General features: G+C 68.1%; 114 protein-coding genes (1 of these 114 cut by a window edge). 72 read left to right on the top strand and 42 right to left on the bottom strand.

Going from position 1 to position 110458, the window contains the following annotated elements; genetic code table 11:
- The 4 genes from ccsA to SYV04_RS30315 form a co-directional block, all read right to left on the bottom strand.
- Nucleotides 1-436 carry the 5' portion of a cytochrome c biogenesis protein CcsA gene (gene ccsA / locus SYV04_RS30330; RefSeq protein WP_321549445.1) on the bottom strand. 272 nt of this gene lie to the left of the window's left edge, so the window shows 436 of its 708 coding nt (coding positions 1-436); it begins with the start codon at nt 434-436; its stop codon lies off the left edge, out of view.
- A 5-nt stretch (nt 437-441) separates the two neighbouring features.
- The gene (locus tag SYV04_RS30325; protein ID WP_321549444.1) at nt 442-1137 is read right to left on the bottom strand and encodes a heme exporter protein CcmB; all 696 of its coding nucleotides are present in this window, start codon (nt 1135-1137) and stop codon (nt 442-444) included.
- Nucleotides 1134-1799, bottom strand: a complete 666-nt coding sequence (ccmA, locus tag SYV04_RS30320) for a heme ABC exporter ATP-binding protein CcmA (RefSeq protein ID WP_321549443.1) — start codon at nt 1797-1799, stop codon at nt 1134-1136. Before ccmA ends, SYV04_RS30325 begins: the two co-directional genes overlap by 4 nt.
- Before the next feature lie 63 nt (nt 1800-1862).
- Nucleotides 1863-2951 (bottom strand): hypothetical protein, encoded by a 1089-nt coding sequence (locus SYV04_RS30315; protein WP_321549442.1) that lies wholly within the window; start codon nt 2949-2951, stop codon nt 1863-1865.
- Between the two features lie 296 nt (nt 2952-3247).
- Between SYV04_RS30315 and SYV04_RS30310 the strand changes: the two genes are divergently transcribed.
- The 5 genes from SYV04_RS30310 to exoP all read left to right on the top strand — a co-directional run bounded on the left by SYV04_RS30310 (nt 3248) and on the right by exoP (nt 8768).
- A complete protein-coding gene (locus SYV04_RS30310) occupies nt 3248-4354 on the top strand; it encodes a polysaccharide deacetylase family protein (protein ID WP_321549644.1) in 1107 nt (368 codons plus the stop codon).
- Nucleotides 4351-5868 (top strand): lipopolysaccharide biosynthesis protein, encoded by a 1518-nt coding sequence (locus SYV04_RS30305; protein WP_321549441.1) that lies wholly within the window; start codon nt 4351-4353, stop codon nt 5866-5868. Before SYV04_RS30310 ends, SYV04_RS30305 begins: the two co-directional genes overlap by 4 nt.
- A gap of 93 nt (nt 5869-5961) precedes the next feature.
- Nucleotides 5962-6474, top strand: coding sequence for a serine O-acetyltransferase (locus tag SYV04_RS30300; protein ID WP_321549440.1), 513 nt, complete (start codon nt 5962-5964; stop codon nt 6472-6474).
- Nucleotides 6475-6490: 16 nt separating this feature from the next.
- Nucleotides 6491-7579 carry a glycosyltransferase family 4 protein gene (locus tag SYV04_RS30295; RefSeq protein ID WP_321549439.1) on the top strand — a complete coding sequence of 363 codons (1089 nt, stop codon included), beginning with the start codon at nt 6491-6493 and terminating at the stop codon, nt 7577-7579.
- Complete coding sequence (gene exoP, locus SYV04_RS30290; RefSeq protein WP_321549438.1) at nt 7566-8768, top strand: spore coat polysaccharide biosynthesis glycosyltransferase ExoP; 1203 nt, start codon at nt 7566-7568, stop codon at nt 8766-8768. Before SYV04_RS30295 ends, exoP begins: the two co-directional genes overlap by 14 nt.
- Nucleotides 8769-8789: 21 nt before the next feature.
- Here the strand turns inward: exoP and SYV04_RS30285 are convergent, their stop codons facing one another.
- From SYV04_RS30285 to thiS, 6 genes are all read right to left on the bottom strand, one after another.
- Entirely contained in the window at nt 8790-9974 is a 1185-nt protein-coding gene (locus SYV04_RS30285; RefSeq protein WP_321549437.1) for a DUF4350 domain-containing protein, read from the bottom strand.
- The gene (locus SYV04_RS30280; RefSeq protein ID WP_422723985.1) at nt 9971-10852 is read right to left on the bottom strand and encodes a DUF4129 domain-containing protein; all 882 of its coding nucleotides are present in this window, start codon (nt 10850-10852) and stop codon (nt 9971-9973) included. The genes SYV04_RS30285 and SYV04_RS30280 overlap by 4 nt, the downstream gene beginning before the upstream one ends.
- A gap of 7 nt (nt 10853-10859) precedes the next feature.
- On the bottom strand, nt 10860-11903 hold the full coding sequence (locus tag SYV04_RS30275; protein WP_321549436.1) for a hypothetical protein: 1044 nt from the start codon (nt 11901-11903) through the stop codon (nt 10860-10862).
- Nucleotides 11904-11925: 22 nt separating this feature from the next.
- Nucleotides 11926-12525 carry a thiamine phosphate synthase gene (locus tag SYV04_RS30270; protein ID WP_321549435.1) on the bottom strand — a complete coding sequence of 200 codons (600 nt, stop codon included), beginning with the start codon at nt 12523-12525 and terminating at the stop codon, nt 11926-11928.
- A complete protein-coding gene (locus SYV04_RS30265) occupies nt 12525-13307 on the bottom strand; it encodes a thiazole synthase (RefSeq protein WP_422723984.1) in 783 nt (260 codons plus the stop codon). Before SYV04_RS30265 ends, SYV04_RS30270 begins: the two co-directional genes overlap by 1 nt.
- A 96-nt stretch (nt 13308-13403) precedes the next feature.
- Nucleotides 13404-13604, bottom strand: a complete 201-nt coding sequence (thiS, locus tag SYV04_RS30260; RefSeq protein ID WP_321549434.1) for a sulfur carrier protein ThiS — start codon at nt 13602-13604, stop codon at nt 13404-13406.
- A 107-nt stretch (nt 13605-13711) separates the two neighbouring features.
- Here thiS and SYV04_RS30255 point away from each other — a divergent pair, with 107 nt between their 5' ends.
- From SYV04_RS30255 to SYV04_RS30220, 8 genes are all read left to right on the top strand, one after another.
- The gene (locus SYV04_RS30255; RefSeq protein ID WP_321549433.1) at nt 13712-14260 is read left to right on the top strand and encodes a hypothetical protein; all 549 of its coding nucleotides are present in this window, start codon (nt 13712-13714) and stop codon (nt 14258-14260) included.
- Between the two features lie 8 nt (nt 14261-14268).
- A complete protein-coding gene (locus SYV04_RS30250; RefSeq protein ID WP_321549432.1) occupies nt 14269-14820 on the top strand; it encodes a hypothetical protein in 552 nt (183 codons plus the stop codon).
- 6 nt (nt 14821-14826) lie between these two features.
- Nucleotides 14827-15363 carry a hypothetical protein gene (locus SYV04_RS30245; protein WP_321549431.1) on the top strand — a complete coding sequence of 179 codons (537 nt, stop codon included), beginning with the start codon at nt 14827-14829 and terminating at the stop codon, nt 15361-15363.
- Between the two features lie 182 nt (nt 15364-15545).
- Complete coding sequence (locus SYV04_RS30240; RefSeq protein ID WP_321549430.1) at nt 15546-16088, top strand: hypothetical protein; 543 nt, start codon at nt 15546-15548, stop codon at nt 16086-16088.
- Nucleotides 16089-16355: 267 nt separating this feature from the next.
- Nucleotides 16356-17486: a serine/threonine-protein kinase gene (locus SYV04_RS30235; RefSeq protein WP_321549429.1), complete on the top strand. Its 1131-nt coding sequence runs from the start codon at nt 16356-16358 to the stop codon at nt 17484-17486.
- 45 nt (nt 17487-17531) lie between these two features.
- Complete coding sequence (locus SYV04_RS30230; protein WP_321549428.1) at nt 17532-18536, top strand: dipeptidase; 1005 nt, start codon at nt 17532-17534, stop codon at nt 18534-18536.
- Nucleotides 18537-18571: 35 nt separating this feature from the next.
- Nucleotides 18572-18949: a hypothetical protein gene (locus SYV04_RS30225; protein WP_321549427.1), complete on the top strand. Its 378-nt coding sequence runs from the start codon at nt 18572-18574 to the stop codon at nt 18947-18949.
- Between the two features lie 204 nt (nt 18950-19153).
- Nucleotides 19154-19576 (top strand): N,N-dimethylformamidase beta subunit family domain-containing protein, encoded by a 423-nt coding sequence (locus tag SYV04_RS30220; protein ID WP_321549426.1) that lies wholly within the window; start codon nt 19154-19156, stop codon nt 19574-19576.
- A gap of 2 nt (nt 19577-19578) precedes the next feature.
- Here SYV04_RS30220 and SYV04_RS30215 read toward each other — a convergent pair whose 3' ends face one another.
- The gene (locus SYV04_RS30215; protein ID WP_321549425.1) at nt 19579-20367 is read right to left on the bottom strand and encodes an alpha/beta fold hydrolase; all 789 of its coding nucleotides are present in this window, start codon (nt 20365-20367) and stop codon (nt 19579-19581) included.
- Nucleotides 20368-20383: 16 nt separating this feature from the next.
- The gene (corA, locus tag SYV04_RS30210) at nt 20384-21328 is read right to left on the bottom strand and encodes a magnesium/cobalt transporter CorA (protein WP_321549424.1); all 945 of its coding nucleotides are present in this window, start codon (nt 21326-21328) and stop codon (nt 20384-20386) included.
- 104 nt (nt 21329-21432) lie between these two features.
- Between corA and SYV04_RS30205 the strand changes: the two genes are divergently transcribed.
- The 3 genes from SYV04_RS30205 to SYV04_RS30195 are packed head-to-tail and all read left to right on the top strand — an operon-like array spanning nt 21433 to nt 24627.
- The gene (locus tag SYV04_RS30205) at nt 21433-22608 is read left to right on the top strand and encodes a hypothetical protein (protein ID WP_321549423.1); all 1176 of its coding nucleotides are present in this window, start codon (nt 21433-21435) and stop codon (nt 22606-22608) included.
- On the top strand, nt 22605-23408 hold the full coding sequence (locus SYV04_RS30200) for an HAD-IIB family hydrolase (protein ID WP_321549422.1): 804 nt from the start codon (nt 22605-22607) through the stop codon (nt 23406-23408). The genes SYV04_RS30205 and SYV04_RS30200 overlap by 4 nt, the downstream gene beginning before the upstream one ends.
- A gap of 22 nt (nt 23409-23430) precedes the next feature.
- Nucleotides 23431-24627, top strand: coding sequence for a class I SAM-dependent rRNA methyltransferase (locus SYV04_RS30195; RefSeq protein ID WP_321549421.1), 1197 nt, complete (start codon nt 23431-23433; stop codon nt 24625-24627).
- Nucleotides 24628-24636: 9 nt separating this feature from the next.
- On the opposite strand, the gene SYV04_RS30190 is transcribed toward SYV04_RS30195, so the two are convergent.
- The 3 genes from SYV04_RS30190 to SYV04_RS30180 all read right to left on the bottom strand — a co-directional run bounded on the left by SYV04_RS30190 (nt 24637) and on the right by SYV04_RS30180 (nt 26660).
- Entirely contained in the window at nt 24637-25164 is a 528-nt protein-coding gene (locus SYV04_RS30190; RefSeq protein WP_321549420.1) for a hypothetical protein, read from the bottom strand.
- 1 nt (nt 25165) lies between these two features.
- Nucleotides 25166-26131, bottom strand: a complete 966-nt coding sequence (locus tag SYV04_RS30185; RefSeq protein ID WP_321549419.1) for a hypothetical protein — start codon at nt 26129-26131, stop codon at nt 25166-25168.
- Between the two features lie 106 nt (nt 26132-26237).
- Nucleotides 26238-26660 carry a type III secretion system chaperone gene (locus SYV04_RS30180; protein WP_321549418.1) on the bottom strand — a complete coding sequence of 141 codons (423 nt, stop codon included), beginning with the start codon at nt 26658-26660 and terminating at the stop codon, nt 26238-26240.
- Between the two features lie 249 nt (nt 26661-26909).
- Between SYV04_RS30180 and SYV04_RS30175 the strand changes: the two genes are divergently transcribed.
- The 3 genes from SYV04_RS30175 to SYV04_RS30165 all read left to right on the top strand — a co-directional run bounded on the left by SYV04_RS30175 (nt 26910) and on the right by SYV04_RS30165 (nt 29715).
- Nucleotides 26910-27545 carry an alpha/beta hydrolase gene (locus SYV04_RS30175; RefSeq protein WP_321549417.1) on the top strand — a complete coding sequence of 212 codons (636 nt, stop codon included), beginning with the start codon at nt 26910-26912 and terminating at the stop codon, nt 27543-27545.
- 161 nt (nt 27546-27706) lie between these two features.
- Nucleotides 27707-29503 (top strand): S8 family serine peptidase, encoded by a 1797-nt coding sequence (locus SYV04_RS30170; protein WP_321549416.1) that lies wholly within the window; start codon nt 27707-27709, stop codon nt 29501-29503.
- Nucleotides 29500-29715: a DUF5818 domain-containing protein gene (locus SYV04_RS30165; protein WP_321549415.1), complete on the top strand. Its 216-nt coding sequence runs from the start codon at nt 29500-29502 to the stop codon at nt 29713-29715. The genes SYV04_RS30170 and SYV04_RS30165 overlap by 4 nt, the downstream gene beginning before the upstream one ends.
- Before the next feature lie 4 nt (nt 29716-29719).
- Here SYV04_RS30165 and SYV04_RS30160 read toward each other — a convergent pair whose 3' ends face one another.
- From SYV04_RS30160 to SYV04_RS30150, 3 genes are read right to left on the bottom strand one after another with little or no spacing between them, the layout of a single operon-like run.
- A complete protein-coding gene (locus SYV04_RS30160) occupies nt 29720-30814 on the bottom strand; it encodes a WD40/YVTN/BNR-like repeat-containing protein (protein WP_321549414.1) in 1095 nt (364 codons plus the stop codon).
- Between the two features lie 6 nt (nt 30815-30820).
- The gene (locus SYV04_RS30155) at nt 30821-31090 is read right to left on the bottom strand and encodes a MoaD/ThiS family protein (protein ID WP_321549413.1); all 270 of its coding nucleotides are present in this window, start codon (nt 31088-31090) and stop codon (nt 30821-30823) included.
- Nucleotides 31091-31127: 37 nt separating this feature from the next.
- Nucleotides 31128-32252 (bottom strand): CPBP family glutamic-type intramembrane protease, encoded by a 1125-nt coding sequence (locus tag SYV04_RS30150; protein ID WP_422723983.1) that lies wholly within the window; start codon nt 32250-32252, stop codon nt 31128-31130.
- A gap of 108 nt (nt 32253-32360) precedes the next feature.
- Between SYV04_RS30150 and SYV04_RS30145 the strand changes: the two genes are divergently transcribed.
- The 3 genes from SYV04_RS30145 to SYV04_RS30135 are packed head-to-tail and all read left to right on the top strand — an operon-like array spanning nt 32361 to nt 35374.
- Nucleotides 32361-33758, top strand: coding sequence for a hypothetical protein (locus SYV04_RS30145; protein ID WP_321549412.1), 1398 nt, complete (start codon nt 32361-32363; stop codon nt 33756-33758).
- Nucleotides 33759-34934, top strand: a complete 1176-nt coding sequence (locus SYV04_RS30140; RefSeq protein WP_321549411.1) for a cytochrome c3 family protein — start codon at nt 33759-33761, stop codon at nt 34932-34934.
- Nucleotides 34934-35374 carry an Ig-like domain-containing domain gene (locus SYV04_RS30135; RefSeq protein WP_321549410.1) on the top strand — a complete coding sequence of 147 codons (441 nt, stop codon included), beginning with the start codon at nt 34934-34936 and terminating at the stop codon, nt 35372-35374. Before SYV04_RS30140 ends, SYV04_RS30135 begins: the two co-directional genes overlap by 1 nt.
- 16 nt (nt 35375-35390) lie before the next feature.
- Here SYV04_RS30135 and SYV04_RS30130 read toward each other — a convergent pair whose 3' ends face one another.
- The 5 genes from SYV04_RS30130 to dnaJ all read right to left on the bottom strand — a co-directional run bounded on the left by SYV04_RS30130 (nt 35391) and on the right by dnaJ (nt 43575).
- Nucleotides 35391-37865: a 1-acyl-sn-glycerol-3-phosphate acyltransferase gene (locus SYV04_RS30130; protein WP_422723989.1), complete on the bottom strand. Its 2475-nt coding sequence runs from the start codon at nt 37863-37865 to the stop codon at nt 35391-35393.
- Between the two features lie 106 nt (nt 37866-37971).
- Entirely contained in the window at nt 37972-39690 is a 1719-nt protein-coding gene (gene argS, locus SYV04_RS30125; RefSeq protein ID WP_321549408.1) for an arginine--tRNA ligase, read from the bottom strand.
- Between the two features lie 68 nt (nt 39691-39758).
- Nucleotides 39759-41315 carry a hybrid sensor histidine kinase/response regulator gene (locus SYV04_RS30120; protein WP_321549640.1) on the bottom strand — a complete coding sequence of 519 codons (1557 nt, stop codon included), beginning with the start codon at nt 41313-41315 and terminating at the stop codon, nt 39759-39761.
- A gap of 251 nt (nt 41316-41566) precedes the next feature.
- Nucleotides 41567-42295 (bottom strand): HEAT repeat domain-containing protein, encoded by a 729-nt coding sequence (locus SYV04_RS30115; RefSeq protein ID WP_321549407.1) that lies wholly within the window; start codon nt 42293-42295, stop codon nt 41567-41569.
- A gap of 107 nt (nt 42296-42402) precedes the next feature.
- A complete protein-coding gene (dnaJ, locus tag SYV04_RS30110) occupies nt 42403-43575 on the bottom strand; it encodes a molecular chaperone DnaJ (RefSeq protein WP_321549406.1) in 1173 nt (390 codons plus the stop codon).
- A gap of 116 nt (nt 43576-43691) precedes the next feature.
- On the opposite strand from dnaJ, the gene SYV04_RS30105 reads away from it, so the two are divergent.
- The 36 genes from SYV04_RS30105 (at nt 43692) to rplQ (ending at nt 66347) form a co-directional block, all read left to right on the top strand.
- A complete protein-coding gene (locus SYV04_RS30105) occupies nt 43692-44411 on the top strand; it encodes a hypothetical protein (protein WP_321549405.1) in 720 nt (239 codons plus the stop codon).
- Nucleotides 44408-44902, top strand: coding sequence for a ribosomal protein S18-alanine N-acetyltransferase (gene rimI / locus SYV04_RS30100; RefSeq protein ID WP_321549404.1), 495 nt, complete (start codon nt 44408-44410; stop codon nt 44900-44902). Before SYV04_RS30105 ends, rimI begins: the two co-directional genes overlap by 4 nt.
- Before the next feature lie 201 nt (nt 44903-45103).
- Entirely contained in the window at nt 45104-45475 is a 372-nt protein-coding gene (gene rpsL / locus SYV04_RS30095; RefSeq protein WP_321549403.1) for a 30S ribosomal protein S12, read from the top strand.
- A 134-nt stretch (nt 45476-45609) separates the two neighbouring features.
- Nucleotides 45610-46080 (top strand): 30S ribosomal protein S7, encoded by a 471-nt coding sequence (gene rpsG / locus SYV04_RS30090; RefSeq protein WP_321549402.1) that lies wholly within the window; start codon nt 45610-45612, stop codon nt 46078-46080.
- Between the two features lie 96 nt (nt 46081-46176).
- Nucleotides 46177-48252, top strand: a complete 2076-nt coding sequence (fusA, locus tag SYV04_RS30085) for an elongation factor G (protein WP_321549401.1) — start codon at nt 46177-46179, stop codon at nt 48250-48252.
- 126 nt (nt 48253-48378) lie between these two features.
- Nucleotides 48379-49569 (top strand): elongation factor Tu, encoded by a 1191-nt coding sequence (gene tuf, locus SYV04_RS30080; protein WP_321549400.1) that lies wholly within the window; start codon nt 48379-48381, stop codon nt 49567-49569.
- A gap of 182 nt (nt 49570-49751) precedes the next feature.
- Complete coding sequence (gene rpsJ / locus SYV04_RS30075) at nt 49752-50060, top strand: 30S ribosomal protein S10 (protein ID WP_002614753.1); 309 nt, start codon at nt 49752-49754, stop codon at nt 50058-50060.
- A gap of 51 nt (nt 50061-50111) precedes the next feature.
- Complete coding sequence (rplD, locus tag SYV04_RS30070; RefSeq protein ID WP_321549399.1) at nt 50112-50735, top strand: 50S ribosomal protein L4; 624 nt, start codon at nt 50112-50114, stop codon at nt 50733-50735.
- Nucleotides 50732-51025, top strand: a complete 294-nt coding sequence (locus tag SYV04_RS30065) for a 50S ribosomal protein L23 (RefSeq protein WP_321549398.1) — start codon at nt 50732-50734, stop codon at nt 51023-51025. Before rplD ends, SYV04_RS30065 begins: the two co-directional genes overlap by 4 nt.
- Before the next feature lie 37 nt (nt 51026-51062).
- Nucleotides 51063-51908: a 50S ribosomal protein L2 gene (gene rplB / locus SYV04_RS30060; protein ID WP_321549397.1), complete on the top strand. Its 846-nt coding sequence runs from the start codon at nt 51063-51065 to the stop codon at nt 51906-51908.
- Nucleotides 51909-51932: 24 nt separating this feature from the next.
- Nucleotides 51933-52220, top strand: coding sequence for a 30S ribosomal protein S19 (rpsS, locus tag SYV04_RS30055; protein ID WP_224362278.1), 288 nt, complete (start codon nt 51933-51935; stop codon nt 52218-52220).
- A 23-nt stretch (nt 52221-52243) separates the two neighbouring features.
- Complete coding sequence (rplV, locus tag SYV04_RS30050; protein ID WP_321549396.1) at nt 52244-52588, top strand: 50S ribosomal protein L22; 345 nt, start codon at nt 52244-52246, stop codon at nt 52586-52588.
- A gap of 36 nt (nt 52589-52624) precedes the next feature.
- Complete coding sequence (gene rpsC, locus SYV04_RS30045; RefSeq protein WP_224248879.1) at nt 52625-53287, top strand: 30S ribosomal protein S3; 663 nt, start codon at nt 52625-52627, stop codon at nt 53285-53287.
- A gap of 57 nt (nt 53288-53344) precedes the next feature.
- Entirely contained in the window at nt 53345-53764 is a 420-nt protein-coding gene (rplP, locus tag SYV04_RS30040; protein WP_321549395.1) for a 50S ribosomal protein L16, read from the top strand.
- Between the two features lie 22 nt (nt 53765-53786).
- On the top strand, nt 53787-53996 hold the full coding sequence (gene rpmC, locus SYV04_RS30035; RefSeq protein ID WP_321549394.1) for a 50S ribosomal protein L29: 210 nt from the start codon (nt 53787-53789) through the stop codon (nt 53994-53996).
- 80 nt (nt 53997-54076) lie between these two features.
- On the top strand, nt 54077-54397 hold the full coding sequence (gene rpsQ / locus SYV04_RS30030; protein WP_321549393.1) for a 30S ribosomal protein S17: 321 nt from the start codon (nt 54077-54079) through the stop codon (nt 54395-54397).
- A gap of 95 nt (nt 54398-54492) precedes the next feature.
- Nucleotides 54493-54861 (top strand): 50S ribosomal protein L14, encoded by a 369-nt coding sequence (rplN, locus tag SYV04_RS30025; RefSeq protein ID WP_321549392.1) that lies wholly within the window; start codon nt 54493-54495, stop codon nt 54859-54861.
- 45 nt (nt 54862-54906) lie between these two features.
- Complete coding sequence (gene rplX, locus SYV04_RS30020; RefSeq protein WP_321549391.1) at nt 54907-55236, top strand: 50S ribosomal protein L24; 330 nt, start codon at nt 54907-54909, stop codon at nt 55234-55236.
- A 174-nt stretch (nt 55237-55410) separates the two neighbouring features.
- Nucleotides 55411-56067: a 50S ribosomal protein L5 gene (rplE, locus tag SYV04_RS30015; protein ID WP_321549390.1), complete on the top strand. Its 657-nt coding sequence runs from the start codon at nt 55411-55413 to the stop codon at nt 56065-56067.
- 21 nt (nt 56068-56088) lie between these two features.
- The gene (locus SYV04_RS30010; RefSeq protein ID WP_002614761.1) at nt 56089-56274 is read left to right on the top strand and encodes a type Z 30S ribosomal protein S14; all 186 of its coding nucleotides are present in this window, start codon (nt 56089-56091) and stop codon (nt 56272-56274) included.
- 169 nt (nt 56275-56443) lie between these two features.
- Nucleotides 56444-56842 (top strand): 30S ribosomal protein S8, encoded by a 399-nt coding sequence (rpsH, locus tag SYV04_RS30005; RefSeq protein WP_321549389.1) that lies wholly within the window; start codon nt 56444-56446, stop codon nt 56840-56842.
- A gap of 64 nt (nt 56843-56906) precedes the next feature.
- Nucleotides 56907-57473 (top strand): 50S ribosomal protein L6, encoded by a 567-nt coding sequence (rplF, locus tag SYV04_RS30000; protein ID WP_321549388.1) that lies wholly within the window; start codon nt 56907-56909, stop codon nt 57471-57473.
- A gap of 104 nt (nt 57474-57577) precedes the next feature.
- Nucleotides 57578-57931 carry a 50S ribosomal protein L18 gene (gene rplR / locus SYV04_RS29995; RefSeq protein ID WP_321549387.1) on the top strand — a complete coding sequence of 118 codons (354 nt, stop codon included), beginning with the start codon at nt 57578-57580 and terminating at the stop codon, nt 57929-57931.
- A 23-nt stretch (nt 57932-57954) separates the two neighbouring features.
- The gene (gene rpsE / locus SYV04_RS29990) at nt 57955-58476 is read left to right on the top strand and encodes a 30S ribosomal protein S5 (protein WP_321549386.1); all 522 of its coding nucleotides are present in this window, start codon (nt 57955-57957) and stop codon (nt 58474-58476) included.
- A 2-nt stretch (nt 58477-58478) separates the two neighbouring features.
- The gene (rpmD, locus tag SYV04_RS29985; RefSeq protein WP_321549385.1) at nt 58479-58739 is read left to right on the top strand and encodes a 50S ribosomal protein L30; all 261 of its coding nucleotides are present in this window, start codon (nt 58479-58481) and stop codon (nt 58737-58739) included.
- Nucleotides 58740-58790: 51 nt separating this feature from the next.
- Nucleotides 58791-59315, top strand: coding sequence for a 50S ribosomal protein L15 (rplO, locus tag SYV04_RS29980; protein WP_321549384.1), 525 nt, complete (start codon nt 58791-58793; stop codon nt 59313-59315).
- A 130-nt stretch (nt 59316-59445) separates the two neighbouring features.
- Nucleotides 59446-60792: a preprotein translocase subunit SecY gene (secY, locus tag SYV04_RS29975; protein ID WP_321549383.1), complete on the top strand. Its 1347-nt coding sequence runs from the start codon at nt 59446-59448 to the stop codon at nt 60790-60792.
- 87 nt (nt 60793-60879) lie between these two features.
- Nucleotides 60880-61527: an adenylate kinase gene (locus tag SYV04_RS29970; protein ID WP_321549382.1), complete on the top strand. Its 648-nt coding sequence runs from the start codon at nt 60880-60882 to the stop codon at nt 61525-61527.
- An 89-nt stretch (nt 61528-61616) separates the two neighbouring features.
- On the top strand, nt 61617-62375 hold the full coding sequence (gene map / locus SYV04_RS29965; protein ID WP_321549381.1) for a type I methionyl aminopeptidase: 759 nt from the start codon (nt 61617-61619) through the stop codon (nt 62373-62375).
- A 151-nt stretch (nt 62376-62526) separates the two neighbouring features.
- Nucleotides 62527-62745 (top strand): translation initiation factor IF-1, encoded by a 219-nt coding sequence (gene infA / locus SYV04_RS29960; protein ID WP_002614803.1) that lies wholly within the window; start codon nt 62527-62529, stop codon nt 62743-62745.
- Between the two features lie 30 nt (nt 62746-62775).
- Complete coding sequence (gene rpmJ, locus SYV04_RS29955; protein ID WP_002614755.1) at nt 62776-62892, top strand: 50S ribosomal protein L36; 117 nt, start codon at nt 62776-62778, stop codon at nt 62890-62892.
- 51 nt (nt 62893-62943) lie between these two features.
- Complete coding sequence (gene rpsM, locus SYV04_RS29950; RefSeq protein WP_321549380.1) at nt 62944-63330, top strand: 30S ribosomal protein S13; 387 nt, start codon at nt 62944-62946, stop codon at nt 63328-63330.
- A 76-nt stretch (nt 63331-63406) separates the two neighbouring features.
- Entirely contained in the window at nt 63407-63847 is a 441-nt protein-coding gene (gene rpsK, locus SYV04_RS29945; protein ID WP_321549379.1) for a 30S ribosomal protein S11, read from the top strand.
- Nucleotides 63848-63907: 60 nt separating this feature from the next.
- Nucleotides 63908-64534: a 30S ribosomal protein S4 gene (rpsD, locus tag SYV04_RS29940; protein ID WP_321549378.1), complete on the top strand. Its 627-nt coding sequence runs from the start codon at nt 63908-63910 to the stop codon at nt 64532-64534.
- Nucleotides 64535-64715: 181 nt separating this feature from the next.
- Nucleotides 64716-65756 (top strand): DNA-directed RNA polymerase subunit alpha, encoded by a 1041-nt coding sequence (locus tag SYV04_RS29935; RefSeq protein WP_321549377.1) that lies wholly within the window; start codon nt 64716-64718, stop codon nt 65754-65756.
- Between the two features lie 168 nt (nt 65757-65924).
- A complete protein-coding gene (gene rplQ, locus SYV04_RS29930) occupies nt 65925-66347 on the top strand; it encodes a 50S ribosomal protein L17 (protein ID WP_321549376.1) in 423 nt (140 codons plus the stop codon).
- Nucleotides 66348-66430: 83 nt separating this feature from the next.
- Here the strand turns inward: rplQ and SYV04_RS29925 are convergent, their stop codons facing one another.
- The 3 genes from SYV04_RS29925 to SYV04_RS29915 form a co-directional block, all read right to left on the bottom strand.
- Nucleotides 66431-67069, bottom strand: coding sequence for a hypothetical protein (locus SYV04_RS29925; RefSeq protein WP_321549375.1), 639 nt, complete (start codon nt 67067-67069; stop codon nt 66431-66433).
- 37 nt (nt 67070-67106) lie between these two features.
- A complete protein-coding gene (locus SYV04_RS29920; protein ID WP_321549639.1) occupies nt 67107-68435 on the bottom strand; it encodes a tetratricopeptide repeat protein in 1329 nt (442 codons plus the stop codon).
- 62 nt (nt 68436-68497) lie between these two features.
- On the bottom strand, nt 68498-69292 hold the full coding sequence (locus SYV04_RS29915) for a lysophospholipid acyltransferase family protein (RefSeq protein WP_321549374.1): 795 nt from the start codon (nt 69290-69292) through the stop codon (nt 68498-68500).
- A gap of 139 nt (nt 69293-69431) precedes the next feature.
- Between SYV04_RS29915 and SYV04_RS29910 the strand changes: the two genes are divergently transcribed.
- From SYV04_RS29910 to SYV04_RS29900, 3 genes are read left to right on the top strand one after another with little or no spacing between them, the layout of a single operon-like run.
- Complete coding sequence (locus SYV04_RS29910) at nt 69432-70046, top strand: deoxynucleoside kinase (RefSeq protein ID WP_321549373.1); 615 nt, start codon at nt 69432-69434, stop codon at nt 70044-70046.
- Complete coding sequence (locus SYV04_RS29905) at nt 70043-71218, top strand: hypothetical protein (protein WP_321549372.1); 1176 nt, start codon at nt 70043-70045, stop codon at nt 71216-71218. The genes SYV04_RS29910 and SYV04_RS29905 overlap by 4 nt, the downstream gene beginning before the upstream one ends.
- 42 nt (nt 71219-71260) lie before the next feature.
- Complete coding sequence (locus tag SYV04_RS29900; protein WP_321549371.1) at nt 71261-72973, top strand: sigma 54-interacting transcriptional regulator; 1713 nt, start codon at nt 71261-71263, stop codon at nt 72971-72973.
- 22 nt (nt 72974-72995) lie between these two features.
- Here SYV04_RS29900 and SYV04_RS29895 read toward each other — a convergent pair whose 3' ends face one another.
- Nucleotides 72996-73901 carry a DMT family transporter gene (locus SYV04_RS29895; protein WP_321549370.1) on the bottom strand — a complete coding sequence of 302 codons (906 nt, stop codon included), beginning with the start codon at nt 73899-73901 and terminating at the stop codon, nt 72996-72998.
- A 150-nt stretch (nt 73902-74051) separates the two neighbouring features.
- Here SYV04_RS29895 and SYV04_RS29890 point away from each other — a divergent pair, with 150 nt between their 5' ends.
- From SYV04_RS29890 to SYV04_RS29875, 4 genes are all read left to right on the top strand, one after another.
- Nucleotides 74052-74393: a PilZ domain-containing protein gene (locus SYV04_RS29890; RefSeq protein ID WP_321549369.1), complete on the top strand. Its 342-nt coding sequence runs from the start codon at nt 74052-74054 to the stop codon at nt 74391-74393.
- 484 nt (nt 74394-74877) lie between these two features.
- Nucleotides 74878-76695: a tryptophan dimethylallyltransferase family protein gene (locus tag SYV04_RS29885; RefSeq protein ID WP_321549368.1), complete on the top strand. Its 1818-nt coding sequence runs from the start codon at nt 74878-74880 to the stop codon at nt 76693-76695.
- A 43-nt stretch (nt 76696-76738) separates the two neighbouring features.
- Nucleotides 76739-77647, top strand: coding sequence for a pseudouridine-5'-phosphate glycosidase (locus SYV04_RS29880; protein ID WP_321549367.1), 909 nt, complete (start codon nt 76739-76741; stop codon nt 77645-77647).
- Nucleotides 77648-77807: 160 nt separating this feature from the next.
- Nucleotides 77808-80114 carry a hypothetical protein gene (locus tag SYV04_RS29875; protein WP_321549366.1) on the top strand — a complete coding sequence of 769 codons (2307 nt, stop codon included), beginning with the start codon at nt 77808-77810 and terminating at the stop codon, nt 80112-80114.
- Here the strand turns inward: SYV04_RS29875 and SYV04_RS29870 are convergent.
- The 4 genes from SYV04_RS29870 to SYV04_RS29855 form a co-directional block, all read right to left on the bottom strand.
- A complete protein-coding gene (locus tag SYV04_RS29870) occupies nt 80111-80602 on the bottom strand; it encodes a GAF domain-containing protein (RefSeq protein WP_321549365.1) in 492 nt (163 codons plus the stop codon). The genes SYV04_RS29875 and SYV04_RS29870 overlap by 4 nt on opposite strands.
- Nucleotides 80603-80661: 59 nt before the next feature.
- Nucleotides 80662-81726 carry a D-alanine--D-alanine ligase family protein gene (locus SYV04_RS29865; protein WP_321549364.1) on the bottom strand — a complete coding sequence of 355 codons (1065 nt, stop codon included), beginning with the start codon at nt 81724-81726 and terminating at the stop codon, nt 80662-80664.
- Nucleotides 81727-81789: 63 nt separating this feature from the next.
- A complete protein-coding gene (locus tag SYV04_RS29860) occupies nt 81790-82857 on the bottom strand; it encodes a putative zinc-binding metallopeptidase (protein ID WP_321549363.1) in 1068 nt (355 codons plus the stop codon).
- A 162-nt stretch (nt 82858-83019) separates the two neighbouring features.
- Nucleotides 83020-84744 carry a serine/threonine protein kinase gene (locus SYV04_RS29855; protein WP_321549362.1) on the bottom strand — a complete coding sequence of 575 codons (1725 nt, stop codon included), beginning with the start codon at nt 84742-84744 and terminating at the stop codon, nt 83020-83022.
- Nucleotides 84745-84866: 122 nt separating this feature from the next.
- Here SYV04_RS29855 and SYV04_RS29850 point away from each other — a divergent pair, with 122 nt between their 5' ends.
- Entirely contained in the window at nt 84867-86843 is a 1977-nt protein-coding gene (locus SYV04_RS29850; RefSeq protein ID WP_321549361.1) for an ABC-F family ATP-binding cassette domain-containing protein, read from the top strand.
- A 75-nt stretch (nt 86844-86918) separates the two neighbouring features.
- On the opposite strand, the gene SYV04_RS29845 is transcribed toward SYV04_RS29850, so the two are convergent.
- Nucleotides 86919-91877 (bottom strand): PKD domain-containing protein, encoded by a 4959-nt coding sequence (locus SYV04_RS29845; RefSeq protein WP_321549360.1) that lies wholly within the window; start codon nt 91875-91877, stop codon nt 86919-86921.
- Nucleotides 91878-92108: 231 nt separating this feature from the next.
- Between SYV04_RS29845 and SYV04_RS29840 the strand changes: the two genes are divergently transcribed.
- The gene (locus tag SYV04_RS29840) at nt 92109-92855 is read left to right on the top strand and encodes a class I SAM-dependent methyltransferase (protein ID WP_321549359.1); all 747 of its coding nucleotides are present in this window, start codon (nt 92109-92111) and stop codon (nt 92853-92855) included.
- On the opposite strand, the gene SYV04_RS29835 is transcribed toward SYV04_RS29840, so the two are convergent.
- The 8 genes from SYV04_RS29835 to SYV04_RS29800 all read right to left on the bottom strand — a co-directional run bounded on the left by SYV04_RS29835 (nt 92746) and on the right by SYV04_RS29800 (nt 103013).
- Nucleotides 92746-93351: a methylated-DNA--[protein]-cysteine S-methyltransferase gene (locus SYV04_RS29835; RefSeq protein ID WP_321549358.1), complete on the bottom strand. Its 606-nt coding sequence runs from the start codon at nt 93349-93351 to the stop codon at nt 92746-92748. The two genes, SYV04_RS29840 and SYV04_RS29835, sit on opposite strands and share 110 nt — an antisense overlap.
- A gap of 18 nt (nt 93352-93369) precedes the next feature.
- The gene (locus tag SYV04_RS29830; protein ID WP_321549357.1) at nt 93370-94854 is read right to left on the bottom strand and encodes an AlkA N-terminal domain-containing protein; all 1485 of its coding nucleotides are present in this window, start codon (nt 94852-94854) and stop codon (nt 93370-93372) included.
- Between the two features lie 67 nt (nt 94855-94921).
- Nucleotides 94922-96307 (bottom strand): serine/threonine-protein kinase, encoded by a 1386-nt coding sequence (locus SYV04_RS29825; RefSeq protein ID WP_321549356.1) that lies wholly within the window; start codon nt 96305-96307, stop codon nt 94922-94924.
- 277 nt (nt 96308-96584) lie between these two features.
- Nucleotides 96585-97259, bottom strand: coding sequence for a TFIIB-type zinc ribbon-containing protein (locus SYV04_RS29820; RefSeq protein ID WP_321549355.1), 675 nt, complete (start codon nt 97257-97259; stop codon nt 96585-96587).
- Nucleotides 97260-97322: 63 nt separating this feature from the next.
- Entirely contained in the window at nt 97323-98363 is a 1041-nt protein-coding gene (locus SYV04_RS29815; RefSeq protein ID WP_321549354.1) for a chemotaxis protein CheB, read from the bottom strand.
- Nucleotides 98364-98541: 178 nt separating this feature from the next.
- Complete coding sequence (locus SYV04_RS29810) at nt 98542-99582, bottom strand: chemotaxis protein CheB (protein ID WP_321549353.1); 1041 nt, start codon at nt 99580-99582, stop codon at nt 98542-98544.
- A 66-nt stretch (nt 99583-99648) separates the two neighbouring features.
- A complete protein-coding gene (locus SYV04_RS29805) occupies nt 99649-100689 on the bottom strand; it encodes a chemotaxis protein CheB (protein ID WP_321549352.1) in 1041 nt (346 codons plus the stop codon).
- A 77-nt stretch (nt 100690-100766) separates the two neighbouring features.
- Entirely contained in the window at nt 100767-103013 is a 2247-nt protein-coding gene (locus SYV04_RS29800; protein WP_321549351.1) for an ATP-binding protein, read from the bottom strand.
- Nucleotides 103014-103121: 108 nt separating this feature from the next.
- Between SYV04_RS29800 and SYV04_RS29795 the strand changes: the two genes are divergently transcribed.
- Nucleotides 103122-105527, top strand: coding sequence for a transglycosylase SLT domain-containing protein (locus SYV04_RS29795; protein ID WP_321549350.1), 2406 nt, complete (start codon nt 103122-103124; stop codon nt 105525-105527).
- On the opposite strand, the gene SYV04_RS29790 is transcribed toward SYV04_RS29795, so the two are convergent.
- The gene (locus SYV04_RS29790; protein WP_321549349.1) at nt 105524-105922 is read right to left on the bottom strand and encodes a hypothetical protein; all 399 of its coding nucleotides are present in this window, start codon (nt 105920-105922) and stop codon (nt 105524-105526) included. The genes SYV04_RS29795 and SYV04_RS29790 overlap by 4 nt on opposite strands.
- 33 nt (nt 105923-105955) lie before the next feature.
- Nucleotides 105956-106270 carry a hypothetical protein gene (locus SYV04_RS29785; protein ID WP_321549348.1) on the bottom strand — a complete coding sequence of 105 codons (315 nt, stop codon included), beginning with the start codon at nt 106268-106270 and terminating at the stop codon, nt 105956-105958.
- Nucleotides 106271-106496: 226 nt separating this feature from the next.
- On the opposite strand from SYV04_RS29785, the gene SYV04_RS29780 reads away from it, so the two are divergent.
- The 4 genes from SYV04_RS29780 to SYV04_RS43805 all read left to right on the top strand — a co-directional run.
- Nucleotides 106497-107420, top strand: coding sequence for a DUF2381 family protein (locus SYV04_RS29780; RefSeq protein WP_321549347.1), 924 nt, complete (start codon nt 106497-106499; stop codon nt 107418-107420).
- A complete protein-coding gene (locus tag SYV04_RS29775) occupies nt 107417-109141 on the top strand; it encodes a serine/threonine protein kinase (protein ID WP_321549346.1) in 1725 nt (574 codons plus the stop codon). The genes SYV04_RS29780 and SYV04_RS29775 overlap by 4 nt, the downstream gene beginning before the upstream one ends.
- A gap of 162 nt (nt 109142-109303) precedes the next feature.
- A complete protein-coding gene (locus tag SYV04_RS29770) occupies nt 109304-110074 on the top strand; it encodes a serine/threonine protein kinase (RefSeq protein WP_321549345.1) in 771 nt (256 codons plus the stop codon).
- A gap of 9 nt (nt 110075-110083) precedes the next feature.
- Nucleotides 110084-110458: helix-turn-helix domain-containing protein (locus SYV04_RS43805; protein WP_422723982.1), on the top strand; the 375-nt coding region annotated here is incomplete at its 3' end.

Genomic DNA, 110458 nt, shown 5'->3' with positions numbered 1-110458 from the left:
CCACGGCGCTCCACACCGCGCGCTTCTCCGGGTCCTCCACGAAGCGGCGCAGCGCCATGTAGCCCATGTAGGCCACCAGCATGATGGCCGCCGTGGTGAGGCGCGGATCCCACGTCCAGTACACGCCCCAGGTGGGCCGGCCCCAGATGGCGCCCAGCAGCACGCCCACGGCGCCGAACAGCAGGCCCACCTCGGCGGTGGCCTCGGCCAGCGAGTCCGTCTTCCAGCTCGGCTTGAAGAGGTACGTCACCGAGCAGATGAAGTTGAGCGTGAGCGCCACCAGCGCCACCCACACCGCGGGGACGTGGACGTACATGATGCGCTGCACTTCACCCATCTCGCGGTCCGGCGGAGCCACGGCCAGGCCCACGTAGTGGCCCCAGGCCAGCAGGCCCAGCGCGATGGGAGGCAGCGCCATTCGGAAGAACTTGCCCATACGTTTCAGTCCTCGACCACCCGGGGGAACAGGAGGAACCCTAGCCCCCAATAGATCAGGTTGAACCCGCCCAGCAGGCCGAACCATGAGTTGAGCTGATTCATCGGGTCACCCTGGAGCACCAGCGTCATCCCCTTGGCCGAGGCCAGGAGGGCGGGAACAATCAGCGGGAACAATAGCAGAGGTAGGAGCACGTCCCTCGCTCGGGCGTTGCTGGCGATGGCTGCATACACGGTCCCCGGGGCGGCGAGCGCCATGCATCCCAGCACCAACGTCGCCAGGAGCGAGCCGATTCCCAAGGTCACCTTCACCCCGTAGATCGCGACCATGACGGGGATGAGCAGGCCGCCCAGGACGACGAGCAGCAGGGTGTTGCCCACCGCCTTGGACAGGAAGATGGCCCGAGCGTCGGCCGGGGCCAGTCGCAGGCCATCCAGGCAGGCGTTCTCCTGCTCCACCCGGAAGGACTCCCCCAGCGACAGGGTGCTGGCGAAGAGGATGGCCAGCCACAGGTAGCCCCCGGCGTTGCGCTCGAGCAGCTTGGTGTCCGGCCCCAGGGCGAAGGAGAACAGGAGCAGGGTGGAGAGGGCGAAGAAGACCAGGGCGTTGAGGCGCGCCCGGGTGCGCCACTCGATGAGCAGATCCTTGGCCAGCAGGACGAAGGAGGCCCGCAGCAGGCCGATGGGCTTGGAGGGCTTCACGCGGGCACCGCCCGTCCGTCCTGGAGGTGGAGGCGCTCCTCGCACAAGGACAGCCCCTGCTCGATGAGGTGGGTGGCGAGCACCACGGTGACGCCCGAGGCCTTCAGCTCGGAGATGATCTTCTCCATGGCCTCGATGCCGGAGGGGTCCAGCTCGCCGAAGGGCTCGTCCAGCAGCGCCAGGGTGGGCGCCTTCAGGAGCAGCCGCGCGATGGCCAGGCGCTTGCGCATGCCGGCGCTGAACTGGCGCACCGGGCTCTGGGTGCGGCGGGTGAGGCCCACCCGGGTCAGCAGGAGACCGGCGGCGTCCGACGGAGAGGGGATGCCCAGCAGCCGGGCGAGGACCACGAGGTTCTGGTGGGCCGTCAGGTCCTCATAGAGGAAGCTGGCGTGGGACAGGAGCGCCACGTTCTGACGCACCGTGTCGCGGTCGTTGACGGCATCCCGCCCCAGGACTTCCACCCGGCCGGCGGTGGGGGAGAGGGCGGTGGCCACCAGACGCAGCAGGGTGGTCTTGCCCGAGCCGTTGTGGCCGGTAAGGAGGAGGGAGCGGCCGGCGGGCAGCGCGTAGGTGAGGCGCGCCAGAGCCCAATAACGCCCGTAGCGCTTGCTCACGTCATGCAGGGCGAGCGCGGGAGGCGCGGCGGTGGAGAGGGCGTCCATCGAGGGCTGCGTTCGTAACTGGAAACCGCTCCGTTCTCCAGTGAAAGCCGGCCGAGGCGGCGCCTAGAAGCGCCCGCCGAGTACCAGCCCCGCGCCCTCCCGCCCCATCAGGGTGGGGGCGAAGGACACCTGGGGGGCCGCCGAGTCGGGCGCGTCGAAGTCGCGCGTGAGCCAGGTGGTGAACCCCAGCCCCGCGAGGGCGCCGACTCCCGCGCCGAACAGGATGGGGTCTCCGTCCTCGGTCACGAGGGCCACGGCGGCCGCGCCCAGCAGGCCGCCCAGAATTCCACCCGAGTCGATGAGCAGCACCCGGCCTCGGGAGATGGGCACCGACTGGGAGAGCAGGGCGAAGGAGAGCAGGCCCACGCTGGTGACGGCCGACTCGATGGCGAAGAAGGTCTTCATGTCCCCCGAGTCCGCCGTGGCCAGGAACAGCGCCATCACTCCGCCGGCCCACAGGCCGCCCGAGTTGGTCAGGGAGACCTGCCCCGCGGTGGGCGAGGTGAGCATGGCCAGGGCCACGCCCGCGCCGGTGAGGCTCGCCATGCTGAACATCACCGTGCCGATCTCGGCGTCCGAGTCATTCATGTCGAGGAGCGAGATGGCGGTGATGCCGTACCACACGCCCCACGTCGTGCCGGAGTTGATCACCGCCGACTGGCCCGGGGTGACGCCATTCGGAGTCAGGAGCAGCGAGGCGGTGGCGCCCACGCCCGCGCCGAGCAGCGCGGCGCCGAGGCCACCTCGCGCGTCACAGTCGGCGATGACGCACAGGAGGATGCCTTGGGAAGCGCCGTGCATCGTCTGCCACACCACCAGCCCTCCGCGCGCGAAGCCCGTGGGCTTCTCCCCGCTGGTGAGCGCCGCCTCGGCGAGCTCCGCCCCGGGGCCCAGCCGGCTGCGGGCGAACCGGGCGAACTCGCCCGCATACGGGTGGGTGGGGCAGGTGGCGAGCACCCGCTCCAGCGCTCCGAGCGCCTCCTCGTCTCGCCCCTTCAGCAGGGCGTTGAAGGCCGAGGTGTAGTCCTCCTCGGCCGAGGAGCAAGGGTCCGAGGCGGACGGCAGCGGGGGCGCGGACATGGGGGCGTCCGACTCCTGGGCGACGGCGACCGTGGCCAAGAGGCTGAGCAGGCTCGCGAGGGGCAGGGTCATGAGTTGGGCACTTTATGCGCCTCTTCTTCCGATCCCTCACGGTTCGCTTCCGTGAGATCTGGAAAGTTTTTCAACCCCTGGGGCACATTGTTCCCGGGACGGAAGAGAACCATCCTTTCAGTGCCAATGGCAGCGAGGGAAACCCGCTCGTGGACCTTGGCACTCCGCATGCAAAGGAAACGGGCCAAGGTGTTTCTCTGCGCAGGGGAGAGGTCATGGGCGCGGGTAGGTTGGTGCGGAGGGTAGTGAAGTCGGCGACTGCGGGGGTGCTCCATTACAGCGGGCTACGCAAGGCGATGGCGGCGTACCGCCGGAGCCAGTCCGGTGGGCGGCGCATCCTGATCGTCAGCTATCACCGGGTGGTGGGGGATTTCACAGGGGAGCTGCAGCGGTCCATTCCGGGGCTGCTCATCTCGGAGGAGACATTTCGCGGGCATCTGGAGGAAGCCGCCGCGGCGGACTACGAGTTCGCCTCGATCGGCGATGCGGTGGATGTGATGGCCGGGCGCAGGGTGGCGAAGAAGGATCTGTGCGTCGTCACCTTCGATGATGGGTACCGGGACGTGTACCGGTACGCGTATCCCATCCTGAAGCAGATGGGGATACCGGCCATTGTCTACCTGCCGACGGACTTCATCGGCACGAACCGGCGCTTCAACCACGACCGGCTCTTCCACCTGGTGTGTCAGGCCAAGGCGCGGCGGCTGAGTCCGTACTTCAACACGCTGCCCCGGCTGACGATGGAGCTGCTGCGGCCGGTGCTGACCGGACAGAAGACGCCCTCGGCGGCGCTGGATGACTTCATCGGCGAGCACTCGGCTCGCGAGCTGGTGGAGATCATCGGCACCCTGGAGCGGGAGCTGGGCGGCGAGCTGTTGCCCGAGCAGGGCGACATCATGGATTGGGACGAGGTGCGCCGCATGGCGAGCGACGGCTTCGACTTCGGCGCGCACACGCTGGGGCACACGGTGCTGACGCTGGAGCCTCCCAATGTGGTGGAGCGGGAGATTCTCGAGTCCAAGCTGGCCATCGAGCGCGAGGTGCCCATCACGGTGCGGGACTTCGCGTACTGCAACGGGTGGTACTCGGACGAGATCATCAACGTGCTGAAGGCGCACGGGTTCCGCTCGGGTGTCACCACCGAGGATCTGCCCAACCGGATCTCCGGCGATCCGTTCACCCTCAAGCGCAAGGTGCTGTGGGAGAACTTCAGCCTGGGGATGCTCGGCGACTACTCGTCGGCGCTGACGGGTTGCCAGCTCGATGACTGCTTCGGCGTGCTGGGCATGAGCCACCCTGTGCCGGGGCGGCGCCCGCACTTATCTTCGGCCGCCATGGCAGCCAACGCGGTGCGCATCGAGCAGCCCCTCATCCAACCCATTCTCCAAGGGGAGTCTCCGTGAGTTCATCCTCGGCGCCGGCCGCGCCCGGGTCCTTCCTGGGCAAGGCCGGTCCCCTGGTGCTGGCCCGGCTGTTCACCGCCGGGCTCACGCTGTGCATTCCGCTCGTGCTCGCGCGGGTGCTCAGCCTCGAGGAGTACGGGACGTACTACCAGCTCTTCCTGATCGCGATGACGCTCTACTACGTCCTGCCGATGGGCGTGGTGCAGAGCCTCTACTACTTCCTGCCCCGCGCGGAGCAGAAGCGGCCCTACCTGGGGCAGGCGCTCCTGTTCGTGTCGGGGGCGGGGGTGGTGGGAGCGGGGCTGGTGTTGGGGTTGCTGGAGCCCGTGTCGCGGTTGTTCTCCAACCCGGCGCTCGTGGAGTACCGCTGGCCACTGGCGATCTACACCGCGCTGCTGATGGGCTCGTACCCGCTGGAGGTGTCGCTGACCAGCCAGGGGCGTACCCGGCAGTCGGCGGTGGTGTACCTCGTGTCGGACACCCTGCGCTCGGCGGCCATGGTGGTGCCGTGTCTGCTGGGCACCTCACTGCACGGGATGATGCTGGCGGTGGTGGGGTTCGCCGGCGTGCGGTACGTGGCCACCTGGTTCGTCGCGCTGAGGGGCGCGAGCGGGCCGCTGGTGAGCGGGCCGTTGCTGCGCGAGCAACTGGTGTACGCGGCGCCCTTCGGGGCGGCCATGGCGCTGTCCATTCCGCAGCAGAACGCGCACCTCTATGTGGTGGCGGGCGCGGTGACGCCGGCGCTGTATGCGCTCTATCGGGTGGGCTGCTTCCAGCTCCCGGTGGTGGACCTCCTTTATACGCCCACCAGCGAGGTGCTGATGGTGCGCCTGGGCGAGCTGGAGAAGGCGGGCCGGCTGGAGGAGGCGGTGGGGGCCTTCCGAGAGGCGGCGGGCAAGCTGGCCTTCGTGTTCCTGCCGTTCGCGGCGTTCCTGTTCGCGGCGGCCCCCGAGTTCATCTCCGCGCTGTTCGGGGCGAAGTTCCTGCCCGCGGTGCCCATCTTCCGGGTGAGCGTGCTGGGCGTGGTGCTGGCCATCCTGCCCATGGACGGGGTGCTGCGCGCCCGGGGGTATACGCGCGCCATCTTCGTCTCGTACCTGGTGAAGGCGCTGGTGACGGTGCCGCTCGTGTGGCTGGGGGTGCGCCACTTCGGGATGCAGGGCGGCATCGCCTCGTGGGCCCTGGCGGAGCTGGTGGGCAAGGCGACGCTGCTGTCGCGGGTGCCGGCGGCGCTGTCCACCCCGGAGCAGCGGCTGCGCATCCGGGATGTCATCCCCTGGTCCGAGCTGGGCAAGGCCTCGATGGCGGCCCTGGCCGCCGGGCTGGGCGTCTTCATCCTGCGCGCGAGCCTGTCGGGCGCGTGGGTGGGGCTGCCCGAGGGCTTCGTCTGGCGCGTGCTGCCGCTGGTGGTCGCCGGGGTGCTCTTCACCCTGGGCTACGTGGGTGTGCTGTGCGCCACGGGCATCCGGCCGCTGCGGGTGCTGGCGAGCCTGCGCCCCCGTGGAGCGGGGTGAACATCGGCGAGCGGTGGACACCTGGGGAGGACTTCCCTCCCCAGGGGGGTGTACCTAGGTTGCGGTCCACTGGATGGGGTTGGGGAGGGAGTCATGGGCGTGGATGCGATGACGTTGTACCGGCTCGCGCGCAAGCTGCACCTGCGCGGGGTGCCGCTGGTGCCGAACCTGTTGCGCAAGGCCATCTACTATCTGCACAGCTCGTACATTCCGTACGAGGCGGAGATCGGTGAGGGCACCCAGGTTGGCTATGGCGGCATTGGCGTCGTCGTCCACAAGGCCACGCGGATGGGCCGCCACTGCCTCATCTCCCAGCAGGTGACGATCGGCGGGCGCTCGGGCCTCGAAGGAGCTCCGATCATCGGCGACTACGTGCGCATCGGCGCGGGGGCGAAGATCCTCGGCAACATCCGGATCGGCGACTTCGCGGTGATCGGCGCCAATGCGGTGGTGCTCAAGGACGTGCCGCCGGCCACGGTGGTCGCCGGGGTGCCGGCCCGCGAGCTGCGCAAGGATCCGGATCCGCTCACCACCTATCAGCGCGAGATGGGGCTGCTGCCCCGCCCGGAGGCGTCGATTCAGCCTTCGGGTGCCACGCTCCAATAGCGGGAGGCCGAGCGTCATGCGCGTACTCCTGGTTGGCGACTATCCGCCGCCCTACGGCGGCGTAGCGATCCACGTTCAACAACTGCATCGATTTCTTCGCGGGCGCGGCGTCGAAGCGAAGGTGCTGGACATCGGGAAAGGCGGCCGGCCGGCTCCGGACGTACACCCTGTCCGCTCCCTCGCCGGGTTCGGGCTGAAGCTCGCGGGATTCTTGAGCGCTGGGTGGACGGTGCATGTCCACACCAGCGGCAACAACCCGAAGTCGTGGATGCTGGCCGCCGCGGCCAGTGTCCCCGCGCCTCGGGCGCCACGCATCATCACCCTGCACTCGGGGCTGCTGCCGGACTTCCTGGCGGCCTCCGCCGCTCGGCGGGCCCTGGCGCGCACCGCGCTGGCGGGCTACTCGCGTGTGGTGGCGGTGTCGGAGGCGGTGAAGGAGGCGCTCGTCGGCTGCGGGGTGTCGGCGGAGAAGATCCTCGTACAGCCAGCCTTCTGCGCCTCGCAAGTGAGCCCGGGGCCGGTGACTCCGGCGGTGGAGTTGGCCCGCGCGCGGCGCAAGCCTTTGCTGGCGATGGCGCACCACCCGTCGCCCGTCTACGGGCGGATGCTGATGTTCCGCGCGCTGCGGATGATCGCGGAGGAGGTGCCCGAGGTGGGGCTCGCGGTCTTCGGGCCGGGCACGCGGACGCCCGAGTTCGCGCGGGACGCCCGCGAGACGCACGTGGCGCCGTACCTGGAGGACCTGGGCGAGCTGGACCACGAAGAGGTGCTCGGGCTCATGTCGCGGTGCGATGCGTTCATCCGCCCCACGACGCATGACGGGGATGCCATCTCGGTGCGCGAGGCACTGACGCTCGGGGTGCCGTGCGTGGCCAGTGACGTGTGTACTCGGCCCGAGGGCACCTACCTGTTCCGGGCGGACCATGCGCCGGACCTCGCGCTGCGGGTGCGGCAGGCCATCGCCGAGGGGCCCGCGCACGTGGCCTCTCCGGACGCGGGGCCGGTGATGCTCCGGCTGTACTCGGAACTGGCGGCCACGCGGCAGCTCGGCAGCGCTTCTTCTCAGTGGATTTCGATACAGGAGACGAGACATGCGGCGCAGTGAAGACATGGATCTGACTCGCCGGGCTCTGCGCGGCAGGGACCTGGTGGTCTTCTCCAACGACTGGGACGGCGATCCGCTGTCGAAGGTCCACATCATGCGGATCCTCTCTCGGGACAACCGTGTGCTGTGGGTCAACAGCATCGGCAACCGGGCGCCCAAGGCGAACACGCACGATCTGCAGCGCATCTGGAAGAAGCTGTCCACCTTCACCGAAGGCATTCGTGAGGTGGAGCCGAACCTCTTCGTGCTGGCTCCGCTGGCCATCCCGTTCTACGGCTCGGAGGCGGTGCGTGCCGCCAACCGGGAGCTGCTGCGGCTGCAGGTGCGCCGGGCGATGAAGAAGCTGCACTTCAAGCGGCCCATCTCCTGGTCCTTCCTGCCCGCCTCGGCGCCCGTGTCGGGCACGCTGGGCGAGGAGTTCGTCGTCTACCACTGCGTGGACGAGTTCTCGGCGTTCAGCGACACCAACGGGCGCCACATCGCGGAGCTGGAGGATCGGCTGCTGCGCAAGGCGGACGTGGTCATCACCTCCGCCGAGCGCCTGCGCGAGAACAAGGCGAAGGTGAACCCGCGCACGGTGCTGGTGCGGCACGGCGTGGATTTCCAGCACTTCGTGAAGGCGTGTGATCCGGCCACGGCGATTCCCGAGGACATCGCGAACCTGCCCAAGCCCATCATCGGCTTCTTCGGGCTGATGGCGGACTGGGTGGACCAGGAGGCAATCATCGCCACGGCCAAGGCGCACCCGGAGGGCTCGGTCGTCATCATCGGCAAGGTGGCGCCGGACTGCGATGTGACGGCGATGAAGGCGGTGCCGAACATCCACTTCCTGGGGCGCAAGCCGTACACGAGCCTGCCGGGCTACAGCCGCGCGTTCGATGTGGCGCTGATGCCCTTCACGGTGAACGAGCTGACGCTGAACGCCAACCCGCTGAAGGTGCGCGAGTACCTGGCCGCGGGCCTGCCGGTGGTGTCCACGGACATCCCCGAGGTGCGCAAGGTGGGGCTGTGCAAGGTGGCCACCTCGACCGAGGACTTCGTGCGCAAGGTGGACGAGTGCCTCGCGGAAGGGGCGGGCCCGAGCCGTGAGCGCGCCGAGCGCATCTTCCACGAGAGCTGGGACGCGCGCGTCGAGGAGATCCGCACCCACGTGGGCGAAGCCATGCTCAAGGCGGGTCGAGGGCTGTAGCGCGGGTCCGAGGGCGCCGGCTCAGACGGCGTCCGCGGCGGCGCGGCCGGTGATGACGGACTCGAGCCGCGCATACCGGGTGGCGACCCGGGCGTAGTCCCTGGGGGAGAGCGAGCGCTGGTCCAGCGCCCGCGCCAGCTCGGCGCGTGCCTCCAAGTAGTGCGAGAAGGGGATGCCGCAGCGCTGCTCCAGCATGCGCGCGGCCTCCTCTTCGGAGAGGGCGAGGGGGATTCCGAGCCTGTCCTGCATGAGCTGGCGCAGGTGACGGGCCATCTCCGGCAGCAGCTCGCGCTCCACCTTGGCCCGGCGCGCGAGCCAGCCCATCGACTGCACGTACTCGAGCGCTGAGCGGTGTCGCTCCGGCAGTTGGGGCCTGGGCGCGCCGAAGCGGGTGCCGCGCGCCACCACATAGAGCAGCCCCACGGCGAGACACTGGAGCGCGAACACCCAGATGCCGCGTGACATGGGTGGAGGTGGGGCCGCCGCGTGGTGGAACTCATCGAAGAGCAGGGGGCCTCGGGCGGCGAGGGCCTCCCAGAAGCGCAGGTTGTCGAGCAGTTCCAGCCGGCGATTCTCCGCGAGGTCCGGCCCCGCGGCGACGTACACCTCGCCCTTGCCCATGCCCAGGCGCCACAGGGCGGCGGTGCCCTCCAGGCCCGCGAGCGGGACGGCCTCCGCCATGCCCAGGGTGATGCCCCGGTCACGAGACACCCGGAAGCGGCTGAGTCCTCGCGCCGCGCCCGCCGGCAGCCAGAGTTCCACGGTGGTGCCGCCGATGTCCTGTTCGCCCTCGGGCAAGCCTTTGGCGTTCGTGCCCAGCAGGGAGTCCTGCTTCAGCTCCAGCCACTGCTCCAGCGCGGGCTGTCCCTTGTCCTTCTCCCGAGAGGTGAGGAAGACGAGCGTGCCCCCTCCTTGAATGAAGCGCTCCAGCGCCTCCACCTCCGCCGATGACACGGGCCGGGCCTGAGGCGCGGCGATGACGACGGTGCGCGCGGAGGGGGGCAGGTTCTCCAGGGAGTCACGGTGCGCGTCCACCGTGGCGCCGCCTTCCTGGAGATAGAGGTAGAGCGCGCGCAAGCCCAGCGCGCCGGGGTTCTCCACGGAAGGAACGGTAGACTCGGGCGGAGTCTGCCCCGCCGCCAGTCCCAGGGCCGCCGCCACGGCGATGAGGACTCCAAAGAAGAGGAAGGCGCGCAGGTTCTTCATGCCGCCACCCCTGGGACAGAGGCATGCAGGCGCTCCACGTCCTCCACGAAGCGCGAGGCCTCCTCGGGCGGCACGGGGCTCAACGAATAGAAGGTGCGGTCGTACCAGCGCACCAACCGCTCCACCTCCTGGACGAGCGGGGCGGGGGCGCCACGTCCGGGCAGCTCGGCGGCGAGCTCCCGGTTCGTCTTCACCCGGTCAGGCCGGGCGAGCTGTCGCTCTTCCAGGGTGGACAGCAGGGCCAGCAGCCCCTGGCGGATGGCTTCGCGTGTGTCCTGGGAGAGGGACTCTCGGGCCCGCCGCAGGTGCTCGCCGGGAGAATCCAGCGCGAGGGCGGTGGAAGTCCCGACGGCTCCGGGAGCCTGGGCGAGGGAGGGCCTGCGCCAGCGCCGCAGCCGCAGCGCCACCCAGAGCACCACCGCCAGGGCAAGCCCCAGCACCACCGCGCGCGTGGCGACGGCGAAGCTCTGGGCGCCTCGGGATTGGAAGAAGCCGTCCAGCCAGGCATCGAGCTGACGCATCAAGCGCTGGAGTAGATCGGTGTTTCGCTTGCGGGCCTGGGCGAACTCAGGGCGATCGAGGATGGCGCGGAGGCGGGCGGGCTCGCTTTCGGGCAGTGCCGCCTGTTCGCGCGCGGCGGCTTCCTGGAGCGAGCAGGCCTCCCGCAACCGGGCCGAGACATCCGATGCGAGCTTCTCGACGGAGACGTCCCCGGGCGGACGCAGCGGCATTCCCCCCGCGCGGGTCTCTAGGCCGTCCACGATGGTGGGAAGCTCGGCGGGACGGGTCTGCGCGGTCTGTTCGAGGAGCTGGCGGTCCGACTCCACGTCCGCGCAAGGCACGGCGGCGAGCAGCAGGGGAAGGGCGAGGGGCAGCACGCGGCGCTCAGGCGGAGGTGGGGGGGCGGTTGTCGAGGCGACGCTCGAGATCCAGCCCTTCGCGGCGCATGCGCATGTCCAGGTAGAACATGGCGGAGAAGACGAGCGCCAGCGGAGTGAAGAAGGACTGCCCGACGACCTGGAGCAGCTCCACGGGGACGAGGAGGGTCTGGGGGATGGGGTTGGCGGCGGCTGCCGCGGCATCGAACGGATTGCCGTAGGCGAAGCGGACGATCCACGCGGGCAGGCCGGAGACGAAGCTGACGGCGATGAGGATGCCGGCCACGACGGTGAACAGGATCATCGCCCGTACCTTCACGCGGCCCATGAAGCCGGGCGCCACGCGGCCGGAGATGAGGTCCCCCGAGCGCCGGAAGGAGCCGAGGGTGGACAGGTCCTCCATGGCGAAGACGGGGGCGAGGAGGGAGAAGCGCAGGAAGTACCAGAAGAGGGCGGCCAGGCCTCCCAGCATGGCGAGCAGGGCGCCGCCTGCGATGAGCAGGAGACCGGCGATGGTGGCGGGGCGCGAGTTGGAGCCCGTCTGGCTGAGGAGGGCCCCCAGCAGGATCAGGGCTCCGCCGGGGAGCATCATCAGCAGGCTGATGCCGAGCCCCCACAGCTGGGTGAGCACATAGGCGCCGGTGAAGGAGCCCAGGCGGTGCAAGCCCCGGCGCAGCCCGTCGGCCGGGAGCGCGCTCTCACCCAGCTGGACGGGGACGACGTAGCGAGCGACGACGAGGGTCGAGAGCCAGTAGCTCCAGATGAGCACCACCCAGAGCACGCTGGTGGCCCCCATCATCGTTCCGAGGTCTCCGAACAGGCTCGTCGGGTCGTTCTCCATCCGGGATTGGAGCTCGGGGCCTCCCTTGAAGAAGAGGTTGCCGCGCTCGAGGGCGACCACGACGCTCTTGCTGAGGATGTAGTTGATGAGCTCGAAGCCGAAGCACAGGAGGAACAGCGGCTTGATGTGGGCGCGCCAGAAGGTGGCGGAGCGGTCGATGAGCTCGCCAAGGGCGAGGGGGCGCAGGTCCTTGATGCCGGGGGCGTTCACGAGGAGGGCAGCATACCGCGACTCAGCGCAGCAGGGCCCGCGCCACGGCGGCGGGATCCTCGGCCTCCAGGACGGAGGAGATGACGGCGAACCCATGCGCCCCGGGGACGCGAGCCGCCCGCTCGGGAGTGATTCCCCCAAGCGCCAGGGCGGGGCAGGGCAGGGCGGCCGCCAGGGCTTGGAAGCCTTCCGGCCCGAGCGCAGGGCGGGTGTCTCCCGGTTTCGAGCCCGGAGCGTAGACCGGGCTCACCAGCGCCAGATCCGCGCCCTGGGCGAGCCGGGCCTCGGCCGCGTCATGAACGGCGACGCTCACCAGTCGCCCGGGAGGCAGGAGCGGCCGGACGTCCTCCACCCTGAAGCTGTTCACGGGCAGGTGCAGGTGCGCGTCCACCAGGAGCGCGACATCCAGCCTCCCGTTGACGAAGAGGGAGTTGCCCCGGGCCCGACACAGCGCCGCCAGCAGCCGCGCCTCTTCGAGGAAGGTGCGCACGGGAGCGTCCGGGTGGCGGTGCTGGACCGCCACCTCGGGGCCCGCTGCCAGCGCCTGATCGAGGGCAGCGAGCAGCCGCTGCCGGGGAAGCCGCCAGTCGGTGATGACGACCAGGCGGGGCGGCGTGGGCACTACTCGACGAGTCCCTGGAGGGGGCTGGAGGCGGAGCCGTACGCCTTGCGCGGGATGCGGCCGGCGAGGAAGGCCTCCCGGCCCGCTTCCACGGCCTTGCGCATGGCCACGGCCATCCGCACCGGCTCCTTCGCGCCGGCGATGGCGGTGTTCATCAGCACCGCGTCGATGCCCAGCTCCATGGCGATGGCGGCGTCGGAGGCCGTGCCCACGCCCGCGTCCACGATGACGGGCACCTTCACGGTCTCGCGGATGAGGCGGATGTTGTGCGGGTTGCGGATGCCAAGCCCCGAGCCAATGGGGGCCGCCAGCGGCATGACCGCGGCGCAGCCGATGTCCTCCAGCTTGCGCGCGGTGATGGGGTCATCGGTGGTGTAGGGCAGCACGGTGAAGCCCTCCTTCACCAGGATGCGGGCCGCCTTCAGCGTCTCCTCGACGTCCGGGTAGAGGGTCTTCTCGTCGCCGAGCACCTCGAGCTTCACCCACTTGCTCATGCCCAGCTCCTCGGCGAGCCGGCAGGTGCGCACTGCGTCCTCGGCCGTGTAGCAGAGGGCCGTGTTGGGCAGCAGGCGCATGCGCGAGGTGTCGATCCAGTTCATCAGCGACGCCTCGCCGCGCGCCTTCAGGTCCAGCCGGCGCACGGCCACGGTGACCATCTCCGCGCCGGAGGCCTCGTGGCACTGCTTCATCACCTCGTGGCTGGGGTACTTGCCCGTGCCGACGATGAGCCGTGACTGGAAGGTGACGCCCGCGAGGGTGAAGGGGGTGTCCTGGATGCTCATGTGCTCTCCTTAACCGCCGCCCACGAAGGTGACGATCTCCACGCGATCCTCGGGCTGGAGGGTGAAGGGGGTGTCCTGGGTGCTCATGTGCTCTCCTTAACCGCCGCCCACGAAGGTGACGATCTCCACGCGATCCTCGGGCTGGAGGCGGTGCTCGGCGTGGAGGGCCTTGCGGACCACCTCCGCGTTCACTTCGACCGCCACGCCCTTGCCCCCGACTCGCAGCAGCTCGAGGAGGGCAGAGAGGGTCGTGCCCTCGGGCAGCTCACGCGCTTCTCCGTTCACCCACACCTGCACGGCGGACCGCTCCTTGCCTGGAACGCCGACGCACTACAGGCACCTTCCCGCCCTGTCAACGCACACGGACTGCTGCGGTACGTGGCGCCCCCGCTATACTCGCCGCCATGTTCACCGCTCCCCGCCAGCTCACCGCCTCCGTTTTGGCGTTGACGCTTGCCCTGCCCGCGGCCGCCGCCGAAAAGAAGGCTCGTCCCGCGGACGAGGCCCCCCTGGCTCCGGCCGCCAAGCTCACCGCGGAGCCAGAGCCTTCCTCGCCTCCGGCCAAGACTTCGACTCCGGCCCAGGCTCCTTCCAAGGCCTCGGCTCCGGTCCAGGCTCCTTCCAAGGCCTCGGCTCCGGCGGTCCCCACGCTGGATGCGCCCGCGCGTGAGCCCGAGCCCTTCATCCGAGGACACCGGTACGCCTACGTCGCTGGCGGCGCCCTGTTGCTCGGGGGCGTGGGGTTTGGCTACTTCTCCCGGGGCGAGGCGAAGCGGGCGCAGAGCCTCGAGTCAGCCCGAGAGGCGCGCGCCGCGCTGGATCGCGCGCGTACCGCCTCAGCCACCGCGAATGTGATGTACGGGGTGGCGGGCCTCACGCTCGCTTACGGGTTGTTGCTGGAGTTGCTTCCGGAGCCTGCCGCGGATGCGGCGAGCCTCACCTACCACTTCTAAGAGGACGCGTGGACGCAAGGCAGACAGGTGGTTTTCTCGCGCTCGCGGCCGTGCTGACGGCGGCGGGCTGTATCATTTCCCAGGATGAGCAGGCGGGGCGGGAGTGCGCGTTCGACGCGGACTGCCCCGAGTCCTATACCTGCGCGGGGCCGGAGGGGCAGCGCTTCTGCGAGGTCATCTACCCACCTCGCCCTGGCACCCCCGATGGGGGGTCGACCGATGGGGGCCCGACCGACGGAGGCACCGTGGTGCCCACGTACTGCGCGGAGATCCAGCCCATCCTCGCCGCCAACTGCGTCTCGACCTGCCACGGGGCGCTGACCGAGGGCAGCAACCGGAGCGACTTCCGGCTGGACTATTACGAGTCGGCCGACACGAGCCAGCCCAAGGGCGCCAAGGCCATGGCCACCCGGATCAAGGTGCGCGCCTTCGACTTCCAGACCATGCCCCCCTCGGACCCGAAGCCCTCTGACGCGGAGCGCGCGCTGCTGGCCCGCTGGGCGGTGGGAGGAGCACCCTTCTGCAGCGACGGGGGAACCCCGGACGCAGGGGGGAACTGAGCCACCATGACAAGAGCCGTCTCGACTGTGTGCCTCCTTGCCGTCATGGCCGTGGTCGGCTGTGTCGTGTCGGTGAGTGACTTCGCCGGGAAGAGCTGTGAGATCGCCGAGGACTGCCCGGAACCCTACGTGTGCGTCGCGGCACGCGCGGGGGCAGGCCGGACCTGCGAGGCGCTGGCCATGCCCGAAGTCACGGACGGGGGAAGGGACGACGGGCCGATCCCCACCTACTGCGCGGAGATCCAGCCCATCCTCGCCGCCAACTGCATCTCGAGCTGCCACGGAGCGGATACCTCGGGCAGCAATCGGATCGACTTCCGGCTGGACTACTACGAGCCCGACGCGGGGCAGCCCAAGGGGGCGAAGAACATGGCCCCTCGTATCAAGCAGCGCGCCCTGGACTTCCAGGACATGCCGCCGCCGGGCAACCCGGAGCCCTCGGCCGCCGAGCGCGTGCTGCTGGGCCGGTGGGCGACGGGCGGCGCGCCCTTCTGTGACGACGGGGGAGTCTCCCTGGACGGTGGCACCGACGGAGGGCCGTAACCCCGCGAACACTCGGGCTCGCGAGGCGAGCAGCTCACGGAGTGCCTGCTCGCCCGCTCGCTGCCCCTAGGGCGCCTCACGTCCCTGGCAAGTGCTGTTCAAGGACTGAGCCAGCACCCACTTTCTGCCCAATCCCGCTGGGGAGCCTTGCTCCCTGGCCAGGCAAGAAAAGGAGAGGGTGTATGCGAAAGCTCATGATGACGGTGGCGGCGGTGGCGGGGCTTGCTCTGACGGCGGGCTGCAAGCGCGATGAGGTCCAGAAGGAGCGGCAGGATCTGGCCGAGGCGCAGCAGGAGGCCCAGAAGGAGATCACGGACATTCGTCAGAACGCGGCCGAGAAGGGGACCGGCCTGAGAGCCGAGGATCAGGAAGAGATCGCCGAAGCCCAGCAGGATGTGGCCGAGGAGCAGGCGGAGCTGTCCCAGGCCGAGCACGAGCGCCTCGCGGAGCAGCGCAAGGACAGCGCTGGCACCGTGGCGGCCAACGCCACCGTCCAGGGCCGCGTGCAGTCCACCATGGGTGATTCGCTGGTGATCCTCGTTCCTGGCAGCAACGCCGAGATGAAGCTGAAGACCGACGACCAGACCCGCGTGACGCAGAACAACCTGGCGGTGGAGCTGGATGACTTCGAGGAGGGCACCGAGGTGCGCGCCTCCTTCGTGACGAAGGGGGACGACAAGGTCGCCCGCGATGTCGTCATCATCGCTCCCGTGATGGAGAAGTAACAGCTCGCTTCAACGTGTACTCCAGGGACGGCTCCCGCTTGGGCGGGAGCCGTTTCTCTTTATGGGACGCGGAGTTCGGCTTCGGAGCGGTTGGGTAGGGCCGTGGATGTCTGCCCCCCTTGGTAGGGTGCTGACCCGTGAGGTTCTTCCTATCATTCCTACCTGCGATTTCTGGTAGGATGCCGGCGGCCATACCTGTAAGGTTGGCTTGCTCTCCCCGCCGTTCCACACGCGGCCATTCGCGTGCCTACCCAAGGAGTGCATGAGATGTCTTCAACCCCTGAGCAGCCCACCTCCAAGCCCGTCATCCTCTTCTCGTCCGGTGCCACCTCCTACGAGCTGCTCCGGTACCTGGGAGCCAGCAGCAATGGAGAGGTGCTGCTGGCGCGCCGAAGGTACGCCGATACCCTGGGAAGCTCCGTGCTCATCAAGCGCCTGCAAGAGCCCTCCAGCGGCGTCGAGCGGGCGCGGCTCCTGGACGAATTCAAGCTCATCCTCCAGCTCAGCCACCCGTGCATCGCCCAGGCGTACCTGGTGCGTATGCATGAGGGCTCGCCCCACGTCGTCATGGAGCACGTGGATGGCTACTCCCTGGAGTCCCTGCTCAGCTTCGCCGCCATGCGCGGGCAGCCCATGCCCGAGCCGTTCGCGGCCTATCTCGTGGGTGAAGTGGCGGATGCCCTCCAATACGCGCACACGCTGCGGGATGCGCGGGGCCGGCCGCTGGGCATCGTCCACCGGGACGTCAGTCCGCGAAACATCCGGTTTGGCTTCCATGGGCGCGTCAAGCTCACGGACTTCGCCTCCGCCTATTCGAAGATGGAGGGCCGCATGGAGACAGTGGGCCCGCTCCTCAAGGGCGATATCGCCTACTCCTCCCCCGAGTACCTCATGCTCCAGCCGCTGGATGCCCGTTCCGATCTCTTCTCGTTGGGGGTGGTGCTCCTCGAGCTGGTGACGGGCAAGCACCTGTTGGATCTGGAAGAGGTGCAGCAGGCCATGCGAATGGCGGGGCCGCCCACCACCGTGCAGGCCTCACTGCAGAGCGAGCTTCAGAGCTGGGCCACCGCGCCCGAGATGTCCATGCGCATGGAGCGCTTTCGTCCAGAGCACGTGGAGCGCGCCACGCGGGGGCTGTCGGCGCCCATGAGGGCCATCGTTCTGAAAGCGCTCCGGCGCGACCCGGGCGAGCGGTTCCAGTCCGGGCAGGAACTGAGAGATGAGCTCTGGGCCTTCATGGGCGGCACCGGGCGCTGCTACGGCCCTCAGGATGCGGAGCGTGAGGCAGCCCGTGTTCGCAGTGATGCCACCCGGCGTCATGGCGGCGCCCAGCTTCCGGAGAGCGAGGAGTTCTCTCCCAGGCCGCCTGGGTTGGTCCCCCGCAGGCACGACCCCTGAGCCTTGGGCTTGTTCTCCGCGAGGCGAGGTCCGAGACTGCCGGGCATGAGCGACGTGAACGAACTCCACCGGCGCTGGTGTATCGCTGACGGCCACGCGGATTCGCTCATGTGGAACCGCGACCTGTGCGTTCGCTCCGATGAGGGGCACGTGGACTTCCCGCGCCTGCGCGAGGCGGGCGTGAAGCTGCAGTGCTTCACCCTCGTCACCCGGGGCTTCCCGTTCGTCGGGGGCTTCCCGCTGTTCGCCACCTGGAGGGGGTGGCCGCGCGAGGCGCGCTCCAGCGAGTGGGCGCGGGCGGTGTGGCAGATTGACCGGCTCGCGGAGTTCTGCCAGCGCTCCGAGGGTCAGGCGCGCATCACCACCAGCGCGGCCATGCTGGAGGACAACCTCGCCCACGGCCGGTTGTCCGCCATCCTCGGCGTGGAGGGAGGGCATGCCATCGAAGGTCAGGTGGCGCGGCTGGCGGAGCTGCACCAGCGGGGTGTGCGCTTCATGGGGCTGACCCACCTGTCCAACAATGACTTGGGGGGCTCTTCCTTCCCGATGATGGGCAACCGGGGCCTTACGCCGCTGGGGCACGCGGTGGTGGAGGAGATGGCCCGCGTGGGCCTGAGCGTGGATGTGGCGCATGCCTCCGAGCGCACCCTGGAGGAACTCTTCGCGTTGCCCTCCGTCCGGTTCTTCTCCTCGCACACCGGTGTGCGCGCGGCGGGAGGAGGGTGGCGTAACCTCTCGGATGAGTCGCTGCGGCGAATCGCCGAGCGGGGTGGGGTGGTGGGCATCATCCTCGCGCCCGTCTACCTGGGCGGCGACACGTTCGATGACGTCGTCCGGCATATCGAACACGCCGTGAATGTCATGGGCGAGGAGGGGGTGGGGATTGGCTCGGACTATGATGGGATGGTGGCGCTGCCCAAGGGCATGCGCGATGTGACGGATCTTCCCCGCCTGACCGAGCTGCTCCTGCGCCGCCACCCCGAGCCGTGGGTGGAGCGGATCCTCGGGGGGAACTTCCGCCGCTTCTTCCGAGAGACGCTCGGCGGTTGACCCGCCGCGCGAGGCCCGTGATAGTCGGCGCCCGCATGAATCGCATCCTGGCGCTCCTTCCGCTCGTTGGCTTTCTCTTCCTCTCTGGGTGTGGAGGGCCGGACGTCGGCGACTCCTGCTCGAGCAGTGGCTACATCTGCAGCAGCGAGACCGAGGCCCTGGAGTGCCGTGGGAGCCAGTGGCGCGCTCTGCCCTGCCGGGGGGGGCTCGGTTGTCAGGAGGCGGACGGTTCCATCCGCTGTGACACCTCCGCCAACGTGGCCGGCGACAACTGCGCCCTGAGCGCCGAGGGCCGCGGCCTGTGCCGCGCCGACGGTCTGGCCGTGCTCGAGTGCCGCATGGGGGTCCTCGTGGAGACCGAAGCCTGCAACACCTGCTCCCAGAACGGCTCTCAGATCGTCTGCGAGCAGTAGCCCGTTCGCGCCGAGAGGCCGTCCCCGTGCCCATGGCCCGTGGATTGGCAGGCTTGCCGCCCGTGCCTACCTTCTCTTCGGTTGTGGGGGAGGTCGGGGATGGCGGGGATGGGGGGAGGCCCTTGGGCTCTGGGGCTCGCGGTATGGGTGTGGCTGGGGTGTCAACAAGCGAACGCCAATCCTCCGCATGAGGAGAAGGTGGCCGTGGCGCGGCGCTCGGTGCGGGAAGTCCCGCCCCTGGAAGCGCCGGGAGAGTCAGCTCCGCGAGGAGATCCGTCCTGGCGCAAGGGCAAGCCCGCGAGTCCTGCGGAGCTCGAGGTGCTCACCTCTGCGCAGGCGGCCCTGGCGGGCGAGCAGGTCTTGGTGGAGGTCTCTTCCCTGGGGGCTCCGGCGGTACGCGCAGAGGTCTTCCGCCTGGGAGTCTACGGAGGGGCTGGGGCCCTCAAGGTGTGGAGCAGCAAACTCTACGCGAGCGCTTCTCCTTCTGGTCGGATGACGTTCTCCTTCGAGATCGCCGAGGACTGGGAGCCGGGGCTCTACCTGGTGAAGGTGACGCGCTCGGACGGGCTCCGAAGCTTCACCTCGCTGGTGGTCAAGGAGCGCAAGGGTGAGGCGCCCCCCACCTGAACTCAGGTTGGCAGGGACGCCAGGAAGCGATCGAGCACCGCGTTGAAGCGCTCGGGTTGCTCTTGGTTGGGCAGGTGCGCCGCGCCTGGGATGACCTCCAGGTGTGCCCCGGAGATGAGATCGGCCATCTGCCGGGCCTTCTCCAGCGGAGTCACCGTGTCGTGTTCGCCTACGACGATCAGCGCAGGGCCCGCATAGCGCGCCAGGATGTCCTTGCTGTCCGCCCGCAGGGCCATGCCGCGCTGCGCGGCCGCCACCGCCGCGGGAGAAGCCGTGCGCATCATCGCCGCCACCTCGCGGCCCACGGGGGAGTCCGGGCCCGCCGCCACCAGCTTGGGCAGCAGCGTCTGGACGAGTGGCTCCACGCCTTTCTCCAGCGCCTCTTTCGCCGAGGCCTCGCGCCGGGCCCGGCCCGCCTCATCATCCGCGGTGGCCTGGGTGTCCACCAGCACCAGCCCTCGCACGCGCCCCGCGTCCTCGCGCAGCAGCGCCATGGCCGCGTACCCGCCCATGGACACGCCTCCCACCACCACCGAGTCGAGCTTCAGCGAGTCCAGCAGCGCCAGCGAGTCCTGGGCGAGCCGGGTCATCTCCGTGGGCCCCTGGCCCAGCTCGCTCTCTCCGAAGCCTCGATGATCCGGAACGATGAAGCGGTAGCGGCCCGACAGCGCCGCCACCTGCTTGTCGAACGCCTCGCCATGGAGCGGGAAGGCGTGCAACAGCAGCACGGGCAGGCCCTGGCCCACGTCGCGGTAGTGCAGCGGGGTGCCCTCGACGGTGATGGTCAGCACGGTTCCTCCAGGAAGCTCAGATCCAGTGCTTGTGCCTGAACCAGAAGATGAGCGCGATGGGGAACCCGATGATCATCGCCCACATGGCGTAATAGAAGCCCGTACCGGACAGCATGTCGAAGTTCTGTCCGAAGAACCCCACGATGAAGGACAGCGGCAGGAAGATGGTGGCGAAGATGGTGAGCTGCTTGGTGATGTCGTTCGTCTTGTTGGCCACCATGGACAGGTAGCCGTCCATCACGTTGCCCAGCAGATCGCGCCCCGCGTCGATCTGCTCGTACAGCCGGACGAGGTGATCGTACACGTCTCGGAAGTACAGGTTGGTGCGCTCGTTGACATGGGGGATGCCCCGGCGGGCCATCAGCCCCACCACGTCGCGCTGGGGCGAGAGCACGCGCCGCAGCGTTACCAGCATCCGCTTCATCTCGAAGATGCGCTGCAGGTGCTCCTTCTCCGCCTGCTCGAAGATGGCCACCTCCAGGTCCTCGAGCTCGTCGCTGAAGGTGTCCAGGATGGGGAACTGGCGATCGATCAGTGCATCCGCCAACAGGTAGAGGATGAAGTCCGCGCCCCGCTCGAGTGTCGCGCGAGGATCATTCACCACCCGGCGGCGCACCTCGTCGTGCGCGTCGAACGGGAGCTGGTGGACGCTGATCAGCCAGTCCGGTCCGAGGAAGAAGTGGTGCTCGTGTAAGGTCAGGTCGCAGACGTTCTTGCCGGCGGTGAAGCCCTGCAGAACGATGAACTGGTGCTCGGGGTACTCCTCCAGCTTGGGGCGCTGATCCAGGTGGAGGCAGTCCTCGACGGCCAGCTTGTGCAGGGTGAACCGCTCGGCCAGCCGCTGCATGCCCTCCTCGTTGGGGTCCTGCACGTCGATCCACTTGAGCCCGGGGCGTTCAATCAGCTCCTGACCGCCCGAGAGGATGCGACCTTCGTGGAGGACACAGACCTGTATCTGCATGATGCGGGACTCCAGTTCCAGGCTGGAATTGTCGACTGGAGCGCGATTGCTAGAACCAACGGCGAGAGAAGTCGAGGACCCAGCGGCGCCGGACTCGGTCTAGAGTGCGCCCCGTGTCCGCTGAAACCACTCCGGCTCCCCTCGCTCCGAGGCTCGAGCAGATCGTCCAGACGCTTCCCGACCCGGCCTTCGCCGCGCGCCTGAGGAAGGTATACGCCGCCGCCGCTCAGGCCATCACCCGGCTGAGCGACATGGACCTGGTGAAGTACGAAACGGACTCCACCGACACCGGAGCGGACCTGTCGCTCTGGGAGGAGATGGCCCCGGTCATCCGGGACACGGTGATGGACGTCAACACGCTGCTCAACGTCATCCGCGAGCAGTTCCCCGCGCCGCCCGGGGGCATCGCCGACACGGTGAGCCACGCGGCGGAGCAGGGCACGCTCCAGGGCCGGAGCCGGGCTGCGGCCGCGTCGCTGCAGGACGCGATGATGCAGATGGCCCAGAACATCACTCAGCTCGGCGAGGCCATGCGCAACCCCGCCGTGGTGTCGGACCGGTGGACGCTGCTGGCGGAGATCCAGCGCCTGCGGTCCACCTTCCGCGAGCAGATCAGCGACCTGGTCTACACGTCCATCAACGCCTTCGTGGACGTGGCCCGCAAAGAGGTGGTGCCGGGCTACGAGGAAGAGGTGAAGGCGGCGATGACCGTGCGCGCCATCGTGGCGGACCTGGCGCGCATCCTCAGCGCGCGCCTGGTGAAGGTGCGCGAGGCCGAGCCCGCGACCGTGCAGTGGAACGCGCAGCAGCTCCAGGGCGAGCTGGATGTGTTCGGTCGGACGGCCGCCTACCGGGGCCTGCGCGCCCAGGACAAGCGGCACATCATCGAGATGCGCGGCAGGGTGGGGCGGATCGCGACGATGGCCGCCCCGTCGAAGGACGAACTGCTCCAGGTCGTGGAGGAGCTGGACGTCCTGGTGCGCTCGCTGTCCGCGGTGAACCAGCGGCAGGTGCTCGTCATCAATGACCGCGAGGTGTGGGCCGCCTGTGGGGTGCGGTTGGAGCGCGCCCATGGCGTGCTGGCCACGGATGCCACGCTGGCGGCGCGCCTGCTGGCGGATGCCGCCACGATCGCGCAGTCGCTCTATGGGCGCGAGCCGAACATGGACGTCTTCCTGCGCCGGGCGCGCAAGGTGCCCCTGGCCAGTCTCACGGGCCCGGAGCTGCGTGCCACCCTCGAGAACTTCCAGGGCCTGCTGGCCACCCTGGGGGTGACGTGAGGCGGCAGGCGGGGCCTCGGCCGCTCCGAGCAGCGGATCTGTCCCAGGTGCGGAGTGTCTTCACGGACGTGGATGGCACGCTCACCACGGGCCACCGGCTGCGCAGCCAGACGATCCGCGCGATCGAGCGTCTGTCCGAGGCAGGGCTGAAGGTGGTGCTTGTCAGCGGCCGGCCGGCAGGGTGGGGTGAGGCCTGGGCGCGCACGCTCCCGGTGGATGGCGTCATCGTGGAGAACGGAGGGCTCTTCTTCGTCCGGGGGGCCCACGGGGCGCTGCGCCGGGTGTACGCCGAGGCGCCAGCCGAGCGCGCCGCGAACCGCAAGCGCCTGCGTGCGGAGGTCTCCCGGGTCCTCAAGCAGGTGCCAGGGGCCAGATTGTCCTCGGACAGCGTGTACACCGAGGTGGATCTGGCCATCGACTACAACGAGGAGGCGCGGCTGGGCGACGCGGCCGCGGGCCGCATCGAGGCCCTGCTGCACGCGAGGGGCGTGACGGCGGTGCGCTCCTCGGTACACGTCAACTGCTGGCTGGGTCGCTTCGACAAGCTCACCACGTCGCGGCGCTATGCCCGCGAGGCCTGGGGTGAGCGGCTGGCGCCCGAGGACGGCCGCTCCGTCTACGCCGGGGATTCTTTCAACGATGCCCCGATGTTCCAGGCATTTGCCCTCAGTGTGGGCGTGGCCAACGTGCGGGCCGTGCTGGACCGCATCGACGCGCCCCCTGCTTTCGTGACCCGCGCCGCCGAAGGGCGGGGGTTCGAGGAACTGGCCCGCGCCATCCTCGCCCAGCGGGGCCGTTGACCGGCCCCTCAGGAGTGACACCGTGAACGTCGTCAAACTCGAACTGGCCCGTGGACTCGGCCGCCACCTGCGCGCGGGACACCCCTGGGTGTTCCGCAAGGCCCTGGACCAGGTGCCGAGGCTCCCCGCCGGCAGCGTGGTGGACCTCACCGAGAACGGGAAGTTCGTCGCGCGCGGCTACTACGATCCGCACTCGGCCATCGCCGTGCGAGTGCTCACGCGAGATCCCCGCGAGAACATCGACGCGGGCTTCATCACGCGGCGGGTGCGGCAGGCGCTCGCCGAGCGGCGCTCCCTCATCGATCTCACCGACACGGACAGCTTCCGCCTCCTCCATGGAGAGGGGGACGGCCTGCCGGGCGTGGTGGTGGACCTCTACGCGGGCTACGCGGTGCTCAAGCTGTACTCCGCCGGCCTCACACCCTACCGCCACCTCATCGTGGAGGCGCTCAAGGGCGCGCTGCCCGAGCTGAAGGGCATTCTGGGCCGTGACGAGCTGGCGCGGGACGACGTGGAGGAGGACGAGGGGCGCGGCTCCGGGAAGATGCTCTACGGAACTCAAGCGCCGGACCTCATCCCCATCCGCGAGCGCGGGGCCACCTTCCTGGTGGACGCATGGCGCGGACAGAAGACGGGCTTCTTCCTGGATCAGCGGGAGAATCGCTTCCTCATCCGCCGGCTGGCGAAGGACCGGGACGTGCTCAACTGCTTCAGCTTCAGCGGGGGCTTCTCGGTCAACGCGGCGCTGGGCGGTGCCAAGAGCGTCTTCTCGGTGGACCTGGATCCGGACGCCATCGCCCTGGCGCGGGAGAACTTCACGCGCAACGGGCTGCCGGCGGAGAAGCACGACTTCCTGGCTGCGGACGTCTTCAAGATCATCCAGTCCTTCAAGGACGAAGGCCGGACGTTCGATCTGATCATCCTGGACCCGCCCGCCTTCGCCAAGAGCCAGCGGGCGGTGCAGGCGGCGATCGACGGCTACGCCTCGCTCAACCGCCAGGCGCTGGGAATCCTCCGGCCGGGCGGGTTGCTGGCGACGGCCTCATGCTCGGCGCGCGTCAGCCCGGATGACTTCATGGGCGCGGTGCGCGAGGCGGGCTTCAAGGCGGGGGTGGACCTGGCGCTGGTCGAAGAACGTTACCAGCCGCCAGACCATCCCGTGCGCCTGCAGTTCCCCGAGGGCAAGTACCTCAAGTTCTACGTCCTTGCCTCGGTGTAGGGCAGGCGCTCAGCGCTTCTCCAGCTCCTCGGGGTGGAACACCCGCGAAGCCACGCGGTCCAGCACCTCGTGGCCCCACTTGAGGCTGGCCTTCATCAGCTTCTTCATGTCCTTGGCGAAGGCGCGCTCATCCGGGACCTGGGTATAGGTCCGGCTGAGGTACAGGCCACGGTTCTCCGGCTCGTAGTCCACCGTGCCGCCGCCGGAGTCCGTGCCCTCCTTCTCCTCCGCCTTGAAGCCGTCAATCACTCCCGGCTTGGGCGGCTCGTGGAACTTGTACACGAGGGCGCTGCACTCCAGCGCCTTCGTGTCCTCGTGCCACTCGAAGTAGAGCTGGGCCCCGCCCATCGTGATGCCGCCGAAGCCCTCCGCGTTGAGCCCGGGGCTCTGCATCGCGCCCTCGGGCCTCACGAAGGACTGCACCAGCCGCTGCGCCCCCTCGCGCGTCATGGGGGCACCCGCGGGAGTTGCCGGCGACAGGCCGGCCACCCACGACATCAGGAGGCCCGCCAGGCCGTTGCGAGGGGCGGTCGCCATCTTACTTGTTGAAGTTGCCCTGGCGCGCCTGCTCGAACGGCACGCGGTGCTGCAGGTAGATGGACTCGAAGCCGTGCGCCGCGATGGGGTTCAGCTTGAAGTCGTTGAAGTGGTGAACCACCGAGCCCTTGCCGCCGTCCACCAGCGGGTTCCACTTGTCCGAGGCGGGGCCCAGGCCGAAGAGGCCCGGCACCGGATCGCCGCGGTTCACGTAATGCACGTACTGCGGGCCGTCCGGGTAGTGCATGGCGGCGGCGCCGAAGGTCTCCACGTTGAGCTTGCTCATCGCCTGCTGAGCCTGCTCCTTGGACATCCCGTCTTCGATGCGCAGCCGGTTGTACACGTCGTTCAGCGCGCGGCTGGAGATGAGGCCACCCTGGCTGTGCGCCATCAGGTGCACCGAGCGGCCGGCCTTGAGCTCCGTGTAGAGGGTGTCGGCCAGCGTGTCCACGGCCGGGTTGGTGCCCTTGTCCAGCTTGTCCTTCACGCACTGGGCCAGATCCGAGACGAAGCCCTCGGTGGCGTTGTGGATGCCGATCACCTTGGCGCCCGTGGTGTCCGCGATCGCCTGGAGGCTGTTGGACTGGCCCGCCTTGTCGGTCTGGATGCCGTTGACGTACAGCACGGTCGTCGACGGGTTCGGGTTGTTGCGCGGGGTGACGCCGGCGATGTCGGTCAGCGCGGTGCCGGGGGGGTAGGTCTGCCCGCCAGCGCCCAGGAGCTTGCCGTCATGGACGCTATCCGGCTTGTTGCCACCGCCGAACAGGCTCTGGATGCCACGGGCGCCCGCGGCGGCCTTGGTCTCGAAGCCGTCGACGACCTGGTTCAGCTGCCGGCCGCCCGCGGCGGCGACGTCCTTCGTCTTGTCGACGACGTTGCCAACCGCCTGCTGCGTCTTGTCGACGGCCTTCTCGGTGCCGGTGCGCACAGTGTTGAGGAGGTTCCGGCCGCGCTCGATGGGGTTCATGGGGACTCCGTGAATTCGTAAGGGGGGTTACAGCTCTTGTGGGAATTATCGCACCCCGGGTTGAAAAGTTGCGAGACCCCGGATGATGCGGTGCGTCAAGGATGTTTCAGCGCTTGAAGGCGCGCGAGGCGACCCGGTCCAGCACCTCGTTGCTCCAGGTGAGGCTGGCCTTCATCAGCTTCTTCATGTCGTCGACGAAGGCGGGCTGCGCGGGCGCCTGGGTATAGGTGCGGCTGAGGAAGAGCGACTTGTTCTCCGGCTCGAAGTCCAGGGTGCCACCGCCGGTGTCCGTGCCCGCCTTCTGCTCGGCCTGGAAGCCCTCGAGGACGCCGGGCTTGGGGTTTTCGCGGAACTTGTGGATCAGCGCGCTGCACTCCAGCGCCTGCTCCTTGTCGTGCCACTCGAAGTAGAGCTGCGCGTTGCTGACGGACACGCCGCCGAAGCCCTGGGGGTTGAGGCCGACGCTGTTGGGCTCGCCCGCTGCGGCCAGGAACGCCTGTGCCAGGCGCTGCGCTTCATCTCGAGTCATGGGATCTGGATCTCCGGGAAGGGAAGGCCTGGGCAGGCAGCCTAGCAGACCTTTCCGGCCAGAGGCCCTCGTGTCGCGAGAGGCACCGCCGGGCCTCGGGGCCATGCCGTTGGATCACGCCAGGATCATTCTCGGATCAGAAATGGCGTTTTTGCTGAACCGATGTTCAGCGCGTGCGCCACCGTGCCCGTCCGGACACATGCTTGAAAAACGGGCGAGCAGGCTCGAGCGATGGCCTAAGTTGCCGCGATGGTTCTGAAAGGTCAGTTCCTGGAGCGCTCCACGCTCATCCCGGTGGGGCGCGAGGTGATGGAGGGCACGGCGCACCGGGGCGAGAAGAAGCCGCCGCTGCTCGTCATTCCTCCCCGTCCCGAGGAGGGAGGGGGCATGGATCACGTCATCGCGGCGGAGCTGGTCTGGGCAGCGGCCACCGCGGGCTTTCCGACGCTGCGCTTCAACCACCGGGGTGTCGGCGCGAGCCAGGGCAGCCGGGGCACGGGCGAGGCGCTCGTGGAGGATGCCGAGGCCGCCATGCGCGTGCTGCTGGAGAATGCCCAGAGCCCCAGCATCGCGGTGGTCTCGCTCTATGGCGGCGCCCAGGTGGCTCTGGCGCTGCAGGCCCGACACCTGTCGATCGGAGGGGTGTGCCTGGTGGCACCGGCGGACGTGGACCTGACGGCGCTGTCGCGGGTGGATCGCTCCCTGCTCGTGGTGGTGGGCGAGGAGGACCGGCGCCTGCCCCGGGCGGCCCTGTCGGCGGCGGTAGGGGAGGCGTCTCGGGGCGAGCTGGAGCTGGTGGAGGACGCGGGTCCGACGTTCAACCGCAACCTGCCCCAGGTGGGCAAGTTCGTGTCCGGTTGGCTGAGGCGGCTGTCGGGCGAGTGACCGATGCCGCGTAAACCTTCGGACTTCTTAAGAATTCTCAATCTTCCGGAACTTGCCGGCAAGCCTGCCTGTCGAACAGACTGTGGAGCAGACCCAATCGTTTCTCCGTACGTTCGTAGGAGTCTGACGAAGGCGTGCCCCGCTTTTGAAGGAGTACCCCGATGATGCGAAGGACCCTGGCGAACGCGGTACTGGCCCTGGTCGTGGTAGCGACCGCGGCCTGTTCTTCCCGGAGCGAGGAGCCGGCAGCCACCGAGCAGCCGACCGCGACGCTGGACCTCGCCGAGGCGGAGGTGGTGCCCGGCGGCATCGTGGTGGACTTCAAGGACGGCACCAGCAAGGCGGAGTTCGACGCCTGGGAGGCCGAGTGGGGCGTGGACCTCGAGTTCAACTCGGTGGAGAGCTCGGACGACGGCCTGACGGTGGCGGTGGGCGTGGATGACGTGGAGAGCGCGCTGGCGCGCATCCGTCAGAACCCGAGCGTCGAGTCCGCAGAGCCGCTGCTGCAGTTCCGGGCCAGCTACACGCCGAACGATCCGGACTACGCCCGGCAGTGGAACCTGAAGATGATCGACATGCCCAAGGCGTGGGACACCACCAAGGGCAAGGGCGTGGTGGTGGCGGTGCTGGACACGGGCATCGCCTACGAGGATTACGACGACTTCAAGCAGGTGCCGGACCTCAAGGGCGTGAAGTTCGTGAAGGGCTACGACTTCGTGAACGACGACGAGCACGCCAATGATGACCACGGGCACGGCACGCACGTGGCGGGCACCATCGCCCAGGCGACGAACAACGCCGAGGGCGTGGCGGGCGTGGCCTTCGAGGCGACGCTGATGCCGGTGAAGGTGCTCAACCACTTCGGCAGCGGCACCTCGGCGGACATCGTGGACGCCATCCGCTTCGCGGCGGACAAGGGCGCCAAGGTCATCAACATGTCGCTGGGCGGTGGTGGCCACTCGGCGGCCATGGCCTCGGCGGTGGAGTACGCGCGCAAGAAGGGCGTCACCGTGGTGGCCGCGGCGGGCAACGCGGGCCGCGCTCGCGTCGAGTACCCGGCGGCCTACCCGGGCGCGGTGGCGGTGGCGGCGGTGGGCCCCAGTGGCACGCGCGCGCCGTACTCCTCCTATGGCAAGGAGCTGGATATCGCGGCGCCGGGCGGTGACAAGCGCCAGGGCGACCAGGGCGGCATCCTCCAGAACACCATTGATCCTCGCAACCCGGCGCGCTCCGTGTACGCCGCCTTCCAGGGCACGAGCATGGCCACCCCGCACGTGGCGGCCGTGGCGGCGCTCCTGTACGCCTCGGGCGCCAGTGGCCCGGACGAGGTGGAGCAGGCGCTGTACGCCGGCGCCAAGCGGGTGAACGAGCAGGATCGGACCGATGAGTACGGCCACGGGCTGCTCAACGCCCAGGCCTCGCTGGAGGCGCTCGGCGCCGGTGGCGGCGCGCAGTGGCCGTCGCTCTGGTGGGCGCTGGGCCTGCTGGCCGTGCTGCTGCTGACCCTGCGCAAGGGCGAGCGGCCGGGCTACCTCAACATGCTCTTCACCCCGAGCTTCCTGGTGCCGCTGGTGCTGGCCACCGTGGGCGTGTTCTTCGCGCGCTCGCTGTTCGGTGGGGCCGACGGCGCGGCCGGGGACGTGGTGAACGCGGTGTCGCTGCCCATCCCCGACTGGCAGAAGATCATCTTCGGTCGCGGCAAGGTGGCCAACCCGCTCTTCTACAGCGCGATCATCCCGCTGGTGCTCTCGGTGTTCGCCATCCGGTTCCGCGCGATCCGCCCGGCGCTGGGCGGTCTGGCGCTCGGCTTCGCGGGCTTCCTGGCCTACGGGGCGTGGGCCAAGGCGCCGGCGCTGGCGTACATGCCCTTCACCTTCCTGGCGATGCCGTGGCTCGTGGTGAACGCGATCGTCTGCCTCTTCATCGCCCGCGCCATGCTCAAGAAGGAGACGGTATGAAGCTGACCGGCAAGGTCGTCTACCGAGACCTCGAGGGCGGCGTCTGGGTGCTGGAGGGTGATGACGGCCGCACCTACCAGCTCGCCGGCGGCGATCGGAAGATCAAGCAGGACGGTCAGCGCATCGAGATCGATGGGCAGGTGGACAACGACGCGATGACCATCCACATGGTGGGCCCGGTCCTCAACGTGTCCACCTACCGCTTCATCTAGCGCTTCAGGCGAAGCGGACCGCGTAGATGGGGGGCAGGTGCGCGGACACGTGCCCCCAGGAGTCCCCGCCGTTCTCGGACGTCCACAGCGAGCCGGTCGTGCTTCCGAACGCGAGCCGCTCGCCCGTGGCGTCCACGTCGAGCGCGTGCCGGAGGGTGAGATCGTAGGCATGCTCCTGCGGCAGTCCCTCGCGCAGCGCCTCCCAGCTCTTGCCCCCGTCACGCGTGCGTGAGACGACGACGCGACCATCGACGGGGATGCGCTGCTCGTCCTTGATCGCCGGAACGCGCCAGGCGATGTCCGGGTTGCTCGGATGGGCCGCGATGGCGAAGCCGAACACGCTCGGCGTGCTCTCGGGGATGTTCACCCAGTTGGCCCCCGCGTCATCCGAGCGGAAGACGCCGTTGTGGTGCTGCACCCACAGGCGGTCGGGGTGCGCGGCGCAGCGCGAGAGGATGTGAGGGTCCTGGATGGAGGGATCTCCCCGCCGCTCCGGGGGCATGTACTCGGCGAACATGCCCTCGCACGAGGCCTCCCAGCGCTCGCCCCCGTCGCGCGTGCGCCAGACGCCACCGCACGAGACGGCGACGAGGAGATCGTTGGGGTTCTTCGGGTGGGCGCTGATGGAGTGGATGCCCGGCGCATCCGTCCCGCCGCCAAACCACTGCTTGCGCATCGGGTGATCCCACAGGCCACGCACCAGCTCCCAGGACTGGCCACGATCTCGTGAGCGGAAGAGGCCTCCGCCGATCGTGCCGCACCAGAGGGTGCCGTCCACCACCTGGAGCGCCCAGATCTGCTCGACCCGCCAGGGCCAGGGCTTGCCGTCGGGGAGCGTCTCGTCGAGCCCTTCCGGCTTCTTCGGAAACGCGGGCGCGGGCAGCTCCTCCCAGCTCTGTCCACCATCCGAGGAGGCGCGCAGCTTCACTCCGAAGTGGCCCAGCCCCAGCGCGGCGTACAGCCGACCCTCCGCGGGGTCCTTGGCGACCAGCGACACCGAGTCACCCAGGAAAGAGGTGCGAGCGATCTGCCAGCGGCCGCTGGTGCGACGCAGCTCGAACAGGCCCTTGCGCGTGGCGACGAAGATTCGATCCGACATGGTGACTTACCCCCCGGAGAGTGCCTGCATGACGTAGAGCTCCGCGTCCTCGCGGATGGGCTCCTGCTGGCCCGCGCGGTCGCGAAGCTGACTGCCGTTGACGAAGATGACGACGTGCTGGCGCAACGCGCCTTGTTCATCCAGCACATAGCTGCGCACCGGAGGGTGGCGGGCGAAGTACTGCTCGAGGGCCTCTCGCACGGTGGCTCCGCCCACCGACTCCGGAGGGCAGGGGACATGTCGCTGGAAGCTCGAGGGGAACGAGACGCGTGGCACGGCGGCGCAACCTAGCACGTCGGATTGCGCCGTCGAATCAGCGGGTGTTCTTCGGGTGTGCCTGGGCCTGACGGAGGAGTTCTTCCTCGTAGACCTTGATGGGGACACGCCCGCCTCGGACCTCCTGGCGGAGTCGCTTCAGCTGGGCGCGCTCGGCATGGAGCGCGTCCGGCGCGTCCTTCGGCAGCCTGGGCAGTCGGTGCTGGATGTCGAGGTAGCTCAGGCGGATGCCGCGCGAGTCCACGAGCACCAGGGCCCCGACCGACAGCGTGGCCGTCACCACCCAGGGCAGCACACTGCGCGCCAGGGGAGGGGGAGATACGGCCACGGTCTCGGGTTCCCGACGCGTCCCCCACAGCGAGGGGAACCGGCGCCCCAGTGCGATCAGGCCTCCCATGGCCAGCACCCCCACGCTCATCAGCCCCAAGATGGCCTGCAGTGGGGGCCGCTCCTCGGCGGCCTCGGCTCCCGCCTCCCGGAAGAGGAGGAACAGCATGGAGGACACCACGTTGTTGGCCGAGTGGGCGAGGATGCTCGGCCACAGCGAGCCGGTGTAGAGCCGCAGCGCGCCGAACAGCACGCCCAGCTCCACCCGCGCCAGGAAGCCCACCGGATCCAGGTGGAACGCGCTGAACACCACGGCCGTTACCAGCACGGCGGCGGGCCGCGAGAGCGTGGTGGCCAGCAGGCCCTTCTGGAAGACGCCCCGGAAGAAGAACTCCTCGCAGAACGGCGCGGCCAGGGAGACGCCAGCGATGAGCAGGCCCAGCTCCAGCGAGCTCTGGCCCTCGAAGATCCGGCTCACGTCGAACATCTCGCGAAGCCACGGCGGCGCCACCGACTGCGCCGCGTACTGGATGGGCACCACGAAGGCGAAGAAGTTGGCCACTCCCAGCCCGAAGCCCAGGGCCGCCGCGCTGGGCTGAGGGGCATGCAATCCCGTGTAGCTCCAGGGCTCGTAGGCAGTGGCGCGCAGCAGCACCCAGCACACGCCCACGAAGATGAAGATCTCCGTGAACCACAGGCCGAAGGCCGCGTTGAGCACCTGGCTCATTCCCCCGAGCGTCAGGAACAGCGCGAGCACGGTCGGGCCGCAGACCATCGCCACCAGCAGCGGGCTCCACAGTGGCGTGAGGGGCGGGCGAGGGGTGGAATCTTCCACCGGGATCTCCTGACTCAGAAAAGGCGTGCGAAAACCGATAAACCTTGGAGCGGACGTCCTTATAATGCCGCCACCTTGACGTTCTTCCTGGATCGAATTCAGCGGAGCATGAGGAAAGCCGTCCAGGCTTCGAGTCTGGTGCTGGCGCTGCTGGCGGCGGAGACGGCCTCGGCAGCGGCATTTCAGATCGAGGCACGCACGGAGGCACAGGCGTACCAGATCCGCTCATGGCGTGGGAGCACACCGGATGACGTGGTGTTGCTGCCGCGGCGGCGGATCGTCCAGTACCTGGGCCTCAACGCCTTCGAGCTGGTCACCGGGCAGGATCTGGGCTTCGAGTCCAACCTGCGCGTCTTCGCGGACCTGGGGCTGCCGCGTGGCGAGGCCGAGAAGGTAGACGGGTTGCGCACCGAGGACGCGCACCTGCTCCACGCTTTCGCGCGCTACGGCAGCGGCGGCTTCGAGGGCCGACTGGGGCGCCAGCTCTACGTCGACTCGATGGACATCCTGGCCTTCGACGGGCTGCGGCTGCGCTACAAGACGCGGTTCGGCGTGGGCGCGGAGCTCTACGGCGGGCTGTGGGTCCGGGGTGCGGGCTTTCTGACCTCCTCGGTCTACCAGCCGGAAGGGACTCGCGAGAGCGACGCGCGCCGGCTGGAGCTGGGCGTGGTGGGCGCGGACGAGAACCTGGATGCCCTGGCGCCCATGTACGGGGCGAAGGTGTTCCTCGAGGACTTCAAGGGCATCAGCGCCTCGCTCGGCTACCGCAAGGCGATGGTGGGCGGGAAGACGGACCTGGAGCGCGCGGGGCTGGAGCTGCGCTACGGGCGCGGGCTGGGCGTGACGGCGCTGGCGGGGCTCGACTTCGACATGCTGCAGATGACGCCGGCGCAGGTGCGCGCGCAGGTGCGCTACGACCAGACGCAGTTCGCCGTGAGCGCCGAGGCGCTGCGCTTCACCCCGGTCTTCTCCTCGGACTCCATCTGGTACTACTTCGCCTTCGCCCCTCGGGACGAGGCGCGCGTGCGCGTGGACTTCTACCCGGTGGGCCCGCTGCGCTACTACGTGCAGGGTCTGGCCAGCCTGTACCACACCAACCTCAACGAGAACCTGGGCATCGCCGACCAGGTGGACGGGGAGGGGGCTCCCTCCTCCGCGAACGTGGGTGGTGCGGTGGGCGCGGCGCTGCGGTGGGGCGCTTTTCGCTCGGCGCTGGATGTGACGTACCGCGGCGGCTTCGGGGGCAATCAGCTCTGGGCGGACCTCACCGGCGGCTTCAGCTTCGACCGGGGGCGCTTCGATCTGGACGGGCGGCTGTCGGTGGCCCGCGTCGATGACGCCTTCAACCCGCAGCTCAAGGGCAACTTCTTCGGGGCGCAGCTCTGGGCCAGCCGGGCCCTGAGCCAGTCGACTCGCCTGTCCCTGGTGCTCGAGCAGAACTTCAACCCGTTCACCCGCTCGGATACCAAGGCCTTCTTCCTCTTCGATCTCAAGGCGAACCTCTAGATGGACCGCCCGTACCGTAAAGCACTGGGTGTCCTCACCCTCTCCCTCGTCGTCGCGGGAGTGGCCTGGGCGGCCACCGGCCGTGAGCGCAGCCTCGCCATCTACCCGGCGCAGAACATCCCCCTGCGCTTCGACCACGCGCAGCACCTGGAGGCCGGGGCCGACTGCGCCACCTGCCACGACTCCACCCGCACGAGCGTGTCTCCCAAGGATCGCAACCTCCCCGGCCACGAGGAGTGCGAGACCTGCCACGACATCGCCGCCGCCCAGAAGGGGCAGAAGACGGACCCGCCGTCTGGCTGCGCCTCGTGTCACCCGGGCTTCGACGCCACCGTGCGCAAGGAGCCGGCGAAGCTGGACCTGCCTCCCGCCAACATCGAGTTCAGCCACAAGCTCCACCTGGACAAGAAGGTGGAGTGCGTCGCCTGCCATGGGGACATGACGAAGGTGACGCTGGCCACGCGGCAGCAGCTGCCCAAGATGGCCACCTGCTTCGAGTGCCATGACGGCAAGGTGGTCACCAACGAGTGCAAGGCGTGCCACCTGAAGCAGCCCTCGGGGCGGCTCCAGCTCACCTTCAGCTCCGGCATCCTCCGGCCCATGCAGGGCAACCCGCTGGGCATGGACCACGGCCCGCGCTTCGAGTTCAACCACGGCACCCGCGCAGCGGTGGCTCGGCAGACGTGCATGGAGTGCCACTCGGACTCCTACTGCCAGCAGTGCCACGACTCGCTCCAGAAGCCGCTGTCGGTACACCCCAACGACTTCATCACCCTGCACCCGCTGCAGGCGCGCACGGACGCCACGCGCTGCGAGAGCTGCCACCGCGCCCAGTCCTTCTGTGCCGCCTGCCACGAGCGCGTGGGCGTGGGCATGGACGCGGACTCCTCGCTGCGCCCGCGCAACGCCAAGGTGCATCCGGACTACAACACCTGGGTAGAGGTCATCGGCCCGCAGCACCACGGCATCGCCGCCTCGCGGGACCTCCGCCAGTGCGTCGCCTGCCACCGCGAGGAGTCCTGCATGAGCTGCCACTCGGAGTTGTCCGAGCGCCGGCAGATCAACCCGCACCCGAGCGGCTTCCGGGATGCGTGCCAGAAGCTCGCGGCGGCCAACGATCGCGCGTGCCTCAAGTGCCACTCGGACAACAGCCTCCGCCAGAAGGGGTGCCGCTGATGCGCCGCCTGCTGATTGCCTCGTGTGCCGCGATGGGCCTCACCGGCTGCCTGGAGCCGGGGGATCCGCTGCTGGCCGTGCGTGACACGGACCCTCCGGAGCTGCAGTCCACCGTGCCGGCGGCCAACGCCGAGGTCGCGAAGGACGGCACCCTGAGCGTCACCTTCTCGGAGCTGATGGACGAGCGCACGCTGCGCCCAGGCATCGCCGTGTTCTCGGGGCAGACGGAGGTGGCCCTGCGAATCACCGTGCCGCCCCTGTCGGGCATCGACGAGGACACCGAGCGAGGGGATCTCCCCTACACCGTGATGGTGGGAGCGGCCTCGGGGGCCTTCGCCTCGAATACCTCCTATACGCTGGTGCTGCGCACGAGCCTCACGGACTACGAGGGGAACGCGCTCGTGGAAGAGGTGCGCGTCCCGTTCCGCTCCAGCTTCTGAGGGGCCGGCCGGAGGACTACGCGCTGCGCAGGTAGAGGCGGATCTCGTCGGCGAGCTGCGCGCGGGCCAGCGGCTCGGAGGCGGCGGGGCCCAGCTTCAGCTTCTTGTCCTCCTCGACGAGGTACTTCTGGTCGAGCAGGTAGGCCACGGCGTTCTCCAGCGTCGTCTTGGCCAGGGACTCGGCGGCGCCGATGCGGCCTGCGTGGAACTCGGCGCGGCCGGTCTCCATGGCGAGCTTCACGAAGGTCTTCCGGTCCGTGGCGGTGCCCTCGGCCACGTCACCGAGCGTCATCGCGGCCAGCAGGTACGCCTCGAGGTAGTCGCGCATCAGGTCCGCGAGGAACTCCAGGGACGGGCGCGCGTGCGGCTCGGGAGCCACCTGCAGGGTGTCGTCCGAGCGCAGCACCAGGCCCATGCGCACCAGGGCCTCCACCGTCTCGGCGAAGATGGTGTCGAAGGTGAGGCCCACCCGGTAGATGAACTCCACCTTGAAGAGGCGCGAGAGGAACAGGGCGCGCGCCTTCACGCCCTCGTAGGGCCCGGCGCCCGCCAGCAGCGCGTTGGCCACGAGGCTGCGCGGCGTCACCAGGTTCATCAGGGTGTTCTTGTAGAAGGACAGCTCCGCGCGGCGCTCGTCCTCGGGCTGGTAGATGAACTCGCCGCGCGCCTGCTGGGTGCGGATCATCCCATCGGCCCGGAACGTCTGGAGCGCGTCGCGGATGGCGCCCAGCGTCTCCGGATCGCTGGGGGCGTTCTCCAGCGTCTTGGACAGCGGGGTGCGCTCCTCCTCGGCGATGCGGCGCAGCAGGGTGATGCGGTCGCCCAGCTCCCGTTGGGTGATACCCCGGCGACGGTGGGCCAGCAGGGCGGCGCTCACCAGCGCGTGCGGCGTCACCGTGGACACCTTGCTGATGCCGTACATCACCCGGTTGCCGAGCGCGCGCACCAGGCCCTTCTTCTGCTCGTCCGTCACCGGCTCGCCGGGCGTGAGCCCGCGGCTCTTCATCAGATCCACCAGCGACAGCGGCTCGTCGAAGGTGAGGTGGATGCGGCCGTAGCGCGCCGTGAGCACCTTGGGCGTGCTGAGCAGTGCCTTGATGTCCTCGGGCTTCTTTTCTCCGCCGGCCAGCTCCTTCGAGTAGCTGCCGGACTCCACCACCTTCTCGTAGTCGATGGAGACGGGCACGAAGATGAGATCGTTCCGGGCGCCCTCCAGCACGGCCTCGACCTGCCAGGTGAACATGCCCAGCTTGGGAGGCAGGAGCTTGCCCGTGCGCGAGCGGCCACCCTCGGGGAAGAACTCCTGGTGTACGCCGTCGAGGACCAGCTTGCGGACATAGGCCTGGAACGACTCGGCGTAGATGGGGTCACCCTTGAAGGAGCGTCGCAGGAAGAACGCGCCGCAGCGTCGCAGGAAGGGCCCCAGCGGGAAGAAGGAGAGGTTGGCGCCCGCGGCCACCAGCGGCACCGCGTAGCCCCGGTTCCAGAGCACCCAGCTCATCACCAGATAGTCCACGTGGCTCTTGTGCGAGGGGCACAGGACGATGGGCGCACGCCCGGCCATCTTGAGGGCGCGGTGGAGCCCTGCCTCATCCACTTCGATGCCGTCGTAGATGCGCTGGAACACCCAGTCGAGCAGGGGAGAGGCGAAGGCGAGCGTGGTGGGGCTGGGGCGCGCGGCGATGGCGGCCAGGTTGCGCCGCGCCTCGCGGTAGACGCTCTCCGGGCGGCGGCCCACGGTGGCGGCGTGGGCATCCAGGGCCCTGCGCAGCTGCCGGTCCCGCATCGTCTCGTCCATGAGCCGATCGGGCGGCTTGCTGGGCGGGCCGAAGACGGCGCGCGTCTCCCGGGCGAGGTGGTGGTGCAGGATGCTGCGCACCTTGCGGGCGATCACCTCGTCGGAGTCCTGGGGGTTGTCCTCGATGAAGCGCCGCAGATCGATCGGCTCGCCCACGCGGAACTGGGCGCGGCGGTAGTTGCGGAAGAAGGCCACCATGGAGTGCAGGAAGCCCGGGGCCTCGGGGCTGCCGAAGATGATGTCCATGATGCCGGGCTTGATGCGCGCGGTGCGCTTCTCCCAGACGAACAGCTCGGGCACGAGGAAGACGTTGCGGTCCCCCTTGCGCGCCATGTTGACGAGGGCGGGGAAGGGGTTCTCCTCGATGTCCTTGCCCGAGGCGCTCATCAGCGCCGTCTTCTTCAGGAAGATGAGGCCGCTGCCGCCATGGCGCCGGGCGTAGGTGAAGCGCACGTCGAAGTCGCCGCGTTGGGCCGTCTTCCGGAAGGGGCGGGTGAACCAGGGCCGCAGGTTCACCACGGCGCGGACGGGAGGCAGGGCCCGGCGCACCATGGCCCAGGCCAGGTAGAGGAAGTTGATCCACGCGGTGGAGCGCATGACGTGGACCACGAAGCCCTGGTCATGGAGCGTGCGCAGCTCGCCCTCGGCCTCCGGCGGGAAGTGAACCCCGTCGAAGTAGCGGGCCCCCAGCATCCGGGAGACCGGTCCGAACTCTTCCTTCAGCAAGGCCGCCTCCTGCTCCTGGTTCGAAGTCCGAGCCACGGCACTCTCCATGGGGAGCTCCTCCCGAGGGGGCTAGCTACATGTTCTCCGGCGTCGGGATACCCAGCAGCGTCAGCCCGGAGGCCAGCGTCACGCGGGTGGCATCCGTCAGCGCCAGTCGGGCGGCGCGCAGCGCGTCGTTGCCCTCCACGAGGATGCGCTTGTCGCGCTCCTGGTTGCCGGCGGTGAAGTAGCGGTTGTAGGCGGCGGCCAGGTCCAGCATCAGACGCGCCACCAGGCTCGGCTCGTACTGCTCGGCGGCCTCGCGTACCACCACGGGCAGGCGGGCCAGGACGCGCAGCAGGGCCTGCTCCTCGGGCAGCGTCAGCAGCGCCCCGTCGAAGCTGGCCGGCGCGCCACCGCCCTTGCGAATCACGTTGCAGGTGCGCGCGTGCGCGTACTGGACGTAGGGGCCGGTGTGGCCCTCGAAGCTGACCACCTCCTCCCAGTCGAAGGCGTAGTCGCTGGTGCGGTTGTGCCGCAGGTCGCCGAAGACGATGGAGCCCAGGCCGATCTGCTCGGAGAGCTCCTCCGGGTTGTCCGTCTGGATGCGGCCCTTCTCGATGTTCTCCTGGACCTTCTTCCGGGCCAGCTCCTTGGCCTGATCCAGCACGTCGTCGAGCAGCACCACCTCGCCCCTGCGGGTGCTCATGCCCTGCACGCGGCCGAAGTAGGTATGGACCAGCCGGTCCGCCCACGGCTTGCCCATCTTCTGAAGGACCAGGAAGAACTGCTTGAAGTGCAGTTGCTGATCCTTGGCGACGACGTAGAGGGCCTTGTCGAACTGGAAGCGCTCGTACCGGTCCGTGGCAGCGGCCAGATCGCGCGTGGCGTACAGCGTGCTGCCGTCGTTCTTCTTGAGCATGACGGGCGGCTCGCCCTCGGCGTAGGGCAGATCCACCACGAGCGCGCCCTTCGACTCCTTGACGCCCACCTTCTGGGAGATCTCCTCGATGACGGGCTCCATCTTCCCCTGGTAGCGGCTCTCGCCCTCGATGTGCTCGAAGCGGATGCCCAGGCGCGAGTAGATGCGCTCGAAGTCGCGGATGGAGGTTTCGCGGAACTGCTGCCACAAGGACAGGGCCTCGGCGTCATTGGCCTCCATGCGGCGGAAGAACTCACGGGCCCGCTCGTCGAAGGCCGGCTCGGCCTCGGCGCGCTTGTTGGCCTTCACGTACACCTCGATGAGGTGCCCTACCTCCTCCTTGCGAGCCGGATCGCCGTACTCCTGGAAGCCCACCGCCACCAGGCCGAACTGCTTGCCCCAGTCGCCCAGGTAGTTGATGCCCTCCACCTTCCAGCCGAGCGCCCGGTACAGGTTGGCCAGGCAGTGGCCGATGACGGTGGAGCGGATGTGGTGGAAGGCGATGGGCTTGGCGATGTTGGGCGACGAGTAGTCGAGCACCACCGTCTTGCCCTTGCCGTCGTCTCCATGGCCGTAGGCGGGGCCCTCCTTGCGGGCCGTGTCGATGACCTCGGAGGAGAAGGGCTGGGTGGCGAAGCGCGCGTTGACGTAGGGGCCAGTGGCCGCCACCTCGAGCCCCGGCACCTTCACGGCGGAGGCGAGGGAGGAGGCGATGGCGGGGGGCGCCTTCTTCTGCGCCTTGGCCAGCGGGAAGGTGACGAAGCTCAGGTCCCCGTGCGCGGGATCCGCCGGCTTGATCTGCGGCTCGATCTCGGAAGCGGGGACGCCGAGGGCTTGGGCAAGCGCCTCGGCGAACGCGGTGCGATAGCGGGAAAGGACGGAAGTGCTCATGGGCCGCGCGGATACTAGCGGAGGTGGGAGGCTTTCCAGCCTCTTTCGTACCCGCGGGAGGCCCCCCGTCAGGATGAGGCGGGGTTGCGGCGGCTGGGACGGACCACCGCCGCGACGGTGTCCAGCAGCCGGGGCAACTGCAGGGGCTTCTCGAAGAACCCGTCGATGCGGTCCAAGCCCTGGCCGGAGCTGAGCGAGGCCACCTCGCTGGCGCCGGAGATGATGTAGACGACGATGTCCGAGAGCGACTCGCTGCCGCGGATGAAGTGCAGCACGGAGCGGCCATCCTCCTGGCTCAGGCGCAGGTCGAGCAGCACCATGGCCGGGCGGATGTGCGAGAGCACGGAGCGGGCCTCCGCCGCGCCCGAGGTGGCCATCACCCGGTAGCCCTCCTGTTCGAGCACTTGCTGGAGCACCTCGCGGCAGTCCGCGTCGTCCTCCACGAGGAGGATGCCGCCGGCGCGCGGGGCCGCCTGGGTGATGTCCGGCGTGCTGACGGCCCCGGCGAACATGGGCAACACGAGCTGGAAGGTGGAGCCTTCACCGAGCGTGCTGTTGGCCTCCACGCGCCCGCCGTGGAGCGCGAGGATCTTGGCCACCAGCGGCAGCCCCAGCCGGCCGCCCAGGGGCCTCGGCTGACCGGAGCGGGCGCGGTAGAACGGATCGAAGATGTTCTCCAGGTCCTCCTGGGAGAGGCCCGGGCCGCAGTCCTTCACGGAGAGGGCGGCGAGGCCCTCCTCGGTGGAGACGCGGATCTCGACGGTGCCGCCCTCCTCGCTCTGGTGGATGCCGTTCTCCACGAGGTTGTGGATGGCCTCGGCGACGCGCTCGCGATCGCCGCGGACGAAGACCTCGGGGCAGGGGGGAATGTGCAGGCGCACCTTGCTGTGCTCGGACAGGGCGGCCAGGGCGCGCAGCACCTCCTCGGCCACGGCCTTGAGGCCGAAGGGGCGCTGGTTGAGCTGCATCTTCCCGGACTGGAGCCGGGACATGAGCAGCAGATCATTCACCATGCGCAGCATGCGGTCCGAGTTCCGGTCGCAGATCTGCACGGCGCGGCGCTGGGACTCGCTGAGGGCGCCCAGCTTCTCGCGGCCCACCATGGCCAGGTACGCCTTGATGGTGGTGAGCGGGTTCTTCAGGTCGTGCGAGACGTTGCCGAGCAGCTCCTCGCGGTTCTGCTCCAGGCTCTTGAGGCCGGCGATGGCCGTCTGCAGATCCTTGTTGCGCCGGGCGGAGTCGTCGCGCAGGCGCGCCACCTCATAGGCGGCGGAGAGCTGGCCGGCCAGGGCGCGCAGCAGCGTCTCCGAGGCCTCGCGGCGAGGGGCGATGATGGCCAGACAGCCGGTGACGCCCTGAGGGTTCTCGAGCGGCACGGCGACGGTGTCCTCGTCGCGCAGCACGGCGTTCTCGGAGAAGGCGCGGCCGACCACACCCTTGTCGGGGACAGCGGCGGTGACGCGCTCGTCGTAGCGGCCGCGCACGTGCTCGACGTGCAGCTGGTTGCGCTCGGCGAAGTGCCGGGCGACGTAGCAGACCTTCGGCTTGAGCAGGTTGAAGATGACCTGCAGGTATTGGCGCAGCACCTCGGTGGTGCTGGCGCTGGTGGTGAGCTGGCGCGCCATCTCCAGCAGCGCGCGCTCGGCCTCCTCGGCTTCGACGGGAGGGATGGGACGTGCCGGCCGCTTGGGCTGCTTCTTCAAGTGGGGCCGGAGCGTGACGACTTCAGCGAGGGGAGGGCCCTTCTTCTTGGATGAACGCACCCCCCCATCCTGCTCCAAGGCAGCGACCGCGTAAAACGGCCCCGCGGGGCAGATGCGCCCGAGAAGACAATGGCACTGTCGGCTTCCCGACAGCGCCCGCGACGAGGGAGGGCTCAGGCCTGGCGCTTGACCAGCACACCGTCCTTGTCGACGACATAGGGCTCGACGAGGGCGGACTCCACCTTCTCCCGGTATCCCTGGACGTTGAAACCGCTCTCATGGAGTGCTGACAGGGCGGCCGTCTGGACGCGACGCGCGGTCTCGCTCCCGGTGAGGAGCTGGAGCATGGGCTCACGGGCCGGCTCGTGCTTCAGGGGGCCGAGCGCCTTGAGGGCGGCGATCTTCACGTCGTCCGACATGTCCTCGAGGAAGGGGAGGACGGCGGGGGCGATGCGCGGATCCTGCTTGTTGCTGACGTGGTGCAGGAGGACGACCTTCTTCTCCGGGTCACGCGTGTAGTGGGTGCTCAGGTGGGTGAGCGTGTCGAGGAAGATGCTCAGGGCCTCGGACTCGGGCACCAGCTCCTCGAGCAGTCGCACCGCCCAGGAGGTGGCCTGGTCGCTCTTGCGGAGGAACTCCTGGATGGGAGCGATGGCGTCCTTGCCGAAGCTCTTGATGAGCTCGTAGACGTGGTCCTTCTCGTCCGCGTCGGTGGTGAGCGGGTCCACGGTCAAGGTGAAGCGGGCCAGCAGCACGGAGACGGCCTCGGGGTACTTCATCTCCCCGAGCTGCTGAATGGCCTTCTGGCGGCTGGCCGGGTCCCCATACTTCTGGGTGACCTTGGGCTTGAGCTTGAGGGCTTTCTCGGGGCCGGAACCACCGAAGAGATCAAAGAGGCCCATGTGCGAGTGCTCCAAGAAAGGACGGGATGTGGAGGCGCCGTGTAGGACGCGGCGCCCGGCAAGGCAATAGGCAAGAGAGAGGGCAGGGTGTCATGTCGGGTGGGAGCCTAGAGCTTCAACTCCTGGCGAACGTCCTGGGGGTACCCGCGGGCGAGCGCCTCGGCGGCCGCCTTGACCTCGGGGGTGGCGTTCTCGGGCACCTTGACCTGGAGGACGAGGTAGAGGTCGCCCGTGGCCCCGCCCTTGAGCGAGGGGGCCCCGCGACCCTTGAGGCGCATCTTCCGGCCGGACTGCGAGCCGGAAGGCACCTTCAAGGTCACCTCGCCCTGGAAGGTAGGCACCTTCACCTCCGCGCCGAGGAGCGCTTCGGTGACGGTCACCGGCAGGTCCAGGTAGAGATCATCCCCCTCCCGGCGCACCAGCGGGTGCTCGGCCACCTCGGTCTCGATGTAGAGATCACCCGGAGGACCGCCGCGAGTTCCCGCCGCGCCCTGGCCAGAGAGCCGGACCTTGGAGCCCGTCTGGACGCCGGCCGGGATCTTCACCGTGAGACGGGTCGTCTCCTCGACGACGCCCGTGCCCTGGCACGCCGAGCAGGGCTCGGCGGCCCGACCGGTGCCGTTGCACGTCGGGCAGGCTCCCGCGAAGGGCATGCCGGCACTGCGTCGGGTGCGGCCCGTGCCTTTGCAGGTGGGGCAGGGGCCGCTGCGGCCCGCCTCTCCCTGACCCTGGCAGCGTTGGCAGCGGCCGGGGCGCTGGAGGCTGAGCCCGCGCTCGGTACCGGAGATGGCCTCGGACAGGGTGAGCTGCACCTTGGCGGAGAGGTCCTCGCCGCGCTCGGGGCCCCCATGGCCTGCGCGGCGCCCGAAGGCTTCGTTGATGTCGAAGCCGCCGGCGCCCGCTCGGCCGAAGAGGTCTCCGAAGAGGTCCCCCAAGTCGAAGTCCGCGCCGCCGCCACCCCCACCGCCGAAGGGGATGCCGCCCCCGCCGCCGCCCCCGTGCGCCCGAGCGGCACGGTAGGCCCGATAGGACGCCGCCTTTTTCTCGTCGAAGCCCATCTTCGCGGCGTCTTCGCCGAACTCGTCGTAGAGCTTGCGCTTCGAAGGGTCCGACAGCACCTCGAAGGCGCTGTTGAGCTGCTTGAAGCGCTCCTCCGCCGACTTGTTTCCCGGGTTGACGTCGGGGTGGTACTTGCGGGCCAGCTTCCGGAAGGACTTCTTGATGTCCTCCGCGGACGCTGTCCGAGGGACTTCAAGGATCTGGTAGTAGTCGTCCGCCATTGCTGACCTGTCCTGAAAATTTCCGACTGCAAGAACGTAACCAGTCCGGCGGGCTTGGCCAGCAGACTGCGTGCTTCTGGGGGCGATGTATAAAGTGGCCGGTGAGGAAGGGGCCCATGGCAGTGCGGCGCCGTCATCGACCGGGAATACTTGTGCTGGCGGGGTGGCTCGCGGTGGCGCCGTTCGGGGCAGGGGCCTGGGCGCAGGCGGGCGAGGCTCCAGAAGCCCCTCGGGCTGCGGAAGGCCGGGAGATCGACCGCGTGGTGGCGATCATCGAGGGCCAGGTGCTGACCCGCAGCGAGCTCGAGTTCGAGACCCGCGTGGCCTTCATCGAGCGAGGGGCCGTGCAGGCGGCTGTCGCGCCGCTCGACGATGAGACGCTGAGGGGAGCGCTCGAGCTGGTGATTGGCCAGCGACTCCAGGTGCTGAGCGCGGACCGGCTCGAGGCCTTCGCGGCGGAGCAGGCGGAGGTCGAGGAGCGGCTGGGGCGGTTCCGCGAGCGCTTCGAGAGCGAGGAAGCGTTCCAGGCCTTCCTGGCGCGGTCTGGGGCGGACGTGGGGCAGTTGAGCGAGGTACTCGAGCGCAGCGTCCGCGCCGAGCGAATCCTCGACAGTCGCATCCGGCTGCGCGCCCAGGTGACCGAAGCGGAGGCGAAGCACTATTTCCAGCAGCATGCCGACGAATATCCCCAGGGGTACGAGGCGGTGAAGGGCCGGCTACGAGACAAGCTCTTCCAGGAGCGCTACAAGGCGCTCGCCGCGGAGGAACTGGCCCAGGTGCGGGACTCCGCTCAGGTGCGGCGCGTGGCGCCGTTTGCCCGGGAGGCACGGCGATGAGGCGCTTACGCGAAGACGGCATGCCGGAGGGTCGGCACCCGTTCCTGATCCGGCAGATGACCCACGAGGACATGCCGGCGGTGATCACCCTGGAGAAGGCCTCGTTCCGCAACCCCTGGTCGCCGGAACTGCTGCGGCGGGAGCTGGATCACGACTGGTCGACGATCCTGCTGGTGGAGGAGCCGCTGCCCAACGGGGAGAAGCACCTGCTGGGCCTGGCGATCTTCTGGATCGTCCAGGACGAGGTACACGTGCTCAACGTGGCGACGGCGCCAGAGCACCGGCGCCGCGGGGTAGGGCGGGCAGTGATGGACGAGGTGCTGGCGCGGGGCCGCCACCGCCGCTGCACCCTGGCCACGCTGGAGGTGCGCCGCAGCAACGAGGCGGCGATCGGTCTCTACAAGTCCCTGGGCTTCCGCTCGGTGGGCGTGCGACCGAACTACTACGCGGACGAGAAAGAGGACGCGATCGTGATGGTCCTCGACTTCTAGTGGCACGAGGAGTAGAGGAGCCCTCCAACCCCGAGTTCCAGGGAAGGACCTGTACCCACCCGATGGTTGCACACCATCGAGGGTCAGGCCGTGCTTGACACGGGAAGGCCCCTCCCTATACTCGCGGCCCTTTTTAAGCCCGGTTGTAGGTCTATATGCGCCGCCTCTTAGCTACCGGCGGCCAGTGAGAAGGAAGCGTCAGTGCCGACGATCAGCCAGCTGGTCCGCAAGGGCCGCGAGAAGTTGAATGTGAAGGGGAAGAGCCCCGCCCTGAAGGAGTCCCCTCAGAAGCGTGGCGTCTGCACCCGCGTGTACACCACCACGCCGAAGAAGCCGAACTCGGCCCTTCGCAAGGTGGCGCGCGTGCGCCTCACCAACGGGATCGAAGTCACCTCGTATATCCCGGGCGTGGGTCACAACCTCCAGGAGCACTCGGTGGTGATGATCCGCGGAGGCCGCGTGAAGGACCTCCCGGGCGTCCGCTACCACATCATCCGTGGCACGCTCGACTCGGTCGGCGTGGCGGGTCGCAAGCAGAGCCGCTCCAAGTACGGCGCCAAGCGCCCGAGCTGAGGCGGTTCGATCACCTCCAGCAGTTGAGTTGGGACGCTGGCCCCACACCCTGGGGAGCGGTCCTGTTCATTCCGTGCAGTTCATAAAGCCCCGTTGGCTCCCGGATTCGGGGGCAGGGCGTAAGGGAAGAAGAGATGCCTCGTCGTCGCGTAGTAGCCAAGCGCAAGATCCTGCCCGATCCGAAGTACCAGGATCGCCTTGTCACCAAGTTCGTCAACGACCTGATGCGCAAGGGCAAGAAGTCCATCGCCGAGGGCGTGTGCTACGGCGCCTTCTCGCTCATCGAGGAGCGGGCGAAGGAAGACCCCCTCAAGACCTTCAAGAAGGCCCTGGACAACGTCAAGCCGGTGCTCGAGGTGAAGAGCCGCCGCGTCGGTGGCGCCACCTACCAGGTCCCCGTCGAGGTCCGTCAGGACCGTCGCGTCGCGCTGGGCATGCGCTGGATCATCCAGTACTCCAAGGCGCGTGGCGAGAAGACGATGCAGGAGAAGCTCGCGGGCGAGATCATGGACGCTGCCAACAACCGTGGCAACGCCGTGAAGAAGCGCGAGGACACGCACAAGATGGCGGAGGCGAACAAGGCCTTCGCGCACTACCGCTGGTAGGCCTCTTCAGAGGCTTCGCGGTCTGACACCCGGATGCGCCTGGCGTATCCGGGTGTTGCAGTTCTCTGACATTCCGTTTCGAAGGGGTTTGAGGCAATGGCTCGCGAGTATCCGCTCGAGCGCTACCGCAACATCGGCATCATGGCGCACATCGATGCCGGCAAGACGACGACCACCGAACGGATCCTGTTCTACACAGGCGCCATCCACAAGATGGGAGAGGTGCATGAAGGCACCACGACCACGGACTGGATGGTTCAGGAGCGCGAGCGTGGCATCACCATCACGTCCGCCGCGATCACCGCCTTCTGGGAACGGAACAAGCAGAAGTACCGTGTCAACATCATCGACACGCCGGGGCACGTGGACTTCACCATCGAGGTGGAGCGCAGCCTGCGCGTGTTGGATGGCGCCATCGCCGTCTTCGACGGGGTGAACGGTGTGGAGCCCCAGTCCGAGACGGTCTGGCGGCAGGCGGACAAGTACAAGGTCCCGCGCATCTGCTTCATCAACAAGATGGACCGGGTGGGCGCCGACTTCGAGATGTCGGTGGGCACCATCCGCGAGAAGCTGGGCGCGCGCCCGGTGCGTATGCAACTGCCGCTGGGCGCCGAGGACAAGCACCGCGGCGTGATCGACCTGGTGGGGATGAAGGCGCTGGTGTTCCACGACCAGGAGCAGGGCAGCCGCTACGACGTGGTGGAGATCCCCGAGGAGTTCCGGGCCCAGGCAGAGGAGGCCCGCGCGCAGCTCGTGGAGGCCGCGGCCGAGCAGGACGACGCGCTGACCGAGAAGTTCCTTGGAAACGGGGAGCTGACCGAGGACGAGATCCGCGGGGCCATCCGCAAGGGCTGCGTGAGCCTGAAGCTCTTCCCGGTGTTCTGTGGCTCGGCGTTCCGGCACAAGGGCGTGCAGCCGCTGCTGGACGCGGTGGTGGACTACCTGCCCAGCCCGCTGGAGGTTCCCGCGATCCGCGGCAAGAACCCCAAGGGAGTGGAGGAGGAGCGCGCCACGGACGACAAGGCGCCGTTCAGTGCCCTGGCGTTCAAGATCATGAACGATCCGTCCTTCAGCGCCCAGACGCTCACGTTCCTGCGCGTCTACTCGGGGCGGCTGGAGGCGGGCACGGCGGTGTGGAACTCGGTGAAGGGCAAGCGTGAGCGTGTCAGCCGCCTGGTGCAGATGCGGGCGGACAAGAAGGACGAGCTCACCGAGTGCTTCGCTGGCGATATCTGCGCGGTGGTGGGCCTGAAGCTGGCCGCCACGGGTGACACGCTCTGCGACGACAAGCACCCCATCATCCTCGAGAAGATGGAGTTCCCCGAGCCGGTGATCGACATCGCCATCGAGCCGAAGTCGACGGCGGATCAGGACAAGATCATCCAGGCGCTGCAGCGGCTGGCGATGGAGGATCCCTCGTTCCGGGTGAAGACGAACGAGGAGACGGGGCAGACGATCATCGCCGGCATGGGCGAGCTCCACCTGGAGATCATCGTCGACCGGCTGCTGCGCGAGTTCAAGGTGGACGCCAACGTGGGCAAGCCCCAGGTGGCCTACCGCGAGACGATCACCATGCCCGCGGAGGCGGAGGGCAAGTACATCCGCCAGTCGGGCGGCAAGGGCCAGTACGGCCACATCTGGCTGCGGGTGTCGCCGAACGAGCAGGGCAAGGGCTTCGTCTTCGAGAACAAGATCACCGGCGGCGTGGTGCCCAAGGAGTTCGTCGAGGCGGTGAAGGAGGGCGTCTCCGAGACCATGCAGAACGGTCCGGTGGCCGGCTACCCGATGGTGGACGTGAAGGTCGAGGCCTTCGACGGTTCCACCCACGACGTGGACTCGAGCGAGATCGCCTTCAAGATCGCCGGCTCGATGGCCTTCCGCGAGGCGGCGAACAAGGCCCAGGCGGTGCTGCTGGAGCCCATCATGAGCTGCGAGATCGTCACCCCGGACGACTTCATGGGCGACGTCATCGGCGACCTGAACGGCCGGCACGGGAAGATCCAGGGGATGGAGCCTCGGCCGGGTGGGGTGCAGGCCATCCTGGCGCAGGTGCCGCTCGCCTCCATGTTCGGTTACTCAACGGACCTGCGGAGCAAGAGCCAGGGAAGAGCCACCTACACCATGCAGTTCAGCCACTACGCGCCGGCTCAGAAGAAGGCCCTGAACCGTTAAGGGCTGCCCGGTAGGTCGCCTCCCGGGCGATTTCAGTTGATCTTTCGCTGTCTTTGAAGCACGACGCAGCACTTTCTTTATCCGCATGGAACGCCGGCCGTCGCGCCGGCCTCACCAGGAGTTGTCATGGCCAAGGAGAAGTTCGAGCGAAACAAACCCCACGTGAACATCGGTACGATTGGACACGTGGACCACGGCAAGACGTCGCTGACCGCCGCCATCACCAAGGTGCTGGCCAAGACGGGCGGCGCCACGTTCCTGGCCTATGACCAGATCGACAAGGCCCCCGAGGAGCGTGAGCGCGGCATCACCATCTCCACGGCCCACGTGGAGTACCAGACCAAGAACCGCCACTACGCGCACGTCGACTGCCCGGGCCACGCCGACTACGTGAAGAACATGATCACGGGCGCGGCGCAGATGGACGGCGCCATCCTGGTGGTGTCGGCCGCTGACGGCCCGATGCCCCAGACGCGCGAGCACATCCTGCTGGCGCGGCAGGTGGGCGTGCCCTACATCGTCGTCTTCCTGAACAAGGTGGACATGCTGGACGACCCGGAGCTGCGCGAGCTGGTGGAGATGGAGGTTCGCGACCTGCTCAAGAAGTACGACTTCCCGGGCGATCAGATCCCCATCATCCCCGGCAGCGCGCTCAAGGCGCTGGAGGGTGACGCCGGCGAGATTGGCGAGGGAGCCATCCTCAAGCTGATGGAGGCGGTGGACAGCTACATCCCCACCCCGCAGCGCGCCACCGACAAGCCCTTCCTGATGCCGGTGGAGGACGTGTTCTCCATCGCCGGCCGTGGCACCGTGGCCACTGGCCGCGTGGAGCGCGGCAAGATCAAGGTGGGCGAGGAAGTTGAAATTGTCGGCATCCGCCCGACGCAGAAGACGGTCATCACCGGTGTGGAAATGTTCCGCAAGCTGCTGGACGAGGGCATGGCGGGAGACAACATCGGGGCGCTGCTGCGCGGTCTGAAGCGTGAGGACCTGGAGCGCGGGCAGGTGCTGGCCAAGCCGGGCAGCATCATGCCGCACACCAAGTTCAAGGCGCAGGTGTACGTGCTGACGAAGGAAGAGGGAGGCCGTCACACGCCGTTCTTCAAGGGTTACCGTCCCCAGTTCTACTTCCGCACCACGGACGTGACGGGCACGGTGAAGCTGCCGGAGAACGTGGAGATGGTGATGCCGGGCGACAACATCGCCATCGAGGTGGAGCTCATTACTCCGGTGGCCATGGAGAAGGAGCTGCGCTTCGCTATCCGTGAGGGTGGTCGCACGGTGGGCGCCGGCGTCGTTGCCGAGGTCATCGCTTAGTTACCCGCCTGCTCCCCGGCGGATGGCATGAATCCGCTGGGGAGTTGTCGGAAATGAGTTGCAACCACTGGGGTGCAGTGGTACATGCCGCGCCCCTCGTCTGAAGCACGGCTCTGTGACATCTAGGGGACGTCGAACGTAACGCCTCCAGAAGTAGGGGCCGTCAAAGAGGTTTTTTAGAAATGGCGACAACGAAGATTCGCATCCGGCTGAAGGCGTACGACTCGAAGCTCCTGGACCAGAGTGCTGGAGAGATCGTCGAGACGGCCAAGCGCACGGGCGCCAAGGTGGCCGGTCCGATCCCCCTGCCCACGCGCATCAACAAGTTCACGGTCCTTCGGTCGCCGCACGTGGACAAGAAGAGCCGCGAGCAGTTCGAGATCCGCACTCACAAGCGCTTGCTCGACATCCTCGAGCCGACCCAGCAGACGCTGGACGCGCTGATGAAGCTGGATCTGTCTGCCGGCGTTGATGTGGAGATCAAGTCCTAGGAAGCGGGGCAGGGTTGGTGCGGTTGCACTCCGACCCCCGAGGAAACTGTCATGGCGAAGTTCAAGGTAATCAACCTGGATGGTAAGCAGGTCTCGGAGCTCGAGCTCTCCGACCAGGTGTTCGGCGCCGAGCCGAACCCGCACCTCCTCTATGAGGTGTCGAAGATGCAGCAGATCAACCGGCGGCGCGGCACGGTGGGGGTGAAGAACACCTCGCTCGTCCGCGGCGGCGGCAAGAAGCCCTGGAAGCAGAAGGGCACCGGTCGCGCCCGTCAGGGCTCGATCCGCGCCTCCCACTGGGTGGGTGGCGGTAAGGCCATGGCCCCCAAGTCGCGGGACTACTTCTACCGTCCTCCTCGCCAGGTGCGCCGCGGCGCGCTCCGCGCGGCCCTGTCGCTCCGGGCCCGTGAGAACGCCCTGTTCATCCTGGACGGCTTCAAGCTGGATGCCCCGAAGAGCAAGCAGGCCTTCGAGGTGCTCACCAAGCGCCTGAAGCTCGAGAACGCCCTGGTCATCGACGACAAGGGCAACGCCAACCTGCACCGCAGCGTGCGGAACCTGGCCAACTTCGACGTGCTGGCCCCCGAGGGCCTGAACGTCGAGTCCCTGCTGCGTCACAAGCAGCTGGTCCTCACCTCCGCGGCCGCGAAGGCCATCGAGGGCGCTCTGTCATGAACATCCACGACGTCATCAAGGGTCCGGTCATCACCGAGAAGCTGGACGCGGCCCGCGAGAAGTTCCGCCAGTACTCGTTCATCGTGGACAAGAAGGCCACCAAGGTGGACGTGGCGCGCGCGGTGGCGAGCCTGTTCAAGGTCACCGTCGAGGGCGTTCGCACCAACATCGTCCGCGGCAAGATCAAGCGCGTGGGCCGGAGCATCGGCAAGCGCCCCAACTACAAGAAGGCCATCGTCACCCTCAAAGAGGGCGACAAGATTGAGCTCTTCGAGGGAGAGGCGGTCTAGGCGCATCGCGCTGGCCGTCTGATCTGAGGAAACCACCATGGGCATCAAGAAGTACAAGCCGACATCCGCCGCCCGCCGCCTGATGACGGTGTCCGACTTCGCGGACATCACCAAGGACACGCCGGAGAAGAGCCTCACCGCGCCGCTCAAGCGCTCGGGAGGCCGCAACGTCCACGGTCACATCACCCGTCGTCACCAGGGTGGTGGTCACAAGCGTCGCTACCGCATCATCGACTTCAAGCGCCGTGACAAGGACGGCGTGCCGGCCAAGGTCGCCTCCGTCGAGTACGACCCGAACCGCACCGCCAACATCGCCCTGCTGCACTACGCGGACGGCGAGAAGCGCTACATCCTGGCCCCCGTGGGCCTGACGGTGGGCGACACCCTGTTCGCTGGCCCCACCGCCGACATCCGGCCGGGCAACAGCCTGCCGCTGCAGAACATCCCGGTGGGTACGATCATCCACAACGTGGAGCTGAAGCCGGGTCGCGGCGCTCAGATCATCCGCTCGGCCGGCACCTCCGGTCAGCTGATGGCCAAGGAAGACCGCTACGCCCAGGTGCGCCTGCCCTCGGGCGCGGTGCGCAAGGTGCTCATCGAGTGCCGCGCCACCGTGGGCCAGATTGGCAACATCGAGCACGAGATCATCCGCGTCGGCAAGGCGGGTAAGAGCCGCTGGCTGGGCATCCGGCCCACCGTCCGCGGTCTGGCCATGAACCCTGTCGACCACCCGCACGGTGGTGGTGAGGGTAAGTCCGGTCAGGGTAACCCGCACCCGGTGTCGCCTTGGGGCAAGAAGACCAAGGGTCTCACCACCCGCACCAACAAGCGGACCGACAAGTTCATCGTCAGCGCGCGCCGGCAGGGACCGCGCAGCCAGTAAGCGCTGTAGACCGAGGATTCATACATGGCTCGTTCGATTAAGAAGGGACCGTTCGTCGACGATCACCTCCTCAAGAAGGTGGAGGACATGATCAAGACGAACCAGAAGAAGGTCGTGAAGACGTGGTCGCGGCGCTCCACCATCCTGCCGGAGTTCGTCGGTCACACCTTCGCGGTGCACAACGGGAAGAAGTTCGTCCCGGTGTTCGTGACGGAGAACATGGTCGGTCACAAGCTCGGCGAGTTCGCGCCGACGCGGACCTTCGGTGGGCACTCGGCGGAGAAGAAGGTCGCCAAGGCGCCCGGTAAGTAATCCGGACCGCACAGGAGATGACGATGGAGTCCACTGCACATCTGCGCTACATCCGCATGTCCCCTCGGAAGATCTCGACGGTGGCTGCGCTGGTTCGAGGCAAGCCTGTCGAGGCTGCCCTGAACATCCTCAAGTTCACTCCCCGCGCGGCGTCTGCTCCGGTGGCCAAGCTCATCAAGAGCGCGGTGGCCAACGCGACCGACAAGTCCAAGGGCCAGGTCGACGTGGACACGCTCTACGTGAAGACCATCTCCGTGGACCAGGCCCCCACCCAGCGCCGGTACATGCCGCGCGCCATGGGTCGGGCCACCCGCATCAACAAGAAGAGCAGCCACGTTCACGTGGTGCTGGCCGAGGCCAAGAAGTAAGCCCGCCGGGCTCACTCACCTTTAAGGAGAAGCACGTTGGGACAGAAAGTTCATCCGATCGGGTTCCGCCTCGGGGTCATCAAGACCTGGGACTCCAAGTGGTTCGAGCACAAGAACTACGCTCAGTGGCTGCATGAGGACATCCGCATCCGCGAGTTCGTGAAGAAGTCGCTCAACCACGCGGGCGTCTCCAAGGTGGAGATCGAGCGGGCGGCCAACAAGGTGAAGGTCAACGTGCACACCGCGCGGCCGGGCATCGTCATCGGCAAGCGTGGCGCGGGCATCGAGACGGTGAAGAAGGACCTGCAGCAGTTCACCAAGAACGAGGTCTTCCTCAACATCGTCGAGGTCCGCAAGGCCGAGACCGACGCGCAGCTGGTGGCCGAGAACATCGCCACCCAGCTCGAGCGCCGCATCGCCTTCCGCCGCGCCATGAAGAAGGCGCTGCAGACGGCCATGAAGTTCGGCGCCAAGGGCATCCGCGTGGCCTGCTCGGGCCGCCTGGGTGGCGCGGAGATGGCGCGCTACGAGTGGTACCGCGAGGGCCGCGTGCCCCTGCACACCCTGCGCGCCGACATCGACTACGGCTTCGCCGAGGCGAAGACGACCTACGGCAAGATCGGCTGCAAGGTCTGGATCTGCCGCGGTGAGGTTCTGCCGGGCAAGGGCGGCCAGGCCCCCATGCCCTCCAACCGCTAGCTTTGAACTCCCCGGGGCGCCTATGGGCGCCCCACCGGGGACTTAAGGACACCTACGATGCTTCAGCCTGCTCGTACCAAGTACCGCAAGATGCACAAGGGCCGTATGCACGGCCAGGCCCACCGTGGCAGCGACCTCACCTACGGTGAGTACGGCCTGATGAGCCTGCAGCCGGGGTGGATCACCTCCCGCCAGATCGAGGCGGCCCGTATCGCGATGACCCGTCACGTGAAGCGCGGCGGCAAGATCTGGATTCGGATCTTCCCGGACAAGCCCATCACGAAGAAGCCCGCTGAGACCCGTATGGGTACCGGTAAGGGAGGCGTGGAGTACTACGTGGCCGTGGTGAAGCCGGGCCGCATCCTCTACGAGATGGAGGGCATGACGCCCGAGGTGGCCACCAGCGCGCTGAAGCTCGCGCAGGCCAAGCTGCCTGTCCTCACCAAGATCGTTACCCGCGGCGAGCTGTCAATCTAGCCGCTCGCGTGAGGAGACCAAGATGGCGACTGCAAAGGAATTGAAGGATTTGTCGGCGGAGGACCTGAAGCGGCGCGCGGACGAGCTGCGCGGCACGCTGTTCCAGGACCAGCTGAACCTGCGGACCGGCAATCTGAAGAGCGCGGCCGAGCGCAGCCAGCACCGCCGTGATCTGGCCCGCATCCTCACCGTCCTGACCCAGAAGACCCAGGCGGAGAAGAAGGCCAAGTAAGGCTTGATGGCGCCTCCCGGCAGGGGAGGGCGCCGTCACCGGGTTGCCCCGGAGACACTGACTGACAGGCGAGATTCACGATGGCTGAACCGACCGAGACCACCTCCGCTCCCCCGGCGACTTCCACCCGCGGCCGTCCCAAGACGCGCGTGGGGATCGTCACCTCGAACAAGATGCAGAAGACGGTGATCGTCACCGTCCAGCGCCGTGCCGCTCACAGCAAGTACGGCAAGATTCTGAGCATGCGCGAGAAGTACAAGGCGCACGTCGAGGATCACGACTACCCGAAGAAGATCACCATCAACGAGGGTGACCGCGTGCGCATCGCCGAGACGCGGCCGACCTCGAAGGACAAGCGGTGGCGGGTGGTCGAGGTGATTGAGAAGAGCAAGAACGTCTGAGCCACGTTGCCCGCGGACAGCGCGGGCGGCTCGAGCCGCGCGGCTCCGCCCTCACCGGGCGGGGGCTGCCGTAGGACCTTAGAGGAGACTTCCAGATGATTCAGATGACGAGCGTGCTCGACGTGGCTGATAACTCGGGCGCCAAGAAGGTGTTCTGCATCAAGGTGCTCGGCGGCTCGAAGCGCAAGTACGCGTCGATCGGCGACGTGATCGTCGTGTCGATCCGCGAGGCGCTGCCCAACTCGAAGGTGAAGAAGGGTGACGTGGCCAAGGCCGTCATCGTTCGCACCAAGACCGAGGTGGGTCGGGCTGACGGCAGCTACATCAAGTTCGATGGCAACTCCGCCGTCCTCATCAACAAGGACATGGAGCCCATCGGCACGCGCATCTTCGGGCCGGTGGCCCGTGAGCTCCGCGCTCGCAAGTTCATGAAGATCATCTCGCTCGCGCCCGAGGTCCTGTAGTCCAGGACACCAGGCCGGCCGGCGAGCCAGCCAGAGAGGAAGCCCATGCAGAAGCTGAAGGTTGGAGACACCGTGCAGGTCATCGCCGGCGCCGAGCGCTCGGAGAAGACCCCGGCCAGCAAGCGCGGCAAGGTGCTGCGCATCGACCAGGAGAAGGGTCGCGTCACCGTCGAGGGCCTGCGGATGGTCAAGCGCCACATGCGCAAGACCACCCAGAACCCCGAGGGCGGCATCATCGAGAAGGCGGGCACCATCAACCTGTCCGACGTGCAGGTGGTGTGCGCCAAGTGCGACAAGCCGACCCGCGTGGGTATCCGGGTCGAGGGCGAGGACAAGAAGCGGTTCTGCAAGAACTGCGACGCCCTGATTGACTAGGCTGTCGGGTTGGGGCATGTATGCGCGCCCTTTGGCCACCCAGGGCCAGGGGCGAGCAGGCATGCATACACGGGGGCCCGAAGTAACGGGGCCCTCTCGGTGTTTTTGAGATTCCAGATTTACTGATCGGGGCCGCTGGGTCCACGACGGCGCTCCGAAGCAGAGGACCAAACCATGGCTGAAGAGAAGAAGGCAGAGCAGAAGGAAAAGAAGGAAAAGAAGGGCCGCAAGAAGGAAGACGTCAAGAAGGCGGGCTTCGCGGCCAACATCGAGGAGGGCCTCAAGGCGCAGCCGGCGCGCCTGAAGCTGCGCTTCCGCAAGGAGGGCGTGCCTGCTCTGATGAAGGAGCTCAGCCTGAAGAACCCCCTTCAGGTGCCGAAGCTCGAGAAGATCGTCGTCAACATGGGTCTGGGCGAGGCGCTCGCCAACAACAAGATCCTGGAGTCGGCGGTTGACCAGCTGGGTGCCATCACCGGCCAGAAGCCCGTGGTGACGCGCGCTCGCAAGTCGATCGCGAACTTCAAGCTGCGCCAGGGCCAGGCCATCGGCTGCGCCGTCACGCTGCGCGGCGACCGCATGTACGAGTTCCTGGACCGCCTCATCTCCGTCGCGCTGCCGCGCGTGCGTGACTTCAAGGGCGTGTCCCCCAAGGCTTTCGACGGGAAGGGTAACTACACGCTCGGTGTCCGCGAGCAGATCATCTTCCCGGAAATCAACTACGACCAGATTGAGAAGGTGAAGGGGCTCAACATCAGCTTCGTCACCACCGCGCAGAATGACGAGCAGGGGCTGGCGCTGATGCGTCACTTCGGCATGCCGTTCCGCCAGTAACCTCCAAGGACCACTAGCTCCATGGCCAAGCTCTCCAAGATCGCCCAGGCGAAGCGCAAGCCGAAGTTCTCAGTGCGCAAGTACAACCGCTGCCCGCTCTGCGGCCGCCCCCGCGCGTTCCTGCGGAAGTTCCAGATGTGCCGCATCTGTCTGCGCCTGCGTGCGCTGCGCGGCGAGATCACCGGCGTCACCAAGTCGTCCTGGTAGCCGGAACAGGGGGCTCGGGGCTTATGCGGCCCGGAGCCTCCTGGTGCCTTCGAGGCGCCGAAGCTTCAAGAGCAGTGCGAACGCGGCGAACCCCCGGGATGGGCCCGGCAGGCGCGGCGGTCGAGAGAGCGGGGTGCCTCCAAGGTCCCCGCACGGAAGGTTTTCATCCATGCCGGTCAATGATCCTGTCGGCGACATGCTGACCCGCCTGCGCAACGCCTCGCGTGCGCGGCACGACAAGGTTGTCATTCCCCACTCGAAGCTCAAGGTCGAGATCATCCGCGTCCTGAAGGACGAGGGTTACATCGGGGAGTACACCATTCACGAGCGCCAGCCGCAGAGCGAGATCACCGTCCAGCTGAAGTACGGGCCGGATCGCACCTCGGCCATCACCGGCATCCGCCGCGTGTCCAAGCCGGGCCTGCGCCGCTACGTGCCGATGCGCGACATCCCCCGCGTGCTGGGTGGCATGGGTATCTCCGTGCTCTCCACGTCCAAGGGCATCATGTCGGACACCGAGGCTCGCAAGCAGAACATCGGCGGCGAGCTGCTCTGCACCGTCTACTAGCCATTGACCTGGCGCCGCGACCCCGAGCAGGGGACGCGTGCCGGGCAGACCGTACGAGGCCATCATGAGTCGCATTGGAAAACTGCCGATCAAGCTGGGCGACAAGTCGAAGGCGACCATCGCCGGCGGCAAGGTCAACTTCGAAGGCCCCAAGGGCAAGCTGTCCGTCAACCTCCCCGCCAAGGTGAAGGTGGAGGTCAAGGACGGCAACGTCATCGTCACCCGTGAGGATGACTCGCGCGAGGCGCGCAGCCTCCACGGCCTGGCGCGCACCATCCTGGCGAATGCCGCCAAGGGCGTGAGCACGGGCTTCGAGCGTCGCTTGGACATCCGCGGCGTCGGTTTCCGCGCCGAGGTCAAGGGCAAGGCGATCCAGTTCGCGCTGGGTTACTCGCACCCGGTGGTGTTCAACCTGCCCGAGGGCGTGACGGCCGAGGTGGACAAGGCCGCGCGCACCGAGGAGAGCCTGCCCACGGTGGGGCTCACCCTGCGCTCCGCGGACAAGGAGGCCCTCGGGGCCGCCGCGGTGAAGATCCGCGCGCTGCGCCCGCCCGAGCCGTACAAGGGCAAGGGCATCAAGTACGCGGAGGAGAAGGTTCGTCGTAAGGAGGGCAAGACCGGTACGACTTAGTCGTCCGGAGGCCCTGAACGTTCAACCCCGCGGGTTCCGATGGGAGCCCGCGCTCATCCGGCGGTGGAAGGCCGCATCACCGCCGGACGGAAAAGGAAGCAGCCATGGCAATGGTCGAAGCGCGCATCAAGAGGAAGAACCGCATCCGCAAGAAGCTCTCGGGTACCACCGAGCGCCCGCGGCTCACGGTCTACAAGAGCCTCAAGCACATCTACGCCCAGGTGGTGGATGACTCCACCGGCCGGACAATGGCGTATGCCTCCTCCCTGTCCAAGGAGCTCAAGGGCCAGGACGAGGGTGACAAGAAGGCCGACGCCAAGCGCGTGGGCAAGCTCATCGCCGAGAAGTGCAAGGCGGCCAATGTCGAGGCGGTGGTGTTCGACCGCAACGGCTTCCCGTACCAGGGGCGCATCGCCGCTGTGGCTGACGCCGCGCGCGAGGCCGGGCTGAAGTTCTAGATTTTCGAAAGGAAGCTTTCCAAGTGGCAACTCCGATCAATCCGAACGACCTGGACCTCACCGACCGCGTGGTGAACATCAACCGCGTGGCCAAGGTGGTGAAGGGTGGCCGCCGGTTCTCGTTCGCCGCCTTGGTGGTGGTGGGCGACGGCAACGGCCACGTGGGCGTGGGCCTGGGCAAGGCCAACGAGGTCCCCGAGGCCATCCGCAAGGGTGGCGAGAACGCCAAGAAGAACCTCTTCCGCGTGCCGCTGATGGGGCACACGATTCCGCACGAGGTGCTGGGGCACTTCGGCGCCGGGTGGGTGCTGCTCAAGCCCGCCAGCCAGGGTACGGGCGTCATCGCCGGTGGCGCGGTGCGCGCGGTCCTCGAGGCGGCGGGCATCCGCAACATCCTGACCAAGAGCCAGGGCTCGAGGAACCCGCACAACGTGCTGAAGGCCACGGTCGCGGGCCTGAAGCGGCTGCGCTCGGCCGAGCAGATCTCCCGGCTGCGTGGCAAGGACGTCGAGTCGGCGAAGCTGGCCGGAGAGGCGAGGGGCTAGTCATGGCGCTCAAGGTCAAGCTGGTGAAGAGCTCTGCGGGCTCTTCCAAGGAAATGCTGGACACCATTCGCGGTCTCGGCCTGAAGAAGTTCGGGGACGAGCGGCTCGTGAAGGACACCCCGTCCAACCGGGGCCTGGTGTTCAAGGTGAAGCATCTGGTCTCCAGCGAGGTGGTGCAGCAGGAGGCCCCCGCGCCCAAGCGTCGCAAGCCGCGCAAGATCGTCGCCCGGGACCGGGCGCGCGCCAAGGCAGCGCAGGGCTAGACCCGTTCCGCGGGGTCCCGAAGGGGGCCTTTCGCGCGTGAGGATTCCAAGATGTCGACGACTCTCAACAACCTGAAGCGGCCCCACAACTCGTGGCACCGCAAGAAGCGCGTCGGTCGTGGCCAGGGCAGCGGCCTGGGCAAGACGGCCGGCCGCGGTGGCAAGGGCCAGAAGGCTCGTTCCGGCAACATGCGGTTCGAGGGCTTCGAGGGCGGTCAGAGCCCGCTGCAGCGCCGGCTGCCGAAGTTCGGCTTCATCTCCCCCAACCGCACCATCTACGCGGTGGTGAATCTGGCGGACCTGGAGAACCACTTCGACGCGGGCGCCACGGTGGACGCGGCCTCGCTCAAGAGCGCCGGGCTGGCCAAGGGCCGCTATGACGGCGTGAAGGTGCTGGGCCAGGGCTCGCTGACCAAGAAGCTCACGGTCCGCGTGCATAAGCTGTCTGGCAAGGCCCGCGAGGCCATCCAGCAGGCGGGCGGCGCGGTGGAGGAGCTTCCGCTGGTGGCGCACAAGCCGGAGGCGGCCGCCAAGGCGCACTCAGGCAAGGGCGTCAAGGCTCCCAAGCAAGCCTAGCATGCGAGGCGCGCGTCACTTGCAAGTGGTGCGCGCCTTTTCGCTTGTGTAGGCTCACGCGCCCCTCTCCGTCCTGGACCGAGGGGCGCTGTCGTTCTGTCCGTTCTTTTTTGAAGGGGATGGCTCCCACGTGGCTCTGAATGCCTTCGCCAACGTCTTCCGTATCGCGGAGCTGCGCAGCCGGCTCGCGTACACGCTGGTGCTGCTGGCGGTCTACCGCATCGGCATCTTCATCAACACGCCCGGCGTCGATCGCGCGGCGATGAACGCGTTCATGGACGCCCAGAAGCAATCGGGCGGCCTCGTGTCGCTGTTCAACCTCTTCTCCGGCGGCGCCCTGGAGCAGATGTCCATCTTCGGTCTGGGCATCATGCCGTACGTCTCCGCCTCCATCATCATGCAGCTGTTGGCGGTGGTGGTGCCCAGCCTCGAGCGCCTCCAGAAGGAGGGCGCCGGCGGGCGGCAGAAGATCAACCAGTACACCCGCTACGGCACGATCGTCCTGTCCATCATCCAGGGCATCGGCATCTCCCGCTGGCTGGCCTCGCTGGGCCGCACCGACGGGGGCCAGAGCGGCTTCAACCAGATCGTCGTTCCGGATGACAGCGCCTGGTTCACCTTCATGACGGTGATCAGCCTCACGGCGGGCACCGCCTTCATCATGTGGCTGGGCGAGCGCATCACCGAGCGCGGCATCGGCAACGGCATCTCGCTCATCATCTTCGCGGGCATCGTCGCGGGCGTGCTGCCGGCGGGCAAGACGCTGATGGACATGACGGCGCAGGGCGCCATCGAGTCCGCGGCCGTGGTGGGCCTGGCCTTCTTCATGCTGTTCATCATCGGGGTGGTCGTCTACGTGGAGCGCGGCATGCGGCGCATCCCCGTGCAGTACGCCAAGCGGATGGCGGGGCGGCGGATGTTCGCGGGCCAGGCCACCTACTTCCCGATGAAGGTGAACACCTCGGGCGTGATTCCTCCCATCTTCGCCGGCGCGCTGCTGTCGTTCCCGGCCACGCTGGGCACCTGGTTCCCGTTCCTGCAGACGTTCCGCCAGGCGCTCGAGGGCAACCCGTGGCTCTACAACGGGCTGTTCGTCCTGCTGGTCATCTTCTTCGCCTACTTCTACACGGCGCTCACGTTCCGGCCGGATGATGTGGCCGACAACATCAAGAAGCAGGGCGGCTACATCCCCGGCATCCGTCCGGGCCGGCAGACGGCCGACTTCATCGAGCGGGTGCTCAACCGCATCACCTTCGGTGGCGCCATCTACCTGGCCACCATCTGCGTCATCCCCACCATTCTGACCACCTGGCTCAAGGTGCCCTTCCAGTTCGGCGGCACCGCGCTGCTGATCGTCGTGGGCGTGGCGCTGGATACGGTGCAGCAGGTCGAGGGTCACCTCATCAGCCGTAACTACGAGGGCTTCGCGGGTCCCCGCGGTCCTCGCATCCGCGGCCGGACGCGCGTGGCTGCCTAAGCCGTCATTTCTTTCCACGGGCGCCTCTCTCCAGAGTCGGGGAGGGGCGCCTTGTCGTTCAGGGGCCGTGAGGAGCTAGAGGGGCACATGAACCTGATCCTGTTGGGCCCGCCAAACGCGGGGAAGGGCACCCAGGCCAAGAACCTGTATGCGGACTTCCAGATCCCGCAGATCTCCACCGGTGACATCCTCCGCAAGGCGGTGAAGGAGGGGACGGAGCTGGGGAAGATCGCCGGGCCGCTGATGGCGGCGGGCGCCTACGTGCCGGATGACATCGTCATCGGCATCGTCGAGGAGCGGCTCAAGCAGCCGGACTGCGCCAAGGGCTTCGTGCTGGACGGCTTCCCGCGCACTCCGCCCCAGGCGGATGCGCTGGATCGGATGCTGGCCAAGAACGGCAAGAAGCTCGACGCCGTCGTCTCGCTCGAGGTGCCGCACGCCAAGCTCATCGAGCGCGGCTCGGGGCGGCGCACGTGCCCGGCTGATGGCTCCGTGTACCACGTCTACCAGAACCCCCCGAAGCAGGCCGGGTACTGCGACAAGTGCGGCGCCGGGCTCATCCAGCGCGACGATGACCACCCCGAGGTCATCGAGAAGCGGCTGAAGAAGTACGACGCGGAGACGTCGCCGCTGAAGGACTTCTACGCCAAGAAGGGCATCCTGAAGTCCATTGACGGAGTGGGCTCGCCCGAGGGCATCTACGCCGAGATCAAGTCGGCGCTCGGCAAGTCCTGATCGGACAGCAGGCGGGCAGGGGGGCGTCGCGGATGGAGTGATGTCCCCCCGCTCATGGGTTCTTCCACGAACCCGCTACACGGACGCACATGAGCCAGGTCGAGATCAAGAGCAAGGACGAGATCGCCCTCATGCGTGAGGCGGGGCGGATCGTGTGTGAGATCCTCGATGAGCTCGAGAAGGCCGTCGCCCCAGGCGTCACCACCTGGGAGCTGGACGCCCTGGCCGAGAAGCTCATCTATCAGAAGGGCGCCAAGCCGGCGTTCAAGGGCTACCTCGGCTTCCCGTGCTGCCTGTGCGCCTCTGTCAATGACGAGGTGGTGCATGGCATCCCCTCCAAGCGGAAGAAGCTGGTCTCCGGCGACCTGATGAAGCTCGACTTCGGCGTGGTGTACCGGGGCTTCTTCGGGGACTCGGCGCGCACGGTGCCGGTGGGCAAGGTGAGCCGCGAGGCCCAGGCCTTGGTGGATGCCACCCGCGAGGCGCTCCAGAAGGGCATCGCCGCCATGGTGCCGGGCAATCGGGTAGGGGACATCGGCCACGCGGTGCAGAGCTACGTGGAGGCGCGTGGCTACTCCGTGGTGCGCGACTTCTCGGGGCACGGCATCGGTCGCAAACTCCACGAGAAGCCCGAGGTGAACAACTACGGCCCGCCGGGCCAGGGCATGAAGCTCCGCCCGGGTATGGTCCTGGCGGTCGAGCCCATGGTCAACTTGGGAACCCATGAGGTCGCCCTGTTAGACGATGACTGGACGGCGGTGACGCTGGACCACAAGCTTTCCGCGCACTTCGAGCACACCATCCTCGTGACGGAGGGGGGACCCGAGGTGCTCACCCGCAGGGCCTGAAGGGTTCTGACGCAGGGTGAAATACGTTGTTATATTGACGCGTTGCTAGAAGTTCGGAGTTTGATCGCGGTGGTACTTGCCACTTCGGGACCAAAGTGCTATCCCGCCGCGCTTCCAAGAGTTTATTGGTGGTCCGGAAGAGGGTTTTCGATTGCCGAAGGATGATTCCATCGAAGTCGAGGGGACGGTGATGGAGCCCCTGCCCAACGCGATGTTCCGAGTGGTGCTCGATAATGGCCACAAGGTGCTCGCGCACATCTCCGGGAAGATGCGGATGCACTTCATCCGCATCCTGCCGGGGGACAAGGTCAAGGTCGAGCTGTCGCCCTACGATCTGACCCGCGGACGGATCACCTACCGGGCGAAGTAGCTTTTCTTTAATCAGGAAGGAAGTAGCGCCATGAAGGTTCGGGCGTCCGTTAAGAAGATCTGCGACAAGTGCAAGGTGATTCGCCGCAAGGGCATCGTCCGCGTGATCTGCGCGTCGAACCCCCGGCACAAGCAGCGCCAGGGCTAACAGCCAGGCTGTTAGCTCCAGACCAACTCCACCCAGAAGGAAAGACGAACGATGGCTCGTATCGCCGGTGTCGATCTCCCGCCTGCCAAGCGCGCGGTGATCTCGCTCCAGTACATCTACGGGATCGGCAACAAGACCGCCCATGAAATCTGTGCTGCGGCGGGGATTGAACTCACCACCCGCACCAAGGACCTGACCGACGATCAGGCCCGCAAGATCCGCGACTACATCGAGGCCAACCTCAAGGTCGAAGGTGATCTGCGCCGCGAGGTGACGATGAACATCAAGCGCCTGATGGACCTGGGCTGCTACCGCGGCCTGCGTCACCGCAAGGGCCTGCCCGTTCGCGGCCAGCGCACCCACACCAACGCGCGCACCCGCAAGGGTCCCAAGCGTGGCATCGTTCGCGCCAAGCCGGCCGCTCCGGCGGGTCGCTAACCCTTCCCCCCACTACCTGCGCCGGCGCCCCCAGGCTCCGGCGTCGATCATCTACTGCTGAGGAGCAGCGAATTCCATGGCTGACGAAGTCAATACCTCTGCCGCCGCGCCCGCCACCGAGGGTGGTGAGACGGCTGCGGCGAAGAAGGCCAAGCGCAAGGGCAAGAAGAACATCCTCAACGGCGTGGTCCACATCCAGTCCACGTTCAACAACACCATCATCACGATCACGGACGTGTCCGGGAACGTGATCTCCTGGTCCTCCGCCGGCGCCCGTGGCTTCAAGGGCAGCCGCAAGTCGACGCCGTTCGCTGCCCAGGTGGCGGCGGGTGACGCGGCCGCCAAGGCGATGGAGCACGGCCTGAAGAACGTGACGGTGCTGGTGAAGGGTCCTGGCGCTGGCCGCGAGTCCGCGCTGCGCGCCCTGGCCGCCGCGGGCCTGAAGATCAACCTCATCCGCGACGTGACGCCCATCCCGCACAACGGCTGCCGTCAGCCCAAGCGCCGCCGCGTCTAATTCCCCATCCGGGCCGCTCCTGACGGGGCGGCCCCAGACCACCTTTCGAAGGAGAAGTTCGTGGCCCGTTACACCGCGAGCGCCTGCCGTATCTGCCGGCGCGAGAACCTGAAGATGTACCTGAAGGGTGACCGCTGCTACACCGACAAGTGTGCGATCGAGCGGCGCCCGTATCCCCCCGGCCAGCACGGCCAGGGCCGGGTGAAGTTCTCCGGCTACGGCGTGCAGTTGCGCGAGAAGCAGAAGGTCAAGCGCATGTACGGCCTGCTCGAGAGCCAGTTCCGCGGGTACTACCACCGCGCGTCCGCGGCCAAGGGCAAGACGGGTGAGAACCTCCTGCAGCAACTCGAGCTGCGCCTGGACAACGTGGTGTTCCGCATGGGCTTCGCGGACACGCGCAACGAGGCGCGCCAGCTGGTGCGTCACGGCCACTTCACGGTGAACGGCAAGCGGGTGAACATCCCCTCGTTCGCGGTGAAGCCGGGCAGCGCCGTCGAGGTGGCGGAGAAGAGCCGCAAGGTGCTGCGCATCTCCGAGGCGCTGGAGACCGTGGACCGCCGTGGCGTGCCGCAGTGGATCGACCTGGACAAGAAGGCCTTCAAGGGCACCGTGAAGACGGCGCCGAACCGCGAAGACCTGACCATGCCGATCCAGGAGCAGCTCATCGTGGAGCTCTACTCCAAGTAGCCGGCCGGGCCTGCGCAAGGCCCTCTTTTCAAGGTTCACGCGCCCTGGCGGTCACCGCCGGGGCGTCGTGCTTCTGTCTGCCGCCTCAGGCGGCGGGCGTTAGTGTGGTACCCCCGCGTGTCCACCCTCCCGCCATCTGGTGGGTAAGTCGGTGGTGGCCCACGCTCCGAGGAGCAACACCATGGCTGATACGTTCATCGCGAAGAACTGGCGCGACCTCATCAAGCCGCGCCGGCTGGAAGTCGATCAGGACTCCCTCACTACCACCTACGGCAAGTTCGTCGCCGAGCCCCTGGAGCGCGGCTTCGGCACCACGCTGGGCAACTCGCTGCGCCGCGTGCTCCTGTCGAGCCTGCAGGGCTCGGCCATCACCTCGGTGAAGATCGAGGGCGTGGACCACGAGTTCACCACCATCCCCGAGGTCGCCGAGGACGTCACCGACATCGTGCTGAACCTGAAGGAAGTCCTCCTTCGGATGCACACGAACGAGACGAAGACGCTGCGCATCGAGGTCGAGGGCCCCAAGGAAGTGAAGGCCGGCGACATCATCGCGGACCAGGACGTCGAGATCCTCAACCCCGGTCACCACATCTGCACCGTGTCCGAGGGTGGCAAGGTTCGCCTGGAGCTGACCTGCCGCCGTGGCCGTGGCTACGTGCCGGCCAGCGTCAACAAGGTGGCGGGCGCCCCCATCGGCACCATCCCCATCGACTCGCTGTTCGCCCCCATCCGCAAGGTGAACTACCAGGTCACCAACGCCCGCGTCGGTCAGGTCACGGACTACGACAAGCTGACGCTGGAAGTCTGGACGGACGGCTCGGTCACCCCGCAGGACGCGGTGGCCTACGCGGCGAAGATCATCAAGGAGCAGCTCACGGTCTTCGTGAACTTCGACGAGACCGAGGAGCCCGTGGTGGCCGAGGCCCCGAAGGAGGAGGCCAAGCTCAACGAGAACCTCTTCCGCTCGGTGGATGAGCTGGAGCTCTCGGTTCGCTCGGCCAACTGCCTGCAGCAGGCCAACATCAAGACCATCGGCGACCTGGTGCAGCGCACCGAGGCCGAGATGCTCAAGACCAAGAACTTCGGCCGCAAGTCTCTGAAGGAGATCAAGGAGATCCTCGCGGAGATGGGCCTGTCGCTCGGCATGAAGCTGGAGAACTGGCCCCCGAAGCAGCCGCTGCCCGCCGCGCCTCCCGCCGCGAGCGCCGCTCCCAAGGCCTAGTGCTTCCGTAGGACCTCCTTTCGCGCCGCGACACGGCTTCACGCGGCGCGAGGGGAGGGGGCCCACAAGGCCCATTGGCAATGGCGAGTCCCGTGTCGGGCACGCCCTTCCCACCCGGTACCTGATACGGCCGGAGTGGTGGAGCCGAGAGGCTCCGGAGTCGCACCCATGCGTCACAAGGTTGGACAGAGGAAGCTGCACCGCACTACGAGCCACCGGCTCGCCATGCTGAACAACATGGTCACCTCGCTGCTCGAGCACCAGGCCATCCGCACCACCGTCCCCAAGGCCAAGGAGGCCCGGAAGATGGCGGAGCGGATCATCACGCTCGGTAAGCGTGGTGGCCTGGCCAACGTCCGCCTCGCGGCGCGGATCGTGAAGGACAAGAACGTCCTCCAGAAGGTGTTCAGCGAGTACAAGGACCGCTACGCCAACCGCAAGGGCGGCTATACCCGCATCGTCAAGCTCGGCTTCCGCCGGGGCGACGCCGCGGAGATGGCCCTGCTCGAGCTGGTGGATCGTCCGGCGAAGCCGGCGGCCACCGAGGGTGGCGAGGCTCAGGCGGAGCAGGCCGAGGCCAAGACCGAGTAGCTCTCGGCCCCAGGCTGAAGCTGCATGGGAGCGCCCTTCCTACCCAGGAGGGGCGCTCTCGTGCTTTCCAGGAGCCCCGCGCGCTACTGCGTCAGCGGCTGGCCTTCGCGCACCAGCTCCGCCTTGCCGTCGTCGGTGCGCATCTCCGCCTGGTAGAAGCGCTCGTCCGGGGGCATGGGCGTTCCGGCGTTGTTCGCCAGCAGCCGCGGCGTCACCGTGAAGATGCTCCCGGCGTCGATCTTCGGGATCGTCCGGGTGCTGTACTTGCCGTTCACCACGAAGACGACGTTCTCCCACGGCTCCGTGTCCGTGTTCGTCACCGTGAGGCTCGGGTTCGCCGTGGGCTTGTCCGCGTTCGGAAGCAGCGTGACGCGCGCGCCCAGCGCCGTCGTTTCGATGCCCTGGCCCGGGCAGGCGATGACGATGCTCAGTACGGACACCAGCGCCCAGCCGCCGATGATCCCCGCCTTGTACTTGAAGAAGTTGTCCTGCTCCCGGAGCTCCTGAACCTTCTCCTTGATGATGGAGAGGGCGTTGAGGAACACGTTGGAGGCCTCGGACTTCAGGCGCTGGCTCACCTGCTTCTCGGAGCCCTTCTTCTCGGCAGACGCCGCGGCCGGACGCGCGGCGCTGATCGCCCGTGCGTTCGGGTTCGTCACCGTGCGCTGCGGCTGTTGTTGCTGCGGAGCGCTGCGTTCAGGCACCTTGCGACCGTCGCTCATCGGACCCCGAAGTGTAGAAGCCCTCGCCCGTCCGTGGCTACTCCTGCGCCTTGAGTTGTTGCAGCGCCCGCGAGGCCATCGCGTTGTCCGGTTGGGCCTCCAGGACCTTCTGCAGCCACTTCTCCGCCTCCTCGCTCGCCGTGCGCCGGTCCTCCGGCCGCCGCGCCTGGAGCGCCCGCTCCGTGAAGAGCAGCCCCAGGCGCAGGGTGAACTCCACGTTCTCCGGGTCTTTTTCGACCACACGCCGCAGCTCGCGCTCGGCGGCCGGGTAGTCGCCCTCGAGCTGGTACACCAGCGCAAGCTTGCCCCGCGCCGGCACCGAGTCCGGCTGCAGTCCCGTCAGGACGCGGAACGCCTCGCGCGCGGCTGGCAGGTCCCGGCGGTCCAGTTGCAGATCTCCCAGTCGGAACCAGGCCCCGTCCAGCAGCGGGTTGAAGGCCACCGCCTTGGCGAAGGCCTCCCGCGCCGCATCCGCGCGCTGCCGCGAGAGGTACAGCTCGCCCAGGTAGAAGTGGTTCTTGCCGTCCCGGGGCGCCAGCTCGATGGCCTGCTTGAACTCGTCCACCGCCCGGCCCGCGTCGTCCAGCCGCTGGTAGGCCAGCCCCAACAGCGCATGCACCACCGCCAGATCCGGGTAGTCCTGGAGGATCTCCTCGAAGGCGACGATGGCCTGCTGGGGGATGTCCAGCTCCTGGAGCAGGCGGATGCCTTCCTCCAGCTTGCCCTCGGCCGCCTTGGGGAAGGCCGCGAAGGGGTCCGCGATCTGGTTCATCAGCGCCCGGGCCGTGGCCACTTCCCCGGGCGTCGGCGAGGCACGCACCACCGCGTTCAGGGCCTCCACGGCGCCGGCGCTGTCTCCGGTGCGGTGCAGGGCCTTGGCCAGCGGCAGGCGGATTCCAGCACGCTCCGGGGCCAGCTCCGCGGCGCGGCGCAGCGGGGCCAGCGCCGCCGTGTACTGCTCGGACTCCAGGTGCGCGATGCCCAGGCGGTAGTGGAACTCCGGCTCCTGCGGCGACAGGGCGATGGCCCGCTCGAAGGCGGCCACTGCCGGCGCTCCCGCGTCCGAGGCCCGCGAGAAGTAGGCCAGCCCGAGCATGTAGTGGTTCACCGCTCGCTCGTTCTGGCCGTTGCGGCGCTGCAGCTCGGCGATCCATGCGTCCGCGCGGCCCGCCTTGACCTGGGCCTCCGTCAGGGCTCGCGCCACGCCGAGATCGTCCGGGGCGTTGGCGTGCAGCTCCTCGAGCAGCGGCAGGGCCTTGGTCGGCTGGTTCTGCTCCAGGTAGACGCGGGCCTGATCCTGCGGGCCCAGGGCGCGCTCCTGGGAAGAGCCATGCTTGCAGCCGGTGAGCAGGCCCAGGCCGAGCATGGCGGCGGGAGCCCAACGACGGAAGGAGCGGGCGCGGCGGGGAGCGGTCTTCACGGTCACGGTCACGAGGGCTTCGAGTCGGAAGGGGGCGGACGGCCAACTCCTTCGTAACCCGAGGCGGCGATGGCGTCCTCAACATCTCCGCCCTTGCCGCCGAGTTCCAGGCTCTGCTGGATGATCGCCTGACGGACGGTGCGGGCCAGCCCCTCCCGGTCATTCGCCGCGAAGCCCGTGGTGTCGATGGGCTTGCCGATCTTCACATGCACCGGGCCCGGGACGATGTTCCAGGAGTTCTTCGGCATGATGCTGCCCGTGCCCTCGATGGTGACGGGGCAGATGGGCACGCGGGCCTCCAGGGCCAGGGCGAAGGGGCCCTTCTTGAAGGGGAGGATCCTCCCGTCCGGAGAGCGGGTGCCCTCGGGGTAGAGGAAGATGCTCGTGCCGCCGCGGATCCGTTGGCCCGCTACCTTCAAGGACTCGATGGCGGCCGTCCGGTTGGAGCGGTTGACGAAGACATGCCCCGCCACCCAGAGGTACCAGCCGATGAAGGGCACCCACCCCAGCTGGCTCTTGGCCACGTAGCGGAAGTTGGCCGGCACCGTGACGAAGTGCGCCGGGATGTCCAGGGTCGACTGGTGGTTGGAGACGTAGATGGTGGGGCGCTTGGGGTCCACGTTCTCCTGGCCATGCACCACCAGGCGAGCGCCACCGGCCCACAACAGCACGGGCGACCAGAGGCGGCGGCAGACCCAAATGGAGGCATCTCCGCCAAGCACCAGGGCGGTCAGGGCGCTCACCGGGAAGAGGACTGCCGTCCACACCCCCGCGATGAACATGCAAAAGAGTTTACGGGGCATGCAGGGCCTTCAAGCGTGGTTCAGCCATACCCGCCGTGTGGGCGGAGAGCGGCGGTTGCATGCGGCGCGTTGTAGCATGTCTGCCCCCCACCTTTGTCGCTGGTACTGGGTGCCCGGTGGGGATACAAGCAGGGGTGGCGTGGCCAGGAAAAAGTTCATCGCCGTCGCGGGCAACATCGGCGCCGGGAAGACGGAGCTCACCTCGTTCCTCTGCCGCAAGTACGGCCTCACGCCGTACTTCGAGCCGAACGACAAGAACCCGTACCTCGCTGACTTCTACAAGGACATGAAGACGTGGGCGTTCCGCTCACAGATCTTCTTCCTTACCCACAAGTTCCGGCTCCACCGCGAGATGGAGCAGCACAGCGGCACCGTGTTGCAGGACCGCACCATCTATGAGGATGCGGAGATCTTCGCCAAGAACCTCCACCGCCAGCGCTTCATCGACCGGCGGGACTGGCAGACGTACCGGGAGCTCTACGAGACGATCTCCCAGGCGCTGTCACCCCCGGATCTGATGATCTACCTGCGCTGCCCGGTCCAGACGCTGAAGGAGCGTATCCGGCTGCGCGGACGCGTCATGGAGAAGGACATCCCCACCACCTACCTCAAGCGCCTCAACAACCTGTATGAGGAGTGGTTCGCCCACTACAAGATGTCGCCTGTGCTCGTATTGGGGACCGACAAGTTGGATTACCTCACCAACCTGGTGGACCGCGTCGACCTCTTCCGCCAGATCGAGAAGCACCTGTGAAGGAGGTCTACGTCCTCGCCATCGAGTCCTCGTCCGCCATTCCGCTGGGCGAGCTGCGCCCGCTGTTCGAGCTGGACGAGATGAGCTTCCTGCCCGCCGAGGATGGGGAGGGCTTCGCCCTCGAGGCCGAGGGCGTCCGGGTCGAGGTGCGCTTCGACAACGAGGGCCCCGCCGAGGCGGCCGATCTCAACCTGCTCACCGGCAGCGAGGAGTCGCAGCAGTTCCTGCAGCGCGCCAGCGGCTTCTATCGCCTCTCCATCGTGCCGGGCTCGGGGCCGCAGCCCACCGTGCCCGTCTCCGAGGCCCTGCGGTGCGTGCGCAAGCTGATGGAGCACTCCCAGGGGGTGCTGCTGGATCGCACCGCCCACAAGCTGCATGACGTGGCCGACGTGGTGGAGATCGTCGAGCTGGACTTCGACATCCGCGACCACGTCAACCTGCATGCCGTGGCCGCCATCGAGGGCGACACCCCCCTGTGGGTGCATTCGCACGGCATGGAGAAGTTCGGCAGCCGGGACCTGGAGATCTTCCACCTGGGAGAGGATGACCTGCTGGCCGCGGAGATGTTCCTCCACGAGCTGTGTACGGACATGGCCTTCGGCCAGGGGCCGCCGTCGCGCCAGGAAGTGGCCACCAGCGAGGGCCAGACGTTCATGCTGGTGCCCTCCGAGGAGGCCCGCATCAACCTGCTGGGTGTGCCGCTGGAGACCTTCGAGGGCCACGAGTCGCTGTTCCTCTCCATCGTATCCCCCCTGGGCCGGCACAACACGGCGGAGCTCCTGCGCCCCTACCGCGAGCGCTTCGTCCCCGAGCCCGAGGAGCGCACCGAGGCCCTGCGCCGCGAGGCCCAGTCCCAGCTTCCCGCCTTCAAGGCCCGCTTCTACCGCAAGGGGCTCATGGAGCCGCTCACCTTCCTGGTGCGCGCCCTCTTCGAGACACACCCCGAGGGACAGACGGTGGAGGAGAACCTCTGGCTGGAGGTCATGGCCTGGGAGGAGGGCACCGTCGTCGGCCGGCTGGTCGATGGCGCCGTCCACACCACCGAGTGGCGCAAGAGCGCCCACGTGGAGGTGGATGAGGAGCACATCAACGCGCTGGCCATCAGCCGCGAGGGGCGCACCCTGGACGAAGAGGAGATGCGCGCCCTGCTGATCGCCGAAAGGCCGATGTAGGAGCCTTGCCCGGGGCGGGTGGGGCGCTAGGCTCCGCCCTCCATGCCAGCCCTGCTGCTGCTCTCCGGGCCTTCCTCCGGCCGCCGCTTCGAGGTGGTCTCGGAGGTCACGCTCGGCCGCAGCCCCTCATGCGAGATCCAGCTCGACGACGACAAGGTGTCGCGTCGGCACGCGCGCGTCTTCCTGCGCCAGGGTCAGGCATGGCTCAGCGATCTCGGCTCGCGCAACGGCACCCTCGTCAATGGCGAGCGCGTGGAGGGCGAGGCGCTGCTGTTGCCCGGTGACCGGGTCCAGGTGGGGGAGACGATCGCCGTTTACGAGCCGCCCATCCAGGCGACCATGGCGGAGACGGAGCCGCTGGATGCCAGCCACATCCCCATCGCCGAGGTGCTGCCGCACGTGGGGCCCGAGGCCGGCCTGTTCTCGGCCGGGGTGGCGCTGCTGGGCGCCACCAGCGAGGCCATGGTGCTGCGGCGGTTGGTGGATGAGGCCGTGCATGCCCTGAACGCGGACCGCGCCGCGGCGCTGCTGGGCGGCCATGACGGCCTGCTCACCGCGGCGGTGTCCGGCGCCTCCTCCGTCGAGGTGCCGCGCTTCATGGCCAGCCTCGCCATGGATCTCAAGGAGGTGGCCTCCTCCGCCACCGCCCTGTGTACCCCGCTGGTGGCTTCCGGGGGCATGCCGTTCGGCCTGCTCTATGTGGAGCGCGCCCAGCCGTTCTTCTCCGCCCTGGATGCCCGCCTCGTGGCCGCGCTGGGGCGCATGGGCGGCGAGGCGTATACCGCCATGCGCTCGCGCGTCGAGGTGGAGCAGGCGCCCGCGCCGGTGACGCTGGTGGGCTCCTCGCGGCCCTTGCGCCGCATGATCGAACAGGCCCGGCGCGCGGCCGCCAGCACCGTGCCCGTCGTCATTTATGGAGAGCCGGGGGCCGGAAAGAGCCTGCTGGCCCACTACATCCACTCGCGCTCGCCTCGGGCGCTCGGGCCCCTGGTGGCCGTGGACTGCCGCCAGCCTCCCGCTGTCGTGGAGGAGCTCCTCTTCGGTCGGGCCAGCGCTCCCGGCGAGCCGCCTCGCTCCTCGGCGCTGCTGCGCGCCGACGGGGGCACGCTGCTGCTCCAGCACGTGGAGGCGCTCTCACGCACCGTGGTGGAGCGGTTGACCCGGTTGCTGGCGCGCAAGGTGGCCTCCGCGCGGCACGGAGGCGAGGAGCCGGTGGACCTGCGCCTCATCGCCACCTCGGGCACGGCGGTGCAGTTGCTGGCCGCCAAGGGCGAGGTGGACCCGGCGCTGGCCACGGCCCTGTCGGGGCTGGAGATCGAGGTGCCCCCGTTGCGCGAGCGGCGCGCGGATGTGCTCGGCCTCTTCGAGCACTTCGCCATGCGCGGGGCTCGGCTCAGCCGCTCGGCGCCTCCCGGGCTCAGCTCCGGGGCCCGGCGTCTGCTGGTGGACTACGACTGGCCCCACAACGTGCGCGAGCTGAAGCTGGTGAGCGAGCGGCTGGCGCTGGTGTACGCCGGCAAGGAGGTCCACGCGCTGCGGCTGCCTCCGGAGATCCAGGAGGGGAGTGCCGCCTCGGAGCCCCGCAGCCTGCAACACCTCGTGGAGCGCCTGGAGCGGGACGCCATCACCGAGGCCCTGCAGGCCACCGGGGGCAAGAAGATCCGCGCCGCCGAGCGGCTGGGCATCAGCCGCCCCACGCTGGACAAGAAGATCGACGAGTACGCCATCACCGTGGAGAAGTCCCGGCGCGGCTGAGGCGCTCGGGGCCCTCGGGGCGTCAGCGCCGTCGGCTCACCAGCACTCCGGACAGGATCAGCGCCGCGCCGGCCGCCTGGAGCGCCGTGGGACGCTCGCCCCGGATGCCCCACGCCGTGAGCGCCGCCACCACCGGTATCCCCGCGTTGTAGAGGGACGTGCGGCTGCTGCCGACCTTCTGCACGCTGCGGCTCCAGACGAAGTAGGACAGCACCAGGGGGATCAGCGCCGAGTAGACGAGGCCCGCCCACGCGCCCACGCCGATGCGCGCGGGCTCCAGCCGCAGCACCTCCGGCAGGCCCACCAGCACCACCCCCGGGGCCCCGGTGAGCATCGCCATCGCCGTGATGCGCATCGCCGACAGCTCCGTGCCCATGGCGCGGATGCCCACCGTATAGATGGCCCAGCACGCGCTGCCCCCGAGGATGAGCAGGTCGCCCAGCCGCGTCTCCGCGCTCAGCTCCGGCCCGCGCGCGCCCACCACCAGCAGCATGCCCGGCACCGCCAGCACCAGTGCCATCAGCACCGGCCGGGTGAGCCGATCCAACCCCAGCACTCCGCCCAGCACCGTCACCAGCACCGGCGTCACCGCCGCCAGCATTCCGCTGTTGGCCGCGGTGGTGTGCGACAGGCCCAGCATGAAACAGAGCTGGTACAGGGTGTTGCCCACCAGCCCCAGCCCCATGAGCCGCAGGAGCGTGGCCCGGGGCAGGGGCTTCCACCCCTCCAACCACAACAGCAATACCCCCATGGCCGCCGCCGCCAGCCCAAAGCGCAGCGACATGAAGGCCAGCGCGGGCACGGTGTCCAACGCCTCCTTCACCACCGTGTAGTTGGTCCCCCAGATGACCACCACGGTCAGCAGGGCGAGATCCGATAGGGAAAAAGCGGAAGGGGAGGGGGGCCGCTCAGAAGGACTTGCGCTCACGTCGGCAGAAATGTAATCAAAATCCAGATAATTGTGTCAATGTATGTCAATGCATTGATATGTATATCTGGGTGGGTTCAAGGGCGTCGATGAATGGAGTGACGGCAGGGCGGGTACGCGGTAGAGTACGGCTTAATCCTGGAGGGCAGAATGTCCGAGCACGAGCGGCGTCGGCATCAGCGCTACACCCTGCAGTTGACCATTCGGCTCGTGCGGGGCGGCCAGGAGTTGACCGCTGATATCGTCAACGCCTCCGCCAGTGGGTGCCTGTTGCAGGTGGCTGTGCCCCTGGAGCCGGGAGAGGTGCTCAGCGGCAGCATCCCCGAGATGATGATTCCCGAGGCGAAGCTGCGCGTGCTGCGCTGCCTCTCGGGAGCCACCGGGTACATGGTCGCCACGTGCTTCGAGACCTTGGCGGCCCATGAGCCTGCCATCGCTCGCATGTCGGATGATCTGCGCGAGGCAGACCCCAAGGGCGGTTGGTTGAACTGAAGTTCGACTCATCTTCTCAGACTTAAGGGTGAGATACCGGCCGCTGCGCTTGCGGCGACGGCAAGCCATGCCCAATTGATGTGTGGCTCGTGGTGCCTTCTGGGTCACCTCTCCCCTGAAGTTCCCGCCTCTTTGCATCATTTCTCGTGGGATTGAGCGGTTTTTGCGATTCACCTGGGTCATTTTTCCCAGATGAGTCAGATTCAACCCATGAGCTGAATTGACGGCTGGTTTTTCAGTAGCGGCGAAATTTGAGTGTGCGATTTACCTCCGATTCCGGAAAAACCAGTGAAATTGCAGCACTTTATTTGGAAGGCTTTGACGCCGATAAAATAATGCGCTAGCTACACAAAGAATTGAGGGGCGCGGGAGGGTGAAGGCTGACCCGGAACGTCAGCCCGCAGAGCCGGGGGGACAAACGAACGAGCAGCCTGTAAGTCCACGGGCCGTTTCGAACGACAGTTCAGTTTGGGGAGCGAGCGCAATGAACCGGGTTCTGGAGCAGCTGAAAGAGAAGCAGCAGACCTTCGCCGGTTCGGCGTTCGTGGCTTTTCTCCAGGACTCACGTCACGCTCCCCAGGATCGTCTCAGCTTCCTGCCTTGCGTCACCCCGTTGGTGATGGGGATGGCGGAGCTGGGCAGCAAGCTGCTGGGCGAGGACTGCGACCCCGTGACGCGGCGCACCGCCGAGGCCCGCAACTGGGTGCTGTTCCGCAAGGATCTCCAGGCGCTCGAGCTGGACACCGCCGCCGACCTCAGCGGGATGCTGCAGCTGGTGTGGGGCGAGGACAGCAGCGAGGCGCGCCGCGCCCTGTACGGGCTGACGAAGATGGCCGCCGAGGCCAGCCCCATCAAGCGCCAGGTGCTGATGATGACGCTGGACGCGGTGAGCCGCGTGGCGTTGACCGCCCTGGAGCACGTGGCCCGCGAGGTGAAGTCCAGCTGCGGCAAGACGCTGGGCTGCTTCAATGCCCTGCACACCCTGCTGGATGTCGGGCCGTGGGCGGTTGGCGCGGTGGAGCTCGATCTTCTGCCCGAAATGGAGCAGGAGGCCTTGGAGATGGTCGATGAGGTGTTCACCCTCATTGGCGATATGGCCGATCAGCTTCAGGGGTACGCCGAGCGCAAGATCGAGGTTCGCGATCAGCAGTTCCGCTGGGAGCTGCTGAAGACGGAGGTGGAGCAGACCTCCGCTCAGTCGTTCCAGGAGTTCGGCAACTCGCGCATCCAGGCCCTGTGCCAGTCGGTGGGCTTCGGCGCCTCGGACACGCAGCTGGTGCAGCGCTTCTTCAACTTCATGAGCAGCTCCTGGGGTGAGCGCCGCATCGGCGAGACGCCCCCCTGGAAGTGCGACGTCACCGACGACCACACCCCGTACGAGCTCTCCCTGGCGCTGGAGGGCAGCCGCCCGGAGATCCGCTTCCTGATCGAGACCCAGCGCCCCGACGGCCCCACCACGCTGCAGTCGAGCTGGGACGATGGGCTGGCGCTCAATGATCGGCTCAACCAGGAGTTCGGCGTCCCGCTGGAGCGCTTCAACCTGGTGAAGGACCTGTTCGAGCCCCGCGTACCCACCGCGCGCTTCTCGCTGTGGCACGCCTTCTGCCTCAAGCCCAACGGGCAGCCCGAGCTCAAGGTGTACCTCAACCCGAAGGCGCGCGGCCCCGAGCACTCCAAGGCCCTGGTGAAGGAGGCCCTCACCCGGCTGGGCTTCACCAACGCCTGGCGCTTCCTCTCCGAGGTGGCGATGCGCCGCGGGGGCAAGGACCAGCTCATCTACTTCTCGCTGGACATGGCTGGCCAGGCCGCCGCCCGCGTGAAGATCTACATCGCCCACACCGACGCCACCGCCGACGACATCGAGGCGGTCATGTCCCAGGCCAAGGAGTACGTGCCGGGCGAGGCGCAGGCCTTCTGCCAGAAGCTGCAGAAGGAGGGTCGCTTCCAGGCGCCGCGCTCCACGCTCACGTGCCTGGCGTTCACCTCGGATGACGACGTGCGGCCCTACAGCGTCACGCTGCACTGCCCCATCCGCTGCTACGTCGAGAACGACCAGGAGTCGATGAAGCGCATCCGCAACGTGCTGGCTCCGCAGAGCTACACGGTGCTCGACAGCGCGGTGAACGCCCTGTGCCGCCGGCCGCTGGAGTCGGCGGTGGGCCTCATCCAGTGGGCCTCGATGCGGCGCGAGGGCGGCAAGGTGCGGGCGACCTTCTACCTGGCCACCGAGGCCTACGGAATCGTGGTGCCCCGCGCCGTGGAGACGCAGCGCCCCGCGGGCATCTCCCTGATGAGCGCCTGATCCGCGCTTGTCTTTCGGCCATCCCCTGGGCTGAATGCCCTCCATGACATTCCTCCGTTTCTCCGACGAGGTGCGCCGCGCGCTGGATGCGAAGGCGCCGTTGGTCGCGCTCGAGACGAGCGTGGTGGCCCAAGGCCTGCCGTACCCGGACAACCTCGGAGCCGCGCGCGCCTGTGAGGAGGCCGTGCGCCGCGCCGGTGCCGTGCCCGCGCCCATCGCCGTGGTGGATGGCGAGGTGTGGATCGGCCTGGAGGAGAGCGCCATGCGCCGCCTCGCCGAGGGCAAGGAGCGGCTGATGAAGCTCGGCTCGCGCGATCTGCCCGTGGCCATGGCCCTGAAGGCCAGCGGGGGCACCACCGTGAGCGCCACCTGCGAGCTGGCCGCCGCCGCTGGCATCCGCGTCTTCGCCACCGGAGGCCTGGGCGGCGTACACCGGGGCGTCAGCGAGCACTGGGACATCTCCCAGGACATCGGCGCGCTGGCCCGCTACCCCGTGGCCGTGGTGTGCGCCGGGGCCAAGTCCGTGCTGGATCTCCCCAAGACGATGGAGTCGCTGGAGACCGCGGGCGTGCCCGTCATCGGCGTGGGCACGAACGAGCTGCCGTCCTTCTACAGCCGCGGTTCGGGCCTGCCCCTGGAGCACCGGGTCGATGACGTCGACACGGCCGCCCGCATCGTCCACGCTCGGCTCCGGCTGGGGCAGGGGGGCATGGTGTTCGCGCTCCCTCCGCCCGAGGACGTGGCCCTGCCGCGCGCGGACGTGGAGCTGCACATCGCCTCCGCGCTCGCCGAGGCGGATCGCCAGGGCATTCGCGGCAAGGCCGTCACCCCGTTCCTGCTCGCGGACATGGCCAAGCGCACCGGGGGCAAGACGCTCAAGGTCAACCTGGCGCTGCTCACGAACAACTCCCGGTTCGCCGGTGAGCTGGCCGTGGCGCTCGCCAGGGGCTGATCAGCCACACTGTCGCTCCTGCTCCCAGCGTTCCCCTTGTGATCCTGGGTGGGCGAGGGTGGTTCAGGCTGATCATGATGCAAGCGTGTGGGGGGGCAAGGCGTAGGCTCCGGACTCAGGCGCGGTGCCTTCCGCCCGCTCCTGCTGGAACAGGGCCTTTATGACATTCATCTTCCGCAAGGAGTTTGTCTCCCCTCCCCAGACCCCGGATACCTCGGGTGCCTCTGAGACCGAGGAGGCGAGCGCACCGCCTCCACCGCCGCCGCCGCCTCCTCCTCCCGAGGAGGAGCCGCTGGCCGATGCCTTCGAGGAGGCCTCGCGGATGCTGCTCCGGGCGCGCAATCGGCTGCGCCCCCAGGACGCTGGCCAGGACTCGTTCACGGCGGCGCGGTCGGATGGGGCCAGCGCGGCCACGAAGACGGCGCAGGCCACTGGCGGCTCTACCGCTGCCACGCCCGAGGCTCGCGCCACCGAGGACATTGCCCGCGCGAAGAAGGCGGGCGCTCCAGACAGCCCGGAGGGGGCTCGCGCCATCCTCGCCGATCTGGAACGCAACAAAGCGGACCCGGCCTATGTCGCCGCCTACGTCTCCCAGTTGAAGCAGAACGAGCTCGGGGATCCGCTCGGCGTGTCCTCCACCGCGCTGGACCGGCTCGTGAAGGCCGTGTTCGCCGAGAGCTCGGCGCTCGTGAAGTTCACGGACAAGGAGCGCAACACGGTGATGGGCGCGCTCGGCACCGCGCGCACCCAGGGCACGCTGCATGACGTGGAGATCGCCAACCGCCTCTCCAAAGGCAAAGGCTCGGGCTCGAATGATCCCGCCAAGATCGCCGAGCAGGCCGCGTGGGGCAAGGTGGCCCAGCGCATGGGCATCGACCCGGCCAAGGTGTACGCGCGGCTCGACAAGGCCGTGAAGGACGTGGGCGCCGCGCGCGCCGAGCTGAGCCAGGCCCAGGGCGCCGTCCAGGCGCTCAACGAGAAGCTGGGCGAGGAGCTCTCCACCTTCGGCACCGCGCTCACGGACGAGCAGCGGGTGGCCTACATCAACGCGTTCCGCAGCGATCCGGCCAACAAGAAGGTGTACGCGAACGAGACGGCTGCGCTGAACAAGCTCGCGGGGTTGATGACGACGAATGGCTCCGATTTGGTGGCCGCCGCCACGTACCGGGGCGCCAGTGAGCCCGTCGCCCAGGCGATGCGCGTGCTCGCTGACTCGCCCCAGGCGGATGTGGCGCTGAAGCTGGGCCAGACCATCCGTGCCACGCCCCAGACACGCGCCGCCTTCTCTTCGTACGATCTGCAGAACACCGTCTTCGCCCCCGCGCTGCCGCACGTCGGCGCGAAGATCGCGATGACCACCGACCCGAAGGCCGCCGAGGCCGAGCTGCGCTCGCTGGTCGATCCCTGGAAGGGGCTCATCGACTCGCAGTTCGACATCAACTCGGGCGTGAGCGCCATCGTCGAGGCTCGCAAGGGCAACACCACGGCGCTGACCCGCTTCGTCAACAGCCCGGGCTTCAAGAACCTCAAGACGGCCTGGGCGGGGCTCGGCGCGCTCTACGCGTTCACCGCCATCCCCGGCGCCAAGGGTGAGGCGGCGCTCAAGTCCTTCCTGGACACCACCAAGAACAGCATGGACGTCACCGCCGGCTTCCTGGAGGCCGCCTCCCGGCGGGGCCGCTACCTGTCCGCCGAGTCCGCCTCGAAGTTCGGCCAGTTCGCCGGGCGCCTCGGCGGAGCCATCGGCGTGGCCACGGGCGTCCTCTCCTTCCGCTCCCACCTGGACGCGCCCGAGGGCCGGGGCAAGTACCTCGCGCTCTTCGGAGACACCGTGGGCATGCTGGGCTCGGCCGTCGCCGTCGTCTCCACCGGCGGCTGGGGGCCCCTGATGGTGGGCATCGGCGCGGGCCTGGCGGCGCTCGGGGACATGCTCATCAACTCCCAGCAGCGCAAGGCGGAGCTCCAGGCCGCGCAGGACAAGCACCTGCTGGCCGCCGGCATCAAGGACCCCGCGGTCCGCAAGAGCCTCATCAACGCCGACCCGCAGCGCATCCTCGAACTCACCCAGGGGCCCGGCGAGGGGCTCGGGATGTCGCCGGAGCGCCTGCAGCTCCTCGCCCGCAAGCACGGGGAGCTCTTCTCGGGAGACCCCGCGCTCCGACTGGAGCCGCTCATCTCCGCGCGCGAGATGTTCGGCATGAGCGGCGAGGAGATCTCCACGCTGTTCGATCGCGTGGAGACGCTCGGCTCGGAGCCCATGGACGGCATCAACCTGCTGACCTACACGCTCGGCCGGCTCCACTTCTCGCGCAAGGAGGACCTGCTGCCGGCCCTGAAGAACTACCTGGCCGAGTACACCGAGCCCGGCTCCAAGGACCGCAAGATGCTCCAGGCCGCCGTGAACTACCTGGAGCAGGAGATGCCCGCCGAGCGCAACCAGGGCTCGCAGCGGGTGAAGCCCAACTAGCGCTTGCGCGAGAACCAGGCCATCAACGACTCGAGGGCCTTGCGGTCCTCGTCGTCGAAGGTGGCCTTGTGCTCCGAGTCGATGTCCAGGACCGCGATCAGCTCGCGGTTCTGCCCGAACACTGGCACGACGATCTCCGAGGCCGAGCGTCCGTCACAGGCGATGTGGCCCGGGAAGGCATGCACGTCGGGCACCACCACCGTCTCGCGCGTGGCCGCGGCGGTGCCGCACACGCCCCTGCCGAATTTGATCTCCAGGCAGCCCAGCGTCCCCTGGTAGGGGCCCACTCGCAGCAGCTTGCCCGGCTCCACCACCCGGTAGAACCCCGTCCACAGGTGACCGAAGGCAAAGTGCAGCAGGCAGCTCATCGTCGACATCGCGGCGATCTCGTCGTCGAGGCCCTCCAGCACCGCTTCGACGTGCTTGTGGAGCTCGGCGTACGCTTCGGCCTTGGGCCTTCCGCGCAGATCCAGGGTCACTTCGGCCATGGGTGGCAGTCCTCGATACCGGGGGGCCTCCTTTTACATGAAAACCCCTCTCGGAAAAGTCAGCCCGGGGGGGTGGTGGCAGACACCGGAGCGGGGGCTGGCTTCTCGGCGGCAGGCGCCTTGTCCGCCGCTGGCTTGCGCCCCAGCCCGTAGCGCTGCGCCGCCGACTCCAGGATGCGGCCCACCAGCTGGGTGTAGGACAGGCCCTTCTCCCGGGCCGCCAGCGCCAGCTCGCTCTTGTCCTCCAGGTACGGGTTGGGGTTCACCTCGAGGATGTACGGATCGCCCTCCGAGGAGATGCGCAGGTCGATTCGGGCGTAGTCCTGCAGCTTGAGCCCCCGGTAGGCCAGCAGCGCGGCCCGCTCGACGCGCTGGCGCAGCTCGGGGGTGATGTTGCGAGCGATCATCAGCTTGGGCGAGCCCTCCGTCTCCGGGCCGAACTTCACCTCGCGATCGGAGATGGTCGGCTTCTTGGGGTCCCAGTTGCCGAAGTCCAGCTCCACGATGGGGAGGATCTCCGGCATCTCCTTGGTGCCAATCACGCCCACGTACACCTCGCGCCCCTCGATGAACTCCTCGGCGAGCGCCTCGTCCCCCAGCTCCTTGCGGATCTCCTGCACCCGCTTCGTCAGGTCCTCCCAGGTGCGCACCAGCGACTTCTTCCCGATGCCGATCGAGGCGTCGCTCCGGGCCGGTTTGACGATGAGTGGGAACTCGAGATCGCCGTTGGTCTCCACGGTGACGCCGTCGAAGGTGGCGAAGTCCGGGGTGGGGATCTCGTGGTATTCCAGGAGCTGCTTGGTGAGGATCTTGTCCTGGGCCAGCAGCAGGCCCGCGGTGCCCGAGCCGGTGAACTTCACCCGCCCCAGCTCCATCAGCGCCGCGACGTTCACCTCCATCCGGTAGTCCTCGGCGAACGTCTCGCAGAGGTTGAACACCAGGTCGCACTTCGAGCTTTCGATCTTCTCGAGGATGTCGAAGACGCGATCGCTCACGGCGATGGTGGTGGACTCGTGCCCCAATTCCCGGAGCGAGTCACCCACCTGGGTGACCACGGGATCGATGGTCTCTCCCTCCGGGAGGTAGTGCAGGATGGCGATCTTCAAGGGCTGGAGCGTGGCCATGACAAGCCAAGTGTAAGCCTTGGTTCCGTCCAGCGCACCCCGGGACCGAACATCGCCCGCGCTTCAGTCCACCTCGAAGAAGCGGTCCGTGTAGAGGTAGTTCATCGCCAGCGCCGTCACCAATGAGGTGAGCTTGGTGAGGTACTCGCGCGTCTTGTCCAGGTGGATGGTGAGGCGCAGCGCGGTGGCGCGATCCACGAGGTGGTCCACCAGCGCGCGCACCATGGGGGCGCCCACGCCGCTGTACTGGGTGACGGCCTGGATGAGGGACTGGCGCTCGGCGCGCACCAGCGTCTCGGCGCTCGCCGGCGCCGCGTCCGCCGGCTCGAAGAGGCCCAGCAGCTCCTGGTCCAGGTGGTCTCGCAGCGACAGCTCCACGCGCTCCTCGAGCTGGCGCTGGCGGTAGTGGTCGAGGACCGTCTCCTCCATGTCCTCCACGTCGAGATCCCGGTCGGCGAGCTGCACCAGCTGCGGCGTGCGGCCCAGGCGCTTGAGGATCTCGTCCACGTAGTGGAGCTTCTTGAGCGCGCCCCAGCCCGCGTAGCGCTTGGCCCAGTCCATTCCCGGCGTGAGCCACACCGCGAACGTCTCCGCGAAGTCCTCGTCCGGGTGCTTCTGCGCGTACCAGCCGGAGATGTGCACCACGTACTTGCGGCTGAACGGCCGCGGCTTGTAGTCGTCGTGGTAGGGCTTGGAGTAGTCGCCGAAGATCTTCCGCCACTCCTCGGTGTCATAGAGGCGGTAGGCGTAGTTGAACGCGTGCCCGGCTTCGTGGCGCAGGTACATGAGGATCTCGCGCTCCGTCTCCGCGTCGCCGCCCAGCTCCGCCTCCAGCGTGTGCAGCCGAGGGTCCGCCAGGTAGAAGGGCAGGCCGATGACCGGCACCCCCGAGGGGCAGCCCCACTGATCCGACAGGTAGCACTCGGGCCGGAAGGAGATGCCCTTGGCCTCCAGCTCGCCGTAGAGCTGCTGGATGTGCCGCTCCAGGGCCGTGCCCTTCAGGTGGAGCTTGAGATCCTTGATGCGCGCTTGGAGCAGCGCCTCGCGCTCCGGACGGCGTGGCGAGTCGGCCGCCTCGTGCGGATCGGTGATGGTCTTTTCGCGGAAGGTGATCTGGGAAGGCGAGAGCATCGGGTCCCCGGGCCCTCCGAGTGTAACGGCGAGGGCTCAGGGGTAAATTGGCTCGCTTCCTCCCATGTGCAAACGCCCGAAATCCTTGGGCATTTTGCGCTCAAACGACCTCGTCGTGCAGCTGAGCGACCAGGCGGGAGAGGGCCCGGCGCCCGGCTCGGACTACTCGAAGATGGTGATGTCCGACTTGTCGCCGCCGCCCTGCTTGGGGGGCTTGGGCTTGCTTGGGGTGGCGGTGCGCACGGGCGACAGCGGCACGTCCACCACCACGGAGTTGTCCGCCACGGAGCCGAGGTTCAACGGCCGCTCCGCGTCCTGGTAGCCCTGGAGTTGGAGCTTCAGCTTGTGCGTCTTGTCGCGCGAGAGCACCAGCGAGGTGGGCGTGGTGCCGATCTGCGTGCCCTCCTCGTTGAAGATGCCGGCGCCCGAAGGGGAGGAGTTGATCTTCACCGCCACGGTCGGGCTGATGGTCGGCGCCGAGGGCTGCGGCGTCTCGGGGGGAGGCTTCGTCGGAGCCGGCCGCACGGGCTGCTCGCGAGGGACCTCCACCACCTGCGTGGGCGTCGTCGCGGTGGACTCGGAGCCACCCGGCCTCAGGACCACCACCGCGCCGCCCCCGAGGAGCAGGAGCAGGGCGCCGCCGATGATCCCCGCCTTCATGCCGGTGGACATGCCGGCGGGAGGCTCGGGCGGCGGCGGTGCCGGAGGAGGAGGGGCGGGGGCGCGCTGGGAGGTCCCGCCGCTGGCGCGGGGCCGGCTGGCGGAAGGAGCGCTGCCCACGGCGCTCCGGGAGACGATGACGTTGGAGGGCGCGCTGCGGTTGGAGTTGGCCGAGGCCTTCGAGGGCCGTGCGCTGCTGGCGCTGCCGGGGCTCTTGCGCGCGCCGGACACACCGCTGGGCCGGCTGCCACTGCCGCCCTCGCGCGCGGTAGCCCCACCCGAGGGCCGCGCGTCCATCTGCTCGGGCGACAGGTCCGCCACCGCGTCCAGCATCGCGTCGATGAACTCCTCGGCCGACTGGAAGCGGTCCTCCTTCTCGCGCGCGAGGCCCTTCTGCATGAAGGCATCGAGCTCGGCGGACACCGGGGCGCCCTGGCGCTTGCTGTTGACCGGCGGCACCGTCTGCGTGAGCGCGGCGGTCAGCGCCTTGCGCACCGTGTTGGCGCCGTAGGGCGAGGTGCCGGTGAGGCAGTAGTAGAGGACGCCCGTCAGCGAGTACAGGTCCGAGCGCTGATCCACGACTTCACCGCCGGCCTGCTCGGGCGGCATGTACTGCGGCGTGCCGAGCACCTGGCCGGTGGAGGTGAGCTGCTCTTCCTCCTCCTGCTCCAGGGCCTTCACCAGGCCGAAGTCCAGCACCTTGACGAAGTCCTTCCCGTCGAGCTGCTGCACCATGATGTTGTGCGGCTTGAGGTCGCGGTGGACGCAGTTCTCTGCGTGGGCGTGCGCCAGCCCGCGCGCGGCCTGCTCCATGATGTTCACCGCGCGGCGCAGGGACATGGGCCCGTCGCGCTTGACGATCTCCTTGAGGCTCTCGCCCTCCAGGAGCTCCATCACGTAGTAGCAGGTGTTGTCCTGGGCGCGGCCGAAGTCATAGATGGTGATGACGTTGGGGTGGCGCAGGCGGCTGGCGACCTCGGCCTCGCGGCGGAAGCGCTCGAAGAAGGTGGGCGCGGCGGCCAGCGCCGGGTTGAGCGTCTTGACGGCCACCGGGCGCTGCACGGAGGTCTGCGTGGCGCGGAAGACCATGCCCATGCCGCCCTGGCCGAGCACACTTTCGATCTTGTAGCGGCCATCGAGCACCGTGCCCAGCAGCGCCAGGCTGGCGCCGCCGCACAGGTGATCGACTCCGTCGGTGCTTCCACAGTGAGGACAGGGGGAGGCCATTGGGGCCGGAGTATAGGCAACCGGCGCGCGAGGCCCAAAGGGGGAGGTGGGGAAGGGAGCGAGCAAGCAGGCATTCTGGACGTTCCCGAAGGCCTTCAGGGCTGTTACACCCCGCACCCGCCATGAGCCTCCTCATCGCCCAGGATGTCTGCCTCGCCTACGGCAAGAAGGTCCTCTTCGACGACGCCAGCTTCACCCTCGGTCCCAAGGACCGGGTGGGACTGGTGGGCGCCAACGGGACCGGTAAGAGCTCGTTGATGAAGATCGTCGCGGGCGTGCAGCACGCCGACTCGGGGACGCTCACCTTCGCCCGAGGGGCCCGGGTGGGTTACCTGCCCCAGGAGCTGGCGGGCCTGCCCTCCGGCACCGTGGTGGAGGCGGTGATGAGCACCGTGCCTGGCCGCGACGCGCTAGAGGCCCGGCTCAAGGGCACCGAGAAGGAGCTGGCCGAGGCCCCGGACGAGGAGACCCAGCTGGAGCTGTCCCAGGAGCTGGCGGACCTGCACACGGAGCTGGACCACTTCGAGGAGCACTACGGCCGGCACCACGCCGAGCGCATCCTCAAGGGCCTGGGCTTCCGGGAGGCGGACCTGGCCAAGCCCACGGGGGCGCTTTCGGGCGGCTGGCGCATGCGCGCGGCGCTGGCGGGGCTGCTGCTCCAGGATCCGGACCTGTTGCTGCTGGACGAGCCCACCAACCACCTGGACGTACCCACGCTCACGTGGTTCGACGAGTTCCTGCGCCGGTCGAACAAGGCGCTGATCCTCATCTCGCACGACCGGGAGTTCCTCAACCGGCAGGTGAAGCGGGTGCTGTCGCTGGAGATCGAAGGGCTGCGCACGTACGTGGGCAACTACGACTCCTACAAGCGCCAGCGCGCCGACGAGATGGAGCAGCTCAAGGCCCGCGCCGCCAAGGTGGAGGCCCGTCGCGCCGAGCTGCAGGCCTTCATCGACCGGTTCGGCGCCAAGGCGACCAAGGCCCGGCAGGCGCAGAGCCGCGCGAAGATGCTGGAGAAGCTGGAGGAGGTCCACCTGCTGGAGGAGCGCTCCACGGTGCATTTCCGCTTCCCGGAGGTGGAGCGCTCGGGCCGGGACGTGGCGATGCTGGAGGGCATCCGCAAGAGCTACGGCAGCCACGTGGTGTATTCGGGGCTGGAGGCGCGGGTGGAGCGGGGCCAGCGCATCGCGGTGATTGGCGCCAACGGCGCGGGCAAGACGACGCTCCTGAAGATCCTCGCGGGCGAGCTGGCGCCGGACAGTGGCGAGGTGAAGCTGGGGCACAACGTGGTGATGGGCTACTACGCGCAGCACCACGCGGACACGCTCGACAAGCGCAACACCATCCTCGAGGAGGTGATGCCGCTGGCGGCCGACAAACCGCAGAGCTACGTGCGCGGGGTGCTGGGCGCGTTCCTCTTCTCGGGGGATGACGTGGACAAGCCCATCGGCGTGCTGTCGGGCGGTGAGCGGGCGCGCGTGGCGCTGGCGAAGCTGCTGCTGCGGCCCTCGAACTTCCTGCTGATGGACGAGCCCACCAACCACCTGGATCTCGACTCGTCCGAGATGCTCATCGAGGCGCTGCAGCAGTACGGCGGCACGCTGCTGTTCGTCTCGCACAACCGCGCGTTCGTGAACGGGCTGGCCACGCAGGTGTGGGACGTGCTGGACGGCAAGGTGGTGCCGTACTCGGGCAACCTGGACGAGTACCTGTACCACCAGGAGCAGCAGCGCCTGGCGGCGGAGGCGGCGGGGGCAGGGGAGCGGGCCAAGGCGGGCGGCGACAAAGCCGCCACGGCCGCGATGAGCGAGAAGGATCGCAAGCGGGTGGAGGCCGAGGCCCGCCAGCGCCGCAGCACCGTCGAGGGGCCGATCAAGAAGGAGATCGCCCGGATTGAAGAGCGGATCGCCAAGTTGGAGGCGGAGCAGAAGACGCGCGAGGCCCAGCTGGCCGACCCGGACCTCTATAACGACTTCGCGCGGGCCAAGCCGCTGATGGACACGCACCGCGCCGGCAAGGAAGAGCTGGAGACGCTCTATATGGAGTGGGAGGCGGCCCAGGAGAAGCTCGCGGCGGCCGCCGCCACGCTGGGAGCCTGAGAAAGCGCCGAGGCACCTCCCGCGCTGCCTTGCGAGAGGTGCCTCCGGTCTTCACGGCTGTGTCAGCTCATCCGATCAGTGGATCTGGATGTTGCCGCCGAGGATGGGCCCTTCGCCCGTCTCCAGGGCGCCGTCGATCCACAGCTTGAACACGTCCGAGGTGCCCGGCTCGCCGTTGTCCTCCACGTAGGCGGTGAAGGCGCGGCCATCGGTGCCCAGCCCCGAGAACCAGCCCTGCCGCTTGTCGGCGGAGACGCCCAGCACCGTCATCGTCCGCGCGTGGAACGAGGTAGTGTCGTTCTGGAACTGCAGCTCGCCCTTGATCGGGCTTCCGTTCTTCAGCATCACGTTGAAGCCGCCACGGGAGTGGTTGGCGAAGCGCAGGCCGCCACCGGTGATCTTCCCGTTGGACTGGATGACCGTGAGCGTGCAGGTGGCCTCGGCCGCCGCGTAGTGCGAGTCGCCCGCGAAGGAGACGGTGATCGTGTGGCTGCCCGGCGACAGCTCGCTCGGGCTCTGCACACCGGCCAGGCCCAGGTTGTCCGTGGAGGCCGAGCCGAGGCTTGTCGAAGCCCCGAGGCGGAAGGCCAGGCTCCTGCCGCCCAGCTGCGCGCCCGGCAGTCCATCCACGAACCGCGCACTCAGGGCCGCCGGGAAGCCGAACACCGTCGAGGTGCCCTCGCAGGTGACGGCGCCTGGCCGTTGCTGGACCGTGACCGTGGTGGACGCCAGGCCGGTGCCCGTGGAGCCGCCGTCCTTGTCCGCCACGCTCACCAGCGCCAGGTAGGTGCCCGGAGCCGCGTAGGCATGGGCCGCGAGCAGGCCCGAGGCCGTGCTGCCATCGCCCAAGGTCCACAGGGCGGTGAAGCCCGCCTGGGTGTCCGCGAAGCTCGGATCCGTGGCCGTGCCCACCAGGGTGACCGGCAGGCCCCAGTACAGCGGCGAGTCATGGGAGGCCGTCGCCGTGGGCGCCACGTTGTGGACCCACACCTGCGCGGTGTGCGCGGTGGTCCCGCCGTCCTCGTCCGTGATGGTGAAGGTCACCGTGTAGAGGCCGTTGTCGTCATAGACATGGGAGGCCGTGAAGGTGCCGTCGTAGCCCGTCGGATCGATCGGCTGAGGCTCCGAGCCATCGCCAAAGTCCGCGGTGATCGTCCAGGCGTCCTGTCCCGGATCCCTGATCTGGCCATGGGCGGTGTACACGGCGCCCTCGGAGACCTCGCTGCTCTGCGAGAAGTCCACCACGCTGGGCGCGACGTTGAGGACCTCCACGAGCACGGTGCGGGTGCCGACGCCGCCCTCATCATCCGTGATGGTGACCGTCAGCGGGTAGGTCCCGCTGTCCTGATACTCGTGGTAGACCCAGAGGTTGTCGCCATAGGCATCGAGGAGCGTCTCCACGGGCGAGCCATCGCCGTAATCGATCTGGGCTGACCAGTCGTCCCACCAGGTGGCCGGATCGAAGATGAAGAAGGTCGTGTAGAACGGGGTGCCCTCATCGATCGTGCCGCCCTCGGCGGTCACCACCGGGGCCACGTTGTGGACCACCACCTGGGTGCTGGTCGTCACCGTCGCCTCGTCATCCTGGATCATGACGGTGACCGTGTAGACGCCGTCCTCCGGATAGGTGAAGGCCAGCGTGTAGCCGTTGCCCTCGCGCTGCACCGGCTCCCAGCCGCCGCCGCCGTAGTCCACCCAGATGGACCAGTCGGACTCCTGGCCCACGTCGGTGAAGGTGCCCGAGGTGACGAACGTCCCGCCCTCGGGAATCTCCCCGCCCTCCAGGGGACTCAGCTCGGGGGCCACGTTGTGGACCCTCACGTTCATGGAGGCCCAGCCCCATCCCCCGTCGCTGTCCTGGATGTAGAGGTTCACCCAGTACCAGCCGCTGTTGGCGTAGACGTGCTCCAGGGTGAAGGACTTGCCGTCCAGCCCCACGGGCTGCCAGTCCGTGCCGTCGCCGTAGTCCACCATGCCCGTCCAGCTCTCCACGCCCGGATCGGTGAAGGTGCCCTCGAGCCGCACCGTGCTGCCCTCGATGCTCTCCGCGAACTCAGGGAGGGTCACCTGGGGATCGCGGTTCTGGACGTAGGCCCAGGTCGTGGTGGAGTCCTGGCCGCCCTCGTCATCCGTGACGGTGATCGTCACGGGGTACCAGCCGCTGTTGGCGTACACATGGGTCAGGTCGAAGTCGGTCTGGTTGAAGACCTCCAGTGTCTGGGGCTCGGTGCCATCGCCCCAGTCCACCGTGGCCATCCACGTGTCCTGGTACCCCTGATCGTAGAGGTAGCCCCAGAGGGTGGTGGGGCCGCCCTCCTCGCCATAGCCTTCGGTGGCGTACACCCAGGGCGCCACGTTTCGGACGACTATGGGTACGGTGGCGGTCCCCACGCCTCCCGAGCTGTCGGTGACGGTGACGGTCACCTGGTAGGTGCCGCTGTCGGCGTAGAGGTGCGCATTCCAGAACTCGTGGTTCCAGGCCTCCATGGGCTGCTCCCCGGTGCCATCGCCCCAGTCCACGGTGAGCGTGAAGGTGTCATCCCAGGCCGGGTCGAAGAAGAAGCCCCTGAGTTCCGAATACCAGCCCTCGTCCACGTGGAACCCCGACAGATCGACGATGATGGGCGCCACGTTGTGGACCACCACCGGGAGCTCGACCGTCGTAGAGCCGCCATCCTCATCCTGGAGCGTGATCTGGATCGGATAGGTGCCCGCTCGGCCGTAGACGTGCTCGAGGGGGAGCTGCCCGTCGTAGATCCACAGCGACTCGCCGTAGCCATCGCCCCAGTCCACCCAGGCCCACCAGGAGTCCGTGCCCGGATCGGTGATGGTGAGCGTCGCGGTGAGCACCTCTCCCTCCTGGGTCTCGAGGCTGGGCAGGTTCACGAACACCGGCGCGACGTTGCGCACGTTCACCAGCACCTCGACGGTGCCCTGGGCGCCGTCGTCATCCGTGATGAGGATCTGCACCTGGAAGAAGTCTTCCTCGGGAGGGGCCCAGGGGTTGTCGTCGAGGTACCGGTGGCTCAGGGTGAAGGTGCCGTTGGCGAACTCCAGCGGCTGCCAGCCCGTGTTGTCGCCATAGTCCACCATGGCGGTCCAGGAGTCGGCGCCCGGGTCCGTGAAGGTGCCCGAGGAGGTGAACACCTCGCCCTCATCGAGCTGCCCGCCGGTGGCGCTCACCTGGGGCATCACGTTGTTGACGTACACGACGACGGTGGCGGAGTCGGTGGCTCCCTCGCTGTCGGTCACCGTGAGCAGGAAGGTGTAGAGCCCGTCATCGCTCGCGGTGAAGCTCGGGGTAGTCGAGGTGGGGGAAGACAGCGTCACCTCCGGGCCCGTGCTGCTCAACAGGAGCCACTGGTAGGTGAGCGCCTGTCCGTCCGGATCGCTCGAGCCGCTGCCATCCAGCGTCACCGTGGAGCCCTCGGAGACCCGCTGGTCCGAGCCCGCGTTCGCCACGGGCGGCGGGTTGCTGGGCGACTCGACGGTGATGCTCACGGTGCAGTGGCTCGACTGGCCCAGTGAGTCCGTGACGGTGAAGCGCACCGGGAACGTGAGGCCCGCGGCCACCTCGGGGGCCACCCAGGAGAAGTGGGTAGCGATGCCACTGGGGCCCTGCAGCGGGAGGAACGGCTGCATGAACGCGTCCGAGGGAGCGCCACTGACGGAGAGCCTCAGCGTGTCCCCTGGAGTCGGATCCTGGGTGCCGATGGTGAAATGCACCTGCTGGCCCACGCTGAGGGTGTAGCTCGTCTGGGACGGAGGTACGCAGGTGGGCCCCGTGCCCCCGGAAGTGGCGATCCGCACCAGGAAGTCCACCGCGCTCGAGCCGATGAGCACGCCGTTGCGGCGCTCTTCGATGATGACCTGCACGGCCCACAACTGCCCCGGCGTCGTCCCCACCGTGTTCCAGCGCACCAGTCCCGTGCTGCTCACCGTCATGCCGGGAGGAGGGTTGTAGAGGGAGCTCTCGTCGTTGGTGGCCAGACGGAAGCTGAGCTGATCTCCCTCGGCGTCCGTAGCGGGAATCGGGAAGCTGAATCCCGATGTGTTGGACGGGGCGTCCACGACGGGCGACAGAGTGCTCACCGGTGAGCTGTTGGAGGGGCTGAAGCGCACCTGCGTCTGGACCCTGAAGCTGCTGCCCGGGTTGCTGAGGGTGGGAATGCGGCAGCAGCCATCGATGGAGGCCGTGAAGGGCCCGTCCGAGGCGTAGGTATGGGTGATGGGCCTGGGGGGCAGGGCTGCGATGACCCGGAGCTGGACGTACTGCTGGCCGGTGTTGGAGCTGAAGCCCGCCGCTCGGATGTAGTACGTGCCCGCGTCCAGGGTGATGGTGATGAGGGAGTTGAGCCCGCCGCCGCCATCGTCGTCAGCGGCCAGGAGCAACCCGGTGCTGTCGTACAGGTACAGATACGAGTCCCTCAGCGTCACCAGGGAGGTGCGCAGCTCGAGGCTCGTGCGCTGCGAGAGGGAGAAGCGGACATAGTCCGATTCTCCGGAGAGGCCGATGTTGCTGAAGTAGTCATCTCCCAACTGCATGAGGTTGGCGGTGGCCAGGGTGTTGTTGGGCTCGGTCTCCAACACGGTGACACCGGTGCCTGGCTGTCGCTGCGGCTGGTTGGAGGTGATCGCCCGGGCGATGACCCAGTCCTCCTCCACGCTGTGGCGGGTGACCTCGTACGTCAGCCCGACGCTGCAGGAGTTGTCGCCGAAGCACAGGGTCGTGTAGCCGGAGTACTCCACGAAGGTGTCGCCGGTGACGACGAGCCCGTCCGGGCCGCTGCCCGGGTAGACGCGGCGAAACGCGTTGATGATCGAGAACTCCGCCGTCCGCGGGCCCACCGTGCGCCACGTCAGGTGGCCGTAGCGGAAGGGCGAGTCGTGGTTGAGGACCTGCGGGCTATCCAGGGCTTGCTTTCGGGTGGACGGCGTGGGTGCGTCAACTGCGTCAGCTCCGGGTACATTGCAGCCCAGACACACCACGGCCAACAGCGCGAGGCCTCGCGCCGCGACAGTCATGCTCGACATATGTGGAAACTCCCCCTCTGTGGCCGTCGCTCGCGTCTGCGTGCGCTCAGCCATGAGACGGTTTCGTAACACATTCTCGTGAATTGATACGAGAAAATTCCGCTGTTGCTTGAGATGTGATTGATTCAAGCCAGGGAAAATCGCCAAAGACTCTCATCGTGAGAGATGTGAATTCACGGTAACCCCAGAGGGCTACGGCGGCGCGGAAGGGGTGAGGGCTACAGTGGGTCCATGCGCCACGAACCGCCGACCGCGTATGCGCGGGATCTTGCCTATGTGCATCATGACGCCTTCGGGCATTTGGCTCGTGACGCGGCGCCAGTGGTGCTGGGGGCGTTGCGGAGGGTCGGGCTCCGCCGCGGGCTGATCGTGGATCTCGGCTGTGGCAGCGGCATCCTCGCTCGCGCGCTGACGGAGGCGGGCTATGACGTGCTTGGCGTGGACCTCTCGCCGGACATGCTGCGCCTTGCCGCTCGGAACGCGCCCCGAGCCACCTTCCGGCGGGGCTCACTGCTCGACATGGACTTCCCGCCGTGTGTCGCCGTCACGGCCATCGGCGAGCCCTTCAACTACGTCTTCGATCCGAGGAGCACTCCCGCCGCGCTCTCCCGGCTGTTTCGCGGCATCCACGGGGCGCTCGAGCCCGGAGGTTTCCTCCTGAGTGACGTCGCCGGGCCTGGGCGGATCGGGCAGGGGCAGGTTCGGCAGACCTTCTGGGATCGCCCGGACTGGAACCTGTACCTGCGCGCCGAGGAGAACCGAGCGGGCACGCGCCTCACGCGCGACATCGTGCTCTTTCGCCGTATCGGCTCGCGCTACCGCCGCAGCGAGGAGCACCACACGCTGCGCCTGTACCCACCCGCGGCCATCACCGAGCGGCTGACGGGCGCGGGTTTCCAGGTGCGGCGCCTGCGTGGATACGTGCCTTCGCGCTTGAGGGACTCCTGGCCCGTGTACCTTGCCCGGAAGCCTCGGTAGGCAGCGCACCCTCGAACTCCAGGAGCCACTTCTTGGTGGGGAGTCCTCCGCCAAAGCCGGTGAGCGCGCCGTTGGAGCCGATCACGCGATGGCACGGCACGATGATCGGCAGGGGATTCTGCCCGTTGGCGAGCCCGACCGCGCGCACCGCCTTCGGGCGCCCGATGCGTGTCGCCATGCTGGCGTAGCTGGTCGTCTCGCCGAAGGGGATGCCGCTCAAGGCCCGCCAGACCTGCCGCTGGAACTCGGTGCCGTTCGGCGCGAGTGCCAGGTCCTCGAAGGTCTCTCGGCGGCCGGCGAAATACTCCTCGAGCGCCGTGCAGGCGGCGGAGAGGTGCGCACGGGCGCGCGCGGAGCCCTGGGCCGCCGGCAGCTCATTGGGGTCGATGGGGAAGAGCACGGCGACGAGGCCTTCAGGGCTCGCCGCGAGCCGCAACTCGCCGATGGGGGTATCGAGGCGCGTGGTGGCCAGTTCAGGGGTCATGCGGAGCTTCATACGTTCGGTCCTCCGAGATCAGGCGGCGGAGCTCACGGCGGGGTCGAGCATCGGCTCCGTCCAGAGCAGCAGCGCCGCGTAGCCGCGCCAGGGGCGCCAGGCCTCCGCCATCTGTTCGAGGAGACGAGGCGCAATGGGTACGCCTCCGCCCGCGACCTTGCGCAGGCCGAGATCGGCGGTGGGAAAGGCATCGGGTTCACCCAGGGCGCGCAGGGCGACATAGTGGGCTGTCCACTCGCCGATTCCTGGAAGGGTGACGAGCTGGGCGACGCTGGTGTTGAGGCTCGTGCCCGGCTTCAGCTCGCAGGCACCCGAGGCACAGGCGGCCGCCAGGCCCTTCAATGTCTGGGCGCGCCCGGTGGTGAGCCCGAGGGCCGACAGATCCGCCTGGGCCAGCGCCTCCGGCGTAGGGAAGAGGTGGGTGAGTCCGTTGCGCGCGGCGGCGAGCGGTGTGCCACAGCGCTGGACCACGCGCCCCGAGAGCGTCGTCGCGCCCTTTACGGAGACCTGCTGGCCCAGGACGGCGCGGATCGCCAGCTCGAACGGATCGAACGCACCCGGGACACGTATGCCGCGCGCTCGGGTGAGGCGAGGGCCAATGATGGGATCGCCTCCGAGTGCAGCAGTGATTGCCGCGGGGTCCGCATCCAGATCGAACAGCCTGCGCACGCGCGCCACGATCTGGCGCACGGGCAGTGGGCCGGCTCCCTCGATTCGAACCGACAGGGCGTTCCGTGCGGGCTGATTCGCCACCTCGATCGTACCGGTGCTGTCACCGAGCCGGTAGGTCCGGCGGTAGGTCTCCTCGGTGACTTCCTCGACGCCTGGGATGGCGCGGCCGCTGAGGTAGGCCAGCATGCGATTCCAGTCGAACGGCGGGCGGTAGCCGAGGCGCAGGCAGATGGCAGCAGAGGCCTGGGCTTCGGTGACCTTGGAACCCCGGCGCAGCTCGCTCGGACTGCGCTTGTAGACGGTGCGCACGGCGTCATTGAACCGGCGAAGACTCTGGAAGCCCGCGGCGGTGGCCACCTCGCTTAGTGGCAGCTCGGTCTCGGTGATGAGCTGCTTGGCCACCAGGAGCCGACGATTGCTGGCGACCGCCTGAGGGCTTGCGCCGAGGTGGCGCACGAACAGGCGGTGAAGCTGCCGGGCACCGATGCCGAGGCGCGTGGCGAGCAACTCGACGGAGCCCTCATCGAGAGCGCCTTCTTCGATCAACCTGAGGGCCCGAGCCACGCTGGCCTCGCTTCCAGCCCATGCGGGAGTACCCGGTGCGGTCTCTGGACGGCAGCGCAGACACGAGCGATAGCCCAGGGCTTCGGCGGCGGCCGCGCTCGGAACGAAGATGCAGTTCTCCCGCTTTGGAGTTCGTGCGGGGCACACCGGGCGGCAGTAGATCCGGGTCGTCTTGACGCAGACGAAGAAGCGCCCGTCGAACCGAGCGTCCCGCCCCGTGAGGGCGCGGTAACAGAGGTCCTGATCGAGGAGGACGTGGGGTGCCATGGAGTGGAGTTACCGCATCACTTCGCGGGGCGCTCGCCAGAATCGGACGTCACCATGAGGGTAGGGCTCATGGCTCCTCGGAGGTTGGCAGACGCTCGCGAATCATGATGGGCCAGTAGCAACTGCCTCTCCACTCGTACCAATCCTTCAAGCACGGAGGCTTGTGATCGTTGGTGCGTACCCAGCAGCCTCCATTGATCTCCACGAACTCACGAGCGTCGCAGGGGGCGCGCTTCTGCCCCTTCATCGGGCGGTCGGGCATGTCGAGGCTCACCGCGCGGGACTCGATTGGGTCAACGCCGCCAGGGAGCGCGGAGGCCAGCGCCGTATTGCCCAGGCCCACGCTGCCCCCATCCCGGCCTGACTCTTGAGGTTCCTGGCGGGGCTCAGGGAGGAACTCCTGGGGATACGGAGCAGGCCGCCACAGGCGCAGCACTCCCATTATCCCCAGGAGCGCCACGAGGAGCAGAGGGCGCAGGAGCGGGGTCCACTCGCGCGGGGGACCAGGCCTGCGGGCACGCTCGGTCTTCACCTGGCACGGGTCCAGGGTGATGGGCCTGTCCAACGCTGGCTCCGCGCTGGCAGCGGCCTCTTCCATCTCCTGGGCCAACTGCTCTGCGGTGCCTCGCGCTTGGGGCTCGTCGGAGAGCATGCGCAGGATGAGGCGGTCCAGCACCAGGGCCACCGTGGCCCACTCACTCGGAGCCAACGGCCGCGCAGGGCGTGGACGCTCCGGAGCGTCATGGCAATCCGGGTCAGGGCGAGGCGGTGGGTAGCGTTCAGTCACGAGGCGGTAGGCCATCACCCCCAGAGCATAGATGTCATCCTCCGGGCAGGAGAGGTAGGGGTCCTCGGGGTCCCCGCGGAACCTGGCACGGAAGCGCAACAACTGAGGGCTGCGGTAGGGTTCGGTGCCTGGGGGAATGGCCGTGTCGGTGAGGGGGCGAGCGCCTGGGTACCAGCAGGCGCCGAAGTCCAGCAGGACGGCATGGCCTTCGGCGCTCACCCGTACGTTGTCACCCTTGACATCGCGGTGTACGCCATGCGGATGGGTGGCTTGGAGCGCGCGGGCCACCTGGGCCAGCAGGCGCAGCGCCTGACGTGAGGTGAGCATGCCCTGGGGAGCCCATTTGTAGAGCGGGGTACCTTCCACCCATTGCATCACGAGGTAGGGGAAGTGCCGGCCATGCGGGTCGGTCCACTCACCCGCATCATGCAGCCTCGGTACGTTGGGGTGGTGGATGCGCGAGAGCAGGGCCTTCTCGCGAGCGAAGCGCGCATCTCCCGGAGAGATGGCCACCTTCAGCGCGTGGATGCCAGAGGGGACTCCCTCGGTGTGCTCGACGCGGTAGACCAGGCCATAGCTGCCCCTGTCGACGTATCGGAGCACCCGCCAGGAGCCGATGCGCACGTCCTGCGGAGCCGTGCTGTTCGAGTCAGGGGCGGGGGACATGCGGAGGGCCTCGAGGGTCAGGAGGTCATCCTACCTCATGGGTATGCGGGAACGCATCCGACATAGGAGGTCAGGCGCGGGGCCGTCCAAACCTGTCTGACAACCGGACAGGTTTAGCGAGTCAAAGGAGCCTGTGAGCCGAGGGAGAGCGGGACGGCCGGCGCGGGAGGACCCGTCCGCTGACGGGGGGCCCCGCGCCGAGACGAGGGGCCCGCGACCTGCGTCCCAGACCGTGATCCCGTACTTCGCTCTCTAGCGTGACTTGGAGGTCCGTGTGTCAGTCCAACATGCTCGAGAAGAGCCAGCCGATGGCGTACGAGATGGGATCCGCCGCTGTCCACCCGCCGCCTCCCTGCAGGTAGGTGCCCACCGTGGGCTGGAGGCTCGGGCTGGCGCGGGCCAGCTCCACGCTGTACGGCGCCGAGCCCTGTGGCGCGCAGCTCCCGCAGTAGAGCCGCGTGTCGTACACGAAGGCGTGCTCCAGCTTGAGCTTGCGCTTGCACGTCATGCACTGCGGCTTCTGCAGATTCTGGGGCTCGAGCTTCGGCTTCAGATCCAGCCCGCCGTCGCGCTCCTGCTCGGCCTCCTGCTGCAGGTGCTCCAGCTCGCCCTTGTCCAGCGCCACGCCTCGGCAGTCGGGGCAGACGTCCACCTCGATGCCATGCACCACCGCCACCGACAGCGGCGCCGTGCCGCAATGGGGACACGTGGGCGCGGCATGGCCGCACTTCGAGCACTGGGGAACGTACTCCAAGGGTTCCTTGCAGCCCTTGCACTGGCCATGCTTGCCCCGAGCCCGCGCGATGAGCGCATCCGTGGCCGAGCCTCCCATCACCTTCGCCAGCGCCTCACCCTCGAACCACAGCGCCGAGCACCGGCCACACTTCTCCCGCTGGAGCCCATTGGAGAAGGTGGGCAGCAGCGTTCCGTAGCAGAAGGGACAGGAAGCCATGGCGACTCCGCGCGAGAAGGAGGGCGCGCAGCGTAGCCCACCCGCACCCTCCGCGCCCGGAGCTCAGCTGCGGTGCAGCGGCACCGTGGGCAGCGGCCCCGAGAGCGCGCGCAGGGCCGAGGCCATCCCATCCACCGCCAGGCTCGACTCCGCGGCGCCGTTGCGCAGCGCCGCCTCGGGCATGCCCGGCACCACACAGCTGTCCGGTGACTGCGCGAACGCGAGCCCCCCCGCTCGCCGGATCGCCAGCAGCCCCGTCGCCCCATCCGAACCCATGCCCGTGAGCACCGCGCCGCCCGCCCGGTTGCCGTACGCCCGCGCCAGCGAGTGCAGCAGCGCGTCCCCCAGGGTGCCGTGCAGCGGCGAGATCGGCTCCACGAGCATCTCGCCCGACATGAGCACCTGCATCTGGTGCCCGTCCGGCGGCAGGTACACATAGCCCGCCTGGGGCCGCATGCCCGTGCGCGCCACCTCGATCGGCAGGGGCGAGGCCGCCGAGAGCCACTGGCGCAACCCCGAGGTGAAGCCCACCGAGACATGCTGCGCGATGAACACGGGGTAGGGCAGCGTCGGCGGCAGCAGCGACAGCAGCATCGCCAGCGCCGGCGGCCCACCCGTGGCCGCCACCAGCCCGAAGCCGTTCACCCGCCCCCCGCGCAGCACCGGCGGCGGGCCCGGAGGCGCGATGATGGGCCTGCGGGGCGTGAGCGGCACCCCCGCCATGGAGCGGATGGTGCTGATGAGCTGCGTGCCGAAGCTCGAGATGCCTCCGTTCAACGGCGTGGGCTTGGGCATGACCTCCAGGGCACCGGCCTGCAGCGCGCGGAAGGACATCTCCGCGTCCACCGCGCCAGAGATGACGAGGATGCGGCTCGGCACCTCCGTCATGATCCGCTGAGAGGCTTCGATCCCATCCATGCGCGGCATGCGCACGTCCAGGGTGATGAGGTCCGGTTTGAGCGAGCGCGCCAGCGTCAACGCTTCCGCCCCATCCTGCGCCGTGCCGGCGATGCGGATGTCCGACGCAGGGGCCAGCAGCCCGGAGAACATCTTCAGCATGGTGGGAGAGTCATCCGCGAGGAGGATCTTGATGGGCTTGTTCACGTGCACCTCGGAGGGTCGCTGAAGCTCAGGGACAGAGAATTGTCACAAAGCCTACGTGACGGATTGTATCATCCGGATTCCCTCGGACCTACTCATTAGGTTGGGCTTTACGACACAATCCGGGGTGAAGGGGCGAGGAACTCACACCGTCTCGCACCCGAGAACGCTCGGCGCGCGTTCAGTTCGGCGGAAGGGTGCTTTGGGAGACAGCGCCCGAGAAAGAGCGCAGCGCCGCGGCCATCTGCTCGAGCGACAGCACCACGTCGGTGCCTCCGCCCCGCAGCGCCGCCTCGGGCATGCCCGGCACCACACAGCTCTCCGGCGTCTGCACGAAGGTGAGGCCACCCGCGCGGCGGATCGCCACCAGCCCCGCCGCACCATCCGAGCCCATGCCCGTGAGCACCGCGCCACCGGCCCGGTTGCCGTACACGCGCGCCAGCGAGCTCAGCAGCGTGTCGCCGAGCATCGCGGGCGTGCCCTGCACGGGCTCCACGCGCAGCTCGCCCGTGGGCAGCACCTGCATCTGGTGTCCATCCGGCGGCAGGTACACGTGGCCGCGGTGAGGACGCGTGCCCGACTGCGCCACCTCCAGCCTCAGCGACGAGGCCGCCGAGAGCCACTGGCAGAACCCCGTGGTGAAGCCCTCGGAGACGTGCTGGGCGATGAAGATGGGATACGGAAGGTTGGGCGGCAGCAGCGACAGCACCATGCACAGCGCCGGAGGCCCACCCGTGGCCGCGACCAGCCCGAAGCCATCCACCCGCCCGCCCTTGAGCGGCGCCGCGGGCGTGGGCGCGCTGGCCAGGGTCCGGTTCTGGGCCAGCGGCACATCCGCCATGGAGCGGATGACCTGCACCAGCCGGGTGCCGAACAGCACCAGCCCCTCCTTGCCCGCGCGCGGCTTGGGCATGACCTCCAGGGCGCCGGCCTGCAGCGCGCGAAAGGACATCTCCGCATCCACCGCGCCGGAGATGACCAGGATGCGGCTGGGCGCCTCGGCCATGATGCGCTGAGAGGCTTCGATCCCATCCATGCGCGGCATGCGCACGTCCAGGGTAATGACATCCGGGTGGAGCGAGCGCGCCAGCAGCAGCGCCTCCTCGCCATCCTTCGCCGTGCCGACGATCTGGATCTCCGGCGCCATGGCCAGCAACCCCAGATACATCTTCAGCATGGTGGGGGAGTCATCCGCGAGGAGGACCCGGATCGTCTGGCTCATGGTTTCCCTCGATAATCCGCCAAATGCTTCTTGGCGGAGCTTACCGTATGGGAGTAGCCGGGAAGATTACATCCCCTGCGGAGAGGGAGGTGCAGGTGGGACACCCTCGAGCGCGCGCAGCACGGTGGCCAGGGCCTCGGGGGAGACCCGGTGCTCGGTGGCCTTGTTGCGCAGCGCCGCCTCCGGCATGCCCGCTACCAGACACGTCTCGGGATCCTGCGCGAAGGTGAGGCCACCGGCGCGGCGGATGGCGTTGAGCCCCACGGCTCCCTCCTCGCCCATGCCGCTGAGCACCGCGCCCCCGGCCTGGGCCCCGAAGGCCCGCGACATGGAGGCCAGCAGCAAGTCTCCCGAGGGGAAGGTGCTGCCCGAGGCGCGTTCAATGACGAACTCGCCCTGCATGCCGACGCGCAGGTGGTGACTGTCGGGCGCCAGATAGACGGTGCCCGGCTTGGGCATCTCCGAGGCGCGGGCGATCTCCACCGGCAGGGGCGAGAGCGAGGAGAGCCAGCGGTGCAGGCCCACCGTGAAGCCCGGGGTGATGTGCTGGGCGATGAAGAGGGGGTAGGGCAGGCTGCGCGGCAGCAGCCACAGCAGCGAGGCGAGCGCCGTGGGTCCACCAATGGAGGCCACCAGGCCGAAGCCCGCCACGCGCGTGCCGGGCGTCAGCGTCGGCGCGGTGGAGCGCCCCTCGTTCCGCTGGGTGACCAGGGGTACCTCGGCCAGCAACCGGATGGCCGACAGGAGTCGTACTCCGAAGCGCGCCACGTCCTCGGGCGCACCTTGCGGCTTGGCGATGACCTCCAGGGCGCCGGCCTGCAGCGCGCGGAAGGACAGGTCCGTGTCCGGCGCGCCGGAGACCATGAGGATGCGGCAGGGCGTCTCCGCCATGATGCGCTCGGTGGCGCCCAGGCCGTCCATGCCGGGCATCTGCACATCCAGCGTAATCACGTCCGGCTTGAGCGAGCGCGCCAGCGCCACGGCCTCCTCTCCGTCGCGTGCCGTGCCGACGACGCTCACGTCGGGCTGCGCGGACAGCAAGCGCGTGAGGACCTGGAGCATCGTGGGCGAATCGTCGGTGAGGAGGACTTGAATGGGCTTGCTCATGCGGCTCTCCGGGCTTGGGCCCGTTTCTACCTCATACGTGTGTTGTTCGGCCACGACTCACAGCGTTTCATTGTGCTTCAGCCCGCCTTTCGCTTCCGGTCCCGCTTCGACTTGGGCTCGGGAGCCTTGGGAGGAGGGGTTTCCTGGACCTCCATGGGGGGGAGCGGGAGGGCGGCGGAGGGCCGGGTGGCGGGGAAGGGCGTACCCTCCGTGGGGGGGCGCTCCACCGGGGGTTGCTCCGCGGGCAGCGCGGGCATGCGGATGACGAAGGTACAGCCCTCGCCGGGCCGGCTCTGCACGGAGATGTTGCCGCCGTGGTTCTTGACGATGCGCTGGCAGATGGCGAGCCCCAGGCCGGTGCCCTTCTGCTTGGTGGTGAAGAAGGGCACGAAGATGTGCGGGTGCTGGTCGGAGGGGATGCCCGGCCCGGTGTCGGAGACGTGGACCTCGACGAACTCGGGGGTGCCCCGGAAATCGCCGAAGCGGTCTGGCTTCACCGTGCTGACGGTGATGCGGCCGGCCACCCCGCCAATGGCCTGCACCGCGTTCTGCACCAGGTTGATGAGCACCTGCTTGAGCTGCTCGGCGTCCGCGTCCACGCGCGGCAGCGTGAGGTCCAACTGCACCGCCAGCTCCATCTGCGCGGGCACGTCGTTCTGGATGAGGCGCATGGTGCGCGTCACCACCTCGTTGAGGTCCGTGGGCCCGAAGTTCTGCTTGAGCGGGCGCGCGTAGTCGAGGAACGCCGTCACCACGCCGTTGAGCCGGTTCACCTCCTCGACGATGACCTCCAGGAACTCGCCGTCCTCGCCCGGCAGTTGCTTGGGGTCCAGGCACTGCGCCGCGCCCTTGATGGCGCCCAGGGGGTTGCGAATCTCATGGGCCAGGCCCGCCGCCATCTCGCCCAGGGCCGCCAGGCGGTCGCGCTCGCGGATCTTCTCGTAGAGCTTGGAGTTCTCCAGCACCGTGGCCAGGCGCTCGGCCACCGTGAGGATGAGGGCGATCTCGTCCGAGGCGTAGGCCTCTGGCACGCGCTCGTCATACAGGTTGAGGAAGCCGATGACGCGATCGTTGCCCACCAGCGGCACGGAGATGCCGGCCTTCATCTGCAGCAGGGCGGCGCGGGTGTCCTGCAGGCGTTTGATCTCGTCGCGCTGGCGCTTGCCCTCGGCGGCCTGGAGCTTGAGGGCCTGGAGCCGGTGCTCCACGTTCTCCAGCAGCACCGCCTTCTGACCCGAGGCGGCCGCCAGCAGCAGCCCGCGCGCGGCGGCCGTGTCCAGCACGTTCTCCGGCGGCGGGCCGCGCGAGTCGAACAACCGATAGCCCGGCCGGTCCTCGGCCAGCAGGTACACGGAGGTGTGGGTGGCGCGGCCCGTCTCGTGGATGGCGTCGAGCATCATCCGCGTCACCTCGGAGATGTCGATGACGGTGGCCATGCGCGCCCGCAGCGCGCTGAGCACCCGCAGCAGCTCGAAGCGTTCGCGGAAGAAGATGGCCACCACGCGCTCCTCCACCTTCACGCGCAGCGGCTCCATCAGGATGATGATGACGAAGGCGGCCACCACCGTGTTGAAGATGAACAGCGAGGTGTTCTGCTGAACCCACGCGGTGAGCACCGTGAAGACGGCGGCGAGGATGATGGCCAGCACCGTCTGCGAGGCGATCTTCCCCAGCAGCTCGTGCAGGTCCATCAGCCGCAGCCGCAGCAGCGTCTGGGCCAGGAAGAAGAGGTAGAGCGTGGAGAGGATGGGCCCCAGCGGGGGCAGGGGGATGTCGTAGCGCCGGTCGATGAGATCCAGCGCCGTGAAGAGGATGGAGGCTCCGGCGCCGATGGCGAGGTACATCAGCCGGAAGCGTTCGATTCGCGACTCCTGGCTGCGCAGGCGGTGCAGCAGCAGGCTGACCGAGGTGAGCAGGGTGCCCAGGATCCACACGCCGATGGCGAAGCGCGCCCAGGTGCGCTCGGCCAGGGGGGTGACCGCCACCGCCAGGCCGAACACGGCCGACAGCAGGGCGAGCCGCCGACCCAGCATGTAGGTGCCCTTGGAGACCCCCAGGAACTCCAGGAAGAAGGCCACGGCGGTGAAGGGCACCGCCGAGGCCAGCAGGATGGTGAGGCCCACGGCCACCCGCGCCACCCAGGGGTAGGTGGGGGAGGGGAAGATGCCGGTGAAGAAGAGGGAGAGGTAGTAGCCCGCCACCGTCAGGGCGAAGACGGAATACAGTGTCACCACCCGCGTCCTGCCTGGTCGCAGGAGCATGGACAGGCCGAGCGCCAGGCCGACCAAGGAAGCAAACACAGCGCTCTGAGTTCGAATGTCCATGTGGGGGAGAACAGTCTAACCTGTGAACAGGTCCGGAAATTTTTCGATCGTCTCCCGTTGTCCTCGGGCGTGTCCGAGCGCATTCACCAGGGCCACCGGCCCCCTCCCATGAAATCCGCCCTCTCGTTCATCGCTCTCGCCTCCTTCGCGACCCTGGCCTCCGCGCAGCCCGTGGCTTCCGAGCCCACGAGCGCGCCCCAGCCCTCCACGGACGGTGCTCCCTCCGAGGCGCTCCTGGCCCCGGTGCCGGAGTCGGAGAAGACGCCGCTGCCCTCCGGGTACGTGGAGATCTTCAACCCGGCCTTCCCGATGCCCGTGGTGCAGGTGCCGCTCAAGCCGGTGGAGGCGCCCAAGGGCCGAGCCTACGGGCTGGACGAGCTGGCGCCGTACTTCGCCGAGGGCAAGAAGAAGGAGGCCAAGGAGGCCTTCGATCGGGGCTTCTACCTCAAGGCGCGCACGCTGCTGGAGGGCGAGGGCAACTCGCCGCCGGTGCGCTACCTGCGCGCCCTGAGCGCGGTGCGGGGCGGGGATGATGTCCGCGCGGCCAAGGAGATGGCGGAGCTGGCCGAGGACTACCCGGCGATGAAGGACCGGTGCCTGACGCACGCGGGCGTGGCGCTCGAGGCGCTGGGGCGCTTCGACGAGGCGGCGGCGGTGCTGGCGCGCGTGTCCGAGGACTCGAAGCTGTACGTGGACTCGCGCCTGGGGCTGGGGCGGGTGCTGCGCAAGAAGAAGGACTACGCGGGGGCCATGGCAGCGCTGGAGCCGCTGGCGTCCCGGCCGGCCCCCATGTTCGGCCGCAACGTGGGCGCCGAGGCGCTCATGGCCACCGCGGACATCGCCGTGGAGAAGAAGGATCGCGAGAAGGAGCGCGAGGCGCTGTGGCGGTTGTGGGCGCGCTATCCGCTCTCGGCGCTGACGAAGCAGGCCGAGCGCCGGCTCAAGGGGCTCAAGCCGCCGGTGGAGGCGCAGGTGATTCGCGCCGAGCAGCTCATCGAGCTGCACCGCAACAAGCAGGGCCTGGCGGTGCTGCAGCCGCTGCTGGCGGGGCTGAAGCTGCCGGATCCGGTCGCCTGCCGCGCGCACTTCGCCTACGGCAAGGGCCTGCGCAAGGAGCGCCAGCACACGGCCGCCATCGGCACGCTGAGCGCGGTGGTGGACAAGTGCCAGGACGCGGACCTGCTGCCTCGGGCGCTGTACGTGCTGGGCTCGTCGCGTTCCATCGTGGACCAGCGGCGGGGCTCGGAGACGTACGAGCGGCTGGCGCGGGAGTTCCCCGGCCACTCGTTCGCGGATGACGCGCTCTTCTACGCGGCGGACCTGTACGTGAAGACGGAGCAGCCGGCGCAGGCGCAGGCGCGGCTGGAGGAGCTGGAGCGCAACTACTCCCAGGGGGACTTCCTGGGCGAGGCGCTCTTCAAGGCGTATTGGATTGCCCGCACCTCGGGGGCGCCGGATGGCGGGGTGGCCATCCTGGAACGGATCGAGAAGCGCTTCGCGGACGCGGACGAGACGTATGACGTGGAGCGCGCCCAGTACTGGCGGGCGCGGACGCTGCAGGAGCGCGGGGACGTGACGGGGGCGGTGGCGCTCTTCGAGAAGATCGCGGTGGAGCACCCGGCCACCTACTACGGGCTGATGGCGCGGGCGCAGCTGGGCGAGGTGGACAAGGAGCGGCTGGCGCGTCTTGCCCCGCAGCTCATCTTCTCCGAGCCGGCCGAGAGCCCCTGGCCGATGCACGCCGGGACGGTGATGGAGAAGGATCCGCACTTCCTGGCGGGCGTGGAGCTGCTGCGCCTGGGGTTCCCGGAGGCGGTGGCCTCGGAGCTGCTGGCGGTGAACCGCAACGGGCAGCCGGCCGAGGCGGTGCGGCTGCTGGTCCATCTGCTGTCCATGGCCGGAGACGAGCGCGCCGCGCACGCGGTGGCGCGCGTGGCGCTGCGCAGGGACCTGGGCGGTCGGATTACGCCGAGGACGCGGCCGGTGTGGGAGATCGCCTATCCGAACGCGTACCGGGAGCTGATCGAGAAGCACACGAAGGATGCGGGCGTGGAGCCGGATCTGCTCCAGGCGCTGATGCGCGAGGAGAGCGCGCTGGATCCGAAGGCGCTCTCGTGGGCGGGGGCGATGGGGCTCACGCAGTTGATGCCGGCCACGGCGAAGGCGACGGCGGCGCAGTTGAAGATCAAGCGCTTCAGCGTCGACTCGCTGTACCAGCCGGACGTGAACATCCGCCTGGGGGCGCACCACCTGGGCGAGCTGGTGAAGCGGTTCAACGGGAACACCCCGTTCGCGGTGGGCAGCTACAACGCGGGGGCGGGGGCGGTGAACCGCTGGCGCTCCGATCGCAAGGGCGTGCCGCTGGACGCGTGGGTGGAGGAAGTGCCGATCGCCGAGACGCGCGGCTACATCAAGCGCGTGCTGCGCTCGTACAACACCTACCAGCTGCTCTACGGGCGTCCCAGCAAGGTGCCCGTGGTGCAGTCCGCGGGGCTGGGGCAGCCCGGTCGCTAGGGGAGCGGTTTCAACTCAGGGCGCCGTCCTGGTTTGAGGTGGCGCTCGGGGTCGTAGAAGCACTCGGGGCCCAGGTGCGAGATGAGCTGACGCTCGACCGCTGTGGCCTCGGGTGTACCTGCCTGGGTGGGAAGTTCGTAGGGCTGCACGAGGACGATGTCCTCGCCAAGGTTCTGCTTGAACTGGGCGGGCAGTGCGTTCAGGCGGGCGCCAAACATGTGGACGAAGGGCGGGCCGAAGAAGTTGCGCCAGAGCAGTCCCGCGAGCCCCTCGCTGTAGTCGCTCACGGTAAAGGTAAGCGTCTCTCCTGCGTTGTCCTGAACCCAGCGCTGGGTCTTCCCCTTGAAGTCTTCTTTGAGGGCAGAGACCGCGAGTGGTGCATCGAGCCGTCGCATGACCTCCACCACCTCGCGCAGGTGCCTGTCTCGCTAGGTCTGCTGGGCGGCTACGGAAGCAGAGGTCATCCAAGTGAGAGTCCCCGCGAAAGGAGAGTCTGGAGCTTTCGCGGACACCAGCAAGAGGAAGTCCTTGTCCGTTGGCCCAGCCACGGTGAGCGCCCGCAGCTCTTCATAGATGGCCACGAGCCGGCCGTAGTCGAGATGCTCCGGATCCAGCGGCGTGTCCAGGGTCGCAAACCCGCAGCGAGCAGGACGGAACCAGCGGTACTTTTCGAGGATCAGCTCGAGCAGTTCCCGCACGGTCACGCCTGTCAGGACGGAGGCAGGAAGGCCGATGCGGGTCATCAAGGATTTCATCTGTCGGCCCCTCTTCAAGGGGGCGGAGCCACAGCTCCATGTGCCCACCATACAGGCGTACATAGAGCAGCATCGCTTCCAGGTTCCCAGTAAGCGCCAGTGCTTTCCGCGCCTTCACCTCGATGAAGTGGCTGAGCCGCGGTCAAGGATGCGGCTCGCAGTCACGTCGTGACGAAGCTAACGGCTCGGGTGGGGCTTCCTGAGCTGGTCTGCGGTGCCCCTGCGCGCTCGCAGAACCTGCTACCGTTCGCCCAATTCAGGAGGTCACCCACCTTTGAGCCAACCTGCTAGATTGGCCCTTGTGCTCGCGGTCTTGTGGGGAGCTGCGGCACGGGGAGAGCTACCATTGAGCAGCCGTGCGAAGCGAGAGCGGCCCGTCGCGGTCGTCGGCAAACCCGACGAGCCCCCGCCCGAGATCCACGTCGCGGCGGACTCGCCCACGGTTCTACTCTTCCCCGCAGACATCCAGCCGAAGACTCTGACGGTCGACGAGTCGCGGATCCGGGTGCTGGACACGGGCAAGCGCTCGATCATCGTCCAAGCTGCCGCCGATTACCGGGCCGACGAGCGGCACGAGATCGCGGTCTTCTTCGCGGATGGGCAGGCGCCCGCTCGGGCCGCGTTCGTGCTCGTGATGGGCCCCGTCTATGTCGACTCTCGGATCGACGTGCAGCGCCCCGAACTGCCGACCAGCCCCTGTCCGGCCGAAGTGCAGCGCGCCGACCCCTGGCCCGAAGATTTCGTCTTGCGCGGATACGTGAACAGGCGCGGCGTTCTGACCGCCGTCGTGCCGAAGGTCACGGGCAGCGCGCAGGGCTTTTCTTCCGAGCAAGGCGTCTCGTATCGCGGCAACGGCTGGGCAATCGTCGCGGTCCGGATCCGCAACGTGCGATCCCCGTGGACGCCGCGCGAAGTGGTGCTCAAGAGCAAGGCGGGAGAGACCTTGCGCGCACGCCTTGTGACGGATGAGCAAGGCCCGGTTGCGACGGGGGACTTCGTGCGTGTGCTCGCCGTGCTCGACACAGAGCCCCCGAGCGTTGGGCTTGTCGTCACCCTGGAAGTGCTCAGCGATGAGGGTCTCAGCTTCGTGATTCCACGCGTGACGCTTCCGAGTCTGGCAATGGAGGGCAAGCAATGACCGCGCGCCTTGTCAGGCTGCCGTCGGGCGCCTCTCTCGACGGCTGGCACGTCCTAGGAGAACTCGGCAACGGCGGTTTTGCCATCGTCTATCTCGCCGAAAAGAACGGGCAGCGTCGCGCGCTGAAGGTGGCGCGGCACCGCGACGCGAGCGGGGACGACAAGCAAACCCATGGCCGCGTGATGCGCGAGTTGACCGCGCTTCTGCTGCTCGATCACCCGAACATCATCCGGCATCGCGGCTACGGGTACGCCGAAAGTGGGAACGTCTATCTCGCGCTCGATTACGTCGACGGCTGGACGCTCGGCGAGTGGAAAGAGCGCAAGCACCCTACCTTTCACGAAGTCCTGCGGGTCTTCGTGAAGCTCGCCGACGCGCTCGTCTACATACACAGCCGGGGCATCCTTCACCGAGATTTGAAGCTCGCCAACGTGCTGATCCGGAAGACCGACGGCGAGCCGGTGATCATCGACTTTAGCTGTGCGACCTATACACAAGCGGCGGATCTGACCGAGAGCGGACTTCCCCCCGGAACCGATCGCTTCCGTGCGCCCGAGCAATTCAGGTTCCTGCGCGAGCACAGAGACGAGCACCGGGGCCGCTATGCCTTCCAGGTGGCCGACGAGATCTTCGCCGTGGGCGCGATGCTCTACGAACTGCTGACAGATCCGCGACCGACGGAAGCGCGCCCGCGCGAGTCGCTCAACAACCCGGCCGCGATGCCTCCACCTACCCGAGGGCTCAACCCGCGCGTTCCCGAAGCGCTCAGCGACCTAGTCGAAAGCATCCTGTCGCGCGACCCCAAGCGGCGACCCGTCGACACCGAAGCCCTGCGGCGGGAGCTTGCCGAGTTGCTGGCGGATCCGGGGGCTGACTACCAAGCGCACGCGCATGCCCCGTCAGAACAGCGTCAGCCAGAGTCGCTCGCCGGTGCTGAACCTGCCGAGTTGCACGCGCCGAGCAGACGCAGGGGGCTCGCGGTTGGCGCGGTCGCTGCCGTCGTGCTCGCTGCTGTCGTGGCACTCTGGATGCTTCCCGGTGCGCCACCACTTCCAGGAGCTACGCCGGGCCCGCCGCCCGTAACGGCTTCCCCTGCTATGTCACCCGCCCCTGCGCCTGTGGAGTTCACAGGCTCGGTAATCGCCCCCGAACAAAAGGAAGGTGCAACCTTGACGACACAGCCGACCGAAGCCCCGAAGCAAGCACTCGGCCCGCGCGAGCGCGGCCAGAAGACGACCCCAAGCGCGGATGTGTGCAAGGGGTTGACGCTCGCCGCCGCTATCGCTGCCGGATGCACCGGAGCCCAAATCAGGCCCGAGCCGTTCACCTGCCCCGAAGGTGCTCGGCGCGCGATGCGTGAGCTTCGCTGGAACGACAGCGACCGTTTTAGCCTTCAAATCGACGACAGACACGGGACGGATGACAACATTTGGTTGCGCCCGGGTGACACGGTCGTCGGCGTTGTTCCCCAGGACGTGCGCGGGCAGCAGGTAGCGCCCCCGGGGACGCAGTTTCTCGGCGGGAAGGTCTACGTATGGCCCGATAAAACGAACAGCGGCATGGCGGGGCGGGTCGTCGTGAAGTTTGAGCGCGCGAAGCTGCCGCGACAGGAAGAGGTTCCCGTGTGCGTCGTCGTGGACACGCACGCCGACGAGCTGAAAGACGGTGCCGGTAGAACCTGGAATCGCGACGTCGGGTTAGCGGTCGACTTCTGGCCGTGAGTCCCGCCGCAAAGCGACGTGTGAGGTAGGCGGTCATTTTTCGCGGGCAGGCTCGGGACGGTCTCCGACCTTGCAGGGCGTTCCAATCGGCCCCATGCATTGGGTAACTGGATCTTGTCTCGCGCTGGTACGGTGTCCGCGCGAGCGAGAGGAGGATCGAGCATGGCAGCAATCGAGTTCAGGATTCCCAAGGGGGCGGTTCTGTTCACCGACGGGGACGGCGTTGGTTACGAATTCCGCGAAGATTTGGGCGAGGCGCATCACGGCCTGAGCCTCTTTCTGATGCGGCGTCGCTCGCCGGAAGGGCACCCGCGCGGGAAGGTCCTGGTCAAGGCGGTCGGGAGTCCGCGCGGCGGGCCTCAGGAAGGGCTGCGCTTCGACAAGGCAAGGGCGAAGCTCGAAGAGCAAGTGCGGCTCGCAAAGTACCTTCAGCACCCGGGGATCGTACGCGTCCACGGCATGCACAAGACGGAATCGGCTTGGTACGTGATCACCGACCATCCGTCAGGGCAGGATCTTGATTACCTGATGGGGCTCGCGACCGAGGTCGATCGCTGGTTCTCGCCCTTTTTCACGCTGTACGTCGGCGCGGCGGTCGCGAGTGCCCTTGAACATGCGCACAAGGCGAAGGATGCACAGGGGAACCCCTTGGGCATCGTCCACCGGACGATCGACTTGGGGCACGTCTTTGTCGACTGGGAGGGCCGGGTCCAGGTCTCCGACTTCGGTCTCGCGTTCTCCAATCTGCCGAAGCGCGTCGTCTCGACCTATCGCCGCCCGCAGGGCGACGCCTACTTCGCAGCGCCCGAAGTGCTGCTAGGCGGTCGTGGGGATGCTCGCTCGGACATCTTCGCGCTCGGGCTCGTCATGCTCGAAATGTCCACAGCTATAGCGTCTCAGGAAAGTAATGTCCGAGCGGAAGAGCCAGGGTAGCTTGGCAGGATGCGCAGTCGAGGCTCGCCCGAAGAGTTGGAGCATCGGCGCTGGCTGGCCATCCAGCGCTTGGTGGAGGGATACGCTCCCGATGAGGTAGCGGAGTTCCTCGGTGTGGATGTTCGGTCCGTGCGCCGGTGGCTCGCAGCCTTCCGCAGCGGCGGTGCCTCCGCCATCGCGGCGCAGCCTGTGCCTGGACGCCCGCGGAAGCTGACGCGTACTCAGGAGAAGATTGTGGAGCGCTGGTTGAGCGAAAGGCCGACGGACTACGGCTTTCCCACGGAGCTGTGGACCTGCACGCGCCTGGCCCACCTCATCCTCGAGGAATTCGGGGTGTCCTTTCATCCAGGCTACCTGGCCACCTGGCTGCGCCAACGTGACTTC

Origin of the sequence: Hyalangium ruber (genome assembly GCF_034259325.1) — a bacterium.
Classification (GTDB): Bacteria; Myxococcota; Myxococcia; order Myxococcales; family Myxococcaceae; genus Hyalangium_A; species Hyalangium_A rubrum.
This window is presented reverse-complemented; position numbering and strand designations above follow the sequence as displayed.

Coding starts and splice junctions, on each gene's coding strand:
- rplX (WP_321549391.1), top strand. CDS start 54,907: ATGCAGAAGCTGAAGGTTGGAGACACCGTGCAGGTCATCGCCGGCGCC.
- SYV04_RS30145 (WP_321549412.1), top strand. CDS start 32,361: ATGAGGAAAGCCGTCCAGGCTTCGAGTCTGGTGCTGGCGCTGCTGGCG.
- SYV04_RS30190 (WP_321549420.1), bottom strand. CDS start 25,164: ATGGCGACCGCCCCTCGCAACGGCCTGGCGGGCCTCCTGATGTCGTGG.
- rpsS (WP_224362278.1), top strand. CDS start 51,933: ATGGCTCGTTCGATTAAGAAGGGACCGTTCGTCGACGATCACCTCCTC.
- rpsG (WP_321549402.1), top strand. CDS start 45,610: ATGCCTCGTCGTCGCGTAGTAGCCAAGCGCAAGATCCTGCCCGATCCG.
- SYV04_RS30120 (WP_321549640.1), bottom strand. CDS start 41,315: ATGGCGCGCCAGCTCACCACCAGCGCCAGCACCACCGAGGTGCTGCGC.
- SYV04_RS29770 (WP_321549345.1), top strand. CDS start 109,304: ATGGCAGCAATCGAGTTCAGGATTCCCAAGGGGGCGGTTCTGTTCACC.
- corA (WP_321549424.1), bottom strand. CDS start 21,328: ATGCAGATACAGGTCTGTGTCCTCCACGAAGGTCGCATCCTCTCGGGC.
- SYV04_RS29875 (WP_321549366.1), top strand. CDS start 77,808: ATGACATTCATCTTCCGCAAGGAGTTTGTCTCCCCTCCCCAGACCCCG.
- SYV04_RS30310 (WP_321549644.1), top strand. CDS start 3,248: ATGGCGGCGTACCGCCGGAGCCAGTCCGGTGGGCGGCGCATCCTGATC.
- SYV04_RS30300 (WP_321549440.1), top strand. CDS start 5,962: ATGGGCGTGGATGCGATGACGTTGTACCGGCTCGCGCGCAAGCTGCAC.
- SYV04_RS29855 (WP_321549362.1), bottom strand. CDS start 84,744: ATGGCCTCCCCCTGTCCTCACTGTGGAAGCACCGACGGAGTCGATCAC.
- SYV04_RS30130 (WP_422723989.1), bottom strand. CDS start 37,865: ATGCTGGGGGCCCGCTACTTCGACGGGGTTCACTTCCCGCCGGAGGCC.
- SYV04_RS29885 (WP_321549368.1), top strand. CDS start 74,878: ATGAACCGGGTTCTGGAGCAGCTGAAAGAGAAGCAGCAGACCTTCGCC.
- SYV04_RS29790 (WP_321549349.1), bottom strand. CDS start 105,922: ATGCGACGGCTCGATGCACCACTCGCGGTCTCTGCCCTCAAAGAAGAC.
- rplV (WP_321549396.1), top strand. CDS start 52,244: ATGGAGTCCACTGCACATCTGCGCTACATCCGCATGTCCCCTCGGAAG.
- SYV04_RS30105 (WP_321549405.1), top strand. CDS start 43,692: ATGGCAGTGCGGCGCCGTCATCGACCGGGAATACTTGTGCTGGCGGGG.
- SYV04_RS29810 (WP_321549353.1), bottom strand. CDS start 99,582: ATGAGCCAGACGATCCGGGTCCTCCTCGCGGATGACTCCCCCACCATG.
- ccmA (WP_321549443.1), bottom strand. CDS start 1,799: ATGGACGCCCTCTCCACCGCCGCGCCTCCCGCGCTCGCCCTGCATGAC.
- rplR (WP_321549387.1), top strand. CDS start 57,578: ATGGCAATGGTCGAAGCGCGCATCAAGAGGAAGAACCGCATCCGCAAG.
- SYV04_RS30175 (WP_321549417.1), top strand. CDS start 26,910: ATGGTTCTGAAAGGTCAGTTCCTGGAGCGCTCCACGCTCATCCCGGTG.
- rplD (WP_321549399.1), top strand. CDS start 50,112: ATGGCGAAGTTCAAGGTAATCAACCTGGATGGTAAGCAGGTCTCGGAG.
- rpsK (WP_321549379.1), top strand. CDS start 63,407: ATGGCTGACGAAGTCAATACCTCTGCCGCCGCGCCCGCCACCGAGGGT.
- SYV04_RS30315 (WP_321549442.1), bottom strand. CDS start 2,951: ATGACCCTGCCCCTCGCGAGCCTGCTCAGCCTCTTGGCCACGGTCGCC.
- rplQ (WP_321549376.1), top strand. CDS start 65,925: ATGCGTCACAAGGTTGGACAGAGGAAGCTGCACCGCACTACGAGCCAC.
- SYV04_RS29915 (WP_321549374.1), bottom strand. CDS start 69,292: ATGCCCCGTAAACTCTTTTGCATGTTCATCGCGGGGGTGTGGACGGCA.
- dnaJ (WP_321549406.1), bottom strand. CDS start 43,575: ATGGCGGACGACTACTACCAGATCCTTGAAGTCCCTCGGACAGCGTCC.
- SYV04_RS30235 (WP_321549429.1), top strand. CDS start 16,356: ATGTCTTCAACCCCTGAGCAGCCCACCTCCAAGCCCGTCATCCTCTTC.
- SYV04_RS29835 (WP_321549358.1), bottom strand. CDS start 93,351: ATGAAGCTCCGCATGACCCCTGAACTGGCCACCACGCGCCTCGATACC.
- SYV04_RS29900 (WP_321549371.1), top strand. CDS start 71,261: ATGCCAGCCCTGCTGCTGCTCTCCGGGCCTTCCTCCGGCCGCCGCTTC.
- rplB (WP_321549397.1), top strand. CDS start 51,063: ATGGGCATCAAGAAGTACAAGCCGACATCCGCCGCCCGCCGCCTGATG.
- rpmD (WP_321549385.1), top strand. CDS start 58,479: ATGGCGCTCAAGGTCAAGCTGGTGAAGAGCTCTGCGGGCTCTTCCAAG.
- fusA (WP_321549401.1), top strand. CDS start 46,177: ATGGCTCGCGAGTATCCGCTCGAGCGCTACCGCAACATCGGCATCATG.
- SYV04_RS30265 (WP_422723984.1), bottom strand. CDS start 13,307: ATGAGCATCCAGGACACCCCCTTCACCCTCGCGGGCGTCACCTTCCAG.
- SYV04_RS29795 (WP_321549350.1), top strand. CDS start 103,122: ATGAAATCCGCCCTCTCGTTCATCGCTCTCGCCTCCTTCGCGACCCTG.
- SYV04_RS30285 (WP_321549437.1), bottom strand. CDS start 9,974: ATGAAGAACCTGCGCGCCTTCCTCTTCTTTGGAGTCCTCATCGCCGTG.
- rplN (WP_321549392.1), top strand. CDS start 54,493: ATGATTCAGATGACGAGCGTGCTCGACGTGGCTGATAACTCGGGCGCC.
- SYV04_RS30245 (WP_321549431.1), top strand. CDS start 14,827: ATGACAAGAGCCGTCTCGACTGTGTGCCTCCTTGCCGTCATGGCCGTG.
- rimI (WP_321549404.1), top strand. CDS start 44,408: ATGAGGCGCTTACGCGAAGACGGCATGCCGGAGGGTCGGCACCCGTTC.
- SYV04_RS30065 (WP_321549398.1), top strand. CDS start 50,732: ATGAACATCCACGACGTCATCAAGGGTCCGGTCATCACCGAGAAGCTG.
- SYV04_RS29785 (WP_321549348.1), bottom strand. CDS start 106,270: ATGACCCGCATCGGCCTTCCTGCCTCCGTCCTGACAGGCGTGACCGTG.
- SYV04_RS30255 (WP_321549433.1), top strand. CDS start 13,712: ATGTTCACCGCTCCCCGCCAGCTCACCGCCTCCGTTTTGGCGTTGACG.
- SYV04_RS29925 (WP_321549375.1), bottom strand. CDS start 67,069: ATGAGCGACGGTCGCAAGGTGCCTGAACGCAGCGCTCCGCAGCAACAA.
- rpmJ (WP_002614755.1), top strand. CDS start 62,776: ATGAAGGTTCGGGCGTCCGTTAAGAAGATCTGCGACAAGTGCAAGGTG.
- rplO (WP_321549384.1), top strand. CDS start 58,791: ATGTCGACGACTCTCAACAACCTGAAGCGGCCCCACAACTCGTGGCAC.
- rplE (WP_321549390.1), top strand. CDS start 55,411: ATGGCTGAAGAGAAGAAGGCAGAGCAGAAGGAAAAGAAGGAAAAGAAG.
- SYV04_RS29920 (WP_321549639.1), bottom strand. CDS start 68,435: ATGCTCGGCCTGGGCCTGCTCACCGGCTGCAAGCATGGCTCTTCCCAG.
- exoP (WP_321549438.1), top strand. CDS start 7,566: ATGCGGCGCAGTGAAGACATGGATCTGACTCGCCGGGCTCTGCGCGGC.
- SYV04_RS29805 (WP_321549352.1), bottom strand. CDS start 100,689: ATGAGCAAGCCCATTCAAGTCCTCCTCACCGACGATTCGCCCACGATG.
- rpsQ (WP_321549393.1), top strand. CDS start 54,077: ATGGCTGAACCGACCGAGACCACCTCCGCTCCCCCGGCGACTTCCACC.
- SYV04_RS29775 (WP_321549346.1), top strand. CDS start 107,417: ATGACCGCGCGCCTTGTCAGGCTGCCGTCGGGCGCCTCTCTCGACGGC.
- SYV04_RS29840 (WP_321549359.1), top strand. CDS start 92,109: ATGCGCCACGAACCGCCGACCGCGTATGCGCGGGATCTTGCCTATGTG.
- SYV04_RS30240 (WP_321549430.1), top strand. CDS start 15,546: ATGCGAAAGCTCATGATGACGGTGGCGGCGGTGGCGGGGCTTGCTCTG.
- SYV04_RS30165 (WP_321549415.1), top strand. CDS start 29,500: ATGAAGCTGACCGGCAAGGTCGTCTACCGAGACCTCGAGGGCGGCGTC.
- SYV04_RS29870 (WP_321549365.1), bottom strand. CDS start 80,602: ATGGCCGAAGTGACCCTGGATCTGCGCGGAAGGCCCAAGGCCGAAGCG.
- SYV04_RS30115 (WP_321549407.1), bottom strand. CDS start 42,295: ATGGGCCTCTTTGATCTCTTCGGTGGTTCCGGCCCCGAGAAAGCCCTC.
- SYV04_RS29860 (WP_321549363.1), bottom strand. CDS start 82,857: ATGCTCTCGCCTTCCCAGATCACCTTCCGCGAAAAGACCATCACCGAT.
- SYV04_RS29830 (WP_321549357.1), bottom strand. CDS start 94,854: ATGGCACCCCACGTCCTCCTCGATCAGGACCTCTGTTACCGCGCCCTC.
- SYV04_RS29820 (WP_321549355.1), bottom strand. CDS start 97,259: ATGGCTTCCTGTCCCTTCTGCTACGGAACGCTGCTGCCCACCTTCTCC.
- SYV04_RS30010 (WP_002614761.1), top strand. CDS start 56,089: ATGGCCAAGCTCTCCAAGATCGCCCAGGCGAAGCGCAAGCCGAAGTTC.
- SYV04_RS30160 (WP_321549414.1), bottom strand. CDS start 30,814: ATGTCGGATCGAATCTTCGTCGCCACGCGCAAGGGCCTGTTCGAGCTG.
- SYV04_RS29865 (WP_321549364.1), bottom strand. CDS start 81,726: ATGGCCACGCTCCAGCCCTTGAAGATCGCCATCCTGCACTACCTCCCG.
- SYV04_RS30170 (WP_321549416.1), top strand. CDS start 27,707: ATGATGCGAAGGACCCTGGCGAACGCGGTACTGGCCCTGGTCGTGGTA.
- SYV04_RS30230 (WP_321549428.1), top strand. CDS start 17,532: ATGAGCGACGTGAACGAACTCCACCGGCGCTGGTGTATCGCTGACGGC.
- SYV04_RS29880 (WP_321549367.1), top strand. CDS start 76,739: ATGACATTCCTCCGTTTCTCCGACGAGGTGCGCCGCGCGCTGGATGCG.
- rpmC (WP_321549394.1), top strand. CDS start 53,787: ATGGCGACTGCAAAGGAATTGAAGGATTTGTCGGCGGAGGACCTGAAG.
- SYV04_RS30180 (WP_321549418.1), bottom strand. CDS start 26,660: ATGACTCGAGATGAAGCGCAGCGCCTGGCACAGGCGTTCCTGGCCGCA.
- rpsH (WP_321549389.1), top strand. CDS start 56,444: ATGCCGGTCAATGATCCTGTCGGCGACATGCTGACCCGCCTGCGCAAC.
- SYV04_RS30140 (WP_321549411.1), top strand. CDS start 33,759: ATGGACCGCCCGTACCGTAAAGCACTGGGTGTCCTCACCCTCTCCCTC.
- SYV04_RS29850 (WP_321549361.1), top strand. CDS start 84,867: ATGAGCCTCCTCATCGCCCAGGATGTCTGCCTCGCCTACGGCAAGAAG.
- SYV04_RS30225 (WP_321549427.1), top strand. CDS start 18,572: ATGAATCGCATCCTGGCGCTCCTTCCGCTCGTTGGCTTTCTCTTCCTC.
- SYV04_RS29970 (WP_321549382.1), top strand. CDS start 60,880: ATGAACCTGATCCTGTTGGGCCCGCCAAACGCGGGGAAGGGCACCCAG.
- rplP (WP_321549395.1), top strand. CDS start 53,345: ATGCTTCAGCCTGCTCGTACCAAGTACCGCAAGATGCACAAGGGCCGT.
- SYV04_RS29890 (WP_321549369.1), top strand. CDS start 74,052: ATGTCCGAGCACGAGCGGCGTCGGCATCAGCGCTACACCCTGCAGTTG.
- SYV04_RS29845 (WP_321549360.1), bottom strand. CDS start 91,877: ATGTCGAGCATGACTGTCGCGGCGCGAGGCCTCGCGCTGTTGGCCGTG.
- rpsJ (WP_002614753.1), top strand. CDS start 49,752: ATGGCGACAACGAAGATTCGCATCCGGCTGAAGGCGTACGACTCGAAG.
- rplF (WP_321549388.1), top strand. CDS start 56,907: ATGAGTCGCATTGGAAAACTGCCGATCAAGCTGGGCGACAAGTCGAAG.
- SYV04_RS29825 (WP_321549356.1), bottom strand. CDS start 96,307: ATGTCCCCCGCCCCTGACTCGAACAGCACGGCTCCGCAGGACGTGCGC.
- SYV04_RS30295 (WP_321549439.1), top strand. CDS start 6,491: ATGCGCGTACTCCTGGTTGGCGACTATCCGCCGCCCTACGGCGGCGTA.
- argS (WP_321549408.1), bottom strand. CDS start 39,690: ATGAGCACTTCCGTCCTTTCCCGCTATCGCACCGCGTTCGCCGAGGCG.
- tuf (WP_321549400.1), top strand. CDS start 48,379: ATGGCCAAGGAGAAGTTCGAGCGAAACAAACCCCACGTGAACATCGGT.
- SYV04_RS29935 (WP_321549377.1), top strand. CDS start 64,716: ATGGCTGATACGTTCATCGCGAAGAACTGGCGCGACCTCATCAAGCCG.
- rpsM (WP_321549380.1), top strand. CDS start 62,944: ATGGCTCGTATCGCCGGTGTCGATCTCCCGCCTGCCAAGCGCGCGGTG.
- SYV04_RS29800 (WP_321549351.1), bottom strand. CDS start 103,013: ATGGACATTCGAACTCAGAGCGCTGTGTTTGCTTCCTTGGTCGGCCTG.
- SYV04_RS30185 (WP_321549419.1), bottom strand. CDS start 26,131: ATGAACCCCATCGAGCGCGGCCGGAACCTCCTCAACACTGTGCGCACC.
- SYV04_RS30135 (WP_321549410.1), top strand. CDS start 34,934: ATGCGCCGCCTGCTGATTGCCTCGTGTGCCGCGATGGGCCTCACCGGC.
- map (WP_321549381.1), top strand. CDS start 61,617: ATGAGCCAGGTCGAGATCAAGAGCAAGGACGAGATCGCCCTCATGCGT.